The organism is Micromonospora sp. NPDC005252, from assembly GCF_042872475.1.
Lineage (GTDB): Bacteria > Actinomycetota > Actinomycetes > Mycobacteriales > Micromonosporaceae > Micromonospora.
Map to the genome: position 1 here is coordinate 115,344 of NZ_JBIAKN010000007.1, position 112,306 is coordinate 227,649.

Consider the following 112,306-nt stretch of genomic DNA (forward strand, 5'->3'; position numbering starts at 1 on the left):
TCCGACGCCTGTTCCGGCGGTCGGCCGGGCGCGCGTCGGGAGAGCTTGGAGGCGTACGTCAAGCGCCTGGAGCGGATCGAGGAGATCGCGGCCGGGAAGCTCGGCGTGGACAAGGTCTTCGCCATGCAGGCCGGCCGGGAGATCCGGGTGATGGTCAAGCCCGACGACGTGGACGACATCGGGGCGGCCGTGCTGGCCCGCGACGTGGCCAAGCAGATCGAGGAGGAGCTGACCTACCCGGGTCAGATCCGGGTCACCGTGGTCCGCGAGTCCCGGGTCACCGAGATCGCCCGCTAGTCCAAACAGCAGAAGGGCCAGCCCGGACGCCGGGCTGGCCCTTCTGCTTTCGAGCTGAGCGTCAGGAGCCTCCGCCGGCACCCTCGGCCTGAGACATGAGCGCCGCGGGAGGCGGGTTCTGCGCCGGGGTGCCCGCGGTCTTGCGGCCCCGGGAGAGCCGGCGTTGGACGTACTGGGCCACCTTCGACAGCGAGTAGTTCACCACGATGAAGAGCACGGCGATCACGACGTACACCTGGATCGGGTTGCCCAGCACGCCGATGATCTGCTTGCCGATGTTCAGGGTTTCCTCGTAACTGATGATGAACCCCAACGAGGTGTCCTTGAGTACCACAACCAGCTGGCTGATGAGTGCCGGCAGCATGATCCGGAAGGCCTGCGGCAGCAGGATCATCCGGGTGGTCTGCGTCGGGGACAGCCCGATGGCTGCGGCGGCCTCGGCCTGACCGCTCGGCAGCCCCTCCATGCCGGACCGGAGAATTTCGCCGATCACCACGGAGTTGTAGATCGTGAGGCCGATGACCAGGTACCAGAGGTTGTCAAGGTAGAGGCCGAACTCGGGGAAGCCGCGGGCCACGAAGAAGATGGTGAGCACGACGGGTAGGCCGCGGAAAACCTCGACGCAGACACGGGTTACCGCCGACAGCAGCGTGCTCAGCCCGCGCAGCAGGTACGCAATTGGAGTTGCCATGCCGGCGTAACGGAGCCGGGTCAGGCTCTTGAGCTGGATCCGGAGTACGGCGAGCAGAGTGCCCACTATCAGTGAGGTCACGATGGCCAGTGCCGCTGCGATCAGCGTGTTCTTGAAACCGAGGCCGATCCGATGCCACACCTGGGAGAAGTTCTCGTTGGAGGGGTCGACCAGCGGCCCCCACAACTCCATCGACAGCTGGCCCTTCTCGTCCAACGGCCGGTAGATCAGGAAGTAGGCCCCGACGAGCAGGACCAGGCCGGCGAAGATGCTGCTGACCAGCGTGATCCGCCGCTGCCGAGGCCCGGGGATGTCGTAGAGGACGCTGGTCTGCTGACTCATCGGGCCACCGCCTGTCGCTTCTCGATCCGGTCCAGCAGGGCGCCGAGTGGCACAGTCATGATCAGGTAGCCGACCGAGACGCCGATGGCGACCGGGATGAACGCGTAGCCCTCGGCCCCGGTGAGCTGGTCAGCCGTGGCGGAAAGGTCGCCGACCACTCCAAAGAAACCGGCCAGCGCGGAGTTTTTGATCATCGCGATGATCACCGAGCCGAGCGGCACCACCGACGCCTGCCAGGACTGCGGCAGTACCACGTGGCGCAGGTTCTGGCCGAAGGTCAGACCCAGCGACCGCGCGGCTTCTGCCTGGCCGGCGGGCACCGCGTTCACGCCGGACCGCAACGCCTCGCAGACGAACGCGGCGGTGTAGAGCACGAGGGCGATCAGCGCGAACCGGAAATACGGCAGGTCGGTGCCGAGCCGGCTGAACAGCGAGTCGAGCACCGGGATGCGGAGGAAGTCCGCGTTGGAGCCGAGCGCTGGCAGACCGAAGGCGGCGAAGAACATCACCACGGTCAGCGGCATGTTACGGAAGACGTTCACGTACGTGGTGCCGAGCGCGCGCAGCGGCGGCACCGGGGAGATGCGGAGCACCGCGAGGATCCCGCCCAGGATGAGGGCGCCAATCGCGGCGAGTACGCAGATCTGGAGGGTGAGCCAGAAACCACCCGCAAAGACGTCGAACTTGTCGATGAGCACGTTCACGGGTCGGTGTTCCTCCCCACCCTCCAGATCGAAGGATCAGATCAGTAGCGGTTGATGGTGGGCGCCGAGCCCAGTTCCGCGCCGAACTTGCCAGCGGTGTCGTCCCAGGCCTTCTTCCAGCTGCCGTCGGCGACCGCCTTGTCCAGGGTGTCGTTGATGAAGCTGCGGAAGTCGGCATCTTCCTTCTTCACCCCGATGCCGTACGGCTCCTTGGTGAAGTTGTCGCCGGCCAACTTGAAGGAGGCCTCGTCCTTGGCGATGTAGCCGAGCAGGATCACATTGTCCGTGGTCACGGCGTCGACCTGGCCGCCCTTGAGGGCGTCACGGCACTTGTCGTAGGTGTCGAAGAGCACCAGCTGGGTGCCCACGTCCTTGACGTACTTCTTGATCGTCTCGGCCGGGGTGGAGCCGGTCACCGAGCAGACCTTCTTGGTGCCGTCCTTGAACGAGTCCGGCCCGGTGATGGTGGTGTCGTCCTTCTTGACCAGGATGTTCTGGCCAGCCTCGTAGTACGGGCCTGCGAAGGCGATCCGCTCCTTGCGCTTGTCGTTGATCGTGTACGTCGCGGCGACGAAGTCGACGTTGCCGTTGACGATCACGTCCTCGCGGACCTTCGAGGGGGCCTCAACCCACTCGATCTTGTCCTCGGGGATGCCGAGCTCCTTGACGATGATCTTGGCGATCTCGACGTCGAAGCCCTCCGGCTTGCCGGACAGGCCCTTCAGACCGAAGCCGGGCTGGTCGAACTTGGTGCCAACCTTGATCTTCTGGGCCTTGTTCAGCTTCTCCATGGTGCTGCCGGCGGCGAAGGACTTGCTGCCAGCACCGGTGTCCCCGCCGTCGTCGCCACCACAAGCGGTGAGGCCGAGCGCCAGAGCGGCGACCGCGGCGACTGCCGCAACGCGCTTGATACGCATACTCTTCTCCTTCTTCAACGGAGCCCACCGAGTACGGCGCGCTCCACTACGGACGCCTAGTGCGTGAGGATCTTGGAGAGGAAGTCTCGGGCCCGCTCGCTGCGCGGGTTCGCGAAGAACTCCGCTGGCGGGGCATCCTCGACCAGTTGCCCGTCGGCCATGAAGATGACCCGGTTGGCGGCGTGCCGGGCGAAGCCCATCTCGTGGGTGACCACGACCATCGTCATGCCGTCACTGGCCAGCGAGGTCATCACGTCCAGCACCTCACCGACCATCTCCGGGTCCAGGGCGCTGGTCGGCTCGTCGAAGAGCATCGCCTTGGGCTGCATGGCCAGGGCGCGGGCGATCGCTGCCCGCTGCTGCTGACCGCCGGAGAGCTGGGCCGGGAACTTGTCCGCTTGGTTGGCGATGCCGACCCGGTCGAGCAGGGCCAGGCCGCGTTCGCGGGCAGCGGCCGGCTTCTCCTTGCGGACCTTGATCGGGCCGAGGGTGACGTTCTCCAGGATGGTCTTGTGGGCGAAGAGGTTGAAGGACTGGAAGACCATGCCCACCTCGCTGCGCAGCTTGGCGAGGGGCTTGCCCTCGGCCGGCAGCGGCTGGCCGTCGAAGGTGATGGTGCCGGAGTTGATCGGTTCCAGTCGGTTGATGGCGCGGCACAGCGTCGACTTGCCGGAGCCGGACGGGCCGATCACCACGACCACCTCGCCCCGACCCACCGACAGCGAGACGTCGTCCAGCACGTGCAGCGGCCCGAACCACTTGTTGACCGCGTCCAGCACGATGAGCGGTTCGCCCGTCGTCACGTCGTCCACCGTCCCTGTCGTCTCCCGGATCGGGGTCGGTTGACCCCCGGTTGGGCAACTGTAGGCGGCGTGATGTGGCGGAACGCAACTCAGTTGGTCACGGAGCGGTAACACCGGTCCCGATCGTTGTCGGGGGTCCGATTTTGGTCACCACCGGGCCGCAACGGTGGCGTCGAGACCGGCTTGTCGAGATCATGGGGGGATGACGGAACCGGTACGGCTGACCCGTTACGCGCGCGGCGGTGGCTGCGCCTGCAAGATTCCGCCGGGCGAGCTGGAGGTCATGGTGGCCGGTCTCGGCCCGGCCACCGGCACCGCCGAGCTGCTGGTCGGCCTGGACCACGGCGACGACGCCGCGGTGGTCCGCCTGGACGAGCGGACGGGCCTGGTCAGCACCGCGGACTTCTTCACCCCGGTCGTCGACGACGCGTACGACTGGGGGCGCATCGCCGCGGCCAACGCGTTGTCCGACGTGTATGCGATGGGTGGCATCCCGTTGGTGGCGCTCAACCTGCTCTGCTGGCCGCGCGACGTGCTGCCGCTCGAGTTGGCGCGCGAGGTGCTGCGCGGCGGTCAGGACGTGGCCCGGGAGGCGGGTTGTCACCTGGCCGGTGGGCACAGCGTGGACGACGACGGCCCGAAGTACGGCCTCGCGGTCACCGGCACCGTGCGCCCGGAGGAACTGATCACTCTGGACGCCGGCCGGGCCGGGGTGCCGCTGTCGCTGACCAAGCCGCTCGGGGTGGGCGTGCTCAACACCCGGCACAAGGCGACCGGTGAGAGCTTCCCGGAGGCGGTCGCCTCGATGAGCGCCCTCAACCGGGACGCTGCGCGGGCGGCGGTAGCCGCCGGTATCCGGTGCGGCACCGACGTGACCGGCTTCGGCCTGCTCGGGCACGCCTCGAAGCTGGCCCGTGCCAGCCGGCTCACGGTGGCCATCGACACCGCCCGGGTGCCGTACCTGGCCGGCGCGCGGGAGGCGCTGCGCGACGGGTACGTCAGCGGCGGCAGCCGTCGCAACCTGGAGTGGGTCACGCCCTGGACGGATTTCGGCGCGGCGGACGAGGGTGAGCGGTTGCTGCTGGCCGACGCGCAGACTTCCGGCGGCCTGCTGGTCGCCGGTGAGCTGCCGGGCGCGCCAGTGGTGGGCGAGCTGCTGCCCCGCGGGGAGCACCTGGTCGTCCTGCGCTGACGGACAGCGCGGCGAGGCCCGGACGCAGTGCCGGGACACGCGGTCCCGGTGGTGCGGATGGCGCACGATAGCCGATAAACTGTCACCTTCCCGCTACTCCGAGCAATGCCGCTCAGGGAAATTTTGCCCGGAATGGTCACAGACCGGTAACTTGCCCCCGGCTGGGGTCAAATGCCCCCCACCATCGTCAGTAAGGCCCGATCCGGAGGCCGGTGGGACGAACGCAGCGAGGAGGCGGAATGACCGAGCTGTGGAACTGGAGAATCGATCGGGTACGACCCGTGGAGGTCTACCCGGCGCTGGCCGAGGCGCTCGGTCGGGTGGTGATGCCGCTGGCAGTGGCGGACCCGGCCCGGCTGCCGGCGTACGCGGTGGTGTGTGACGTCTGGCAGGCGCCGGGCGAGTTCTCGACGGTGGTCGACTGCTACGGGGTGCCCGACCGGCTCTCCGAGCACGCCAGCATCGCCGCGCTGGCCCGACTGCTGGGCCGCAACTGCCTGCTGCGCGACGACACGCTCGACGCTGGCCGGCACCTGCTCGTCGCACCGGACGGGACGGTCCGCCCGGTGCACTTCGACGTCCGGGACACCGACGACGGCGAGGTGCTCAGCCGAAAGCGGCTGTGCACGCTGGGTGACCCGGGCTGCCGGGGCTGGTCGCAGTGTCACCGCTCGCGCTGGGCTCCCGACACCGTCGCGCCGGTGCTCGCCGCGGCCTGACCCGGTGCCCAGCCGGCCGGGCCGAGCCGGGGCCGGTGCCCGTGCCGGTGCGCCGAAGAGGCCGGTGCGCCGAAGAGGTCAGCCGCGCCCGGTGGCGGCGGTGGCCGGCCGGTCGGCGGCGCTCGACCCGCCACCCCGCACGACCAGCTGGTCGAGCAGGGTGCGGGTGGCCTCCGTCACGGCGGCCACCGCGGCCTCGAACGCGGCGGCGTTGTGCGCGGCGGGCGCCCGGAAGCCCGAGATCTTCCGGACGTACTGCAACGCCGCCGCCTCGATGTCCGCGTCGGTCACCTGCGGGGTGAACGGCTCCCGCAACGTCTTGATGCTTCGGCACATGTCGGGTGCTCCTCGGTTCGGGGTGATCCGGCCGACCCGGATACGCTGTCCTGGTCATGACTACCGCAGCGGCGGGCAGCCCGCGCACCTACCAGGTGCGCACCTATGGCTGCCAGATGAACGTGCACGACTCCGAGCGCATCTCCGGCCTGCTCGAACAGGCCGGCTACGTGCGCGCGCCCCAGGCCGACGACACCCCGGACATCGTCGTCTTCAACACCTGCGCGGTGCGGGAGAACGCGGACAACCGTCTCTACGGCAACCTCGGTCATCTGCGCCCCGTGAAGGACAAGCACCCGGGGATGCAGATCGCCGTCGGTGGTTGCCTGGCGCAGAAGGACCGCGGCGAGATCGTCCGCAGGGCGCCCTGGGTGGACGTGGTCTTCGGCACGCACAACATCGGTGCCCTGCCGGTGCTGCTGGAACGTGCCCGGCACAACGCCGCCGCCGAGGTGGAGATCCTGGAGTCGCTGGACGTCTTTCCGTCCACGCTGCCGACCCGCCGCGAGTCCACGTACGCCGGCTGGGTCTCGATCTCGGTGGGCTGCAACAACACCTGCACGTTCTGCATCGTGCCCGCTCTGCGCGGCAAGGAGAAGGACCGCCGTCCCGGCGACATCCTCTCCGAGGTGCGCGCCCTGGTCGACGAGGGCGTGCTGGAGGTGACCCTGCTCGGGCAGAACGTCAACTCCTACGGCGTCGAGTTCGGTGACCGGTACGCGTTCGGCAAGCTGCTGCGCGCCTGCGGCGAGATCGACGGGTTGGAGCGGGTCCGGTTCACGAGCCCACACCCGAAGGACTTCACCGACGACGTGATCGCCGCGATGGCCGAGACGCCGAACGTCTGCCACTCGCTGCACATGCCGTTGCAGTCCGGCTCCGACGACGTGCTGAAGGCGATGCGCCGCTCGTACCGCTCCGAGCGTTACCTGGGGATCATCGAGAAGGTCCGTGCGGCGATGCCGGACGCGGCGATCACCACCGACATCATCGTCGGCTTCCCCGGCGAGACGGAGGCCGACTTCCAGCGCACGCTGGACGTGGTGCGCGAGGCCCGGTTCTCCTCGGCCTTCACCTTCCAGTACTCGAAGCGCCCCGGCACTCCCGCCGCGACCATGGACGGCCAGTTGCCCAAGCAGGTCGTGCAGGAGCGCTACGAGCGGCTGGTCGCGGCCGTCGAGGAGATCTCCTGGGCGGAGAACAAGCGACTGGTGGGGGAGCCCGTCGAGGTGCTGGTCGCGGTCGGCGAGGGCCGCAAGGACGAGCGGACCGGGCGGCTCTCCGGCCGGGCCCGCGACGGCCGGCTCGTCCACTTCGACGCCGGCAGTTTCGCCGGGTCGATCCGGCCCGGCGACATCGTGCACACCACAGTCACGTACGCCGCGCCGCATCACCTCAACGCCGACGGAGCGCCGCTGTCGCACCGGCGCACGCGGGCCGGCGACGCCGCCGAGGCGGGGCGCTCCCCGCGTACCCCCGGGGTGTTGTTGGGCCTGCCCACGATCGGCGCACCGGCGGTCGCGCCCGCGCCCACCGGCGGCTGCGCCGCGCACTGACCCCGGCCGGGGCCCGCCGGCACGGCGGACCCCGACCGGCCCACGGTCAGACCGTGATCCGACCGGCGCCGGCGCCAGCCGTCACGATGGACTTGACGGTGCTCGCCGTGTCCAGTTGGTACGAGTACGGGATGCTGGCGACGCTGCCGCCGGTCTGCCCGGCCGGCGAGTTGACGAAGTAGTTGTTGCGGGCGACCAGGCGGCCCGGCCCGGAGTCGGCCTCGCCGAGGTGGTACGTGTCCGGGACGTTCTCGAAGTAGTTGCCCTCGACGAGCACCCCGGCGTTCTCGGTGGAGGCCACGCCGTAGCCGGTGTTGGCCCGGTAGTAGTTGTTGTAGACGTGCACCGGGTTGCCGAAGCGCACCCGCGGGTTGCGCTGCTTGCTGCCGTCGAACCAGTTGTGGTGGTAGGTCACGCGCAGGTGGCCGGTGTCCTGCGCGCCGTTGTCGTCGCTGTGGCCGAGCAGCATGGTCTTGTCGTGGTTGAAGACCCGGTTCCACGACACCGTGACGAAGTCCGACCCGCGCTTGATGTCGACAGCGCCGTCGTACCCGTTGCTGAAGGTGTTGTGGTCGATCCAGATGTTGGTGGCCGACTCCTGCACGTTGATCGCGTCGTCGTTCCAGTCCCGGAAGGTCAGGTTCCGGATGATGACGTTGCGGTCACCGCTGACGTTGAGTCCGCAGCCGACGATCGTCGCGCCGGAGTTGCCGAGGATGGTCTTGTTCGACCGGACCCGCAGCATCCCCGAGCAGGAGATCGTTCCGGAGACGCGGATCACGGCGGAGCCCGTGGCGTTCAGGGCGCTGGTCAGCGCCGAGGCGTTGGAGACGGTGGTGGCCGGGGCGCCGCCACCGCCGGTGGTGCCGCCGTTCTGGGTGGCCCAGCCGACCAGGCCCGTCTGCGGCGGGACGCTCGGTGGAGGATCGCTGGGGATCGGCGGGGTGGTCGGCGTGCCCGGTGTGGTCGGCGTGGTCGGGGTGGTGGTGCCGCCGGTGCAGGCGACGTTGTTCAGGGTGAAGCTGGTCGGGGCCGGGTTGCTGGAGTTGTTCCAGCTCGCGTTGAAGCCGAACGAGGTGCTGCCGTTGGTGGCCAGGTTGCCGTTGTAGTCGACGTTGGTGGCGGAGACCTGCCCGCCGCTCTGTGTGACAGTGGCGCCCCAGGCCTGGCTGACCTGCTGGCCGGCCCCGTACGACCAGCGCAGCGTCCACCCGGAGACCGGGTCGCCGAGGTTGGTGACCGTGACGTTGCCGGTGAACCCGCCCGGCCACTGGCTGGCGACCGAGTAGGCGACCTGGCAGCCGGCGGCCGCCTGGGCCGAGACGGCGGTCAGGAGCCCGCCGGTGACCAGGGCCGCGGTGGCGGCGGCGGTGGTGGCGAGCAGCGTCATCCGACGCTGTGATGTGCGCATGCTGCTTCCTCTCGATGAGGCGGACGGACCGTCGCGACGCCCATGCCCGTGGGCGGCGAGGTAGGCCGGGACCCATGGCTCCCGGGCCCGCCGGTGCAGTTCGGTGAAAGCGGCTCCCGCGCTCACGCCGGCCACTGCGGAGGCAAGCGCTTTCCCGATGAGAACATAGAAGCACCTGGATGTAAATGCCCGGGGTGGCCGGCGCCCACGACGTGGGCACCGGCCACCCCGGCGACTCAGCAGCCGGCGCCGTTGAGCTTCACGGTTGCCGGGGCGCTGGCCGCGCCGTTGGCGGTGAAGCCCACGGTGACCGAGGCCCCCGCCGCCAGGGACGGCGCGTGACTGGGCGCGGCGGCGGTGACCGTCGTGCCCGACTGGGTGACGGTGGCGTTCCAGCCACTGCCCAGCGTCACGCCGGACGGCCAACTCCAGGTCACCGACCACGGGTTGACCGCGGCCGTACCGGTGTTCTTCACGGTCAGCTCACCCTGGAAGCCGCCCTGCCAGGCGTTTACCTGCCGGTAGGTGGCCGTGCAGGCGCCCGGGGGCGGGGTCGTCGGCCCGCCGGTCGGTCCACTGGTCGGCCCGCCGGTCGGCCCGCCGGTGGGTCCGCCACCGGACGGCGCGATCAGGTACGGCTGGAGGATCGCCTGCTTGGTGGTGTTGATGTTCGTCCAGTCGTCCAGCGCGATGCCCCCGGTGTCACCCGAGTTGGGGTTCCACGACCAGTAGGTGAAGGACATCCCGGTCACGCCGGTGCCGGTGTACGCCATCAACTTCTCCAGCCACACCCGGTCCTTCGGGTCGGCGAGGGTGCTGCCGAACTCACCCATCATGATCGGGGCGATGTTCTGCTTGTAGAGGTAACCGAAGTACTTGTCCCAGATGGCCGGCATGTTCGCCGGGTAGTCGGGGGCGTCGAACCAGGTCTGCCGGTAGACCGACGTGGCGTACTCGTGCGGCGAGTAGACCAGCCGGTTGGCCACGTTCAGCCGTACCGGGAACTGGCCGGCCTTCGACAGGTTGCCGCCCCACCAGCCGCAGTCCTCGTCGTTGCTCGGGTCGTTGTCCCACACGTTGGAGAGGCCACCACTGGGGCAGCTCACCCCCTCCACGAAGATCAACCAGTTGGGCTGGACACCGAGGATGGCGTTGCCGGCCCGCTCGGCGGCGAGCCGCCAGTCCCGCGCGGTGTCGCCGCAGCCCCAGCACGCGCCGGTGGCCGCCGGGTTGGTCCCCTCGGCGTGCGGCTCGTTGTGCAGGTCCGCGCCGATCACGGTGGGATTGCCCGCGTACCGCTGGGCGAGCATCTTCCAGTCGTTGATCCAGGTCGCCTCGGAGACCGTCGACGTGTACCAGAGCGGCGACTGCCCGGCCGACGTCGGCCGGTGCCGGTCCAGGATGATCCGCATCCCCTTGCTGCCGGCGTAGTTGATCACCTTGTCCAGGATCTGCAACGGCGAGAGCCCGATCAGGTCCGGGTTGACGAAGTCGTTGATCCCGGTGGCGGTCGCGCCCGGCTTCAGCGCGTCGTTCGAGTACGGCACCCGCAACGTGTTGTAGCCCAGCCGGGCCATCGTGTCGAGCTGCCCCCGCCACGGATTGCTCGACCAGAGCCCGTGGAAGGTCTTGTTGTCGGTCTCCATGCCGAACCAGTTGATGCCGGTCAACCGGACCGTGGCGCCGGTGCTGTCCACGATCTGGCTGCCGTTCGTGTGCAGATAGCCGGTGCCGGTGCCCGCGGCGGAGGCCGGGGCGGTGCTGACGGCGGTGGCGATGAACACGCCGGCCGCGACGGTGGCGAGCGCGGTCAGCGCACCGCCGAGAGCTTTGGGACGGACCATTCGAGCTCCACTTCAAAGGCCCGGCGTCGGCCATGGGCCGCGCGGGCGAGCTGCCGTCGGCACGTCACGGCCCCTTGGGGGTACGCGGACAGTGCGCGACGGTCCATGTCACGCGGACGGGGACACTCGCGGAAGCTCACCGGCCGATCCTCGACAGCGGAGCCCCGCCGTCGTCGCCCTCGTCCCGGTGGCCCTACCTGGCTCCGTCGCCCATTCTCATCAGCCCGCCTCAATGCGTCAACTGCACGGCCCCGCGGCCCCGCCCGTGCCGTGCGGCGTCCCCGGACACGCGAGAGCCCCCGGTCCCTCGCGGGGGACCGGGGGCTCTCGGACAGCGTCAGCTCAGCCGGCCTGCTCGGCGAGCTGGAGGAACTGCCGCTTGGAGGCGAGGGCCTGCTCGGCCTCGGAGATCCGGCGGGCGTCCCCGGCGCTCTGCGCCCGGGCCAGCCGCTCCTCGGCCTCCGCCACCTGAGCCCTCATCTGGGCGAGCAGCGGATTGTCCTCCTTGGTGGTGCGGCGCCACGCCGAGTCCATCACGTCGCGGACCTTGTCGTCGATGACCCGCAACCGGCGCTCCAGCCCGGCGGCCGCCTCGCGGGGCACCCGGCCGGCCTCGTGCCACTGGGCCTGGATCTCCCGCAGCTTGGCCTGGGCGCCCTTCGGGTCAGCGTCGATGTCCAGGGCCTCGGCCTCGGCCAGCAGCGCCTGCTTACGCTCCAGGTTGCCACGCTGCTCGTTGTCCCGTGCGGAGAAGACCTCGCTGCGCCGGCTGAAGAAGGCGTCCTGCGCGGCCCGGAACCGTTCCCAGAGCTTCTGCTCGGCCTCCTTGGAGGCACGCGGGGCGGCCTTCCACTGCGTCATCAGCTCCTTGAGCTGGTTGGCCGTGGCCGCCCACTCGGTGGAGTCCTTGATCTTCTCGGCCTCGGCGACCAGCTCTTCCTTGACGGTCTGCGCCTGCTTGCGCGTCGCGTCCAGCGAGGCGAAGTGGGCGCCCCGACGCCGGGTGAACCCGTCCCGTGCGGCGGCGAACCGCTTCCACAGCTCACCGTCGGCCTTCTTGTCGACCCCGCGAATGGTCTTCCACTCGTCGAGGATGTCCTTGAGCCGGTCACCGGCCGTCTTCCAGCCGGTGGACTCGGCGGCGAGCTTCTCGGCCTCCTCGACCAGCGCGGTCTTGCGGGCCAGGGCTTCGACGCGTGCGGCGTCCCGGGCGGCCCGGGCCTCCCCGGCCTTCTCCTCGGCAAGGGTCGCCAGCTTGTCCAGCCGAGCGGCCAGGGCGTCGATGTCGCCGACCACGTGGGCCTCGGGCAGCGTGGTGCGGATCCGCCGAATCGTGCTCAACGAGTGCCCGGCGTCCGCCGCGCCCGAGTTGAGCCGCGCTTCGGTCAGGTCCACCTCGGTGACCAGGTCGGCGAAGCGGCGTGCGAAGTGCGCGAGACCCTCCTCCGGTGCTCCCGCCTGCCAGGATCCGACCACCCGCTCGCCCTCGGAGGTCTTGACGTAAACGGTGCCGTCCGCGTCCACCCGTCCGAAGGCAGTCCAGTCGCTCATGTGCCCATCCTCGTTCTCCCGGCGTCGAGGGAGCCGTCCCCCGTCGCCGCCACGGCGCAGCCAAGTTACTTCCGGCATTGTCACAGGTCCGACCCGGTCCCCGTCGAGCGCCTATCGCCGACCGTGACCATACGGTGTCCTAGAGCCTGATTGACCGGATCGGCGCGGAGACGCACCGGGCATTCCCGCTACGGTGAACGGGTGCCACTGGTCGCCGCCGCTGTCTGCCCGCATCCGCCCCTGCTCGTGCCCGAGGTTGCCGGTGCCGCCGCCAGCGAACTGGACGACCTGCGCGCGGCCTGTGACCTCGCCGTACGCCGACTGCTGGCCGCCGATCCGGACGCGGTGGTGCTGCTCGGCGTCGGCCCGTCGACCGGCCCGATCCGGCCCCCGGCCACCGGTTCCCTGCAGCCCTGGGGCGTCGACCTGGACGTGCCCCTGATCCCCGGTCAGCCGGACCGGGGCGCGGTGCTGCCGTTGAGCCTGACGGTCGGCGCGTGGCTGCTGGCCCGGCACGCCGTGCGTCCCGCCGTGGCCGCCGCGGCGGTGACCGCCGTGCAGGTGACCGCCGACGCCGGGCCGGTGGAGGTGGCCGCGCTCGCCGAGCAGGTCGCCGCGGCCGGTGAGCGGGTGGCACTGCTGGTGCTCGGCGACGGGTCGGCCTGCCGGGGGGAGAAGGCCCCCGGGTACGACGACCAGCGCGCCCTGCCGTACGACAAGCGGGTCGCCGCGGCCCTGGCCGAGGCGGACCTGGACGCCCTGCGCGACCTGGACGCGGGTCTGTCGGGGCAGTTGAAGGTCGCCGGCCGGGCGTCGTGGCAGGTGCTCGCCGAGGCGGCCCGGTCGAGCGGCGCGGGGTGGCGCGGCGAGCTGCTGCACGACTCGGCCCCCTACGGCGTGGCCTACTTCGTGGCGTCCTGGGAGCGGGCGTGACCGGCGGCGCAGCGGTCCCGGTCGGCACGGTCGTGGCGGTGGTCGGCCCAACGGCGGCCGGCAAGTCGGCGTTGAGCATCGCGCTCGCGCACGCGCTGGACGGGGAGGTGGTCAACGCCGACTCGATGCAGCTCTACCGGGGCATGGACATCGGGACCGCCAAGCTGACCCCCGCCGAGCGGGAGGGGGTGCCGCACCACCTGCTCGACATTTGGGAGGTCACCGAGCCGGCCAGCGTCGCGGAGTACCAGCGGCTGGCCCGCGCGGCCGTGGACGACATCCTGTCCCGGGGACGGGTGCCGCTGCTGGTGGGTGGCTCGGGGCTGTACGTGCGGGCGGTGCTGGAGCGCTTCGAGTTCCCCGGCACCGACGCGGCGCTGCGCGAGCGGCTGGAACGGGAGTTGGCCGAGGTCGGCCCGGCTCCGCTGTACGCGCGGCTGCGCGCCGCCGACCCGGTGGCCGCCGAGGGCATCCTGCCCGGCAACGGGCGGCGGATCGTGCGGGCCCTGGAGGTGATCGAGCTGACCGGCGCGCCGTTCGCCGCGTCACTGCCGCAGCCGACCCCGTACTACCCGTCGGTGCAGCTCGGCGTCGACCTGGACACCGGGCTGCTGGACGAGCGGATCGCGCTGCGGGTGGACCGGATGTGGGCCGACGGTCTGGTGCCCGAGACCCGCGAGCTGGTGGGTCGAGGGCTGGCCGAGGGACGAACGGCCAGCCGGGCGCTCGGCTACCAGCAGGTCCTGCGCCTGCTCGACGGTGAGCTGACCGAGACGCAGGCGCACGACGAGACCGTCCGGGCCACCCGGCGCTTCGTCCGGCGGCAGCGGTCCTGGTTCCGGCGCGACCCGCGGATCCAGTGGCTGGACTCGGCGACGCCGGACCTGATCGGGGCCGCGCTGCGTCTGGTGCCGGCCGCTGCGCGATGATGGGGGCGTGGAGTTCACCAAGGGCCACGGCACCGGCAACGACTTCGTCCTCCTGCCCGACCCGGACGGTCAGCTCGACCTGACCCCGGAGCTGGTCGCGGCGCTCTGCGACCGGCGGCGGGGCATCGGCGCGGACGGCGTGCTGCGGGTCGTCCGGGCGGCCAAGCATCCGGACGGCGCCGGGCTGGCCGGCGAGGCCGAGTGGTTCATGGACTACTGGAACGCCGACGGTTCGTTCGCCGAGATGTGCGGCAACGGCGCCCGGGTCTTCGTGCGCTACCTGCTCGACAACGAGCTGGCCACGCCGGCCGGCGCGGCGTTGCCGGTGGCCACCCGGGCCGGCGTCGTGCGCGCGCTGGTCGAGGGCGACGCCGTGTCCGTCGAGATGCGCCGCCCCCAGGTGTACGACTCCTCGACCGCCACCCTGGGCGGGCTGACCCTGCCCGGCACGGCTGTGGACATCGGGAATCCGCACCTGGTCTGTGTCCTGCCGGCGGGCGTGGAGTTGGCCGCGCTGGATCTCACCGTCGCGCCCGGGTTCGACCCGGAGGTCTTCCCGGCCGGCGTGAACGTGGAGTTCATCGTGGCGGGCGACCCGGTCGACGGCACCGACGGGCACTCCCTGATGCGGGTGTACGAGCGTGGCAGCGCCGAGACCCTGTCCTGCGGCACCGGTGCCTGCGCGGTGGGCGCGGTGGCCCTGCGCGACGCCGGCCGCGACACCGGCGTGGTCGCCGTCGACGTCCCCGGCGGCCGCCTGACGGTGACGGTCACCGAGAATTCCTGCTGGCTGTCCGGCCCCGCCGTCCTGGTGGCAACGGGCGAGATCAGCCTTTCCGCGCTGACCAACCCAACCCACCCCCTCCTCTGACCCACCGCGCCCACATCGCGGGCGCGCCGCGTCGATCATGAAGTTATTGCCAGCCTGCTCGGCGTGTCATGGCAATAACTTCAAGATCGACGGAGGGGCGGGGTCGGGTGCCCGGCGGTTCGTGCGTTACGGGGTGGCGCTGGCGTTGGCCGCGATCTCGGGGAGGTCGGTGGGGCCCGGGTCGGCTGCCGGGAGAGGGCTGGGGTTGTTCGCGGCGGCCCGGACGGCGGCGGCGACCGCCGGGGCGACCCGCGAGTCGAAGACGCTCGGCACGATCACCGTCGGGTTGATCTTCTCCTCACCGACGACGTCGGCGATGGCCCGGGCGGCCGCGATCGCCATCTCCTCGGTGAACTCCTCGGCGTGCGCGTCAAGCATCCCGCGGAACACGCCGGGGAAGGCGAGCACGTTGTTGATCTGGTTGGGCTGGTCCGAGCGGCCGGTGGCGACCACCGCGGCGTACTTGCGCGCCTCCCGGGGGTCGACCTCCGGGTCCGGGTTGGCCAGCGCGAAGACGATGGCGTCCTTCGCCATGCCGGCGATGTCGTCGCCGGTGAGCAGGTTCGGCGCGCTGACCCCGATGAACACGTCGGCGCCCCGGATCGCGCCGGGCAGGTCGCCCGCGTAGTTCTCCTTGTTGGTGTTCTCCGCCAGCCACTGCCAGGCCGGGTTGAGGTCGGTCAGCCCGCGGTGCAGGGCGCCCTGGCGGTCGTACGCGATGATGTCGCCGACGCCCTGGCGCAGCAGCAGCTTCATGATCGCGGTGCCCGCCGCGCCGGCGCCGGAGACGACGACCCGGACGTCCGCGAGCTGCTTGCCCACGACGCGCAGCGCGTTGGTCAGCGCGGCCAGCACGCAGATCGCGGTGCCGTGCTGATCGTCGTGGAAGACCGGGATGTCCAGCGCCTCGCGCAGCCGGGCCTCGATCTCGAAGCAGCGCGGCGCGGCGATGTCCTCCAGGTTGATCCCGCCGTACGCGGGCGCGATCGCCTTGACGATCTGCACGATCTCGTCGGTGTCCTGCGTGTCCAGCACGACCGGCCAGGCGTCCACCCCGCCGAAGCGCTTGAACAGCGCGGCCTTGCCCTCCATCACCGGCAGCGACGCGGCCGGGCCCAGGTTGCCCAGCCCGAGCACCGCGGAGCCGTCGCTGACCACCGCCACCGTGTTGCGCTTGATCGTCAGCCGTCGGGCGTCCGCCGGGTTCTCGGCGATCGCCATGCAGACCCGGGCCACCCCCGGGGTGTACGCCCGGGACAGCTCGTCACGGTTGCGCAGCGCGACCTTGGAGGTCACCTCGATCTTGCCGCCGAGGTGCAGGAGGAAGGTGCGGTCCGACACCTTGCGCACGTCCACGCCGTCGAGCGCGGTCAGCGCCTCGACCACCTGGTCGGCGTGACCGGCGTCGGCGGTGTCGCAGGTCAGGTCGACGATCACGTTGGTCGGGTCCGAGTCCACCACGTCCAGCGCCGTGACGATCGCTCCGGCCTCGCCGACGGAGGTGGTGAGCCGGCCGATCGAGGACGCGTCCGCGGTCACGGCGATCCGGATGGTGATCGAGAATCCGGCGCTCGGCAGTCGGGTGATGGCCACGGGGTCCCTCCGTCACGGCTGTGCGGCCGGTCGGCCGCCGCCCCCGCATTTCTACCGGGTTGTCGAGGTCGACCGGTATTCGCCCCCACTTTTGGCGACCTCCAGCACGGGCATATAGCAGGTGCGTTCGGCGTTGTGCCATGTCAGGATTACGTTCTACTCATCATTTCGGACAGGAGAACCGCTTGCGAGACCAGGAGAGCTTCGTCCCCGTCGAGGACGAGTTCGACGACGTCACCACTGGCGAGATGGAGCTGTCGGAGCGACAGTCCCTGCGACGCGTTCCGGGCCTGTCAACCGAGCTCACCGACGTCACCGAGGTGGAATACCGCCAGCTGCGACTGGAGCGGGTCGTCCTGGTGGGCGTCTGGACCGAGGGCACGGTCACCGACGCGGAGAATTCCCTGACCGAGCTGGCCGCGCTGGCCGAGACCGCCGGCTCGCAGGTGCTCGAAGGGCTGATCCAGCGTCGTACCCGACCCGACCCGGCCACGTACATCGGTCGCGGCAAGGTCGACGATCTTGGCGCGGTGGTGCTGTCCACCGGCGCCGACACGGTCATCTGTGACGGTGAGCTGTCGCCGTCGCAGCTGCGCAACCTGGAGCAGCGCACCAAGGTCAAGGTTGTCGACCGGACGGCGCTGATCCTCGACATCTTCGCCCAGCACGCCAAGAGCAAGGAAGGTAAGGCGCAGGTCGAGCTGGCCCAGCTGCAATACCTGCTGCCCCGACTGCGCGGTTGGGGTGAGACGCTCTCCCGCCAGACCGGTGGTAGCGGTCGCGGCGGCGGCGCGGGCGGCGGTGTGGGTGTGCGTGGTCCCGGTGAGACCAAGCTGGAGACCGACCGTCGGCGCATCCGTCACCGCATCTCCCGGCTGCGCCGCGAGATCAAGAGCATGCGCACGGTACGCGTCACCAAGCGCGCCCGTCGCACCCGCAACTCCGTGCCCGCCGTGGCCATCGCCGGCTACACCAACGCCGGCAAGTCCAGCCTGCTCAACCGACTGACCGGCGCGGGCGTGCTGGTGGAGAACGCGCTCTTCGCGACGCTCGACCCGACCACCCGCAAGGCCACCACCTCGGACGGGCGGCTCTACACGCTCTCCGACACGGTGGGCTTCGTCCGGCACCTGCCGCACCAGATCGTCGAGGCGTTCCGCTCGACGCTGGAGGAGGTCGCGGAGGCGGACCTGGTGGTGCACGTCGTCGACGGCACCCACCCGGATCCGGAGGAGCAGGTCCGGGCGGTGCACGAGGTGCTCGCCGAGGTGGGCGCGGACCGGCTGCCCGAGCTGCTGGTGGTCAACAAGACCGACGCGGCCGACGAGGACGCGCTGCTGCGGCTCAAGCGACTCTGGCCCGAGGCGATCTTCGTCTCGGCGTACTCGGGGCGGGGGATCGACGCCCTGCGGGCGGCGATCGAGGAGCGGCTGCCGCAACCCGCCGTGGAGGTCCGGGCCGTGCTGCCGTACGACCGGGGTGACCTGGTGTCCCGGGTGCACCGCACGGGCGAGGTGCTCAGCACGTCGCACCTGCCGGAGGGCACCCTGCTGCACGTTCGGGTCAGCGCGGCGCTCGCCGCCGAGCTGGCGCCGTTCGACGTGCAGCGCGAGGGCCAGGCGGTCGGCAGCCGGCCCTGAGCGGCCCCGGCGTCATCCACCGGAAACGCGCGGCATGCGACACTGGCCGAATGCGCCGCGTTGTTTCCTCGGTCACGGTTGCCCTCGGCCTGCTCGGGGCAACCGTGGCGCTGGCCGGAGTCGCCGTAGCCGCTCCCGCTCCCGGATCATCCCAGCCGCCCGGCGCCACCCCCGGCAAGAAGCGCTGCTCGGTCACCGACGAGCGGCTGCGGGAGCTGTCCGGGCTGGTAGCGACCAAGACCGGCTACATCGTCATCAACGACGGCACCGAGGTTGAGGCGCGCAAACGGATCTTCTTCCTCGACAGCAAGTGCAAGGTCGTCAAGGAGCCGGTCCGCTACTCGGGTCAGGGGCCGTTCGACACCGAGGACCTCGCCGTGTCGCCGAAGGGCGACACGCTGTGGATCGGTGACATCGGCGACAACACCACCAACAAGGAGCGGCGGTCGCGGATCGCGGTCTGGACCATGCCGATCACCGGTACGAAGCAGCCCGTGCTGCACCGGCTCTCCTACCCCGAGAACAAGCCGCACGACGCCGAGGCGTTGCTGGTGGGGGCCGACGACCTCCCGCTGATCATCACCAAGGTGTCGAGCGGCAACGCGGAGATCTACACCCCGACGGCGAAGCTGAAGAACGGCGACACCGCGCCGGTGCCGATGAAGAAGGTCGGCGAGATCAAGCTGCCGAAGACCACCACGGAGAACCCGCTCAGCGTCTACGGGCGGCTCGCGGTCACCGGGGCCGCCCGATCGCCGGACGGCAGCCGCGTCGTCGTCCGGACGTACGCGGACGCCTTCGAGTACGACGTGACCGACGGCAACATCGTCGGGGCGCTCACCACCGGCAAACCGCGGGTGACGCCACTGGCCGACCCGTTCGGCGAGGCGATCTCCTACACCCCGGACGGGAAGACCTTCGTCACCGTCTCCGACGGCGGGCAGCTCACCGCGGACGAGCCCGTCGACATTCTGAGCTACACGCCGTCCAACAGCGTGGCCGCGCCCGTTGCCGCTCCCGGGGGCGCCAACCCGGCCGCCGAGAAGTCCTGGATCGACGGGCTCAGTCTCGATGACATCACCTACCTCGTGGGCGCGGTCGGCGTGCTCGGTCTGCTGCTCGTCGGCGCCGGCATCGTCGGCATCCTGCGGGCCCGCCGCCGGCCACCCACGGCCGACGATTCGGACTCGGCGGATGACCGGGACGACCGGCGCGGCGCAGGGCGGGACGAGGGCGCCCCGCCCGGCGGTGGCCGTCCCGGCACCGGCGTGTACGGCGGTGCGGCGGCCGATGGCGGCGTCTACGGCGGTGGTTCCGGCCGGGGCGGTCCCGCTCCTGCTGGCGGTGCCGTGTACGGCGGCGGCGGTGCACGCCCAGCCGGTGAGGGGGGTGGCGGCGGTCACGGCCCCGCCCGCCCCGGCGGTGGTGGCGGCGGTGCTCCGGTCGGTGGCGGTGTCTACGGTGGCGGCCGTGCCGGCGGCCCCGGAGGTCGACCCGGCGGTGCCGGTGGCCGACCGGGCGGCGGGGTGTACGGCGGCGGTGGTGGTCAGCCCGGCGGCGGTCGGGCGGAGCCGCCACGGCGCGGTGGGCAGGAGCCGGACTACCGGGGCCAGCGGCCCGGCCGTCGGCGGGACGGCGACGTGCCCGGCGACCCGTACGGGCAGTATCCCGGGGGCGGCCGTGGCCAGCGGGGCGACCGCTACTGACACGGTCAGCGCCATCGGTCCGGCCGCGCGGGTGAGCGCGGTGGGGCCACTCACCCGCGCGCCGGCCGGTCAGATCCGGCGGAGCACCGCCACAACCCGGCCCATGATGGTGGCGTCGTCGCCGGGGATCGGGTCGAAGGCGGGGTTCTGCGGCATCAGCCAGACGTGCCCGTCGCGTCGCCGGTAGGTCTTGACGGTGGCCTCGCCGTCGAGCATGGCGGCCACGATCTCGCCCGAGTCGGCCGTCGGCTGCTGCCGGACGACCACCCAGTCGCCGTCGCAGATCGCCGCGTCGAGCATCGAGTCACCCTTGACCTGGAGCATGAACACCTCGCCCTCGCCGACCAGCTCGCGGGGCAGGGGGAAGATGTCCTCCACCGCCTGCTCGGCGAGGATCGGCCCACCGGCGGCGATGCGGCCGAGCATCGGCACGTACGCCGGGGTGGGCCGTTGGGCGCGGGACAACTCGTCGTCGATGGCCTCGCTGGGGGCACGGACGTCCACCGCTCGGGGCCGGTTGGGGTCGCGGCGGAGGAAGCCCTTCTTTTCCAGCTCCTTGAGCTGGTAGGCGACGCTCGACGGGGACACCAGGCCGACCGCCTCGCCGATCTCCCGGACGCTCGGCGGGTAGCCGTGCCGGTCGACCCAGGTGCGGATGAACTCCAGGATGCGGCGCTGGCGGGCGGTCAGGTCGACCGTCGCGGGGTCGGGGAAGGCGCTGACCACCGGGGTGACCGGGCGCACGGCAGGCTGACCCGTCCGGCTGCGCGCGGCGCTGCGGCGTCGGGTGGCCGGCGGGCCCGCCTCGGTGATCTGCTGCGGGCTCTTCGGCCGGCTGGCCCGGTCTTCGGTCACGTCCGTCCTCCCTGGTCGGCGCTGGGTGCCTCGTCGGCTCGTGGTGCGTGCGGTGGTGCCATGTTGTTCATGACCGTATAGGTGAGATCGGTCATTTTCAAACATCTGTACGACCTCTCACCGGCGTGTCGGGGTGAAAAACCGCTCCGGTCGTACGGATGTTCTGATAAATGGTACGTCGAGTAGCACGGATGTTCGATCGGTGGCTGTTTTCCGGGGCGTTCCGGCCGTGCGGCCGGTAACCGGGGCGGGTTCCCGGCGTTGGTTCTGCGGTGAGGTGGCAGGTGCGGATGGCCGGATGGTCCGTGACGCGCCGGACACGCCGGTCGACTTGACCCGGGTTCGCCAGCGACATACGGTCAACCCCTAGATGTAGTAGTGACACGGGCGTAAGTTGCCTACAGGTTGGGTTCGACTACCGACCGCACTCCCGTAACGTTGATCACGGCGGGCGTCACCCGAGGGTGGTGCCGCCGTGGCGAGCCGTGTCCGGAAGTGCCCGGAGTGTCCGCGGTTGATCATGATTTTGGAGGTTGGGCGATGCGGTGTCCGTACTGCCGGCACGCCGACTCCCGCGTGGTCGACTCGCGGGAGGCCGACGACGGCCAGCTCATCCGGCGGCGGCGCTCCTGCCCGGAGTGCGGCAAGCGGTTCACCACCGTCGAGGAGGCGGTCCTCGCGGTGGTCAAGCGCAGCGGGGTGACCGAGCCGTTCAGTCGTACGAAGATCATCGGCGGGGTGCGCAAGGCGTGCCAGGGCCGGCCGGTGGACGACGACTCACTCGCGCTGCTGGCGCAGCGCGTGGAGGAGACCGTCCGGGCCAAGGGGGCCGCCGAGATCCCCAGTCACGAGGTGGGCCTGGCGATCCTGGGCCCGCTGCGCGACCTGGACGAGATCGCCTACCTGCGGTTCGCCAGCGTCTACCGCTCCTTCGACTCGCTCGCCGACTTCGAGCGCGAGATCGAGACGTTGCGGGCCGTGGCGCGAGCCCGGGAGCAGGGCCGGGCCGACGCGGTTGAGGCCGCCGGCCGTACCAGTTGACTTCACTGCTTTTCGAAAGATCAGGACGCGCGGTGGGTGACCGCGCAGACGAGGGGGGCGACGGCGTGACAACGAGCCGTTCACGGAACAAGGCAGGCGCGGGGCTGAAGATCGAGCGGGTGTGGACGACGGAGGGGGTCCACCCGTACGACGGGGTGTCCTGGGAGCGCCGCGACGTCGTGATGACGAACTGGCGGGACGGCTCGATCAACTTCGAGCAGCGTGGGGTTGAGTTCCCGGAGTCGTGGAGCGTCAACGCGGCGAACATCGTGACCACCAAGTACTTCCGGGGCGCGGTGGGGACCCCGGAGCGGGAGTGGTCGCTCAAGCAGCTGATCGACCGGGTGGTCACCACCTACCGCACCGCCGGCGAGGAGTACGGCTACTTCGCCAGCCCGGCGGACGCCGAGGTCTTCGCCCACGAGCTGACCTGGATGCTGCTGAACCAGGTGTTCAGCTTCAACTCGCCGGTCTGGTTCAACGTCGGCACGCCGTCGCCGCAGCAGGTCAGCGCCTGCTTCATCCTCTCCGTCGACGACTCGATGGACTCCATCCTCGACTGGTACAAGGAGGAGGGGCGGATCTTCCAGGGCGGCTCGGGGGCCGGGGTCAACCTCTCCCGGATCCGTTCCTCCAAGGAACTGCTCTCCTCCGGCGGCACCGCCTCCGGCCCGGTCAGCTTCATGCGCGGCGCGGACGCCTCCGCCGGCACCATCAAGTCCGGTGGCGCCACCCGGCGCGCGGCCAAGATGGTCATCCTCGACGTGGACCACCCGGACATCGAGGAGTTCGTGGCGACCAAGGCGCGCGAGGAGGACAAGATCCGCGCGCTGCGCGACGCCGGGTTCGACATGGACCTCGGCGGCTCCGACATCGTCAGCGTGCAGTACCAGAACGCCAACAACTCGGTCCGCGTCTCGGACGAGTTCATGACCGCCGTGCAGAATGGCGGCGGCTTTGACCTGCGCGGTCGCCTGGACGGCTCGGTGATCGACACCGTGGACGCCAAGAAGTTGTTCCGCACCATCTCCCAGGCCGCCTGGGAGTGCGCCGACCCCGGCCTGCAGTACGACGACACGATCAACGACTGGCACACCTGCCCGGAGACCGGGCGGATCACCGCGTCGAACCCGTGCTCGGAGTACCTGCACCTGGACAACTCCTCGTGCAACCTCGCCTCACTCAACCTCATGAAGTTCCTCCGGGCCGACGGCGGCTTCGAGGTGGAGAAGTTCGTCAAGTCCGTCGAGTTCGTCATCACCGCGATGGACATCTCGATCTGCTTCGCCGACTTCCCGACCGAGAAGATCGGTGAGACCACCCGCGCCTACCGGCAGCTCGGCATCGGCTACGCCAACCTGGGCGCCCTGTTGATGGCCACCGGCCTGCCGTACGACTCGGACCAGGGCCGCTCGGTCGCCGCGTCGATCACGTCGCTGATGACCGGCACCGCCTACCGCCGCTCCGCCGAGCTGGCCGGCGTCGTCGGCCCGTACGACGGCTACGCCCGCAACGCCGAGCCGCACAAGCGGGTCATGCGCAAGCACGCCGCGGCCAACGACGAGATCAAGCCGACCAGCCCGGTGGCCACCGCGATCGTCCGTGAGGCGACCAAGCAGTGGACGCAGGGCAACAAGATCGGTGACAAGTTCGGCTGGCGCAACGCGCAGGCCAGCGTCCTCGCCCCGACCGGCACGATCGGCTTCATGATGGACTGCGACACGACCGGCGTGGAGCCGGACCTGGCGCTGGTCAAGTTCAAGAAGCTGGTCGGCGGCGGCTCGATGCAGATCGTCAACCAGACGGTGCCGCGCGCCCTGCGCAGCCTCGGCTACCCCGAGGAGCAGGTCGAGGCGATCATCGAGCACATCGCCGACCACGGCCACGTGGTGGACGCCCCGGGCCTCAAGCCGGAGCACTACGCGGTGTTCGACTGCGCGATGGGCGAGCGGTCGATCGCCCCGATGGGCCACGTGCGGATGATGGCGGCGATCCAGCCGTTCGTCTCCGGCGCCATCTCCAAGACGGTCAACATGCCGGAGGCGGCCACCGTCGAGGACGTCGAGAAGATCTACTTCGAGGGCTGGAAGCTCGGCCTCAAGGCGCTGGCGATCTACCGGGACAACTGCAAGGTCGGCCAGCCGCTCTCGGTGGCCAAGTCCAAGAAGGCCACCACGCCGGCCGCCGTCGAGACCGCAGCCGCCGCGCCGGCCGCGGTGGAGAAGGTCATCGAGTACCGGCCGGTGCGTAAGCGCCTGCCGAAGAAGCGCACGTCCGAGACGGTCAGCTTCTCCGTCGGTGGCGCCGAGGGCTACCTCACCGCGTCGTCCTACCCGGACGACGGCCTCGGCGAGGTCTTCCTCAAGATGTCCAAGCAGGGCTCCACCCTGGCCGGCGTGATGGACGCCTTCTCGGTGGCCATCAGCATCGGCCTGCAGTACGGCGTGCCGCTGGAGACGTTCGTCAGCAAGTTCACCAACATGCGCTTCGAGCCGGCCGGCATGACCGACGACCCGGACGTGCGGATGGCGGCCTCGGTGATGGACTACATCTTCCGTCGCCTGGCACTGGACTTCCTGCCCTACGAGCGCCGCGCCGAGCTGGGCATCTTCACCGCCAGCGAGCGGGCCGCCCAGCTGCGGGCCGAGGCCGACGCGGAGGCCGCCGCCGTCACCGGCGCGGAACTCACCGCGATGGCGTCGTCGGCGCCGGTCGAGGCCCCGGCCAGGACCGAGGCCGTCGCTCAGCCGGCCCAGGAGATGGCCGACGTGGCCGTCGCCAAGCCGGCCCCGAGCGTGGGTTCCAGCACCGAACTGCTGGAGGCCGTGATCGGCAAGGCCGCCGACGCGCCGCTTTGCTTCACCTGCGGTACGAAGATGCGCCCCGCCGGTAGCTGCTACGTCTGCGAGGGCTGCGGCTCCACCAGCGGCTGCAGCTGACGTACGCGTAACGCGGCGCTGCCCCGACTTCCTCACCGGAGGTCGGGGCAGCGCCGTTTCTAGGTACTCCCAGGCAGGTGCACTCACTAAATCTCGTCAACCACCGGCTATCTTGCGTCAGATCAGGCGAACGCAAAGGCCGGAGTTAGGTCCAGGTGGTAGTCCGAGAAATGTATCCATTCCGACGTTGCGTCGTAAGTCCGCAAGCAGCTCGGTCGGGTCGACAACACTCCCGATCTTGGCTTCGGATTCGCGTCGATGGTTCATGACGGACTTTGCGCGATACACTCGAACCTTCGTTCCTGCACTTAATGCTTGGATGCAAACAGCTCTCATGTAAAACCGAACAAACTCCCCTTGCGCCAAGGTTTCAGCAGCATTGACGGGGACTTTCTTCTCGTACGGTTTGCCGTTTCGGTGAGAGATTTCTAGATCGACAAGCAAACCCTCGCCGCGTATGCAGAACGCCAGTGACTCTGGATCGCCAGTCCTTGCGGCGTCAATCAAAATCAGAGGCCACCGGCTCATGCCAGTGCCGTTTAGGCGTCGACTCACGAAGAGGCTGCCGCTCTCGATGTCCGCTTCGATCTCGATGATCATTGCTGCGCGTGTAGCGTCGTTCAAATCATGAAGATCCATGCCGCTTCCCTGGTTGCGTCCTGAGGGTCGTCCAAGAACTTACTGAGGCCCCCACTGTCAAGCAATTCAATATTAGGGGCGATGGTCGGCGTGGTCCTGGGTAGAGAAAGCGAGATTATTTCGATTGCTGCCATTTGTCGCCAACCACCGCAAAAGTTGCAACCATATGACACTGCCTTCGGCGGGTTGGAGGACGTGGGTTCGCTTGGGTTGCAGTACCGGGAGTCGGTGGGCCTACAACGTCTAGGGGCTGGCCTGGTATAGGCTGTCTACTCGCGTTGCGTTCATTATGTGCTGCTCGCTCGGGCGCTTTCGCCTATGGCTGAGGCGAGACGGAAACGGGGAGGACGTCCATGGAGCTCGTTTCGATTTCCGTGCGGGGGTTCCGTAGCTTGCAGGACGTCGGTCCCATCCCAGTCCACCGCCCTACGATCTTGACGGGCCCTAACGACAGTGGGAAGTCCGCCACGATCGACGCGCTCGCATTCCTGCTTGGGACCCACCCGCTCACCGAAGAGGATCGGACCTTCGCGACGGACCCTGGTGCGGACCGCACCGTGTCCGAGGTCGAGAACCAAGATCTCGTCGAGCGGGTCGAGACCACCTGGGTCGAGGGCGAATTTCGACTCTCTAAGAGGGAGGAATCGGCCCTTGGGCTGCCCAGCACGATCCGGATGCGCCGCATTCGAAACCAGGAGTCAGAAGTTCGCCTGGAACTGCTCGTCGACGCACCCGAGGACGAAGACCTCCGTGATCTTGAGGCTAGATCGCTCGCCGACCTGAAACGCATCGCAGGCAGACATGGGGTCGCTGCTGCTGCTGACGCCAGGTCCAGAAGTAGCTGGATGATCGCATTGGACCAGTTCGCCGCCACTCGGCCACGAACGCAGGCCTGGATCGCGGCCAGTAAGGAAATCAGGGCATCGCTGCCGAAGTTTCTACTCTTCGGCGATGCTGAATCAGCCGAAGCCGCGATTAAGGCGGCGTTGAACAGTCGCTATAGATCCCACCTTGAGGACGAGGATCTCAAGCAGCGAGTGCGAGATTTGGAGGCGGAACTCGGCCGTCGAGTTCGTGAGGACGCGCAGGGGCTCGTCGAACACATTCAACAACGGTGCCCCGACCTGGTCCGCGTCGCCGTCGAGCCGAATGTGTCCTTCACCTCTGGCCTACGATCTACCAGGCTGCTGCTGGCTCGCACCAGCGGTGAAACGGTTAGTCTCAGCACTGTGGGGGCAGGAAGAAACCGCCGTATCAGCCTTGCCGTCTGGGAGTGGGCGAGCGAGCTCCTTAAACGCGATGCTGAGAATAATCCTTTCCCTGACGACCAGCAGCACGTCGTCTTGGCGTACGACGAACCTGACACCCACCTTGACTACCTTCAGCAGCGGCGTGTAATGGCACTCATACGCGAGCAGTGCTCGGTGCCTGGTGTCTCGATGGTGATAGCTACACATTCCATGAATCTGATCGATGGTGCAGCCATCGAGGACATTGTTCATCTAAAGCTTGAGGGTGAGCGCACCCGAATAAATCGGCTGCTGTCCGATTTGGATAACGACGCGAACGGGCGATACCTCGCCGATATTGCCATCGCCCTGGGGTTGCGCAACACGGTATTGCTTCACGAGCGATGCTTCGTAGGCGTAGAAGGCGTAACGGAGCAGTTGTCTTTCCCGTTGCTTTTCCGCCTCACTACAGGCCGGCCAGTACACGCGGCAGGGATAGTGATCGTCGGTTGCCATAATAACGAAGGCGCCTTAAAGTTCGTCGGGTATCTGGCCCGGTCGAAGCGGCAGGTGATGCTAATCATTGATGCTGACAGTCGAAGGAACAGCAGAGTCTTCAGTGATGCGAACCTGGCGAAGGAGGGTATCGACATCGTCAATCACGTTCGCTTGATGGGGACGCCGGATAAAGAGTTGGAGTGCATCTTTACGAACGAGCAGTGGTGCAATGTGGCGAACCTGGTGTGGCCCCGGAACGACGGGAAGCCTTGGGATCCGGAATCGATCGAATCGCTGCGGGCTGGCAAGTTCAGCACATTGCTGTTGAACTTGTTCAAGGAGGGGAGCGATAGCGGGCCCAACTCGAAGGCGTCAATGATGTACGAGATGGCGCGAAGTCTCAAGACGCCCGCAGAGGTTCCGGCAGAACTTCGCGACACCTTTCTGCAGTTGGAGAAGTTAGCTGCCCTTGATTCCTAATGTTCGCCGCGCAAGCATCCGCGCCCGCCGTTGAGCGGCAGTCGGGACCTCCCACCTGTGCCATCCCTTCGAAGGGGTCCACCGTTGGGCATGCTCGCGTTCAGGAGTCCCGCACCAGCGGCAGGAGTTGGGTTGGGGCGGGACGGTATGGCGCACGCGGTGCGCGGAAGACGACATCATGCCCCTCCCTCCGCAGCTGCTCATACCATCGCACGGTTGTACGACAGTTTCTAGCCGGCCCCTGGAAAACGGCCTGGTCAAGGCCACTCTCGACTCAACGGTCGCGATCCGCGCAAACGGACTATCGTCACAATCTCCCATAATGGTTCCTGCGCTACGGATAGACGTGCTGAACGGCAGACCCGCCCAACTTTGCTCCATCGTCGTTGGCTGTGGCGGGCAGGGATGAACGGCGTCGCTCCGACCTTGGCTGCCCCGAGCCGAAGGCAGAGGAGATCGATTGCGCCTCATGGATTGATGAAGTGCGCTCTCGTTCCCGCGAAGGCGCGATCAACAAGAGGTGAGCTCATAGGTGCGGCCGCGTTTGCCGCGCTCATCCAGGGGCGGCTTGTCTCCACCGCCAGCGAGGGAGTGGACGGAGTTCCGGGCCTGCCGGGCGTGCCCAGGCCCTCCTGTCATTGAGACCCTGAGATATCTATATCGTCCGTACCCAAAACGTCGTCGCGAGCGGGCGGGCGATCAGATCGGGCAAGCTGGTTCGGCGAATGTTCTTGCGCCAATGCGCTCGCCTGCCCGGGCGTTCGGCTGGCGGCAGGTGTTTCGAACCTTGGATCTTGGGCTATCGAATGCTCCGTAGGAACCTCGTCCACGCGCCTCTCGTGAAGCAAAGGTTCGATCCGCTGGGATTCTTGCTGTCGCGCACCAGGATGCTTGTACCCAGTTCGGCGACCTCGACGCACGCGCCGCCGTTGTTGTCGCTGTAGCTCGACTTGCGCCAGACCAGGCGATCCGAAGTCTCCATGATCACTCTCTCAGGTCTGTTGGCGCTCCACGTCGTCCGCCATCCTCAGGATGAGCTTGCGCGACTCTACCGGCCCGAGAGCGGCAGCCCGGAGTCGGTCCCAAAGTCGAGTGTAGGCGCGTACGGCGTCCGGCCGGTCAAGGTAATCGGCGTCGGTGAAGGTCTCGACGTAGATCACGTCCGATGCCGCGTCGTCCCCGAAACGCAGGATGATGAAGCTGAACGATGCGGTCTCGTAGGTCTGTGCGTTGAACGGGAACACCTGAAGGGTGACGTTGGGCTGCTCGCTGACCTCTGCCAGGTGCAGGAGTTGCTTGCGCATCGTCGTCGCGTCACCGATGCTTCGGCGCAGCGCCGACTCGCTGAGGATGAAGCTCAGGTCGGGCCCGTCGTCCTGCTGCAGAATCGACTGCCGTTCCATGCGCACGGCAACCTGCCGGTCGACCTCATCGGTGGGCGGGCGTGGGTGGGCGATCGCGTTCATGGCGCGGATGTAAGGCTCGATTTGAAGGACTCCGGGGATGACCTCTGGCTGGTACCAGCGGATCTCTGACGCGTCGCCTTCGAGGTCTAGGTACTGGCGGAACCAGTCCGGCACGGCGTTTCGGTAGGTGCTCCAGCGCCCGCGTTGTCGCCCTGCTCGTGCAAGGTCGCGTAGCGGATCGGCGTCATCGCCTCGGACCCCGTAGAGATCGAGTAGCAGGTTCAGGTCGGTGAGCTTGATGCCCGACTGTCCAAGCTCGACCCTGCTGATCTTGCTCGCTGCTGCGTCGATGACAGCAGCCGCTTCGTCCTGCGTCTTGCCTGCACCTTCACGAGCCCGTTTGAGGGCAAGACCGAGACGCCGCTGCTGGATCGTCGGGTTCACCACCGGCTGATTATCGCGCGGCCGTAGCCGGTCACCGCGACACGCCGCGAAGAGGTTCCCAATTTAGGAGTCCAAATCTAGCCTGGTTGTACTTCCAAAATAGGAGTCCAACTTTGGAGCCGTATGGGATCGCGTGTGCCGTACGACGACTACGTGCTGGCGGTGGCGATGACTCTGGCGCGGCGGCATAGGCCGGTCTGGTCGTGGCGGCGGTGGCGTCGGATCTGTCGCTGCGGCGCGGATCTGCCCTGTCGTGCCCGGCATCGCATCCCGATCCGACGAGGCCATTGGCCAGGGGAGGAGCGGGAGTGACCGACGATCAGGCCGGGCAGATCATGGCGGTGCGCCTGCCCGGTGTTGCCGGCCGTCGCTGGTGGTGGGCGCGGCTGTCCCCGTACCCCTGTTATCAGGCGGAATGGGCCGCTTGCTGGCACGCCCGCGTCGCCACCTGGCGTTTCCTGGACGGCCTGCGGTGACCACGCACGGCCCGGTCCTTCCGGTGTGGACCTGCGGCGGATGTGACGCGCCCTGGCCCTGCCGGACCCGGCGCACCGAGCTGCATGCCGAGTTCGACGGCGCGCCGTTGTCGTTGGCCCTCTACATGGGGTCCTACCTGGTCTGGGCGGCTGAGGATCTGACTTGGGTGCCCGCCGGGCTGCTGCACCGGCGTTTCTTGGGCTGGGTCCGGTGAGTCTGATCCGGCGGGGCGATGAACGGTTCCACTACAGCGACAACTCGCACAAGTGGATCCCGCCGGACCCGGACTACGACCAGGAGGTATGGGACGAGATGGTTCGGCAGCACCAACTCCAGCACCTGGAGGAGATCTCCAAACGCAGGAAGCCGGCTCGATCACTCGATGCTGAATAGTTGTGGCCGAGCCGCTCTGACTACTCAGCATCAAGTGATCTCGGCGACCGGGCTACTGGGTCGCGCGTTCGGCGGCGCGCACGGCGTTGCGGAACAGCATCGCGACCGTGGTCGGACCGACCCCTCCGACCCGTGGCGTGATGGCGCCAGCGACCTCGGCGCACGCTTCGTCCACGTCCGGCAGGAGGCGCCGCCCGTCGTAGCGGACGCCGGCGCCGATGACGACGGCGCCGGGCTTGACGTGCTCGGGCTGCACGATGCCGGGTACGCCGGCGGCGGCGACGAGGATGTCGGCGCGGCGGGTGTAGCGCGCCCAGTCGGGCACACCGGTGTGGACGACGGTGACGGCGGCGTTGGCGGTTGGGCGCTTCTGGGCGAGCAGCATCGCCAGGGGACGACCGAGGGTGGCGCCGCGGCCGAGGATGACGACCTCACGACCGGCGACCGGGATCTCGTAGTACGCCAGGAGGGCTTCGATGCCCGCGGGTGTGCACGGCAGCGGGCCGGGCAGGCCGACGGCGAGACGCCCCATGTTGAGCGGATGCATGCCGTCGACGTCCTTGTCAGGGTCGATCGTCTGCAGTGCCGCGTCGTAGTCCAGATGCCCCGGAACGGGGTACTGCACGAGCAGTCCGTGCACGGCCGGATCGCTGTTGAATCGGGCGATGGCCCGGTGCAGATCGATCTGGGCGACGGTCGCAGGCAGATGCACGTGCGGGGAGGCGAACCCGAGCGCGGCGGCCTGACGCTGCTTGATGGCGATGTAGCCGGCGCTGGCGTCGTCGTCCCCGACGAGGATGGTGGCGAGACTCGGTGTGATCCCGCGGCTGCGCAGGCGGGTTGCTGCGGCGGCGGTCTCGGCCAGGACGGCTTCGGCCACGGGTGCGCCCGGCAGGAGCCGAGCCGTGCCCGATGGGGTGTGGTGTTCTGCGGATTCGCTGGTCGTGGTCATGACGGTCCCTCGGCGCAGGCGCCCAGGCGGTCGACGCCCGCGAGAGGCTCCCCGATGGTTTGACCATCCCCGTGCCGCCAGTCGCCGGTGGTCCGATGATGCCGCATCACCAGGGCGGCCGCCTAGTCGGACCAGCGGCGTCGCCGTCAGCGCCGGGCAGACTCGCCCCCGGGGCATGCCGCCGATCGCCGACATACCTCAGAGTCATATTCATGACTCTGAGGTATACCGCTCGCCGGGGTTGGTGCCGCCGATGGCGTCGGTCAGGCCAGCACGAGGGCTCAATCGGGGTTCGTAACACAGGTGTTCCGCCGAACGAAGAAGAGGTGTGAACGCGCGAGAGAGGACGGCCCGCGTGAATGAGACCAGCCGATCCGATGACGACATCTCCGGCATCGGGGCCGATCCGGCGGCCTTCGAGGTCTTCTACCGGCGGCACCTGGAGGCGGTGGGTCGGTTCGTGGCGCGGCGGGTCGACGACCCACATCTCGCTGCCGACCTGACCGCCGACGTGTTCCTGGCGGTGATCGAATCGGCGGCCGGCTACCGGCCGGACCGGGGCAGCCAGATCGGCTGGCTGTTCGGGGTGGCCCGCAACGTCATCGGCGACGAGCGACGTCGGGCGGCCCAACGGCTGCGGGTGACGGGCCGACTGGCGGGACGACGGGACCTGGGCCCCGACGACATCGCCCGCATCGAGGAGCGGATCGACGCCGAGTCGGCGGCCCGCCGCACCTATCGAGCACTGAGCGAGCTACCCGAGGGCACCCGCACGCTTGTCGAACTCGTCGCCGTGGACGGCCTCACCGTCGCCGAGGCGGCGACCGTGCTCGGGATGTCGCCGGTCGCCGCTCGGGTCCGCCTGCATCGTGCCCGTCGCGTCGTCCGCGCCGTGCTCGCCCACCCGGCCGCCACCCTCGCCTGAGATGAGACGGAGCTGACGATGAACACGACTGAACGGTCGCCGCAGGGTTTCGAGGAGCAGCTTCTCAGGGACCTGAGCGCACACGTTGCCCAACGGGCCGAGCTGGCGTCGGCGGGCCGTCCGGCCGGGCGCCGTACCCCGTTCCTGCGCGGTTGGCGTCTCGCCGGAGCGGTCGGGATGGCGGTGACGCTGACCGCCGGTGCGCTGGCGGTCCAGACCATGAAGATGGGCGATCAGTCGCCGCCCACGGCCACCGCGTCGGAGGTCTTCCACCTGGCGGCCGACGTCGCCCGGCAGCAGCCGGAGCTCACCGCCCGCCCCGACCAGTACGTCTTCACGGAGTCCCTGGCGACGATACGGGAGCTGCCGAACAGCGGTCCGTACCGGACGATTCGGAACCAACTGTGGCAGTCGGCCGGTGGCGTCGCCTATACGCAGGCACGCTATCGACCGGAGACCGATCCGAACGGGTGGAGCCAACTGAAGGTGCTCCGCATCGACGATCCCGCCGATCCCGACAACGAGCTCGACGCGTTCCAGCCGCCCGCGTACCACGGCGACCTACCCACCGATCCGGACGAGCTGCTGCGCTACCTTCGGGCGCACCCGGTCGACCTGCATCTACCCGAAGGCGCCGATGAGGAGGCCGTCTACGGGGACGAGAGCATGGCGTACACCACCGCGTGGTCGATGCTCGACGGATACGTGCCACCCCGAGCGCTCGCGGCGCTGTTCGAACTGCTGGCACGGCAACCCGGAGCGGTCGTCATCTCGGGTGACGTGGTGGACGCCGCCGGCCGCCATGGGGTGGCGATTCGGATGCCCGGGGTGATCGGTGGAAACCTGGACCTCATCTTCGATCGGGACTCCCATGTCTACCTCGGCACCCGCAACTCCGTGGTGCGTGACGGCAAGGAATCCCTGTACAACGCTGTCGCGCTACTGCGCATCGCCATCGTCGACCGACCGGGCCAGCTGCCCTGAGCGGTGCCGGGCTCGAGAAGGCCGGTGGGTCAGCGCACAGGCACGGGGGCTGACCCACCGAGGAATGGGCTGCGACGATGAGGGCATGACAACCGCAGAGACGTACGTCGAGTTCGCGCGCCGCGAGGCGCACGGGGTCTCACCGACGTACGAGCGACTGTCCGACGCCGTCGCCCACGACGACGACCTGCTCGCTCTCCTCGACGCGCTTCCGCCAGCCAAGCGACAGCCGAATCTGCTGTTCGGCGTCGTCCGTTGGCTCGGTGGCCCGGTCGACGACCCGGGCGCGTTCCACGACTACACGCTCACCCACTGGCCGGCGATCGAGGCGCAGATGCGTGCGCGCGCCACCCAGACGAACGAGGCCGGCCGCTGCGCCGTCCTGCTGCCGGTGCTCGCCGCGCTGCCGCAGCCCCTGGCCCTGCTGGAGGTCGGCGCGTCCGCCGGGCTCTGCCTCTACCCCGACCGGTACGCCTACCGCTACGGGGAGCACCGGATCGGGTCCGGCGAGCCGGTCCTGGAGTGCGCGGCCAGCGGATTGGTGCCGCCTGAGCGCGTACCCCAGGTGGTGTGGCGGGCCGGCCTGGACCTGAACCCGCTCGACGTGACCGACGCGGACGCGGTGTCGTGGTTGGACGCCCTGATCTGGCCGGAGCACGCGCACCGGCGGGCCCGCCTGCGCGCCGCCGCGGCGGTCGCTGCGGCCGATCCGCCATTGCTGATCCGCGGCGACCTGGTGGAAGACCTGCCGGCGCTGGCCACGCGGGCGCCGGCCGGCGCGACGCTTGTCATCTTCCACACCTCGGTGCTCTACCAGGTGCCCGTCGCTCGTCGGGAGGCGTTCGTCCGGCTGGTGCGTGAGCTGCCGGGGCACTGGATCGCCAACGAGGCCCCGGAGGTGTTGCCCTACGACGGGCTGCCCGACTCGCCGGACGCGGCGCTGCACAACGTCCTCGCGCTGGACGGCAAGCCGCTGGCCTGGGCCCGGGGGCACGGCCAGGCGCTGACCTGGTTCGCCTGACGTTCCGACGCCGACCCGGCCGGTTCAGCGGTTCCGCGCGGGCGTCCGGGCGCGCAGGGCACGGATGAACCAGTCCGCCGCCGGCGCGACCGCGCCACCGCCCGACCAGCCGTTGATCACCGACAGCAGGTCGAGGTAACGGTCCCGGCGAGGGTCGTTGGCCAGCACCAGGCGGTCGAGCAACCGCTGGCGCAGGTCGGCGTCGTCGGGGAGGCCGTGCAGGCGGGCGTACCGGTCGGTGACCGCCGCGACCACCGGCCCGGCCTCGGGTCCGGCCGGATCGAGACCGGCGGCCAGGGCGTTGGCCACCCCGTCCCGGACCATGGCGACGGCGTCCGGGCGGGGCAGCCCGGGCACGTCGTTGTCGGCGGCGTGCTGGCGAGCGAGCCGCCGCATGCTCGCCCGGAAGGCAGGGTCCCGGCACAGGTCGGCCAACTCCACCCACGCCTGCACCTGCTCGGCGGTGGGGTCGTCGGGCAGGTCCGGCGTCATCGAGACGAGCACGCCCGGGTACGTCGGCGGGTCGCCGGTGAAGACGCTGTCCAGGAAGTCGTCCACCAGTTGCCCCCGTTCGTGGGCGGTGAGCTGGGCCAACCGGTGCAGGTCGTCCACCTCGGACGGGCCCGCCTCCCGCCTCGCCGCGACGGTCAGCACGGCCTGGCGCAGCCGCAGCACCCGGATCTGCACCGCCAGCGCCTCGGCGTGCGCGGCGGCCACCTCGTGCAGGGGCACCTCGCGGTCCACCACCCGACGGATGGAGGCCAGTTCGACGCCCAGGTCGCGCAGCGTCCGGACCAGTTCCAGTCGCGCGACGGCCTCCGGGCCGTACTGGCGGTAGCCGGCCGGGCTCCGGTCGGTCGGCGGCACGATCCCGCTGTCGGCGTAGTACCGGATGGTCTTGACGCTCAGCCCGGTGCGTCGGGCCAGGTCGCCGATCGTGTACCGCTCGTCACCGCTCATGCCCCCACCCTCGCGTCTCCCCCCGGTGGAGACTCAAGCCACCGCATCAGCGCAGGAACGCCGAGACGGTGGCGGTGAACCGGTCGGCGTCGTCCAGCCACGGGTAGTGCCCCGCGCCGGGCTGTACGACCAGCTCGGCGCCGGGCATCAGCTCCGCGAGCTGGGCAACCAGGCCCGGCGGGGCACCGAGATCCAGCTCACCGGCGAGCAGCAGCACCGGGCGTGGGTGGGCGGCGAGCGCGGCGCGGGTGGCCGGCGGGTCGAAAGCGCCGTCGGCGCCGAACATCCGGGCGGCCTCCTGGTTGCGCTGGGCGGCCTCGACCGCCTGGTGCGCGCGGGCCGCCGTGTCCCACCGGCCGTAGAAGAACGGCGCGATCGCCTGCCAGGCGTCGCCGGTGGCCCGTCCGGTCACCATGGACTCCAGCGCCGAGGCGGCCTCCGGGTACCACCGCTCATCGGCGCGGGCCCGGGTGACCTCCTGGCGCAGAGCGGCGGTCGCCTCCAGCCCCACGGCCCGGGTGCTCGGCGTGATCAGCGCGAGCCGGCCCACGCGGTCGGGGTGTCGGGCCGCGTACTGCAGCGCCACGTTCGCGCCGGCGGAGTGCCCGAGCAGGTCCAGCCGGGCGAGCCCCAGGTGCACGCGTAGCGCCTCGACGTCGGCGACCAGGCGGTCGCACCGGTACGAGGAGGCGTCCGACGGCACCGCCGACCGGCCGGTGCCGCGCAGGTCCAGCCGAACCAGGCTCCGATGCGAGGACAGGCCGCCCAGGTCACCGAGGTACGCCGAGTCGCGCATCGGCCCGCCCGGCAGGCAGATCAGCGGGTCGCCCCCGCCGAGACTCCGATACGCGAGCGTGGTGCCGTCCGAGGCGGCGAAGGTGGGCATGCCCCACCCTCTCAGACGCCGACGTCCGCCGGCGTGTCCCGCATCCGGCGCAGCGGCGAGCAGACCACGAACAGGCAAGCCGCCCAGGTGCCCAGTACGCAGACCCAGAGCGCGCCGCGCAGCCCCAGCGTGGTGCCGAGCGCGCCGCCGGTCAGCGCGCCCAGCGGGATCACCCCGAAGCAGATCCAGAGGAACGCCGCGTTGACCCGCCCGAGGATCGCCGGCGGGGTGATCCGCTGCCGGTACGACATCGACGCCACGTTGAACAGCACCGCGTTGGCCGAGAACGCGGCCAGCCCGACACCGTAGAGCAGCAGTCCCCAGCCGGGTCGGGCCAACGGCATCAGCAGATAGAACGGGCCCGGGGCGGTCATCGCCACCCAGATCACCCGGGCCGAGCCGAGCCAGGCCGACAGCCGGGCGGCCAGCACCCCCACCACCAGCCCGCCGACGGCGCTGACCGAGAAGACCAGACCCACCTGCACCGGCGCGGCGTGCAGCTCCCGCACCAGGAAGGTCACCTCGATCGAGGCGGACGCCATCACCCAGAAGTTCGACCACGTCGTGCAGGCCAGGATGCTGACCAGGATCGGCTGCCGCCGGATGAAGCCGAGCCCGTCGGTCAACTCCACCCGCAGGGGTACGCGGGGAGCCGGCTCGCGGCGTACCGGTGGCTGCCGGATCAGGATCAGCGTCAGCGCGCTGACCAGGAAGGCGAACCCGTTGGCCAGGAAGGTGCGGGCGGCGCCGACCAGCCCGATCAGCGCGCCGCTGACCGTCGGGCCGACCAGTTCGGCGGCGTCCTGGCTGATGGTCAACTTGGCGTTGCCGTCCACCAGCAGGTCCGCCGGCACCAGCCGGGGCAGCAGAGTCTTGTACGCCACGGTGAACAGCACGGTGAGCACGCCACCGAGCCCGACCACCGCGTACAGGAAGGGCAGGGTGAGGTGGCCGACCAGCGCGGCCACCGGCAGGGACAGCAGGAGCGCGGCCCGACCCAGGTCGCACGCGATCATCAGCCGCCGCTGGTCGAGCCGGTCGGCGACGATGCCCGCCGGCAGCGAGAACAGCAGGTACGGCAGCCAGGCCAGGACGGTCAGCAGGGAGACCTGGAACACGCTGGCGTGCAGGGTGTCGGCGGCGAGCAGCGGCACTGCGACATTGGCGATCCGCGTGCCCAGCTCGCTGACCGTCTGACCGCCCCAGAGCAGCAGAAAGTTCCGGCTGCGCCACAGCGACGGGGTCGCCCCCGCCTCGACCGCCTCGACCGCCGGGGACCGCTGCACCTGCTGACTCACCGTCGCCGCCTGTCCGTGCGGGTAAGCGCCGCCGGCCGGCGGCCCGCGGACTCTACCGAGGCGCAACCCCACCCGGCACCGCAATTCCGCCCGCCCGGCACGGCTGGGCCACCGCCGACGGGTCCTCCCTAGACTGCTGCGGGTGAGCGGAGAGCGACGACCCCTGGCGGATCGGCCGCTCGCCGAGCCGCACCCGTCCCGGCTGCCGTCCGAGCACCCCGAGCGGGCCCGGATCCTCGCCGCGCACGCCGCCGCGCTGGCCGCCGGTGAAGCCGGTTACCCCGACCCGGCGACGGGGCTCTTCGTGCTCAGCGCCGGCTTCCTCGCCCGCCGCGGCACGTGCTGCGGCCGGGGCTGCCGGCACTGCCCGTATGTGGACGATCCACCGTCGGAATAGGCGTGCACGAGGACTTCCGCCCGACCCGCACACCCCGTACGGTGTCCGACGGACATCCGGCGGGCCCCCTCCGCCGTCGGTCGGCGAGAGGGTGGAGCGTGCGCGGGCGGATCGTGGTCGCCGGGCTGGCGGGCCTGCTGCTGAGCGGCTGTGCCGCCGAGGCCGAGCCGGTGGCGGTGCCGCCGCAGGCGCCGGTCGCCCTGGACGTGTCGGCGGCCTCCTCAGGGGGTGCCTGCCGGCTGTTGGACTTCGCGGTGATCGAGCAGCTCGTCAAGGTGCGCTTCGACGTGGCGGCGGCCAGCGAGCGGGGTGACACGCACACGTGCGTGGTCCGGGCCGAACGCGCGGCGCTGCCGGAGCTGATGCTCAGTGTGTCCGAGACCACCATCGACAAGACCACCTTCGGCGCGGACGTGGTGCCCGACAAGGCGGCGAAGGTGACCGGGCTGGGTCAGCAGGCGTACCGGCGTACCACCGCCGCGACCGGCGGGCACGGCCCGGTCGCCGAGGTCGGCTGGCTGGGCACCGACGGACGCCTGGCCACGCTGACCTGGACGGGCGCCCGTGCCGCCGACCGCGCGGCCGCCGACAAGCTGGCCGGAGACCTGGTCGGGCTGGCCAAGAAGGTGGACACCCGGGCGCTGTGACGCCCGGGTGGGCGGCCGGTCAGTTGGCGGCGACGAAGACCCGGGAGGCGACCTCGCGAGGCAGCCGCACCCGGTCGCCGGAGCGGTCGATCGACACCCCGTCGCGCTCCTGGGCCACCGTCACCGTGGCGCCCGGGTCCACCCCGGCGGCGTGCAGCTGGCGCAGCACGTCGGCGTCCTTCTGCACGCTCTCGCAGATCCGCCGCACCACGACCGGCCCGGAGAGGCCGGGGAAGGCCAGGTTGCGCTCGCCCTCGGCGGCCTCGGTGGTCTCCGCCTCGGCCGACCCCAGCTCCGCAAGCCCGGGGATCGGGTTGCCGTACGGGGAGCGGGTCGGCCGGTTGAGCAGGTCGTACACCCGCTTCTCCACCGCGTCGCTCATCACGTGCTCCCAACGGCAGGCCTCCTCGTGGGCCTCCTCGTAGGGCATCCCGATGACGTTGACCAGCAGCAGCTCGGCGAGGCGGTGCTTGCGCATCACGGAGACGGCGCTGCCCCGGCCGAGCGCGGTGAGCGTCAGGTGCCGGTCGCCCTCGACGGTGAGGAGGCCGTCGCGCTCCATCCGGGCGACGGTCTGGCTCACGGTGGGGCCGCTCTGCTGCAGCCGTTCGGCAATCCGGGCGCGCAGGGGCGGCACCCCCTCCTCCTCCAACTCGAGGATGGTGCGCAGGTACATCTCGGTCGTGTCGACCAGGTCGTGAGACTTCATAACGTCAGCGGCCCTCCGGTGCACGATGCTACCCCGCTGCGTGGCCGACGACCGCCGCCGAACCGCGTAATGCCGACCCGGATGGTGTTGGATGGTCGCCATGTCCGGTACCGAGGAGTTGCTTGTCGAGGTCGATCAGCTCGCCGTCGAACTCGACCACGCCGACCCGCCCACCCTCCTCGACGTCCGCTGGCGGCTCACCGGCCCGCCCGGCCACGACGACTACCTGGCCGGTCACCTGCCCGGCGCGGTCTTCGTCGATTTGGACACCGCGCTGTGCGGGCCGCCCGGGGTCGGCGGCCGGCACCCGCTGCCCGATCCGGGCGCGCTACAGGCCGCGCTGCGGGCCGCCGGCGTCCGCGCCGGTCACCCCGTGGTGGTGTACGACGGCGGTGACGGCCTGGCCGCCGCGCGCGCCTGGTGGACGTTGCGCTGGGCCGGGCACCGGCCGGTGCGCCTGCTGCACGGTGGCTTCCCGGCCTGGGTCGCCGCCGGACGACGGGTCTCCACCACCGCGCCCGCCCCGGCCGACGGCGACGTCGAGGTGCGCCCCGGTGATCTTCCGGTGCTGGATGCCGGGCAGGCCGCCGCGCTGGCTGCCGCCGACGACGCCGTGCTGCTCGACGTGCGCGCGGCGCCCCGCTACGCCGGCGAGGTCGAGCCGATCGACCCGGTCGCCGGTCACGTGCCCGGCGCGGCCAACCTGCCCGCCGGCGAGTACGTGGGCGCCGACGGGCGCTTCCCGGCCGCCGACGTGCTGCGCGAGCGGTTCGCCGCGGTCGGCGCGACCGGGGCGCGGACGGTCGGGGCGTACTGCGGCTCCGGGGTGACCGCCGCGCAGGCGGTCCTCGCGCTGCACCTGGCCGGCCGCACGGACGCCGCGCTCTACGTGGGTTCGTGGAGCAACTGGGTCGCCGACCCGGCCCGGCCGGTCGCCTCCGGGCCGACACCCGGCCGCTGACCAGCGCGTGCGGTGGGCCGACGACGGTCCCCGTGCGACGATGAGCTCATGTCCGACGACACGGTAGTGGTGTGGGACCCCTCGCTGCTCGCCTACGACATGGGTGACCATCCGCTCGACCCGGTCCGGGTGGAGCTGACCGTCGCGCTCGCCCGGGAGCTGGGCATCCTGGATCGTCCCGGGGTGCGCGTGGTCAAGCCGGAGCCCGCCGACGACTCCCTGCTCACCCGCGTGCACCACCCGGCCTACCTGGCCGCGGTGCGGGCCGCGCCGCGTGACCCGCTGTTCGCCGGGTACGGGCTGGGCACCTCCGACAACCCGGTCTTCGAGGGGATGCACGAGTCCAGCGCGTTGATCGCCGGCGCGACCGTGACCGCGGCCGAGGCGGTCTGGCGCGGTGACGCCCGCCGGGCCGTGAACGTGGCCGGTGGGCTGCACCACGCGATGCCCGCCCGCGCGTCCGGCTTCTGCGTCTACAACGACCCGGCGGTGGCCATCGCCCGCCTGCTGGATCTGGGCGCCGAGCGCATCGCGTACGTCGACGTGGACGTGCACCACGGCGACGGGGTGCAGCAGATCTTCTGGGACGACCCCCGGGTGCTCACGGTCAGCCTGCACGAGACGCCGCTCGCGCTCTTTCCGGGCACCGGCTTCCCGGACGAGACCGGCGGGCCGGGCGCGCAGGGCAGCGCGGTGAACATGCCGCTGCCGCCCGGCGTCGACGACACCGGCTGGCAGCGGGCGTTCCACGCGATCGTGCCGTCGGTGCTGCGCGCGTTCCGGCCGCAGGTGCTGGTGAGCCAGTGCGGCGCGGACGGGCACCGACTGGATCCGCTGGCCGACCTGAACCTGACGGTGGACGGGCAGCGCGCGACCTACCTGGCGTTGCGGGCGCTCGCCGACGAGCTGTGCGAGGGCCGCTGGGTGGCCACCGGCGGCGGCGGGTACGCGCTGGTCGAGGTCGTGCCCCGAGCCTGGAGCCACCTGTTGGCCGTGGCGACCGGTGACCCGATCGACCCGGCGACGCTCACCCCGCCGGGCTGGCGTGAGCTGGCCGCGGCCCGTCGGCCGGGCCGGGAGATTCCGCTGCGGATGACCGACGACGCGGACCCGTCGTACGAGCCGTGGCAGCCGACGGGCGAGCCGAACGCGGTGGACCGGGCGATCGCGGCGACCCGCAAGACCGTCTTCCCGCTGCTCGGGCTCGACCCGTACGACCCGCGGGACTGAGCCGGGCCGTTTCCTGTGACGACCGTGGACCAGCCGGTGGACGTGCTGCTCAGCGACGGCAGCACCGTCCAGTTGCGACCGATCAGGCCGGACGACGCGCCGGCGATCGTGGCGATGCACAGCCGGTTCTCCGAGCGCACCCGCTACCTGCGCTACTTCTCGCCGTACCCGCGCATCCCGGAACGGGATCTGATCCGGTTCGTCACGGTCGACCACCACGACCGGGAGGCGTTCGTGGTGCTGGCCGGGGACCGGCTCGTCGCCGTCGGCCGGTACGAGCGGCTCGGCCCGCAGGCGCCGGAGGCGGAGGTCGCCTTCGTGGTCGAGGACGCCTTCCAGGGCCGGGGCATCGGCCCGGTGCTGATGGAGCACCTGGCCGACGCCGCGCGGCGCAACGGCATCCTGAGCTTCGTCGCCGAGGTGCTGCCGGCCAACGGGACGATGCTGCGGGTCTTCTCCGACTTCGGCTACCAGGTGCAGCGCGCGTACGCCGACGGGGTGGTGCACCTGAGCTTCCCGATCGCCCCGACGGAGGCGACCCTCGAGGTGCAGCGCGGCCGGGAGCACCGCACCGAGGCCCGCTCGATCGCCCGGCTGCTCGCCCCGCGAGGCATCGCCGTCTACGGCGCGAGCGCCACCGGCCAGGGCGTCGGCGCGGCCGTGCTCGGGCACCTGCGCGACGGTGGGTTCACCGGCGCGGTGGTGCCGGTGCACCCGAGCGCGTCGACGGTGGCGGGGCTGCCCGCGTACCCCTCGGCGGTTGACGCCGGGGTCGCGGTGGACCTGGCGGTGGTGGCGGTCCCGCCGGAGGCGGCGACCACGGTGGTCGCGGACGCGGCCGCCGCCGGGGTGCACGGCCTGGTCGTGATCTCGGCCGGCTTCGCCGAGGCTGGCCCGGAGGGCGCGGCCAGGCAACGTGCGCTGGTCCGCGCGGCGCACGCCGCCGGGATGCGCGTGGTGGGCCCGAACTGCCTGGGCGTGGCCAACACCGACCCGGCGGTACGCCTCAACGCCACCCTCGCCCCGGCGCTGCCGCCGGCCGGTCGGGTCGGCATCTTCAGCCAGTCCGGCGCGTTCGGGGTGGCGCTGCTCGCCGAGGCGGACCGGCGTGGCCTCGGGCTGTCCAGCTTCGTGTCGGCCGGCAACCGGGCCGACGTGTCGGGCAACGACCTGCTGCAGTACTGGCAGGACGACCCGGGCACCGACGTGATCATGTTGTATCTGGAGACGTTCGGCAATCCGCGCAAGTTCGCCCGGCTGGCCCGGCGGATCGGCCGGGCGAAACCGGTCGTGGCGCTTGCCTCGCCGGCCCGCCCGGCCGGTGTGGGCGATACCGCCGGCCCGGACGAGGTGGCGGTGGCCGCGCTGTTCGCCCAGTCCGGGGTGATCCGGGTGGACACCGTGCCGGAGCTGCTCGACGTGGGGGTGTTGCTGGCCAACCAGCCGCTGCCGGCCGGCGGCCGGGTCGGCGTGGTCGGCAACTCGTCGGCGCTGACCGGCCTGGCGGCCACGGCCTGTGTCGGGCAGGGCCTGACCGTCGCCGAGGGTTACCCGCGCGACGTCGCGCCGAGCGCCGGCGCCGACGAGTTCGCCGCCGCCCTCGCCGAGACGGCCGCCGACGACCGGGTGGACGCGCTCGTCGTGGTCTTCGCCCCGCCCCTGCCCGGCCAACGCACCGAGGTGGACGCCGATGTCACCGCCGCGCTGCCGGCTGCCCTCGCCCTGGGCAAGCCGACCGTGGCGACGTTCCTGGTCGGTCGGTTGCCGGCCGGGGTGCCGGCGTACGCCGGCGTGGAGGAGGCCGTCCGGGCGCTCGCCCGGGTGCACCGGTACGCCGAGTGGCTGCGCCGCCCGCCCGGGGTCGCGCCCGAGCTGCCCGGGATCGACCGGGACGCCGCGGCGGCCGCGCTGCGCGCCGACGGCACCGACGCGGAGGCGCTGCTGGCCGCGTACGGCATCGAGACCGTCGCGTCGGTGCCCGTGGACTCGGTCGACGCGGCGGTCGACGCGGCGGCGCGGGTGGGTTACCCGGTGGCGCTCAAGGCCGCGGCCGCGGGGCTGCGACACCGGCTCGACCTGGGCGCGGTCCGCCTCGATCTGCCCGACGAGGCGAGCGTCCGCCGCGCGTACGCCGACATGGCCGCCGGCTTCGGCGCGGACGTGCTGGTGCAGCCGATGGTCCCGCCCGGTGTGGCCTGCGTGGTGGAGCTGGTGGAAGATCCGGCGTTCGGGCCGGTGGTCGGCTTCGGCCTCGGCGGGGTCGCCACCGAGCTGCTGGGCGATCGGGCCTGGCGGGCGGTGCCGCTGACCCACACCGACGCCGCCGAGCTGGTCGACGAACCCCGGGCGGCACCGCTGTTGCGGGGGCACCGGGGCGCCGCGCCGGTGGACCGGGCGGCGCTGGCCGACCTGCTGCTGCGGGTCGGTCAGCTGGCCGACGAGCAGCCCCGCGTGCGCTCGGTGACCCTCAACCCGGTGCTCGCCCGCCCGGACGGCATCTCGGTCCTGCACGCCCAGGTGCGGGTGGGCGGGGTGGCCGCCCGCCCGGACACCGGCCCCCGGCGTCTCTGAGCGCGGCTTGCTCAGGCGCGGCTGGAGATCTGCTGGACGCCCCAGGTGTTGCCGTCCGGGTCGGCGAAGAAGATGAAGCCGACGTTGTCCAGCGGGTCCGGCACCGGGCTCGGGTTCTGGCCCACCACCTGGATGTCGCTGACCTCCACGCCACGGGCGACCAGCTCCGCGTGGGCCCGCTTCAGGTCGGGCACCACCAGTTGCAGGCCCTTGAGCGAACCCGGCGGCATCTCCGGGACGACGCCCTTGCCGATCACGATCGAGCAGCCCGAGCCGGGCGGGGTCAACTGCACGATGCGGGCGTCGTCGCTGATCACCGTGTCGTGGTCGACGGCGAAGCCGAGCTGGTCGGCGTAGAACGTCTTCGCCCGGTCCAGATCGGAGACCGGCACGATCACCACTTCCAACGTCCAGTTCATGGCACTCTCCTCGCTCGTCGCGGAGCCGGTCGGCGCCACAGTCAAGCACCCCGACAGCAGGGAAGGTCCCGGCGAACCGCCGGGACCTTCCCTGCTCATCCGGTGCGTCAGCAGGCGTACGCCTCCAGGCGCTGCGCCCGCTCCGGAGCGCGCAGCTTCAGCAACGTCACCTTCTCGATCTGCCGGATGCGCTCGCGGGACAGGCCGAACTCGCGGCCGACCTCGTCCAGGGTGCGCTGCCGGCCGTCGTCCAGCCCGAACCGGAGCCGGATGACCGCCTGCTCCCGCTGCGACAGCGTGGCCAGCACGATGCTCACCTCGTTGCGCAGTTCGCCCTGCGCGGCACCCTCGCCCGGGTCGGTGCGCGGGTCCACCGAGGCCACGAAGTCACCGAGCGCGCTCTCGCCGTCGTCGCCGACGGCCTGGTCCAGGCTGACCGGCTCGCGGTCGTACGAGATCAGCTCGATGACCTGGAACTCGGGGATGTCCAGGGCCCGGGCGACCTCGGCGACTCCTGGCTCGCGACCCAGCGTCACCGCCAGTTCCCGGCGGGCCCGGACCATCCGGTTGACCTGCTCGACCATGTGCACGGGAATGCGGATGGTGCGGGCCTGGTCGGCCATGGCACGGGTGATCGCCTGCCGGATCCACCAGGTGGCGTACGTGGAGAACTTGTAACCCTTGGCGTAGTCGAACTTCTCCACCGCCCGGATGAGGCCGAGGTTGCCCTCCTGGATCAGGTCGAGGAAGGCCATCCCGCGTCCGGTGTAGCGCTTGGCGATGCTGACCACCAGCCGCAGGTTCGCCTCCAACAGGTGGTCCTTGGCGGCGCGGCCCTCGACGACGATCAGCTCCAGGTCGGCCCGCAGCTCCTCGGAGACCGGGGTGCAGGTGGCGAGCTTCTCGTCGGCGAACAGGCCGGCCTCGATCCGCCGGGCCAGGTCGACCTCCTGCGCCGCGGTCAGCAGCTTCGTCCGGCCGATCCCGTTCAGGTACGCCCGGACCAGGTCGGTGGAGATGCCGCGCTCGTCGGTGGCGTCCAGGTCGGTGAGGGCCTCGGCGGCCCCGTTGGTCTCGGTGCTGGTGGCCGGGCGCGTCCGGTGTTCCGTCATCTGCAGGACCATCTCTGTCTCTCCCCGTGTCCACGTCTGTGCCGTGTCTCCGGCCCAGTGGTGCCGGTGTGACACACAGCTTGGCGGGCAGGGCGTGAAACGGGAGTGAGGCGATCGGGCACCCGACAGGAATCCGGCCGGATCGTTGCCGCGGTGTGTCATCCCGGCGGTTGCGTGCCCGGCCCGGCTACGTTGCGGACGGTCGGCCGCCCCGGGTCGGCGTGGTCCGACGATGGAGGACGGTGTGGTCTTCAAGCGGCTCATGAAGGCGATGGGGGTCGGCGGCCCCTCGGTCGAGACGGTGCTCGCCAACCCGAACTGCCGCCCCGGCGGGCAGTTGGAGGGCCACATCCAGGTGCTCGGCGGCGACCATCAGGTCGACATCGACGACGTCACGCTCGGCCTGGTCACCCGGGTCGAGGTGGAGAGCGGCGGCAACGACTACGACACCACCCAGGAGTTCCACCGCCAGCGGGTCACCGGTGCGTTCCGGCTGGAGCCGGGGCAGCGCCACGATCTCCCGTTCCGCTTCGACGTGCCCTGGGAGACACCCGTCACCGAGCTGTACGGGCAGCACCTGCACGGCATGACGATGGGGCTGCGAACCGAGCTGGAGGTCGCCCGCGCCGTCGACACGGGTGACCTGGACGCCGTGTCGGTGCACCCGCTGCCCGCCCAGGAGCGGCTGCTGGAGGCGCTGCTGCGGCTGGGCTTCCGGTTCGCGCGCGCCGACGTGGAGCGTGGACACCTCTACGGCGTACGGCAGACGTTGCCCTTCTACCAGGAGATCGAGTTCAGCCCGGCACCGCAGTACGCCCGCTCGATCAACCAGTTGGAGGTCACCTTCATCGCCGACGCGCGACAGATGCAGGTGGTGCTGGAGGTCGACAAACGCGGCGGCGTCTTCACCGAGGGGCGGGACGCCTTCGGCCGGTTCACGGTCGAGCACGCCACCGCCGACAACACCGACTGGACCGCCGAACTGGACACCTGGCTCCGCCAGTCCCTGTCCCGCCGAGGCCTCTTCTCCTAACCCCCGGCTGCCCCGGTGATCAAGAGCTTTGCGTCACCTTGGGGCCGGATTCTGACGCAAACCTCTTGATCACCGGGAAGAGGGGCGGGGGTTAGAGGTCTAGGAGGAGGGTTTGGGGGCCTATGTTGAGGCTTTCCACCAGCATGTGGGCTCGGAAGCGGCCCGTTTCGACCTTGGCGCCTCGTTCGCGTAGGGCGTCGACCACCGCTGTCACCAGGGGTTCGGCGACCTCGGCGGGGGCTGCCGCCGTCCAGCTTGGACGGCGGCCCTTGCGGGCGTCGCCGTAGAGGGTGAACTGGCTGACCAGCAGGATCGGCGCGCCGGTGTCGGCGGCGGACCGTTCACCGTCCAGGATGCGCAGCTCGTGCACCTTGCGCGCCATGGTCTGAGCGGTCTGCGCGGTGTCGGTGTGGGTCACTCCAAGCAGCACCAGCAGGCCGTTCTCGATCGCGCCGACCACCTCACCGTCGACGGTCACGCTGGCCCGCCCGACGGTCTGCACCACCGCCCGCATCAGCGCGCCACCGCGCACAGCACCGGGATCACGCGGTCACCGGTTCGATGAAGCCGCGCTCCACCAGGTGCGCGACGATCGGGCCGGCGGCCTCGGCCATCTCCGCGGGTTCGACGTCGTGGGCCGCCGCGAGCAGGGCGAGCTGGTCGCGCAGCGGCAGCCGGCCGTCGGCCCCACCGACCAGTGCCAGCACCAGCGGGTCGATCTCCTCGGTCCAGCGCAGGCCGTGCGGCATCGCGAGCACCTGCCGGTCCACCGCCCAGCCCTCGTCGCCCATGGTGGCCTCCTGACGCAGCTGGAGGCCGTCGGTGGCCCGGTAGCGCTCGGCGAGCAGCGCTTCGGTGTCGCGTACCCGCAGGAAGTCCTGGCGGTCGAACCAGGCGCCGATCTGGTCGCCCAGCGGCGGCTGGACCCGCTGACGCAGGTCCTCCACGCGGACCACCGGGTCGGCGTGCCCACCCTGGCGCAGAGACACGATGCCGAAGCCGATCGCCTCGATCTTGTGCGCGTCGAACCAGTCCAGCCAGACGGCCGCCCGCTGCGGGTCGGCGCCCTCGCCGACGTCGGTGAGCCACAGGTCGACGTACGCCATCGGGTCGGCCACCTCGCGCTGGATCACCCAGGCGTCCAGGCCGGTGCCGGCGAACCAGCCGGCCACCCGCTCGTCCCACTCCTCGCCGGCGACGTGCACCCAGTTCGCCAGGTACTGCATGGTGCCGCCCTCGGTGAGCAGGCCGGGGGCGGCGGAGGCCAGTTCGGCGGCGATCGCGTCACCCACCCGGCCCGAGTCGCGGTAGACGTGCGTGGTGGTGCCCGGACCGACCACGAACGGTGGGTTGCTCACCACCAGGTCGAAGCGACGGCCGGCCACCGGGGCGACCAGGTCACCCCGCAGCAGCTCCCAGTCCTGGCCGTTGAGAGCGGCGGTGGTCGCGGCGAAGCGCAGAGCCCGCTCGGAGAGGTCCGTGGCGGTCACCGTGTCGGCGTGGGTGGCCAGGTGCAGGGCCTGGACGCCGGAGCCGGTGCCCAGGTCCAGCGCGCTGCCCACCCGCCGGCGCACGGTCGCGCCGATCAGGGTCTGGGTGGCGCCGCCGATGCCCAGCACGTGCTCGGCGTGCAGCGGACGACCCGGCCGGGCGCTGGCCGGCACGTCGGCGAGCACCCACCAGTCGTCGCCGTACGGCTCCAGGTCGACGCCGGCACGCAGACCGTCGCCGTACCGCTCGACCAGCCCGCCCGCCAGCGCCTCCGCAAGGCGCAGCGGCGCCAGCGCGGCAGCCACCGCGGCCTCCGGCTCGGTCTGGTCGCAGATGAACACCCGGATCAGGGTGCCGAACGGGTCGCCGTCCTCGGTGGCGCGCAGCGCGGCCCGGTAGTCGTTGCGGGAGACCGCGGCGGTGGCCTGCGCGCCCAGCCGCTCGGCGATGCCGTGGCTGGTGAACCCCGTTCGGGTCAGCGCGGTCCGCAGCGCGTCGACGCCGGCGGGGGAGAGCAGCATGTCGTGTTCGTCCACCCCGACATCCTGCCCCCCGTCGTGCCTCGGGTCAGCAGCACCCGGTAGACCCGTGTCGTCAGCGGTGCTGATTGAGCTAATTTACGTGGCAGTCACCCGCCGCGCGAGCAACGCCGTGCCGTGGGCGGTCTTAAGTGCGGCTTAGCCGTCCGATTTGCAGATCGTCAGGGTGTCGAGCCGCTCCGTGTAGTGGGCGGCCAAAGCGTCAAATCGTGTTCGGGCCTCGTCCACCATAATCGTGGTCCACGTCGTTCGCAGCCGTGCCACCGTCTGCTTCACCGTGTCAAAGGTCCGCTCCGGGTCCGCACCAGCTCGCTCCGCTAGGCGCCGAAAATGATCGCCGGTGATGGCGCTTGGCACCGTCTCACCATTCAGGCTGAGCGCCAGCGGAGCCCAACGAAAGTTGGAGTAGAGCGACAGAGAGTGGAAGTCGTAAACAGGGGCGAGGTGAGGAGTCCGTCCGTCCGCGTATCTGATCGCCCAGTTCTTTAGATGCCCGTCTGTGTTGCCGACCACTAGCAGGGCGACAAGGCGAGCAATGAAGTCGTGGTACCCGCTGTCCCCGGTCAGCTGCCGGATCGCTGCGGCCAGACTATCGTATGAGGCACCCGATTCGCTGTACTTGAACTTGGGATCGACGTCCGCGACCTGGGCGAAGTCCTCCACGTGGATGCGTTCCCCGGGTATGCGGTCAAACCGTTGAATGACGTATACGAGATCGGCCGGGCGGACCAGTCCATCGGGTAGACCTTTGACCTCATCCGCACGCAGGAGGTGCACTGCCGGGACTGGGAATCCCGCTGCTGCCAACCACCTCATTGTCAGATACTCATTGGTGGGTAGCTCACGCAGACCCTGGTCGGGCAGCTTCACGATCCACCAACCGCCCTGCCCGCTGACCGGCACGGTGAGTCGGTCAGCCGAGATTGAATACTTGAGCTGGACACCCGCCAGCGAGTGGCGTAGCGGATGGTCGATCTGCTCCCCCACCTCCGGGAGAAAATCGTCCTCCGGCTCGCTGTCGGCGTGCACCGTTACGGCACCCGGCAGGTTGCTGCCCACTCTGAGCAGCAGGGTGAAGTCGCCTACTCTCCCGCCCCCGAGTTCACGAATGATCTGACGCCGCAGTGCGCCTTCGGGTAGCAGGTTGGCGAACCAGGGCGGCAGGCCGACGCGTGTGCGTCGGACCGATCTGGGATCGTCTTCGAAGATCTGACCAAGTACCTGATGGTTGGGGAAGGAAAGGTCATCTTCATAGATGAATTCGGACCCGCCCTGAACAAACTGGAGCTCGCCGACCCGACGGCCATGCAGCCGCACCACGGCTGTCGTTCCTGCCATGTCACGCGGCCGTTCGCAGAACGTCCGCGAGTGATTGCCCGTCCCGTGCGCCCCACTCGGCCATGCGGTTCACGTGGCGAGTAATGGTTCGGAGGCATGCGTCAGCCCGTAGTTCCAGGAACCCGGTCCAGTCATCGTGCAACGCGAGGGCCTCCGCATCCTCGGTGATCAGATGGCTGGCCGCGACGGTAGGCGAAGCACTTACCAGGGCCGAGCGGGTGAGGCGTTCCCCGGGTGGTAGCACAAACCGGTTAGCGACCGTGCCACGGGCCTTGTCGCCGTTTTCTGGCAGTAGCGGCCGTAACGGACTGCCCTGCTCCAACAGCCGGGTGATGTCGATGATCTCGCCGCTGCCGAGATCACGCGGCTCGGCCGAGAGGAGCCCCAGGGTGTTGAGCTTGGTCATTGCGTGGTTGAAATGCACCTTGTCCAACTCTGCGGCGAAGTCCGGGAAGGACTGCACCTGTCGCAAGACGTTGGTCGCAGCGGTCAATGCATCGGGCGCGTCCACCGACTGCACCTGATTTCGGACGTCGGCGACGCTGACCCCACGGGCGCGGGTACCAGCGACGGCACTGCGCCAGACCCAGCGACGCAGCAAGGTAGCCGGTCGGCCGCTCGGTGTTCCGTGCAAGCGGACGAACCGCACCAAGATCGGCAGTACATGGGAGTAGGGCAAGAGCCTGATGTGGGGAATACCGCATTCGCCACGTAGAAACTCGACCACCTCGCGCAGTCGTGCCGCGACTTCACGTAGTGTTTCGGCCGGGTCGTCCTGGGGGCCGAACTCTTGCCGGAAGTCCTCTCGGAAAATGTCGCCGCCCCGATATGCGAGGACGCAGCGCAGGGCGAGCCGATCGTCGAGCGTTCCGAACCCGAGCGTGGCCGGAACCTGGCCAAGGCCATGTAGGCTGCTCAGCTCGTCGTTGACGGCGCCGGTGTGCAACGCCTGGAAGACTTCGGATTTGGTAAGCCGCTTTCCGGTGGTGTTCATTCTGGTGAAGATCTCGAGTAGCGCGTTCTCGTCGGCCGAGTGAACGACGTACGTCGGAATCTGGTACTCGCGTATCGCTTTGGCCGCCTGATCGGCGAGGGCAAGCTGCTCATCCGAGAGCCAGTCGGAGTTGTCCCGCATCCAGCGAAGCAGGATCGCGGTATCCAGCAGGGAGCTGACGGGCACCCAGGAACGCGGTGGTCGTTGACGGTTGCCGATGGTGTGAAACTCGCCGGTGTCGAGGTCGAGATGAACCCGGAAACGTGGATCGATCGAGCGGTCGGCCCGGGTCAGAGCGCCGACGATAGACACGATGCGCTGTTGACCATCGACAACCCAGAGAGCTGCTGCTGTCTCGGGTGCCACGACTTCGAGCGGGCCGACTTGGAGGCGTTGCGCCGGCGCTGGGCGTCGCCACAACAGTAGGTTTCCGATCGGGAAGCCCCGTAGCAGACTGTCAAAAAGTCGGACGATGTCCGCCGCTTCCCACTTGAAGGACCGCTGGAACGGCGGAATTCGTACCAGTCCAGCGGTGACGTCCCGGACCAGATCCTCCGGTGTGCGGTACTCGACGCGTGGCCTCTCCAGACTCGGCACGGCCATCTCCTTTCCAGGACCCACCGAGACTATCGGCATCAGGTCCCTGGTCCCAGCTACGTGGCCGGTGAGACGCGCCGAAGTCAGTGGGGCGTCGCGTCCGCCCGCGACGCGCCAGGCAAGATGGCAGGTATGACGCTCGTGCTGCCCATCGATCCGGAGGCCAACCGGCTGCTGGAGCGAAGTCCGCTGGCCCTGCTCATCGGCATGACCCTGGATCAGCAGGTGCCGATGGAGAAGGCGTTCTCCTCGCCGTACGTGCTCGCCCAGCGCCTCGGCCACGACCTGGACGCGGCGGAGCTGGCCGGCTACGACCCGCAAGCCCTGGTCGCGATCTTCGCCCAGCCGCCCGCGCTGCACCGGTTCCCCAAGGCGATGGCGGCCCGGGTGCAGGAGGTCTGCCAGGTGCTCGTGGAACGCTACGACGGTGACGCGGCGCTGCTCTGGGCCGACGTCGCCGACGGGCCGGAGCTGCTGCGGCGGGTCGCCGGGCTGCCCGGCTTCGGCAAGCAGAAGGCGCAGATCTTCGTGGCCCTGCTCGGCAAGCGGTTCGGGGTGACCCCGCAGGACTGGCGGGAGGCGGCCGGTGGGTACGGCGATCCGGGCGCGTACCGGTCGGTGGCGGACGTCACCGACGCCGATTCGCTGCGCCGGGTGCGGGAGTACAAGCAGCAGATGAAGGCTGCGGCGAAGGCTGCGGGGGGCTGACGCTCAGGCGGCGGTCGGGTGGGCCAGCGACGCCAGCGCCCGCCGGACGTCGGCGAGGGAGACGGTGGCGGAGTCGTCCAGGTCGGCCAGGCCGGCCTCGATCCACTGCCGCATCAGGGTGGTGACCCCGATGCCCCGGGCGTCGGCGGCGGTGCGGACCCGCTCGTAGGTCTCCAGCGGCAGCCGCACCGATCGGCTCACCATCGGCACGTCGGTGTCGGGGGTGGGCAGGTCCACCGCCGGGCTGTCGTCGATCAGGTCGGCGAGCCGGTCGTCGCCGCTGTGGAACTGCTTGGTCGCGTCGTTACGGTGCATCGTCACGGCCTCCTCATCGGCGATCTCTCCGCACGGCCTCGTCGTAGCGCTTCGACTCGACGTCGCTCAGCTCGCGGGCGGAGAGGATGTCCCAGTCGTTGTCGGTGCCGTCGGCCTCGGCGAGCAGCACCGCCAGGCGGCGGCCCCGCCGGGCGGCGGCGTAGACCACCATCACGTCGTCGCCCAGGTGGCGGATGACCCGCCGAGGGCTGTGCAGCGCCTCCCAGACTTCCCCGGGAGTGACGTCGTAGACCCTCAGGTTGGCCAACGCCTCGTCGGTGAAGCTGAACCTGCTGCCCACATCGCGCAGCGTACCACGCGCGTAACACGTACCGGGCTGGGTCAATTTTCGCTGATCACGCTTCGGTGGTGACAGGATGGGGCGTAATCCCTTCGAGGAGGTCCATGGTGAAGCGTCAGGCGTACCAGCCGATACTGATCACCGATGCCTCGCGCAGCCAGAATGATCAGCTCACCAGCCGTCAACGCCGCTACGTCCTCATGATGGGCATCCGGGTGGCCTGCATCATCGCGGGCGCGATCCTGGTCGGCGCGAACGCCCCACTGCTCTGGGTCTGGCTGCCGCTGTGCGCCCTCGGCATGGTGCTCATTCCGTGGCTGGCCGTGCTGCTGGCCAACGACCGGCCGCCGAAGGAGGAGCACCGGCTGGCCAATCGGTTCCATCCCCGGCGGCAGGACGAGGCGCCGCCGATGAGTCTCACCGCCGACGAGCGCCCGCACAAGGTCATCGACGTCGAGCCCTGACCCGCGAGCGGGCCAGGGCTCGACCGTCACGGCCGTGCTGCGGCTGCGGCCGTGCGCCGGCCCTTACGGCTGGGGCCGTGCGCCGGCTGTGGAGACGGCCAGCGCGCCCAGGTCGGTGGCGCGGCTCAGTGCCGCGGTCGGGCTGGCACCGGCGAGCCACGCGGTGAGCAGACCGGCCGCGAAGGCGTCGCCCGCGCCCGTGACGTCCACCACCGCCACCCGGCGGGCCGGAGCCGTGCAGACCGGCGTCGTGCGGTCGACCCAGACCGCTCCCGCCGCGCCACGTTTGACCACCACCCGCCGAGCCGTCGCCGACAGCGCGCGCCCCTGTGCCGCCGGGTCCAGCCCGCCGGCCAGCACCGTGGCCTCGTCCGCGTTGACCAGCAGCAGGTCGACGTCGCGTACCCAACCCAGGAAGGTCCGCGCGCCGACCCGCCGCAGCGGCGCCGCGGACGCCGCGTCGACGCTTGTGGTAAGCCCGCGCTCGCGGGCGGCGGCCAGCGCCCGCAACCCCGCGCCTCGCGACCCGGCGTCCAACAGGGTGTACGCGGACAGGTGCAGATGCCCCGCGTCGGGCACTGCCGCGAGGGCCTTCTCCACGTGCTCGGCGCTCAACGCGAGGTTCGCGCCCCGCGACGTGACCATGGTCCGCTCGCCGTCGGCGGCCAGCACGATCACCGTGCCGGTCGGGGCGTCCACCACCCGCTCGACCGCGCAGTCCACGCCCGCACGGTCCAGCTCGGCCATCCGGTCGCGCCCGGCGTCGTCGTCGCCGACCGCGCCGACGAGCGTGACGGCCACCCCCTGCGCGGCGATCCAGGCGGCGGTGTTGGCCGCCTGCCCGCCGCCGCCGAAACTGATCTCGGCCCCGGTGTCCGAACCGGCCGCGAGCGGCCCGGACAGCACCGCCACCACGTCGGTGATCACGTCCCCGACGACGACCACGCGGGCCGGACGGGTCATGCCGGGACGGCGGAGGTGCGGGCGACCGCGGCGACCGCGATGCGCGCGGCCAGGTCGGCGTTGCGCAGGATGATCCGGACGTTCACCGCCAGGCTCGCGCCCTCGGTGGCCGAGTGGAAGTGCGCCAGCAGGTACGGCGTGACGGCCTTGCCGGTCACCCCGTCCCGCTCCAGCAGGGCCAGGCCCTCGGCGAGGGTCCGGTCGTGCAGCTCCGGGTCGAGCTGCTCGTCGACCGGCAGCGGGTTGGCGACGAGCAGGCCCCCGAGGTGCACGGCGTGCCCGTCCCGGGCGGCCAGCACGGCGGCGACCTGCTCCGGCGAGTCCACCGACCAGTCCAGGTCGAAGCCCGCGTCGGTGAGATAGAAGCCGGGGAACCGGCGGGTGCGATAGCCGATGACGGCGACCCCGAGGGTCTCCAGGCGTTCCAGCGTCGCGCCCACGTCGAGGATCGACTTGACCCCGGCGCAGACCACCGTGATCGGGGTCTGGGCCAGGGTGACCAGGTCGGCCGACTCGTCGAAGGTGTGCGCCGCCTCCCGGTGCACCCCGCCCAGGCCGCCGGTCGCGAACACCCCGATCCCGGCGGCGGCGGCCACCGCGCTGGTCGCCGCGACGGTGGTGGCGCCGTCCGCGCCGGTCGCCGCCGCCACGGCCAGGTCGCGGACGGAGAGCTTCGTCACGCCATCGACGGTGGCCAGCCGGGTCAGCTGCGCGTCGTCCAGGCCGACCACCAGCTCGCCACCGATCATGCCGATCGTCGCCGGCACCGCCCCGGCGTCCCGGACCGCCTGTTCGATCTCCCGAGCCACCCGCAGGTTCTGCGGACGGGGCAGGCCGTGCGAGACGATGGTGCTCTCCAGGGCGACGACGGGCCGGCCGTCGCGCAGGGCTTCGGCGACCTCGGTGCCGTAGCTGATGCGAAAGTCAGTCACACCGGCACGGTACGGGGTGGGACCCCGACCGGGCTCAAGTGGACCCGGCCGTGATGACCTGCCAAACTTGACGGTTGGAGGTGCAGACGTGAGCACAGAGGTTCTCGAGCGTCCGGAACTGAAGGACGCCGACACCGGTCCCGAGATGTTCCACTACGTCCGCAAGGAGAAGATCGCCGAGAGTGCCGTCATGGGCACCTTCGTCGTCGCGCTCTGCGGGGAGACCTTCCCGGTCACCAAGGCGGCCAAGCCGGGCTCGCCGGTCTGCCCCAAGTGCAAGGAGATCTACGACTCGTACCGCGAGTGAACCCCGGCCGGCGCTCCGGCCGGCGACGTAGCCTGCGGCGGTGACCACCTCCACCGCCCTGCTCCTCGCCGACCTGACCGGAGTGGCGGTCTTCGCCGCCTCCGGCGCCTCGGCGGCGGTGGCCAAACGACTCGACCTGTTCGGCGTCGCGTTCGTCGGCTTCGTGGCCGCGCTCGGCGGCGGGATCCTCCGCGACCTGGTCATCGACGAGGTACCGCCGCTCGCCTTCGCCGACTGGCGGTACGCCGCCACCGCGGCGATCACCGCGCTCGCCGTCTTCTGGCTGCACCCACAGCTCGCCCGACTGCGCACCACGGTGCTGGTGCTCGACGCCGCGGGCCTCGGTCTGTTCACCGTCACCGGCACGCTCAAGGCGCTCGACGCCCGGGTGCCGGCGGTCGGCGCCTGCCTGATCGGCATGCTCACCGCGATCGGCGGCGGGCTCGGCCGGGACCTGCTGACCGCCGAGATCCCGGTGGTGCTGCGCCGGGAGATCTACGCGGTGGCCGCCCTGGCCGGATCGGTCGCGGTGGCGTTGCTGTACGTCACCGGCCACACCGGGCCGGCACCACTCACCGCCGCCGCTGTCGGGGTGGTCGGGCTGCGCCTGATCGCGTTGCGCCGCCGCTGGTCCGCCCCGGTGGCGACGCTGCGGCCACCGCGTGCGAACGGGGCCGATCCGCGCGCCGACCGGGAGTGGTGAGGCTGACCGTGCTCCGGTGGTGAATGTGACAGGCGTGGTGTCGCCTGGGCCCGCGGGCCCGCGCTGGTTATGCTGAGTCGGCCTTCGCGGCAGCTTCTGCGCGGAGGCGTTTTCATGGGCGGCGGTACTCGTGGCCCTCGCCCGGTGTCCGCCCTCGTGCGGTCGGAGAGGAGCTTTCGCGTGGCAGCCCGGACGCCGGTGCTCGAGACGTTCCCGGCACTCCGTGCCTGGCAGCGCAAGGCCCTGGTGGAGTACCTGCGACGGCGTACCGAGGACTTCACCGCGGTCGCCACGCCGGGCGCCGGAAAGACCACCTTCGCCCTGCGGATCGCCGCCGAACTGCTCGGCGACGGCACCGTCGAGGCGGTCACCGTGGTCGCGCCCACCGAGCACCTGAAGAACCAGTGGGCCGAGTCCGCGGCCCGGGTGGGCATTCAGCTCGACGCCGCGTTCCGCAACGCCGACGTGCACTCGGCGGCCGACTTCCACGGCGCGGTGGTCACCTACGCCCAGGTGGGGATGGCCCCGCAGGTGCACCGGCGGCGCACCATGACCCGCCGCACCCTGGTCATCCTCGACGAGATCCACCACGCCGGCGACTCCCGCTCCTGGGGCGACGGCGTCAAGAACGCCTTCGAGCCCGCCGTACGCCGGCTGATGCTCACCGGTACGCCGTTCCGCTCCGACGACAACCCGATCCCGTTCGTCACCTACGAGCGGGGCGGTGACGGGCTGCTGCGCTCCCACGCCGACTCGGTCTACGGCTACGCCGACGCGCTGCGCGACGGAGTTGTCCGGCCGGTGCTCTTCCTCGCGTACTCCGGGGAGACCCGCTGGCGCACCAACGCCGGGGAGGAGTTGGCGGCCCGCCTCGGCGAGCCGATGACCCAGGATCTGGTGGCGCAGGCGTGGCGTACCGCCCTGGACCCGGCGGGGGACTGGATGCCCCAGGTGCTGCGAGCCGCCGACGCCCGACTCACCGTGCTGCGCAACGCCGGCATGCCCGACGCCGGTGGCCTGATCATCGCCACCGACCAGCAGACCGCCCGCTCCTACGCCAAGCTCATCGAGCAGGTGACCGGCGAGAAGGCCACCGTGGTGCTCTCCGACGACCAGGGCGCGTCCGCGCGGATCGCGACGTTCGCGGCGTCCGACCAGCGGTGGCTGGTCGCGGTGCGGATGGTGTCCGAGGGGGTCGACATCCCGCGACTGGCGGTCGGTGTCTACGCCACCAGCGCCAGCACCCCGCTCTACTTCGCCCAGGCGATCGGCCGGTTCGTGCGGGCCCGCCGCCCCGGCGAGACCGCGTCGGTCTTCCTGCCCAGCGTGCCGCACCTGCTCGGGCTGGCCAGCGAGATGGAGAACGAGCGGGACCACGTCCTCGGCAAACCCAAGGACTCCGACGGCTTCGACGACGAGCTGCTGGAACGGGCACAGCGTGACGACCAGGCCAGCGGGGAGTTGGAGAAGCGGTTCGCCGCGCTCTCGGCCACCGCCGAACTGGATCAGGTGATCTTCGACGGCGCGTCGTTCGGGACCGCCGCCCAGGCCGGCACCCCCGAGGAGGAGGAGTACCTCGGCCTGCCCGGCCTGCTCACCGCCGACCAGGTCTCCCTGCTGCTCACCAAACGGCAGGCCGACCAACTCGCCGCCCAGCGCCGCCGTACCGCCGAGCGGGCCGCTCAGCCGGCCGCTGCGGCCACCGCGGCACCGCCGGTACCCATGAGTGCCGCCCAACGCCGGGTGGCGCTCCGGCGTCAACTGAACGCTCTGGTGGCCGCCCGGCACCATCGCACCGGCCAACCCCACGGCAAGATCCACGCCGAGCTGCGCCGGCTCTGCGGCGGCCCGCCGAGCGCCCAGGCCACCATCGAGCAGCTCGAGGAACGCATCGCCACCGTGCAGACCCTCTAGCCCCCGTGCACCGAGCGTGCGACGCCGGTGAGTCGCGGGGCGCGGTTGGGCAGAAAGTGAAAAGCCGACCGGAGGCGCCCCGTGGGGTGCCTCCGGCCGGCTATGTCGGTTTGCGGATTTAGTTCGCCATCAGATCGGCGCCACGCCAGCTGAAGTCGGGCTCCGTTGCGAACCGCTCGGTGATCTTCACGAGATCCTCCGCGTACTTGTTCGCGTGGTGCCCGCAGAACACCAGTTCGCTCCCACCCGCCAGGGTGATCCGGAGCTTGCCGGCAGCATTGCAGCGGTCGCACCGTTCATCGGCGGCTGGGGGAACCACCGTCTCGGGCGGCGGCGTGAGGGTCGAGTTCATCGCCTTCCTCCTCTGGTCGTCACCGATGAACAATCTCTTCGGTCGTTGCTCACCTATCGTGCAACACCCGTGCCGGGCACTGCCTTCCCTGTGTGCCCGCGGGGGACCGAGGTCACACATGGCAGGGACAGTGTGCCGTGAACCCAGGGTGCCACGTCAACGATCACATTCGTGCATCCGGACGATCACCATCTGGTGTTGCACACCAGGTGATCAAAACGACACGTCCGGTTGACGAAACCGGCTCAGTCCAGGTAATCCCGGAGGACCTGCGACCGGGACGGGTGACGCAGCTTGGACATCGTCTTGGACTCGATCTGCCGGATCCGCTCCCGGGTCACCCCGTAGACCTGACCGATCTCGTCCAGCGTCCGCGGCTGACCGTCGGTCAGGCCGAAGCGCAGGCGTACCACACCCGCCTCACGCTCGGAGAGCGTCTGAAGCACCTGCTGGAGCTGGTCCTGCAGGAGCGAGAACGAGACCGCGTCGACGGCGACCACAGCCTCGGAATCCTCGATGAAATCACCGAGCTGGCTGTCACCCTCGTCGCCGATGGTCTGGTCCAACGAGATGGGCTCCCGAGCGTACTGCTGGATCTCCAGCACCTTCTCGGGTGTGATGTCCATCTCCTTGGCCAGCTCCTCGGGAGTGGGCTCGCGGCCCAGGTCCTGGAGCAACTCGCGCTGTATGCGGCCGAGCTTGTTGATGACCTCGACCATGTGCACCGGGATGCGGATGGTGCGGGCCTGGTCGGCCATGGCGCGGGTGATGGCCTGCCGGATCCACCAGGTGGCGTACGTGGAGAACTTGTAGCCCTTGGTGTAGTCGAACTTCTCCACCGCGCGGATGAGGCCGAGGTTGCCCTCCTGGATGAGGTCCAGGAAGGCCATGCCGCGCCCCGTGTACCGCTTGGCCAGGGAGACGACCAGACGGAGGTTGGCCTCGAGGAGGTGGTTCTTGGCGCGCTCGCCGTCGCGGGAGATCCAGCCCAGGTCGCGGACCATCTCCCGGGCGAGCTTCTCCTCGCCCTCGTCGGCCGCGCGCAGCTGCTCGGCGGCGTAGAGCCCGGCCTCGATCCGCTTGGCCAGCTCCACCTCCTGCTCGGCGTTGAGCAGCGGGACCTTGCCGATCTGCTTCAGGTACGCCCGGACGGAGTCGGCGGAGGCGGTCAGCTCGGCGTCGCGCCGGGCCTGCTTGAGCGCCTCGGACTCCTCGTCGTCCCACTCGAAGTCGTTGTCGGTGGCCGACGCGGCGGCGTCGGTCTCGGCGGCCTGGGCCAGCTCGGCCGGCTCCTCCACCACCACGTCCTCGATGACGGCGGCGAGCTCCTCGGGGTCGATCTCACCCTCGGCGCCCTCGCCCTTGGCCTTGCCGCCGGCCTTGACCGGCTTGGCTCCGGCCGCCGCGGCGACAGTCGCCTTGGTGGCGCGGGTGGACTTGGTCGCCTTCGCCGGGGTGGCCGCGGCGGCGGCGACCTCGGCGGTGCTGCCGGCGGCCTTGCGAGCGGCCACCTTGCGCGGCGCCGGCGTCGACGGCGCCGCGTCGGAGGCGGGCGCCTGCTTCGGGGCGGGCGCGGCGGCCTTCTTGGTGGTCTTGGCGGTGGTGGCCCGGGACGCGGGGGTCGTCGAGCGGGCCGCGGCGACCCGGCGGCGGGTGCTCGCCGAGCCGTCCACCACAACGGTCACTCCCGCCTCGGAGAGCGCCCGCAGGATCTTCTTGGCCTGGGCCGGAGTCACCTCGGCGGTCTCGACGGTGCGCGCGAGCTGGGCCGACGTGAGCTGACCACCGGCGCTCTGCGCGTGGGCGATCAGGGTGTCGGTGAGCGAGCGAACGTCGGCGCCGGGCTGGCGGGGTTCTGTCACGAATGACCTTCCGGAGGCGAAGAGCGGGCACGGCCGGGTCGTCCGGCACAGCGTGGGGCAACCGGGCCGGGCGATGTGGTTGAGGGACCCCCGTGTCCCGGGCCGGCCGGTGGTCGGCGGTCCGTGGCGCGTGGGCAGGGGTGAATTGTAACGCCGTCTGCGGCGATCATCCTGCGCCGCACGGCGTAACGGCAGCGGGACCGCCGATTCGGCGCAGATGTGGACTTTGTAAGGATGATACTCGCGCACGGCCCGGAACGCCCCGGTCGTACGGGAAGGGACCCTGGAATGGACCGTTCGGCGCCGACACCGCGGGAACTGTTGGCGATCGCGCTCGACGTGGCGCGGGACGCCGCCGCCACCGCGTACCGGATGCGGGTCGAGGGCGTCTCCGTGGCGGCGACCAAGAGCACGGTCACCGACGTGGTCACGGCGGCCGACCGGGCCGTCGAGCGGCAGGTCCTCGACGCGCTGCGCGCGCTGCGGCCGGGGGACGCGGTCCTGGGCGAGGAGTACGGCACGGAGGACACCGGTCCGGCGGAGCCGGGCGGCGTGCGGTGGATCGTCGACCCGATCGACGGCACCGTGAACTACCTCTACGGGTTGCCGTACAGCGCGGTGTCGTTGGCCGCCGAGGTGGACGGGGTGGTGGTCGCCGGCGTGGTGCGCAACGTGCACACCGGCGAGGAGTGGACCGCCACCGCTGGTGGCGGCGCCTGGCGCGATGGCGTCCGGCTGCGCTGTTCCGGCGAGACGGATCTGGGGCAGGCGCTGGTCGGCACCGGCTTCGGCTATGACGCCGGCCGACGGGCGCACCAGGCGTCGGTGGTGGCCGGACTGATCGCGTCGGTGCGGGACATCCGCCGCCTCGGCGCCGCCGCCCTGGACCTCTGCCTGGTGGCGGAGGGGCGGCTGGACGCGTACTTCGAGAAGGGCCTGGCCGCCTGGGACCTGGCCGCCGGCGGGCTGGTGGCCGCCGAGGCGGGCGTGCGGGTCTCCGGCCTGGCCGGTCGCCCGCCCGGCCCGGACCTGGTGATCGCGGCCCCGCCCGCCCTCTTCGCCGGGCTGCACGACCGGCTGGCCGCCCTGGACGCCTCCGGCGGCCCCTGACCGCTCCGCCGGGGTGGACCCGGATGCTCGGCGCGGGGCGGACGGCCCGGTTACGCCGTCACTTCTTGGCGGCGGGGGACGGGCAGGAGCCCGCCGGCGCGACCGGTGGGCCCAGGTCGCCGAGGGACTGGTTGACTTCGGTGGTGGTGGCGAGCTGCTGGAAGCCGTTGCCCAACACCACGTCCACGGTGTCGTCGGTGCGCTTGTCGTCGTAGACCGGCTCGGCGTTGTTGAGGAAGTACGCCTTGAGCAGGTGGGCGGAGCTGACGCCCTTGGGGCCGAACTTCAGCACGGCGACGTCGTCGATGCCCTTGGGCGCGTTGCCGACCTTCTTGACCTGGAACTTGCGGTTGCGGAAGTCGTCGGCGACGGCGCCCGCCCGGCCCGGCTCGTCGGTCGCGTTCAAGACGTTGATCTTGACGTCCTTGGGCTCGTGCAGGGTGACGTCGGCCAACGGCCAACCGTCCGGGCAGCCGCCCGCCGCGCCGGCCTCGCCCTGGCTGTCGCGGACGATCGCGGTGATCACGAACGCCAGGGCCAGGACCCCCAGCAGGCCGACGACGACGAGTGCTCGCACTCGCGCAAAACTCATCTGGGCGCTCCCGGGACCTCAGGTGGGTGGCGGCGGCCGCCAACGATCGCACTGACCGCCGGCCGTCGAATACGCCGCTGAGGTTAACGGTTGTCCGGCCGTCGCGTGGAAACAGTCCGACATGCCGGCGCGCCGACCCTGAACCGGGTACTACTACCCCTATCTTCGTGTCGCCTGAATCACATTGGGAACAACTTCGCGTGCGGGGGCGTACATCTCAGCCGCAAGGGCGGTATACATGCCTCGCCCAAGGGGGGGTAAGGTTCCGCGCTCGCAGGGGAGTGGCCCCAGCGGTCCCGACCCGTACGGTCCCGCGGGTCGGGTGCCCGACACAAGTGGTTGCCGGCCAGCGGAACCGAAACAGCGTCGTCCGGCGTTACAACCGGAAGCGACAACATCGATATGGGAGAGTGACATCCGATGGCCACCGACTACGACGCCCCGCGTCGCGACGAGGTCGACCTCGGCGAGGACAGCCTGGAAGAGCTCAAGGCACGGCGCGTCGACTCACAGTCGGGCGCGGTGGACGTCGACGAGGCCGAGGTCGCCGAGAGCTTCGAGCTGCCCGGTGCCGACCTGGCCGACGAGGAGCTCACTGTCAAGGTGCTACCGATGCAGCAGGACGAGTTCCGGTGCGCCCGCTGCTTCCTGGTCCACCATCGCAGCCAGCTGGCGGTCGAGCGCAACGGCGAGCTGATCTGCCGAGAGTGCGTCTGACACTCACGACACCGGCGGCGGCCTCCTGATCGGGGCCGCCGCTACCGGTGTAGGCGTGCGACGCCGGTGGGTACCTGTTTGACTCGTAGCGGGTAGCCACACCACCGGGAGGTCCGACCCATGAGCGATCGAGGCGACACCACCGACGACGGCGCGGACGATCTCGGCGCCACCGTCGCGGCGTTGACCGCGGACGACATCGAGCCGGCCCGGCGGCGGCAACTGCTCACACGGATGGTGGGGCAGGCCCGCAGCCGAGGCATTTCCGACCTGTTCAAGCCCCGCGCCGCCGTGCGCTGGATGACCGACGCGGTGGCCGAGATCGCCCCGCACGTACCGGTGCGGGACCTGGCCACCCTGCGTCGACACTTTCCCGGCCTGGACGACGCCGCCCTGGCCGAGCGACTGATCCGCAACGCCTCCCGCGCCACCGCCGGGATCGGCGCGGCCGGCGGGGGAGTCGCCGCCGTCGAATGGACCGTCGCGCCCACGCTGCTCTCCGCGCCCGTGCTGCTCGCCGCCGAGACCGTCGCCGTCGTGGCGGTGGAGCTGAAACTGATCGGTGAGCTGCACGAGATCCACGGCGTGTCGCTGCCGGGCGCCGGCAGTCAACGGGCGGTGGCCCTGGTGCACTCCTGGGCCACCCAGCGCGGGGTCAACCCGATGGTGCCCGGTGTGGGCGTGGGCGCGGTGCTCGGCACCGCCGCCCGCAAGGAGATGCGGGACATGCTGCTGCGCCGATTCGGGCGCAACCTCACCACGCTCGGGCCGTTCCTGACCGGCGCGGCGGTGGCCAGCTTCCTCAACCGCCGGGCCACCCGGCAGATGGCCGACCAGCTCCAGGTGGACCTGCGCCGTCGCGGCATCGCCCGGCCGGCGCCGCCGCCGGCCCTGCCCGGCCCGCCGACGGGCACCTGAGCGGGGTCGTCGGCGTCGGTCAGCCCGGCTCGCCGGCCGTACGGTCGGCAGGCCGGCCGGCGTCCCGCGCGGCCAGCACCGTCTCGGCCAACTCGACCGGACGCCTCGTGCTCACCACCCAGAACGGGGTCGGGTCGGCCGGGTCGTCGAGCACCACCTGCACGGCGCCGCCGATCCAGGGCCGCTGCACCACGAAGGCGAGTGGGTCCGCGCCCACCCCGAGCACCTCACGGCGGCCGGCCACGTCCAACGGGATCACGTCGGCCACGAAGCGCACCGGCAGCCGGGCGTCGTCCACCCGCAACTCGGCGTCGGCGACCGCGACGCGGATCCGGCCCAGCCACCACAGCCCGGCGGCGGTGACCGGCAGCAGCACCGCGAAGGGCAGCCAGGCCCGGACGCCGGGGCCGCCCATCCAGATTTCGACGGCCAGCAGCGCGGCGGCCACCAGCCCGGTCAGCCACAGCCACCAGGGCAGGTCCAGCCGTTCGGCGTACGCCGGACGGGCCGGGGTTGGCGGCCGATCGGCGGACGGGGAGGGCGACATGCTCACTCCTGCGAGGGTACGGCGCACGGCGGGCCGGCCAACCGGCAGGATGGCAGGGTCACCGGAGACAACCGGACGAAGAGGGGACCCGTGACCGACGTCGTACCCGTGCCCGTACGGCTGCTCGATGCCGAGCTGCCGCTGCCCACGTACGCCCATCCCGGCGACGCCGGGGCCGACCTGGTGGCCGCCGCGGACGTGGAGCTGCCGCCCGGCGGTCGGGCCCTGGTGCCCACCGGCGTGGCCGTCGCCCTGCCGGACGGCTACGTGGGCCTGGTCCACCCTCGGTCCGGCCTGGCGGCCAGGCTCGGCGTGACGGTGCTCAACGCGCCCGGTACGGTCGACGCCGGCTACCGGGGTGAGATCATGGTCAACCTGATCAACCATGATCGGGACACGCCCGCGAAGATCTCCCGTGGCGACCGGATCGCCCAGCTCGTGGTCCAGCGGGTCGCGCGGGCGCGGTTCGAGCCGGTGGCCGAGCTGCCCGGGTCCTCGCGCGGGGCCGGCGGGCACGGCTCGACCGGCGGGCACGCCGGGCTGGTGCCGTCACCGGCCGGCCAGGAGTGGGCCGACCAGCGGCCGGCCGAGCCGGGCCACGGGCAGACGGAAGAGGTGGCAGGGTGATTGTGAACAGCGGAGGGTGGGCGCAGTGATCTTCTCCCGAAAGCGGGCCGATGCCGGGCGGCACACCCGCGACGAGCGGACCACCGAGGTCCTCGACGAGGGCACCGGGACGTCGGCGCCGGCGCTCGTGCGCGGGCCGTACGACATCTCCGAGGTCGACGACGACGTGCAGCGACTCGACCTCGGCAGCCTGCACATCCCGGCGGTGGCCGAGGTGGAGGTGCGGGTGCAGGCCGACCCGCAGGGCGTGATCCAGCAGGTGGTGCTGGTGCACGGGGACAACGCGCTGCAGCTCGGCGTCTTCGCCGCCCCCCGGTCCGAGGGGATCTGGGACGAGGTGCGCGAGGAGATCCGACAGTCGCTGCTGAGCGACGGCGCCGCCGCCCAGGAGGTCGAGGGCGAGTACGGCCCGGAGCTGCACGCCCAGGTGCGCACCCCGGACGGCCCGACGAACCTGCGGTTCGTCGGCGTCGACGGGCCGCGCTGGATGGTCCGGGGCGTCTTCCAGGGCCCGGTGGCCACCGACCCGGCCAGCGCCGGGCCGCTCGCCGAGTGCCTGGACGGCCTGGTGGTCGACCGTGGCCAGGAGGCGAAACCGGTCCGTGAGCCGCTGCCGCTGCGACTGCCCCGCGAGATCGCCGACCAGGCCGACGCCGAGGGCGGGGACACGTCCGCCGCCGAGCCCCGCCAGGTCTGACCGAGCGCCCACCGGCCCGCCGGAACCGGCCCCGTCGGCGTACGCTGGCGGGACGGTTCCGGCGTCGCCGGAGCTGGGCCGGTGCCGGCCAGCGCCGGCGAGCGTGGAGAGGGTGACGCGGAGGTCATGAAGACCGACGAGAGCCGGGTGTCGCTGCGGCGCATCCTGCAACGGTTCACCGCCAGCGAGGCCGAGATCGACGCGCAGGAGCTGCGGCAGGAGAGCGCCGATTGCGGCGGTGTCCTGGCCCAGCAGTGCTCCCGGGGCCAGCTGGTCTCGGTCGCCGGTCGGCTGCGCACCGTGGTCTACACGCCGCGCACCAACCTGCCCACCCTCGAGGCCGACCTGTACGACGGCAGCGACGTCGTCACCCTGGTCTGGCTGGGCCGGCGGCACATCTCCGGGATCGAGCCGGGGCGGCACCTGACCGCGCGCGGGCGGGTGGCCATGCGCGACGACCGCAAGGTCATCTACAACCCGTACTACGAGCTGGACTCGCCGAAGTGACGGCACCGCGGACGGAAGGCCGGGCATGACGACGGGACAGCACCGGGCAGCACAGCCGGAGACCGATCCTCCGCAGGACGACGAGCCGCTGCCCACGATCGCCGAGCAGATGGCCGACCAGCTCGGCGGCTGGCGGGGGCTGGTCGAGTCCAGCATCCCGGTGGTCGTCTTCGTGCTCGCCAACATCATCGGCGACCTGCGGCCCGCCGTGATCGCCTCGGTGGCCGTCGCGCTGCTGATCGCCGGGTTGCGGCTGGCTCAGCGCCGGCCGATCCGGCACGCGGTCAACGGGCTGTTCGGGGTGGGCATCGGCGCCGCCATCGCCTGGCGCACCGGTGACGAGCGGGATTTCTACCTTCCCGGCATCCTCTACGGCATCGGCTACGGCATCGCCCTGCTGATCTCGGCGGCCATCCGGCAGCCCCTCGTCGGGTGGATCTGGTCGGTGCTGGTCGCCAAGGGCCGCTCCGAGTGGCGGGCCGACCCGAAGCTGGTGCACGTCTTCACCCGGCTGACCGTGCTCTGGGGCGTGGTGTGGCTCGCCAAGGTGGGCGTGCAGGCCGGGCTCTACCTGGCCCACCAGGACACCGCGCTGGGCGTGGCCCGGCTGGCGCTGGGCTACCCGCCGTACGCGCTGCTGCTGCTCATCACCGTCTGGACGGTGCGCCGGGTCACCCGGGAGCCGCAACCGACCCCGCTGCCCGGCGCCTGAGCGACCGTGCCGCCCGCGCCCGACGGCTCAGTGTGAGCCGCGGGTCCGCTCGACGCTGTCCGGGCCGAGGATGACCGCGCGGACATCGTCCTCCACCTCGGCGGTGCAGACGAAGATCAGCTCGTCGCCGGCCTCGATGGGGTCGTCCGGGCTGGGCACCAGGACGCGCTTGCCGCGCAGGATCGCCACCAGGGCGGAGTCGCGGGGCAGCGGCACCGCGTGCAGGGGCTGACCGACGTAGGGAGCGGTCGGCGGGAGGGTGATCTCGACGAGGTTCGCCTCGCCCTGCCGGAAGGTCATCAGCCGGACCAGGTCGCCGACGGTGACCGCCTCCTCGACCAGGGCGGCCATCACCCGGGGCTTGCTCACCGCGACGTCGACGCCCCACTGCTCGGTGAAGAGCCACTCGTTCTCCGCCCGGTTGACCCGGGCCACCACCCGGGGCACCGCGAACTCGGTCTTGGCCAGCAGCGACAGCACCAGGTTGGTCTTGTCGTCACCGGTGGCCGCGACCACCACGTCGCAGCCGGCGACGTTGGCCTCCTCCAGGCTGGCCACCTCGCACGCGTCGGCGAGCACCCACTCGGCGGCCGGCACCCGGTCCGGCCGGAGCATCTTCGGCTGCCGTTCGATCAGCATCACCTGGTGGCCGTTCTCGATCAGCTCCTGGGCGATCGAGCGGCCCACGTTGCCGGCGCCCGCGATGGCGATCCGCATGGCTCAGTGCCCCCCTTCCGGCGGGGTCGCCGCCACCGACGTGACCGTCGCCACGATGTCGTCGCTGACCAGCATGAACACCTGGTCACCCTCCTGTACGACGGTGGACGCGGTGGGCAGCGTGCCGATGCCGAAGCGGATCAGGTAGGCCACCCGAGCACCGGATGCCTCCTCCAGGACGCGCACCGGCCGGCCGATCCACTCCTTGTGCACCGGCACCTCGACGATCGACACGGTGCTCGTGGGGTCGCGGAAGATCTCCACGTTGCCCTCGGGCACGAGGTGCCGCAGCATCCGGTCGGCCGTCCAGCGCACCGTCGCCACAGTGGGAATGCCCAGCCGCTCGTAGACCTGGGCCCGGCGCTGGTCGTAGATCCGGGCCGCGACCCGGGACACGCCGAACGTCTCACGGGCCAACCGCGCCGAGATGATGTTGGAGTTGTCGCCGCTGGAGACGGCCGCGAAGGCGTCCGCGCGCTCGATGCCGGCCTGACGCAGCACCTCGCCGTCGAAGCCCGCCCCGGTCACCGTGATCCCGGCGAAGTCGGGGCCGAGCCGGCGGAAGGCGTCGGCGTCCTGGTCGATCACCGCCACCGAGTGCCCCCGGGACTCCAGGCTGTGGGCGAGGGTCGACCCGACCCGGCCACATCCCATGATCACGACGTGCACGCTGTCCCTCCCAAGGTGCGTACCGCTGCCGCTGGCCCTTTCGCCGCCGGTGGCTCCGAGTTCGAGCCTGCCACGTCCGGGTCGACAGCGGGACCGACCGTACCGCGTCCTGTCGGCCGACGGTGATCGCCCACCCCCGCGTTCTCACCGTGGTGGTCGTACCCTTGGCGTTCGTGGCCAGACCCACCTCGCTGCTGAAGCGACTGCTGCTCGGTCGACCGTTCCGGTCCGACCGACTGCAGCACACCCTCCTGCCGAAGCGCATCGCGCTGCCCGTGTTCGCCTCCGACGCGCTGTCCAGCGTCGCGTACGCGCCTGACGAGATCCTGCTGACCCTGTCCATCGCCGGGGCGTCGGCGTTCCTGTTCTCCCCGTGGATCGCCCTCGCGGTGGTCGTGGTGATGCTCACGGTGGTGGCCAGCTACCGGCAGAACGTGCACGCCTACCCCTCCGGCGGCGGCGACTACGAGGTGGCCACGGTCAATCTCGGGCCGAAGTTCGGGGTCGGGGTGGCCAGCGCCCTGCTGGTCGACTACGTGCTCACGGTGGCCGTGTCGGTCTCCTCCGGCGTGGCGAACCTCGGCTCGGTGGTGCCGTTCGTGGCCACCCACAAGGTCATGATCGCGGTGCTCGCAGTGATCCTGCTGACCGCGGTCAACCTGCGCGGGCTGCGCGAGTCGGGCACCGCGTTCGCCATCCCCACGTACGGCTTCGTGATCGTGATGGGCGCGATGCTGCTCACCGGGCTGTTCCGCGTCTTCGTGCTGGGCGACGACCTGCGTGCGCCCAGTGCCGACCTGGTCATCCAGGCCGAGCACAGCGTGACCGGTTTCGCGCTGGTCTTCCTGCTGCTGCGGACGTTCAGCTCGGGCGCCGCCGCGCTCACCGGCGTGGAGGCGATCTCCAACGGCGTGCCCGCGTTCAAGGCGCCGAAGAGCCGCAACGCCGCCACCACGCTGCTGCTGCTGGGCGCGATCGCGGTGAGCCTGCTCGTCGGGATCATCTGGCTGGCCCGGTTGACCCACCTGCAGTTCGTCGAGGACCCGGCCCTGCAGATCGTCTCGGGCCCCGACGGGTACGTGCAGAAGACGGTGACCACCCAGCTCGGCGAGACGGTCTTCGGCTCCGGCTCGTTCCTGCTCTACGTGGTGGCCGGGATGACCGCGCTCATCCTCTTCCTGGCCGCGAACACCGCGTTCAACGGCTTCCCGGTGCTCGGCTCGATCCTCGCCCAGGACCGCTACCTGCCCCGCCAGTTCCACACCCGGGGCGACCGGCTGGCCTTCTCCAACGGCATCACCTTTCTCGCCCTCTTCGCGATCGTGCTGATCGTTGGGTTCCAGGCCGAGGTGACCCGCCTCATCCAGCTCTACATCGTCGGCGTCTTCGTCTCGTTCACCGTCTCCCAGGCCGGCATGATCCGACACTGGAACCGACGCCTGCGCACCGAGCGGGACCCGGAGGCGCGCAAGCGGATGCACCGCTCCCGGGCCATCAACACCTTCGGCATGGGTCTGACCGGCACGGTGCTGGTGATCGTCCTGATCACCAAGTTCCTGCTCGGCGCCTGGATCGCGATCGCGGCGATGGCCGTGATCTACGCGCTGATGCTGGCCATCCGCCGGCACTACGACCGGGTCGCCACCGAGCTGACCCCACCGGACGAGGGCCGGGCCGTGCTGCCCGCCCGGAACCACGCGATCGTGCTGGTCAGCAAGCTGCACCAGCCGACGCTGCGGGCCATCGCGTACGCCCGGGCCACCCGGCCGGACACGCTGACCGCGGTGACCGTCAACGTGGACGAGAAGGACACCCGCGACCTGCAGGCCGACTGGGAGCGGCGGGAGATGGCGATCCCGCTCACCGTGGTCGACTCGCCGTACCGGGAGATCACCCGGCCGATCCTGGACTTCGTCGCCTCGACCCGTCGTACGTCACCGCGCGACGTCGTCACCGTCTTCATCCCGGAGTACGTGGTGGGACGCTGGTGGGAGAACCTGCTGCACAACCAGAGCGCGCTGCGCCTCAAGGGCCGGCTGCTCTTCGAACCGGGGGTGATGGTGGTCAGCGTTCCGTGGCAGCTCGCCTCGACCGCGAGCAAGAACCTGGACCGGCTGGACGCCACGCTCTCCCGGACCCCCGCGCGCGGGCCGCGGGGCACCGTGCCTGCCGCGGTCACCGCGCCGCCGCCGGACGAGTCCGGCCCGGTGGACAGCGAAACGGTCGGGAACGGCCGTGACTGAGCGGACCGCGGCGGCCTCGCCACCCGTCGGGGCCGAACGTGGCCTGGCGGAGGCGGAGCGGGTCGAGCTGATCGTCGACGCGGTCGCCCCCGGCGGGCACTGCGTGGCCCGGGTGGACGGGCAGGTGGTGTTCGTCCGGCACGCGCTGCCCGGCGAGCGGGTGATCGCCGAGGTCACCGAGGTGCACCGCGGGTTCGTCCGGGCCGACGCCGTGACCGTGCTGGAGCCTTCACCGGACCGGGTGGAGCCGCCCTGCCCGTACGCGAGGCCGGGCGCCTGCGGCGGCTGCGATCTGCAACACGTCGCCCCGGATGCGCAACTGGCCTGGAAGACCGCAGTGGTGCGCGAGCAGTTGGTCCGCCTCGGCGGGCTCACCGACGCCGAGCTGGACCTGCTCGGCGTCCAGGTCGAGGCGCTGCCGGGCGGGCTGCTGGGCTGGCGTTCGCGGGTCCGCTACGCGGTCGACGCCGCGGACCGCGCCGGCCTGCTCAAGCACCGCTCGCACGAGGTCGTGCCGATCGACCGCTGCCGGATCGCCCACCCGGCCATCCAGCAGCTGCCGGTGCTCACCCCGACCGGCACGCGCTGGCCGGCGGCCGAGGCGGTGGAGACCGTCGCCAGCACCGGCGGGGACGTGAGCGTCGCCGAGGTCCGCGACGGGGTGGCCACGCCGGTGAGCGGGCCGACCGAGGTCCGCGAGGTGGCCGCCGGGCGGGACTGGGCGCTGCCCGCGTCCGCCTTCTGGCAGGTGCACCCGGCGGCGGCGGACACCCTGTCCACGGCCGTGCTGGAGCTGCTCGACCCGCGTCCGGGCGAGGTGGCCTGGGACCTCTACGGCGGCGCCGGGCTGTTCGCCGCCGGGCTGGCCGCCCGGGTCGGCGCGTCCGGTCGGGTGACCCTGGTGGAGGCTGCCGAACAGGGCGTCGCCGCCGCCCGGGAGAACCTGGCCGACCTGCCCCGCGTGGAGGTGGTGGCGGCCCGGGTGGAGACCGCGCTGGCCCGTCGACGGATCACCGGCCCGGTCGACGTGGTGGTGCTCGACCCGCCGCGCTCCGGCGCCGGCGCTCCGGTGGTGCGCGCGCTGGCCGCCGCCGGTCCGCGGGCGGTCGCGTACGTGGCCTGCGACCCGGCCGCCTTCGCCCGGGACGTGCGCACCTTCGCCGAGCTGGGCTGGCGGCTGGCCGCGCTGCGCGGCTTCGACCTGTTTCCGATGACCCAGCACGTCGAGCTGGTGGGGCTCCTGCTGCCGGCCGACGCGCCCGTTATGGATCGGCCCTGACCAGGCGCTCAGCCGCCCGCTGCGGTGCGCGCGGCTCGGGCCAGGCTGCGGAGTGTCGGACGGCCGATAGACTCTCCGGTCATGAGTGTTGAAGAGGACACGGCCAACCACGGTCGGTTGCTGGGGACGGTACGCGGTCCGCAGGACGTCAAGCGGATGTCGGGCGAGGAGCTGGATGTGCTCGCCGCGGAGATTCGGGACTTCCTGATCGCCAAGGTCTCCCGCACCGGCGGGCACGTCGGGCCCAACCTCGGTGTGGTCGAGCTGACGCTGGCCATGCACCGCGTCTTCGACTCCCCCCGGGACCGGCTCCTGTTCGACACCGGCCACCAGGCGTACGTGCACAAGATCCTCACCGGGCGCCAGGCCGGCTTCGACAAGCTCCGCCAGCGCGGCGGCCTCTCCGGCTACCCCAGCCAGGCGGAGAGCGAGCACGACCTCATCGAGAACTCGCACGCCTCCACCGCGCTCTCCTACGCCGACGGCCTGGCCAAGGCGTACGCCCTGCGGGGCGAGGCGCGCAGCGTCGTGGCAGTGGTCGGCGACGGCGCGCTGACCGGCGGCATGTGCTGGGAGGCGCTGAACAACATCGCCACCGCCGGCAACTCCCTCGTCATCGTGGTCAACGACAACGGCCGGTCCTACTCGCCGACCATCGGCGGTCTCGCCGACCACCTCTCCTCGCTGCGGCTCAACCCCGGCTACGAGAAGGTCCTCGACACGGTCAAGGACGCCCTGGGCTCCACGCCGCTGGTCGGCAAGCCGATGTACGAGGTGCTGCACGCGGTCAAGAAGGGCATCAAGGACGCGGTCGCCCCGCAGGCCATGTTCGAGGACCTCGGGATCAAGTACGTCGGTCCGGTGGACGGGCACGACGTGGCGGCCGTCGAGTCGGCGCTGCGCGCGGCGAAGAACTTCGGCGGCCCGGTGATCGTGCACGCCGTCACCCGCAAGGGGTACGGCTACCGCCCGGCCGAGGAGGACGAGGCGGACTGTCTGCACGGCCCCGGCAGCGCCTTCGACGTGGAGACCGGCGCGCTGCTGGCCGCCCCCTCGGTGAAGTGGACCCACGTCTTCGCCGACGAGCTGCTGGCCGTCGCCGACGAGCGGCCGGACGTGGTGGGCATCACCGCCGCCATGGCCGAGCCGACCGGCATCGCCAAGCTGGCCCGCAAGTACCCCGAGCGGGTGTACGACGTGGGCATCGCCGAGCAGCACGCCGCCACCTCGGCGGCCGGCCTGGCGCTCGGCGGTCTGCACCCGGTGGTCGCGGTCTACGCCACCTTCCTCAACCGCGCCTTCGACCAGGTCCTGCTGGACGTGGCGATGCACAAGCTGCCGGTGACCTTCGTGCTGGACCGGGCGGGCATCACCGGCCCGGACGGCCCCAGCCACTACGGCATCTGGGACATGTCGGTCTTCGGCGTGGTTCCCGGCCTGCGGATCGCCGCTCCCCGGGACGCCGCCACGCTGCGCGAGGAGCTGCGTGAGGCGCTGGCCACCGACGACGGCCCGACCGTCGTGCGGTTCCCGACCGGCGCGGTCGCCGCGGACCTGCCGGCGCTGCGCCGGGTCGGCCCGGTCGACGTGCTGGCCGAGTCGGCGCGTACCGACGTGCTGCTCGTCGCCGTCGGCTCCTTCGGCCAGCTGGGCATGGAGGTCGCCGCCCGGGTCGCCGAGCAGGGCTACGGCGTCACCGTCGTCGACCCCCGCTGGGTCCGCCCGGTCCCGGCCGAGCTGGTCGAGCTGGCCGCCCGGCACCGGCTCGTGGTCAGCGTCGAGGACGGCGTCCGCGTCGGCGGAGTCGGCGACGCTCTCGGCCAGGCCATGCGGGACGCCGACGTCCGGGTGCCGCTCAAGGACCTGGGCGTACCGGCCGACTGGCACCCGCACGGCACCCGCGCGCAGATCCTCGCCGACCTCGGCCTGACCGCCCAGGACGTCGCCCGCAACGTCACCGGCTGGATCTCCGGCCTGGACGCCACCCCGGACCGGCTGACTCCCACGAAGACCCCGGCCCAGAACTGACCCGGCTCGACCGACGGCGGGCGGCCCCTACGGGCCCGCCCGCCGTCGGCGTGCGGCCCTCCCGCCTACCTCGATCGTGCACTTCCGGTCGCCGTGCGGGGCAGAAAGTGCACGATCGCGAGGGCTAGCGGGAGCGGGGCGACACGGAGCGGTAGTGGGTCTTGTCGGTGTTGGCCAGGCTGTAGGTCTGGGTGCTGGCCGGCTCGGGGACGACCACCAGGCCGGGGCGCTCCACCAGCAGCGGGGTGCCGGGCGGCACCGAGAGGGAGCTGTCCCGGGTGGCCCGCCAGCTGAGCACCACAAGCGGCTGGCCGGGCACCGGCAGCTGGTACGTCTGCAACGGCGTGGCCCGGTCGGCCGGTGAGACCACCGGCGCGCTCCCGTCCGCCGGCCGGTAGACGACCGCGGTCATCGTGCCGGCGTCGGTGTCCCAGCTGAGCTGCTGCAACTCGGCCGGCTCGCCGCCGCCGAGAGCCACCTCACCGAGCGAGCGGACCGAGAGCTTCGCCATCGGCCAGGACGTCGGCACCGACTTCGGCGCGTCCCGGTCGCCGATCCGTCGCGGAATACTGCCGAACGGACCCCGCTCGCCGGCCAGCACGCAGGTGTCCAGGCCGGTGAGCGCCCGCCGGCCCGCGCCGGACTCGTCACGGACCAGCGGATAGCGCGGGTCGGTCGTGCCGGTGCCCAGGTCGAGCAGCCGGTCGGCGGCCCGCCCGCGGGGCAGCGACTCGGTGGCCCGCAGGGTTGCCGTCACGCCGACCGCCGTGCAGGCCGGCACGTCGACCGGGGCGCTGAGGCCGTCGGCGACGGTCAGCGCCCGGCCCTGCGGCCCGAGCAGTTGCTGCACCCGGGCGGAGACCAGGTAGCGCCGACCACCTGCCGTCTGCACCGGCAGGACGTCGGAGTAGACCAGGTAGCCGGGGTCGGTGTACTCGGTGGCGCGGGCGATCGCGTACCGGCCGCCGTCGCCGGTGAGTTGCAGCAGCCAGGAGGCGCTCTCACCGGGCACGTCGGCCGCGACCAGGGCCACCGGCGCCCCGTCGACCCGGCCCGAGAAGAGGATGCCGGACGAGGGCAGGTGCGCCCGGTCGTCGGCCGGCGAGCGCCAGTCGCGGACGGCCCTGGTAACCGCCGCCGTCGCCGCCGCGTCACCGGCCAGGTCGCCCCGGGGCGGCCACACCGCCAGCGTGCCGTCGAGGCTGTCGTACCCCACCCGCAGGTCGCGGGGCGTGCGCTCCGCCACGGGACCGCACGCGGTGGCGGTCAACAGCGCGGTCAGCAGGACGCTGAGCGCCCTGCCGTGCCGGCGGCCCGGAGTCACCTGATCCGCCCCCGATCGCCTCGCCGTCGTTGTGGGAAAGCGCCATAGTACGAGATGTCCGACGCGACGCTGCCGCTGGCCGGCCCCGCACCCACCACAATGGACGTCACCGGGGCTTTAGTGCCTTTTCGCCGCTCGGGTAGACTCCGCCGACTGTGACGCCTGCCGAGTCCCGCGCCCTGTCCGCGCCGCACCCGGAGGCGGCCGGCCCCGACGAGACAGTGAGCCACCACACTCCCACCGCTTCCCGGGCCAGGGCCGTCGGCGCTCCCGGCGGCTCCGCTGCTCCGGCAGCCCGTGCCGCCGCCGGCGTGGGCACCGTTCAGCGCGAGCCCGAGCCCGCACCGGCCACGACGGCGGTCGCCGCCGCGCCGGCCGAAGCCCCACCGGCAGCGCCGGTCGAGACCCCGGCAGCGCCGCCGGCCCGAGCCACCCCGGCTGGCGTACCCGTCGAAGTCACCCCGGCTGGCGTACCCGCGCAAGGGGACGGCGACGAGGGGACTGCCGGGCCGCGTCGACGTCGGTGGGCCCGCTGGACCCGGCGACGGCAGCACCTGGCGGTCGGCGCGCTGTTCCTGCTCGCCGCGCTCTGGGTGACCAGCCGGATCTGGCTGGACCCGGCCGGCCGGGTGGCGTCGCTCTACACCGGAGACCCGGCCCAGGTGCAGTTCTTCCTCGCCCACTCGGTGCGGGTGGTGCTGCACGGCGAGTACCCGTTCTACACCGAGCAGTTCAACTACCCCGACGGCGTCAACCTGATGGCCAACACGGCGGTGCTGGCGCTGGGCATCCCGATGGTGCCGGTGACCCTGCTGTTCGGGCCGGCGGTGTCCTTCGTGGTGCTGGTGACGCTCGGCCTCGCCGGCACCGCGATGGCCTGGTACCTCGTGCTGCGCCGCCACGTCGTGCGTACGCCGCTCGCGGCCGCGGCGGGCGGCTGGTTCTGCGGGTTCTCCCCGGCGATGCTCTCGCACGCCAGTTGGCACCCGAACATCATCAGCCAGTTCCTGCTGCCGTTCATCGTCTGGCGGGTGCTGGTGCTCACCCGCTCGCGCCGGCCGGTCCGCGACGGTGCCCTGCTCGCCCTGCTCGTCACCGCGCAGGCGTTCATCAACGAGGAGATCCTGCTCTTCACGGCGCTGGCCTGCGGGATCTTCCTGCTCGCGGTGGTGGCCCAGGAGCCGGCCCGCTGGCGGGCGTCGTGGCGACCGCTGGCCGCCGGCCTCGCCGCCTGCGCGCTGCTGGCCGGGGCGCTGCTGGCGTACCCGCTGTACGTGCAGTTCGCCGGGCCGATGGCGTACCACGGGCTCAGCGACGCCGTGCAGGACTACGGCAACGACATCGCCGCCTTCTTCGCCCCCGGCTCGGCCACCCTCGGCGGCAACCAGCGGGCCAACGTCAACCTGGCCCCGAACTACTCCGAGGAGAACGCCTTCTTCGGCTGGAGCCTGTCGCTGCTCGCCGTCGGCGTCGTGGTGTGGCTGCGGCGGGAGATGGTCGTGCGGGCGCTCGCCGCGACCGGTGGCTTCTTCGCCCTGCTCTCCCTCGGCGAGCGGATCTCCTGGTGGGACCGGGAGCTGATCACCGGGCCGTGGGAGTTGCTGGTGCACCTGCCCCTGCTGGACGCGGTCGTGCCGACCCGGTTCGGCCTGATCACCACTGTGGTCATCGGTCTGCTGCTCGCGCTCGCCGTCGAGCGGGCCTGGGAGCTGCGCCCGGCCGACCGGCGTACCGTCCGGACGCTCACCGCCGCCGGCCTGGCGTTCGCGCTGCTGCCGATCGCCCCGATGCCGCTGCGGATGGTGTCCCGGCCGCCGGTGCCGGAGTTCATCACCGCCGACCGCTGGCGGGCGTACGTCGGCCCGGACCAGACGCTGGTGCCGATCCCGGTGCCCAGCATGGGCAACACCCACGGCATGCGTTGGGCGGCGGCCACCAACCTCGACTTCAAGATCCCGGGTGGCTACTTCCTCGCCCCCCGCAACGGCAACACCGGCGACCCCGGTCGGTTCGGCGGCCGGCCCAGCGGGGTGGGCCAACTGCTGGAGGAGGTGGCGACCACCGGCCGGACCCCCAAGCTGGACGACCGGCAGCGTCGGCGCTTCACCGACGAGCTGCGGCACTGGCACGCGGCGATCCTGGTGCTGCCGGTTCGTCAGCAGCACGTCGAACCGCTGCGGCGTACCGTCGAGGAGTTGGTCGGCCCCGGTCGCCAGGAGCTGGACGTCTGGGTGTGGGACGTTCGGACGCTGACCGACCGCTCGGTCTGATGTCCACCGGAACGACGTCGTCGCCGACGGAGACGGCGACGGTCGGTCCGCCCACCGCGCGCCCACCCCGGCCGGCGTGGCTGCCGGACGCGTTGGTCATCGCCGGCTACCTGGGGCTGGCGGTGCTGCTGACCAGCGCCCAGTGGGGCCACCCCGGGCGGCTGTTCCACCAGGCCGGCGACCAGGTGCTCTTCGAGTGGATGCTGGCCCACGCGGCACACGCCGTCGTCGCGGGGGAGAACCCGCTCTTCAGCACCGCCCTGAACGCGCCGGACGGGGTCAACCTGATGGCGAACACCTCGGTGCTCGGCCTCGGTGTCCCGCTGGCCCCGGTCACGCTGCTGTTCGGCTCGCAGGTGGCGTTCTGCGTGGCGGTGGTCTGCTGCCTCGCCGGCACCGCCACGGCCTGGTACGCGCTGCTGCGCCGTCGACTGGTCACCGCCCGCTCCGCGGCGGCGCTCGGCGGGCTGGTCTGTGGCTTCGCCCCCGGCATGATCGCCCAAGCCGGGGCGCATCTGCACGTGGCCGCCCAGTTCCTGCTACCGGCGATCCTCGCCCTGGTGTTCCGTCCCGGGTCGAGCCCGCGCCGGGTGTGGCGGCCCGGTGTCGGCCTCGGGCTGCTGCTCGTGTGGCAGGTGTTCATCGGCGAGGAGGTGCTCGTCTTCCTGGCGCTCGCCGCCGGGGTGTTCGCGCTGGGCTACGCCCTCGCCGACCGGGCCGCGGCCCGCCGCCTCGCGCCGGCCCTGCTCGGTCGACTCGCGGTGGCGGCCGTGGTGGCGGTGACGCTGCTGGCGTACCCACTGTGGTTCCAGTTCCACGGGCCGCAGCACTACACCGGGATGGCCTTCGCCGCGCACGGCTTCCAGCTCGACGCCGCGTCGTTCACCGCGTCGGCCCGGCAGACCGTGCTCGGTGACGACTGGCTGCCGGGGCTGCTCTCACCGAACCCGACCGAGGAGAACTCGTTCTTCGGCCCCGGCCTGCTGGTGCTCGCCGTGGTCATCGTGATCTGGCTGTGGCGACGGCCGCTGGTCCGCGCGCTGGCCGGCTGCGGTGTCGTCTTCGCCCTGCTGTCGCTCGGCACCGACCTGCGGGTGGACGGCAACGCCACCGGCGTCGCGGGCCCGTACCGGCTGGTCGCCGGGTTGCCGCTGCTCGACCTCGCGGTGCCGGCCCGGTTCGCGCTGGTCTGCGTGCCGGTGCTGGGTGTCCTGGTGGCGCTCTTCGTGGACCGGGTGCGGGCGGCTCGCCGGTCACCGGCCGTGCCGGGACTGCCGGTACGACTGCTGGGGGCGGGAGCGGTGGCCGCCGCGCTGCTGCCGCTGACGCCGACGCCGATCCGGGCGGTGCCGGTCGCGCCGGTGCCGGGGTTCGTCGCCGACGGCGGGTGGCGGTCGCTGGTGCCTGCGGGCCGGACCGTGGTGGCGGTGCCCCCGGTGACCGGCGCCGCGCTGAGCCCGGTGATGCTCTGGTCCGCCCGCACCGGCCTGGCGTTCCGCGCCCCGGGCGGGTACTTCATCGGGCCGAGTGGTCCGGACGACCCGGCGGCCCGCTGGGGCGCCCCGGACCGGCCCACCGCCGTGCTGCTGCGCCGGGTCGCCGAGACCGGCGCGGTGCCGGTGCTCACCGAGGCCGACCGCCGCCAGGCCGTCGACGACCTGCGGCACTGGCGGGCCGCCGTGGTGGTGCTCGGCCGGTCGACGCACGACGAACCGGTCCGCCGGACAGTCGAGGAGCTGCTCGGCCCCGGCCGCCCGGTCGACGGCGGGTGGCTGTGGGACGTCCGGACGCTGGTCGGCTAGCGCTGATCCACAAGCGCGCGGACATTCCAGACCCAGACGTCGTCGACCCGCTGCGGCGGCCCGATCAGTGCGGTGACCAGCTCGCGTAGCACCGCCTCGCGCGGGTGTGCGCCGAGCACCACCACCGACGCCCGCCAGAACCGGAGGTCCTCGACGGCCTGGCGGCGGTTCTCGTCGGTGAGGACGGGGACCGCGTTGGCGTCCATCGTGGAGTAGATGAGGCTGCTGGTGGGCCGGTTCGGTGCGCCGAAGACGCCCTCGCCCAGCTCGTTGGGGCCGATGAAGTAGCCGCCCGGGACGGGGAACTCCTGCCCGGTCAGGGCACTCCAGCGCAGCGTGGGCAGGCCGTGCACGTTGCTCGGGATCGGCACCGGCACGAGGGTCCGGCCCTCCGGCACGTACGGTCGCCAGCCGCCGGCGGTGATGAAGTGCGGCGGCGGGTCGATCTGCTGGGCCGGCAGCGGTCGGGGGAAGAGCGGCAGCAGGGCGAGGGCGACCGCCGCGTACCCCAGCGGGCGCAGCCACCGGCGACGCGGCGCGACCGGCGCGGCCGCGGCCGGCTCGTCGGACGTCGCCGGCTCCCCGGCGCGCGGTGCCGGCACGCGGCCCGGCGCCGCCACCGGGCGGCCCTGTCGGTGCGCCGCGTCCCAGGTCAGCGCCAGCAGTACGCCCACCGCGGCGGCGACCACCAGGGTCAACCGGGTCGGCATCATCATCTCGACCAGGGGCAGGTCGTCCGGCACGTACGACCAGGGGCCGCGCACCCCGGTCTCCACGCCGTCGAAGCGCACCCGCGGCCCGATCGCGGCCACCGTGAAGACCACGATCAGCACCGCGACGATCCGGGCGGCCAGCGAACGGCGCACCAGCAGCACGAGGGCCACCACCGACAGCAGCACCAGCGGCCAGCCGAACCAGGTGTTCTGCTCGGTCATGCCGATCGTCTGCTCCACCGCCGGGTCGCCCGCCCAGGTGTCCCGGGCGAAGGTCACGAACGCGACCAGGTCCTCGCCCCAGTTGTGGAACACGCCACCCTGCAGCCCGCGGTAGGACTGCGGGCCGTTGAACTGGAACCAGATCGGGTACGCCGCCAGCAGCAGCGCCAGCCCACCGGCGACGCCCAGCCCGGCGAGGAACGGCCCGGCCGCGGCGCGCGTCGCCCGTGGCCGCTGCACCGCGTACGCCAGCACGACGACCAGGCAGGCCAGCGCGGTGAGCAGCAGCATCTCCTCGTTGATGAAGATCTGGTAGGTCACCAGCACCCCGAGCGCCAGCCCGTTGCGCCGCCACCGGCCCGGCTCGCCCATCCGCAGCACCCGCACCACGACCAACGGCAGCAGGAAGTTGGACACGAAGTTGGGCTGGCCGTTGGCGTGGTGGATGATGCCCGGCGCGAAGCCGAGGAACGCCCCGCCGACGAAGGCCGCCGCCCGGGAGCGCACCAGGTGCCGCGAGAGCATCCAGTAGGCGGTGCCGGCGGTGGCCGCCAGAGCCCCACCCAGATAGAGCGCGTACGTGACCTGCGGACCGAACAGCATCGTCAGTGGCGACAGCGGCAGGGTCACCCCGAGCAGCGAGGTGTTGGCCATCATGTTCACCCCGTCCGGGGCGTTCTGCCGGGCCGTGAACAGCGGGTTCTCCAGGTGCTGCACCGAGTACGCGCCGTGCGCGAACAGCCACTCGAACCAACTGTGGTCGGTGGGCAGGTGCGAGGACACCCGGCCGGTCACGTCCCCCCAGTAGTGGAGGCAGACGAAGACGCCCAGCACCACATAGGCTCCGAGGGCCAACAGGTCGGCTCGGGCCGGACGGCGTCGAGGCCGCCGTGTCGGCTCGGCCTCGGCCGGCTCGGCGTCGGTCACGGGATTCAGCGAGGGGTCTACCACCGGCACAGCCACGACGCGCCATCGTACAGGCGAGGATGCGTCGCTTTTGCCGGGCCGGTACGCCCACGGCCGGTTTGCCGGGGCCGCCCCCGGCCGACCCGACCGGCGATGGAGGGACGGCCGTTGTCGATCATCGAGCTGGGCGAGGTCCGGGACGAGCCCGAGTCGCGGGCGACGGCCCGCCGACCGCGCGCCGCCGGCCGTCGGCTGCGCAGCGCGGCGGTGCTGCTGCTGGCCCTCGTCACGCTGGCCAGCGCGACCCCGGTGCGGCAACGGATCGTGACGTCGGTGCCGGCCTCGCCGGGCGCCTCGGTGTACCTCACCGAGGACGCCATCGTCGTGGTCGACACGTCGACTCCCATCGGCGACCGGTACCTGACCGCCTACGGCCGTCCCGGGCCGAGGGGCGGGGACAGCGTGCGGCGCCGGTGGCGCGCACCGCTGGAACGCAGCGGCGACTTCCTGGCGGTCTGGGCCGACCGCGGGATGCTGCTGGCGGTGGGTGCCAGCACCGCGAACGGGGTGCTGGAGACCACCGCCTTCGACGCCGGGACGGGCCAGCGGCGCTGGCGCCAGCCGGGAATCGCCAGGCGAACGGCCGACGGGGGCCTGCTCCTCGCGAACGACCTGGGCGACGGGCCGGGCACGGTGAGCCGGGTGGTGCCCGACACCGGCCGGGTGCTCTGGTCGGTGCCCATCCCGTCCGGCAGCCCCGACTACCACGGGCCGGCGGGTCAGGTCGACCAGATCGTGTTCGTCCAGCCGACCGGTGAGCTGCAGGTGTACGACGCCGGCAGCGGCGACCTGCTGCGCAGCGTCGACACGTTGCCCGGTGCCCGGTCGGCGTTCCAGCGGGTGCAGGTCGTGGACGACCTCGTGCTGCTCGTCCCGCCCGGCAGCACCGGGCTGGTCGCCTTCCGGCTGCCCGGACTGGACCGGGTGTGGACGTCGTCGGTGCCGCTGGTGGCCTGGGCGGTCCCGTGTGCGGACCTGCTCTGTACGGTCCAGCAGACCGGCGCCATCCAGACCATCGACCCCGCCACCGGCGCCGTTCGCTGGTCGGACCCGGGGCCGGACACGTTGGTCGACGTCCGGCGGGACATGTTGCTGGTGGCCGCGCCCGAGCAACGGTACGCGGTGCGGGACGCCCAGACCGGGCGGGAACGCGCTGAGCTGGGCCGGTGGCAGCTGGTGGACCAGCTACGCCGCGACGACCCGCTGATCGGCGTACGGCCGACTCCCGACGGCCGGCTCGTCGTCGCCGAGCTGGACCTCACCGCCGGTCGGACGCGGATCCTGGACGTGCTGCCGGGCGTGGTCGGTGGGTGCCAGGCGGCGCTGCCCGTCCTGCTCTGCCGCCGCCTCGACGGCTCGACCGCGCTGTGGCGGTTGCCCCGGTGACCGGTCCGGTGATCGACCTCGGGGAGCTGCGGCACGGGCCGGACCTCGACACCGTCCGGCTGCCCCGCCCGCCGTTGGCCCGGCAGCGGCCCCTGCGCTGCGCGCTGGTCCTGCTGCTGGTGCTCGCCGGCCTCGCCGGTTCGGGGCCGTTGCACCGGCGCGAGGTGGTGACGGTGCAGGCCGAGCTCGGCGCCGACGCGCTGGTCACCGACGACCTCTTCGTCCTCGTCGAGCCGCTCGGCCGCACGGGGCAGCGGCGGATCACCGCCACCTGGCTGCCCGGCGGCGAGCCGGCCTGGCAGGTGCCGTTGCCGACCGAGGGCCGGTACTGGGGAGTCGCGCAGCAGGGCGAGACGCTGCTGGTCACCGGCCACGAGGTCGGCCCGGACAGTCAGGGGACGCTCACGATGGCGCTGGACCGCCGGACCGGGGCGTACCGCTGGCAGCAGCCCGGCAACCCCGCCGCGCTTCCCGACGGCAACATCCTCATGTGGTCCGCCGGCAGCGACGACCAGCTGGACACCCTGCGCGGGGTCGACCCGTGCTGCGGGACCGTGCGCTGGCAGGTGCCGATCAGCCCCGGCGGTGAGTTCGTCTTTCACGACGGCGAGCACGGGGTGGACCGCGTGGTCGTCGTCCGCCTGCGCGGGTCGACCGAGGTCCGCGACGCGACCACCGGCGCGGTGCTGGCCCGCACCGACCTGGGCGCCTCCGGCGGTGGGTCCAGCCTGTCCGTGCAACTGGCGGACGACCTGCTGCTCACCATCGGCGGTCCGTCGGCCACGATCACCGCGTACGGGCTCGACGACCTGCGCCAGCGGTGGCGTGTGCCCGCCGGCGAGGCGCTGTACGCGTCGGACTGTGGCGTCGTCATCTGCGTGCAGACCCGCTCCGGCGGGCTGCGGGCGCTCGACACCGCCACCGGTCGGGACCTCTGGGGGAGCGACCGCTGGGGGTGGGTCTGGCCCTACGCCGGTCGGCTGGTGGCCACCACGGTGAGCAGCGCCGGGCCGGGCGCGGAGGAACTCGTCGTGCTCGACCCACCGACCGGCCGGGTGCTGGCCGAGCTGGGTCGGTGGGAGCTGGCCCGGTTCGCCCTCGGCGACCCGCTGATCGGCGTACGCCGCCATCCCGACGGGGGCCTGCTCGTCGCCGAGCTGGACGTCGCCGGTGGCCGGGCACGGATGCTGGACGTGTTGCGGGACGCGACCGGGGACTGTCAGGCCCTCACCGGGCGACTGCTCTGCCGGCGCCGAGACAGCGCGTACGGGCTGTGGCGGTTGCCTGGCTGACCACCGCCGGGTCGGTGTGGGCGGCGAGGGAGGATTGTTGCCCGCCGGCACTAGGTTGTCGGTGGTCAGCAGCGAGGAGGCCGGGATGCGGGTACTGGTGGTGGAGGACGAACGCAACCTCGCCGACGCGATCGCGCGTGGATTGCGCAAGCGGGGCATGGCGGTGGACGTGGCGTACGACGGCGACGCCGGCCACGAGGCGGCGTTCGTCACCCGGTACGACGTGGTGGTGCTCGACCGCGACCTGCCCGGCGTGCACGGCGACCAGATCTGCGCCGACCTCGCCGCCTCCGGGGCGCTGACCCGGGTGCTGATGCTGACCGCGAGCGGCACGGTGGCCGACCGGGTGGAGGGGTTGCAGCTCGGGGCGGACGACTACCTGCCCAAGCCGTTCGCGTTCGACGAGTTGGTCGCCCGGGTGCAGGCACTGGGCCGGCGGGCCACCCCGGCCGCGCCGCCGGTTCTCGAACTGGCGGACCTGGTGCTGGACCCGGCCCGCCGGGTCGCCACCCGCGCCGGTGTGCCGATGGACCTGACGAACAAGGAGTTCGGCGTGCTCAGTGAGCTGCTCAAGGCCCGGGGCGCGGTGGTGTCCAGCGAGGAGCTGTTGGAGCGGGTGTGGGACGCCAACACCGACCCGTTCACCACAATCGTCCGGGTGACCGTCATGACGCTGCGTCGAAAGCTCGGCGACCCGCCGTTGATCGAGACGGTGGTGGGGGCCGGCTACCGCACGGCCGAGGTCCTGCCGTGAGCCGGCCGGGGCGGTTGCGACCCACCCTGCGGTTGCGGCTGACGCTGCTCAACGGGGTGCTGCTGGTCGGCGCGGGCGCGATCCTGGTGCTGCTGGCCTGGCTGCTGGTCCGTGACGCGCTGCGGCCCACCGACGAGCTGCTGCCCGGCACGACGGTGCTGCTCTCCGACGGTGGGCGGATGGACGCCGCCCAGTGGCAGCGGGAGCTGGTCGACGCCGCCTCCGGGGAGCTGCTGGCCAAGGGCCTGGTCGCGCTGTTGGCGATCAGCGTGGTCGGGGTGGCCGGCGCGTACGCCGTGGCCGGCCGGGCGCTACGGCCCCTGCACCAGGTGACCGCGACCGCCCAGCGGCTCGGCGAGGCGACGCTGGACCAGCGGATCGGCTACTCGGGCGCGGACGACGAGGTCGCCGAGCTGGCCAAGACGTTCGACGCGATGCTGGACCGGATCGCGTCCGCGTTCGAGGCGCAGAAGCGCTTCGTGGCCAACGCCTCGCACGAGCTCCGGACCCCGCTCGCCGTGATGCGGACCGAGATCGACGTGACGCTCAGCGACGACGACGCGGACGCCGCCGAGTACCGCCGGATGGCGACCGTCGTCCGGGACGCCTCGGAGCGGGCGAACAGCCTGGTGGACGCGCTGCTGGTGCTGGCCCGCAGCGAGGCGCAGGCCGGGCGGCGGCTGGGCCGGCGTACCGAGTGCGACCTCGCGACGGGCACCGCCAACGCGCTGTCGGCGATGCGCCGCGAGGTGGAGCGGATCGGCCTGCGCGTGCAGACGTCGCTGGAATCCGCGCCGGTGGTCGGCGATCCGGGGTTGCTCGACCGGCTGGCCGGCAACCTGATCGAGAACGCGGTCCGCTACAACCACCTGCACGGTCGGCTCTGGGTGCGTACCGGCACCGACGGCGACCGCTCGTGGCTGGTGGTGGGCAACACCGGTTTCGAGGTCGACCAGGCCGACGTGCCCGGACTGTTCGAGCCGTTCCGGCGCGGTGGCCGGGAACGCACCGGGGCGCGCGGCTCCGGCCTGGGCCTGTCCATCGTCCGGGCGGTCTGCCAGGCGCACGGCGGCAACGTCCGGGTGATCGCCCAGCCCGGCGGCGGCCTGGAGGTGACGGTCACCCTGCCGACCGCGGACGCCCCGGCGGTGACCGGTGCGGTGACCACCACCGGCTGAACTGGGTTGCACACGGCGCTCGGCCGGTGGCAAGATCACGCCGTCAGCTCGGAGGCGAAGGGGGGTACGTCGATGTCCACCAGTCAGGGCTCCGCACCCCGGGTCGTCGCCGGCTGACCCCGGGCAGCGGAGCGTCCCCATCCGCGCATGGAGGGACCACCCGTGTATCCACGGATCCGCAACATCAGTTTCGACTGCCACGACACGTACTCCCTGGCCGGCTTCTGGTCGGCGGTGCTCGGCTACGCCCGGCACAGCGAGGACGTCCCGGGTGATCCGGAGGCGGTAATCCGCGACGAGGAGATCGAGCGGGTGCTCGGCCTCGGCGCCACGATGGTCGCCGACCGGCGGCATGCCGACGGGACGGGTTGGGCGGTGCTGGCCGACCCGGAGGGCAATGAGTTCTGCGTGCTGCGCAGCGCCGGGGAACGTGTCGCCATCACCACTGTGGAGGACCAACCGTGAGCTCGACGATCCACAACATCAGCTTCGACTGCCGCGACACGTACGCCCTGGCCGGTTTCTGGTCGCAGGTCTTCGACTGCCCCCGGCAGCCCGACGACTTTCCGGGCGACCCGGAGGCGATGCTCCTGCCGCCGGGCGGGCCGGAGGTGCTGTTCATCGCCGTGCCCGAGGGCAAGGCGGTGAAGAACCGACTGCACCTGGATCTGGAGCCGGCCGACCGGTCGCGGGCCGACGAGGTCGAGCGGCTGCTCGGCATCGGCGCGGTGCACGTCGCGGACCAGATCCGGCCGGACGGCTCCGGCTGGGTGGTGCTCGCCGACCCGGAGGGCAACGAGTTCTGCGTGCTGCGCAGCGCGGCCGAGCGGGCCGCGTCACCGGCGGGCGTCGCGGCGACGGGTGACGCCGCGCCGGTCCAAGCGCTGGAGACGGCCGCCGGGGATCCTGTCGCGTCGCCATGATCCACGGGACGGCGTAACAGGTTGGCGTGGTGTTGGATGAGCGACCACAGCAGCCAGATGAAGGATGTGTGGGCAGATATGGACACGACGGCGACCGAGCCGGTGCAGGCGTACCTCACCGCGACCGGCGAGCGGCTTCGGGCCGACGGCTGCGAGGTGCGGACCGAGGACTGGGGCGGCGTACCGGTGCTGATCGGCTACCGGGGCGACTTCAGGATGCGGTGGATGGCGACCAAGCTGCACCTGTTCACGGTGGCCGCGCCGACGACGCTGGTCACGGCGGACGCTCTGCAGAGGTTCACCGCCACGGCGATGGACTACGTGTTGGCCCGCAAGGGGCAGCTGCGTGGCTTTCAGAACGGCGTGGCCGTGTTCCCCGCCCTGGTCGGCACCCAGGTCGAGCCGGCGGCCTCGGCGTGGGCGCAGGGGGGCCAGCAGATGAAGTTCGCCGCGGTGGCCCGTCCGGTGGCGGTGGACGCCGGCAGCGGCAGGGCCAGCGCGTACCGCGGCAATCCGGCGCTCGGCTTCATCTATGCGGCCCACCTGCGGAGCAAGTTGAACGCGTACTTCCCGGTGGCCGGAACCTGAGCGGTCCGTGACGTACGGCGGGGCCCCGGTCACCGTGAGGTGGCCGGGGCCCCGGTCGTGCACGGGTCAGGAGCGCAGCTCGATCTGGCCCCGGATGGTGACGAACTCGGCCTTCGTCTCCTCGGCCGACTTGAAGTACATGACCACCAGGCCCACGCTGCCCCGGTCGGCCCAGACGCAGACGCCGAGCGGCACGCCCTCGGTCTTGCCGTCGCCGCAGCGCGCGTCACCGCCCAGCGGGCCCGCCTCGACCACCGCCATGTTGGTCACCGACAGCTCGCTGGACAGCCCGGTGACGGCCTCGTCCAGTTCCTTCTTCGGGTCGGCCATCACGCCGGACACCGCCGTGATCATGATGAGGTCCTGCTCGGCCGGGTCGCCGTAGAACGCGCCGATCGTGCTTGTCTCGTTCTGCACCTCGGTCTTCATCTCGGTGACCATCTGGTCGGCGACCGTCTGCAACTGCGGGTCGGTGTTCTTCGCCCGGCCGGCGAGGGTGGCCGGCGCGACCACCCGGGTCTTGGTGGCGTCGACGACGTCGCCCACCTCGTCCTTGACCGCGAACCAGGTGATCGCCGCGCCGCCGAGGCAGAGCACGAGCACCACGGCCAGCACGATCAGGATGATCTTGCCGACGTTCGACTTCTTCGCCGGTGGCGGGCCGCCGAACTGGTTCGGGTCGCCGTACGGCTGCCCCGGCTGAGCCGGCGGGAAGCCCTGCTGCTGCGGCGGCGGCCAACCGCCGGGCTGCTGCGGCTGGCCCGGCTGCTGCGGCACGGCCGGCTGGCCCGGCTGCTGCGGCGGGGGAGGGGAATCGTGCGGCGGGCCGAAGGGGTTGGCCGGCGGCTGGGACATCAGTCAGCTCCAGGATGGGTGTGCAAAGCGCGTGATCGTAACCCGGCGACCGCCCCAGCGTGGCCCCCGCCCAGGTCCCGCCGGTCCCGCCCGCTCCCGGGCCGGTCACCAACGAGCGCGGTGGCCGGCCCGGTCCACGAGGGACGGTCCGGCCACCGCGACGGTGGTGCTGGGGTCGTGTCAGGCGGGCAGGCTCGCCGCTCCGAGCGGCAGGAACCGCCGGCCGGTGACCCGCTCGCTGGTGCCGGTCCGGTCCAGGTACGGCGTGACGCCGCCCAGGTGGAACGGCCAACCGGCGCCCAGGATCATGCACAGGTCGATGTCCTGCGCCTCGGCGACCACGCCCTCGTCCAGCATCAGCCGGATCTCCTGCGCGAGCGCGTCGAGCGCGTTCTGGCGTACCTGCTCGGCGGTCAGCGGCCGGTCACCGACGACGAGCAGCTTGGCCACCTCGTCGTTGACCTGGTCGTCGACCACGATCGGCTGGCCCGAGTCGGCGATCCGCTTGAGGTTCTCGCTGACCCCGAACCGGTCCGGGAACGCCTCGTGCAGGGTGCCGCCCACGTGGTACGCCACGGCCGGCCCGACGAGCTGGAGCAGGGCGAGCGGGCGCATCGGCAGGCCCAGCGGGTCCAGTGCGCTGTTCGCCACGTCCAACGGCGTGCCGGCGTCGACGGCCGCGAAGACGGTGCCCAGGAAGCGGGTGAGCAGCCGGTTCACCACGAACGCCGGGGCGTCCTTGACCAGCACGCTCGACTTCTTGAGCTGCTTGCCGACCGCGAACGCGGTGGCCAGGGTGGCGTCGTCGGTCCGCTCGCCCCGGACGATCTCCAGCAGCGGCAGCACGGCCACCGGGTTGAAGAAGTGGAAGCCGACCACCCGCTCCGGGTGCTCCAGCTCCGCGGCCATCTCGGTGATGGACAGCGAGCTGGTGTTGGTGGCGAGCACCGCCTCCGGGGAGACGATCTTCTCCAGCTCGGCCCAGACCTGCTTCTTGACGCCCAGGTCCTCGAAGACCGCCTCGATGACGAAGTCGGCGTCCGCGAAGGCGCCCTTGTCGACCGTGCCGCTGACCAGGCCGTACAGCTTGGCGGCGGTGCCCTTGTCCATCCGGCCCTTGGTGACGGCCTTCTCGATCTGGGTGTGCACGTAGCCGACGCCCTTGTCCACCCGGGCCTGGTCCAGGTCGCTCATGACGACCGGCACCTGGAGGCGGCGGGCGAACAGCAGCGCCAACTGGCTGGCCATCAGGCCGGCGCCGACGATGCCGACCTTGGTGACCGGGCGGGCCAGGCCCTTGTCCGGTGCGCCGGCCGGCCGCTTGGCCCGCCGCTGCACGAGGTCGAAGGCGTACAGGCCGCTGCGCAGCTCCTCGGAGAAGACCAGGTCCGCGAGGGCCTCGTCCTCGGCGGCGGTGCCGGCGGCGAAGTCGCCGTCCTTCGCCGTCTCCAACAGGTCGAGCGCCTTGTACGCGGCCGGGACCGCGCCGTGCAGCCGCTGGTTCAGCGTCTCCCGGGCGAAGTAGAGCACGCCCGCCCACATGTCCTTGTCGACCTCGGGCCGGGTCACGGTGACCTGACCGCGCACCACGCCGGCGGCCCATTCGAGCGACCGCTCCAGGAAGTCGGCCGGCTCCAGCAGCACGTCCGCGATGCCCAGCTCGGCGGCCTGCTTCGGCTTGAGCATCTTGTTCTGCATGAGCGGGTTCTGGATGATCACCTGCGTGGCGGCGGGGATGCCGATCAGGTTCGGCAGCAGTTGGGTGCCGCCCCAGCCGGGCACCAGACCGAGGGAGACCTCGGGCAGGGCGAGCGCCGCCGCGCCGCCGGAGAGCGTCCGGTAGTGACAGTGCAGCGCTAGCTCCAGGCCGCCGCCCATGGCCGCGCCGTTGACGAACGCGAACGTGGGCACGGTGCTGTCCTTGAGCCGGGCGAAGACCCGGTGGCCGAGCCGGCCGATCTCCAGCGCCTGCGCGCGGTCGGCGAGCTGCGGCAGGCCGACGATGTCCGCGCCCACACAGAAGATGTACGGCTTGCCGGTGACCGCGATGAACGCCGGGTCGGCGGCGAGCGCGGCCGTGATGGCCTCGTCCAGGCTGGTCAGACCGGCCGGGCCGAAGGTGTTCGGCTTGGTGTGGTCGAAGCCGTTGTCCAGGGTGATCAGGGCGGCGGGTCGGTCCAGCCCCGGTACGGTCACCGAGCGCAGCAGCGCCCTGGTGACGACCTCGTTCGGCGCCTTCACTTGTCGCCCTCCGTCCAGTGCGGGTTCTCCCAGATGACCGTGCCGCCCATGCCGATGCCGATGCACATCGCCGTGACGCCGTAGCGGACCTCGGGGTGCTCGGCGAACTGGCGGGCCAGCTGGGTCATCAGCCGTACGCCGGACGAGGCGAGGGGGTGGCCGATGGCGATGGCGCCGCCCCACGGGTTGACCCGCGGGTCGTCGTCGGCGATGCCGAAGTGGTCGAGGAAGGCGAGCACCTGCACGGCGAACGCCTCGTTCAGCTCGAACAGTCCGATGTCGTCGATGGTCAGCCCGGCCAGGCGCAGGGCCTTCTCCGTCGACGGGATCGGGCCGACGCCCATCACCTCCGGCTCCACCCCGACGAAGCCGAACGACACCAGCCGCATGGCGATCGGCAGGCCCAGCTCGCGGGCGGTTGCCTCGTCGGCGAGCAGGCTCGCGGTGGCGCCGTCGTTCAGGCCCGCCGCGTTACCCGCGGTGACCTTGCCGTGCGGGCGGAACGGGGTCTTCAGGGTGGCCAGCTTCTCCAGCGACGTGTCGCGGGGGGCCTCGTCCACTCCGGCCAGACCCCAGCCGCCCTCGGCGTCGCGGATGGCCACCGGCACCAGGTCGTCCTGGAGCTTGCCGTTGGCGTACGCCTTCGCCGTCTTCTGCTGCGAGGCGAGCGCGAACGCGTCGGTGCGCTCCTTGGTGATGTGCGGGACCAGGTCGTGCAGGTTCTCCGCGGTGGCGCCCATGACCAGCGCCGACGGGTCCACCAGCTTCTCCGCGATGATGCGCGGGTTGGGGTCGACGCCCTCACCCATCGGGTGGCGGCCCATGTGCTCGACGCCACCGGCGATGGCGACGTCGTACGCGCCCATGGCGATGCCACTCGCGACGGTGGTCACGGCGGTCATCGCGCCGGCGCACATCCGGTCGATCGCGAAGCCGGGAACGGTCTTGGGCAGACCGGCCAGCAGCGCTGCGGTACGGCCGATGGTGAGGCCCTGGTCACCGATCTGGGTGGTGGCCGCGATGGCGACCTCCTCGACCCGCTCCGGCGGCAGCTGCGGGTTGCGGCGCAGCAGTTCACGGATACAGCGGATCACCAGGTCGTCGGCGCGGGTGTTGGCGTACATGCCACCCGCCTTGCCGAACGGGGTACGGACGCCGTCGACGAAGACGACATCCCGAACTTCACGGGGCACTTGAGCCTCCTAGCCGAACGGGCACGTTACCCCGGATGCTACTCGCCAGTAACCAACCTGCCGCCCGTCCCCCGCTGTGGCACACCCCACACCAGAGAGCGGGGGCGGGTCAGGGGATGGGGTTGGGGGCCAGGGCCTGGGTCAGGTCGGGGGTCAGCAGGGCGATCTGCCACTCGCGGGCGTTGAAGCCGCGCAGGGACTCCGCCACCGTGTCCTCGATGACCTCCTCCGGCGGGCTCCACGCCAGACGGCGTACCGAATCCGGGGTGATCAGATTTTCCGGGGGCAGGTTGTGCTCGCCCGCGATGCGGACCACCGCCTCCCGGCAGCGGGCCAGGCGACCGGCCGCCACCGGGTCCCGCTCGGCCCACCGGTGCGGTGGTGGTGGGCCCTCCACCGCCGGGGTGACCGGAAGGGCGTCGTCCGGCAGCTCCCGGGCGTCGTCGAGCGCGGCCAGCCAGGTACGGGCCAGCCGACGGACCGACCGCCCCCCGAAGCCGGGCAGCGTCAGCAGCGTCTTCTCGTCCTTCGGGTCCAGCTCGGCCGCGGCGACGATGGCCGAGTCCGGCAGCACCCGGCCGGGCGCGGCGTCCCGCCGGACCGCGATCTGGTCCCGGGCGTACCACAACGAGCGGACCCGGGCCTGGGCCCGCGCCCCGCGCACACGGTGGATGCCCGACGTGCGCCGCCAGGGTTCCGCGCGGACCCGGGGCGGCCGGGCGCCGGTCCGGACCAGGGCGGCGAACTCCTCCGCGGCCCAGGCCGACTTGCCCTGCCGGGCCAGCTCGGCGTCGAGCGCGTCGCGGAGGTCGGTGAGCATCTCCACGTCGAGCGCGGCGTAGGTCAGCCACGACTCGGGCAGTGGCCGACTCGACCAGTCGGCCGCCGAGTGATGCTTCTCCAGGGTGAATCCGAGTAGCTGCTCGGTCAGCGCGGCCAGGCCGACCCGCTCGAACCCGGCCAGCCGAGCGGCCAGTTCCGTGTCGAACAGCCGGCGCGGACGCAGCCCCACCTCGGCCAGGCAGGGCAGATCCTGACTGGCCGCGTGGAGCACCCACTCGGCCTCGCCGATCACCGCGTCCAGCGTGCTGAGGTCGGGCAGCGGCAGCGGGTCGATCAGCGCTGTGCCGGCGCCCTCGCGGCGCAGCTGCACCAGGTACGCGCGCTGGCTGTAGCGGTACCCCGAAGCGCGCTCGGCGTCCAGGGCAACCGGGCCGGTGCCCGCTGCGAACCGGGCCACGACCTCGGCGAGCTCGGCCGGGGTGGTCACCGGATCAGGGGTGCCGTCGCGGGGGGCGGTCAGCGGAACGGGCCCACCGTCGGTCGGGTCGGGCCCCTCGCCCGCCGGCTGCGGCTGGGCCGACGGCGGGTGCTGGGGTGCGTGTCCCGGGAGTTCTTCGGTGGGCCGACGGCGCAGGGGTGGTTCGTCGGTCACCTGCCAACCCTAGTGCGCGCCGTGATCCGGCGTGTGCAGCCGGTCCGGCGTGTGTCGGTCAGGTGTCCGCAAGGTGTCCCTTCGGATGCCGGACATTGGGGGAGACAAAGCCCGTTCGCGCAGGTACGGTCCATCGAGCCGCCGGCCCCGCTCGGGTGATCCTGGGCCGTGGCCGCAAGCGCACGACCACGGGGAAGGGCAAGACGATCATGACGGCTGGCTTCGGTGCGGGGGACGCACGGCCAACGGGCGCCGAGCCTGACGACGTGAGCGGGCGGGCGGCCGAACGGCCGGGCCCCCTGCCGCCGCGCATCGAACCGCACCCGGAGGTCGGCGCCACCTGGGCCGGTGCACCGGGCCCCGGGGTCGAGCCCTCCGCCGCCGTCCCGGCACCCCGTGCCGGCTGGGCGGCCCCACCCAACGCCGGCCAGTGGGGCGCGGCGCCCCAGGGGCCCGTGCCGGCCGGCCCGCACACCACGGCCGCTGCGCCGGGCCCCGCCGCTGGACACAGCACGGCCGCGCCGTACGCGCCCGGGCCAGCGCCGTACGCGGCAGGTCCGGCGTCGTACGGCGCCGGACCGTACGCCCCGGGCGCTCCCACGGCCTACGGCGCCGGCGGCTATCCGCCCGCCGGTGACCTGGCCAGCGCACCGCCGTTCCCGACCGCGGGTCACCCCGGTCAGCCCGGCTGGCCGGGCGTCACCCCGCCTGCGCGACCCACCCGGCGTCGCTGGCCGGTGGTGCTCGCCGTGCTGCTCGTCGTCGCGCTGGCCGCCGTGGCCGGCCTGCAGGCGTACCAGCTCGACCGGCTCGGCGACCGGCTCGCCGCCACCGACCGCCGGCTGGCCCAGGCCCAGGACGGCGACGGCACCCGCCTCGACGGCCTGGAACAGCGCACGGACGCGCTGGAGAAGCAGGCCGGGGCGGCGTTCAACCCCGAGGCGGTGGCCAGCGCCGTGCTGCCCAGCGTCTTCCGGGTGCGGGCCGGCCAGTTCACCGGCACCGCGTTCGCGGTGGGCAAGCCGGCCGCCGGTGGCGGCACCAACCTGTTCACCAACTTCCACGTGGTCGAGACGATCTGGGAGAGCGGCGGCCGGCAGGTCTTCCTGGAGCGCACGGACCAGCGCTTCCCGGCCACCATCGTCAAGGTCGACAAGGCCAACGACGTGGCGCACCTGCGGGCGACCGGCAAGTTCGCCGGCCTGGTCACCGCACCCAGCGCCGTGAAGTCCGGGCAGCAGATCATCGTCGTCGGTGCTCCGCTCGGCCTGGAGGACAGCGTCACGACCGGTGTGGTGAGCGCGTTGCGCGCCGCGCAGGGCGGCTCCGGACCGGCCATCCAGTTCGACGCCCCGATCAACCCCGGCAACTCCGGCGGCCCGGTGATCAACGGCAGCAAGCAGGTGGTCGGCATCGCCACCGCCAAGGCTCGTGACGCCGAGGGCATCGGGCTCGCCATCCCGATCAAGGTCGCCTGCGACGGTTTCAAGATCTGCTGACCTGCGGCCCCAGCCGCTCGCGCCACCCACGGCCGCCCGGCCGCTCCCGCCACCGACGGCCTCCCCGGCCGCTCGCGCCTGACGGCCTCCCCGGCCGTCCCCGACCCATCCGGGTCCTCGGTCCCGGACGATCCCGCCGCTGCACCTGGTCCGTCGCGCCTACCGGCGGAGGACCTGCTCACCTGGAGGAAGAACATGTCCCAGCCACCGACCGGGCCGGAGGGTCTCCCGCCCGCCACCCCGACTCCGCCGGCCGGCTCGCCCGACCCCGACGCGACGGTGCAGCACGCGGCCGGCACCGACGCGACGGTGCAGCACGCGGCCGGCACCGACCCGACCGTGCGGTACCCGGCCGGGCAGCCCGCGCCGCAGCAGTACGCGCCGGGTCAGGCCGCGCCGCAGTACGGTGCCGCCGCGCCCACGCAGCCGCAGTACGGCACCCCGCAGACGCCGGGCTACCCGGCCAGCGCCCCGCCGTACGCCGGCCAGCCGATGTCCGCGCCGCCGGTCTCCGGTCCGGCGTACGGGCAGCCGATGTCCGCGCCGCCGGTCTCCGGCCCGGCGTACGGGCAGCCCATGTCGGGCCCGCCCGGGATGGTGCCGTACGGCGCTGCCGCGGCTCCGCGGCGGGGTCGCGCGGTGCTGGTGCTGGCCCTGGTGGCCGCGCTGCTCTTCGTGCTCAGTGGGGTGATGACCGGGCTGTTCGTGACCAAGAACAACGAGCTGAACCGGACCGAGAAGCGCCTCACCGGTCAGGTCAGCCAGCGCGACGGGACGATCGCGGCCAACACCACCGAGATCGGGAAGCTCAAGACCGATCTGCAGGCCATGCAGGACAAGCTCGACAACACCGAGCAGGACCTGACCGGCACCCGCAACGACCGCGACGAGCAGGCCCGGCAGAAGAAGGTCATCGCGAGCTGCCTGGACAAGCTGACCACCGCGCTGGGTGCGGCGGCGGCCGGGAACAAGGGCGCGTACGACGCGGCGATGAAGGGCCTCGACAAGGTGTGCGACGAGGCGGAGAACTACCTCTGATCCGCTGTGCCGGCCGCCGCCGGGGTTTCAGGCGGTGGCGGCCGGACGGCGGTCGGCCAGGGCGGTGACCCCGGGTGGGGGCAGGCCGGCCGTCGAGGCGAGCAGGGCGCACCAGCCGAGCAGGTGGGGGGCGAGGTCGTCGTCGACGGGCGTCCAGGAGGCGCGGATCTCGATGTCGCCGGCCGTCGGTGGCCCGGCGAGGTCGCCGAACCGGGTCGACATGGTCTGGGTGACCGTCCCGCCGATCGCCCGGTGACCCGCGTCCTGGGTGTCGAGGGCGTCGGTCAGCCACGTCCAGCCGACCCCGGGGAGCAGCGGGTCGGCGGCGAGGTCGACCTCCAACTCCGCCGTCACGTAGGTGACCAGTCGCAACGTGCCCTGCCAGGCCTCGTGCCCGGCCGGGTCGTGCAGGAGGATCAGCCGGCCGGTGGCCACCTCGTCGCCGTCGCGCAGCACCGTCGCGGAGAGCGCGAACGTGAACGGCGCGAGCCGCTGGGGGGCGCCGACCTCCTCGAGGGTGATCTCCGGTCGGGGTGCCGGCGACCGCAGCCCGGCGACCGCGCGGGCGAAGGTCTCCGGGAGCGCGATCGGGGGGGCCATGTCGGCAGCCTATGCCGCCGTCGGCCCACCCGCTTCGACGGCGCGCCGACACGTACCCCGACCGCCCGGCCGCGCGACGGACGTTAGGTGCGTCCCTTCCGTTCACCCGCGGCGGGCTGGGGTCGGGCGGCGTGGCACGATTGCGGCGATGACCACGGACACCACGGGCACTGCCGCCCGAGACGGACACCCGCGCCCCGGCGGCCCGGCCGACTCGCCCTTCATCCGGGCCTGTCGGCGTCGGCCCGGCCCGCACACCCCGGTCTGGTTCATGCGCCAGGCTGGCCGCTCACTGCCGGAGTACCGGGAGATCCGGGCCACCGTGCCGATGCTGGAGTCCTGCCGTCGCCCGGAGCTGGTCACCGAGATCACCCTCCAGCCGGTGCGCCGGCACGGGGTCGACGCGGCCATCCTGTTCAGCGACATCGTGGTGCCGGTCGCCGCGGCCGGGATCGACCTGGACATCGTGCCGGGCACCGGCCCGGTGGTGGCCGAGCCGATCCGTACCGCCGCCGACATCGAGCGGATCCGCCCGATCGGCCGCGACGACGTCCCGTACGTGGACGAGGCCGTCCGCCAACTGGTGGTCGAGCTGGGCGACACCCCGCTGATCGGCTTCGCCGGCGCGCCGTTCACCCTGGCCAGCTACCTGGTCGAGGGCGGCCCGTCGCGGACCCACGCGAAGACCAAGGCGCTGATGTATGGCGATCCCGAGCTGTGGCACGCGCTCTGCGGCCGGTTGGCCGAGGTGACGCTGGCGTTCCTGCGGGTGCAGATCGAGGCCGGCGTGTCCGCCGTGCAGCTGTTCGACTCGTGGGCGGGCGCGCTCTCCGAGGCCGACTACCGCCGTTACGTGCTGCCGCACTCGACGGCCGTGCTGAGCGGGCTGGCGCACGCGGGCGTGCCGCGCATCCACTTCGGGGTCGGCACCGCCGAGCTGCTCGGCGCGATGGGCGAGGCCGGCGCCGACGTGGTCGGCGTCGACTGGCGTACTCCGCTGGACGTGGCCACGCACCGGATCGGCCCGGACAAGGCGGTGCAGGGCAACCTGGACCCGACCGTGCTGCTCGCGCCGTGGCCGGTGGTGGAGGCCGAGGTGCGCCGGATCCTGGCGCAGGGGCGGGCGGCCCCCGGGCACGTGTTCAACCTCGGCCACGGTGTGCTGCCGGAGACCGACCCGGACGTGCTGACCCGGGTGGTCGCGCTGGTGCACGAGGTCTCCAGCCGCCGGGCCGACCAGGGCTGACACGGCGATGCGGCAGCCCTGGCGGGTGGCGGTGGTCGGCGGCGGGATCGCCGGGCTGGCCGCCGCGGTCCGGCTGCGCGACCGCGCGCCGGAGGGCACCGAGATCACTGTGTACGAGCAGTCCGGCGCGGTGGGCGGCAAGCTGCGCACCGGGACGTTGGCCGGCGCGCCGGTGGAGTTCGGCGCCGAGTCGTTCCTGATGCGCGACCCGACCGGGGCCGAGAGCGCGGCGGTGGCGTTGGCTCGCCGGCTCGGGCTGGCCGAGAAGATCGTGCACCCCAGCGTCGGGCAGGCCGCGCTTGTCGTCGACGGAGGGCTGCGCCCCATCCCGGGCGGGACGCTGGTGGGCGTACCCGGGGATCTGGAGCGGGTGGCCACGGTCGCGCGCCCGGCCGCGGACGCCGACACCGACGGCGGCCGGCCGCTGGTCGGGCCGGACGCGGACGTCTCGGTGGGCGCGCTGGTCCGGTCCCGTTTCGGCGACGAGGTGGTCGACCGGCTGGTCGACCCCATGCTGGGTGGCGTGTACGCGGGCCGCGCGGACGACCTGTCGCTGGTCACCACGATGCCGGCGCTGGCCCGTGCCGCGCGGGTGGAGCACACCCTGGTCGGCGCGGTCCGGGCGGCGCAGGCCGCCGCGCCGCGCGCGCCGGGCGCCCCGGTCTTCGGCACCCTGGCGGGTGGGCTCAGCACCCTGGTCGAGGCTGCGGTGACGGCCAGCGGCGCGACGGTACGACGGGACGCCGCGGTGCGTGACCTCACGCCCACCGGCACGGGGTGGCGGCTCACCGTCGGCCCGACCCGCGATCCTGAGCTGGTCGACGTGGACGCCGTGGTGCTGGCGGTGCCGGCCCGGCCGGCGGCCCGGCTGCTCGCCGGCCCGGCCCCGGTGGCCGCCTCGGCCGTGGGCGAGCTGGACTACGCGAGCGTCGCGCTGGTCACCCTGGCGTTGCCGCAGCCGCTGCTGCCCGAGCTGTCCGGCTTCCTGGTGCCGAGCACCGAAGGGCTGCTGATCAAGGCGGCGACGTTCTTCACCACGAAGTGGGGGCACCTGCGGCGGCCGGACGGGCTGGCGCTGGTGCGCGCCTCGGTGGGCCGCTACGGCGAGGAGGCGCAGCTCCAACGCCCGGACGCCGACCTGGCCGCGACCGTGCACCGGGAGCTGTCGGCGGTGCTCGGCGCCCCGCTGCCCGCCCCGGTCGACGGGCACGTGCAGCGGTGGGGCGGCGCGCTGCCCCAGTACGCCCCGGGGCACGCTGACCGGGTGACCGCCGCGCGGACGGCGCTGCGGGCCGCGCATCCCACCCTGGCCCTGGCCGGCGCCGGCTACGACGGTGTCGGCATACCGGTCTGCGTCCGCTCCGGCGAGACGGCGGCCGACGAGATCATCACAGCACTGGGAGGATCGGCGAGATGACCGAGCAGACCAACGCGGCCCGGTTGCGGGAGCTGAACGACAGCATCCGCTACACGATGTGGTCGGTGTTCCGGGCCAGCGCCCCACTGCCGTCCCTGCGGGACAACGTCACCGGTGAGGTCGAGTCCCTCTTCGACGAGCTGGCCGGCAAGGACGTGGTGATCCGGGGCGTGTACGACGTCTCCGGGCTGCGCGCCGACGCGGACGTGATGATCTGGTGGCACTCCGCGTCGAGCGACGCGCTGCAGGACGCGTACCTGCGGTTCCGCCGCACCACGCTGGGCCGGGCGCTGACCCCGGTCTGGTCGCAGATGGCGCTGCACCGGCCGGCGGAGTTCAACAAGAGCCACATCCCGGCGTTCCTCGCCGGCGAGGAGGCCCGCCCCTACCTGTGCGTCTACCCGTTCGTGCGCTCGTACGAGTGGTACCTGCTGCCCGACGCCGAGCGGCGCGAGATGCTGGCCGAGCACGGCAAGATGGCCCGCGGCTACCCGGACGTACGCGCCAACACGGTCGCCTCGTTCGCGCTGGGCGACTACGAGTGGATGCTCGCGTTCGAGGCCGACGAGCTGCACCGGATCGTCGACCTGATGCGGGACCTGCGCGCCTCCGGGGCCCGCCGGCACGTCCGCGAGGAGGTCCCGTTCTACACGGGCCGCCGCCGGTCGGTCGCCGAGATCGTCAGCTGCCTGGTCTGATCCCCGCCGGCCGGCGCCGCACCCCCGCCCGGGTGCGGCGCCGGACGGGGATCAACTGGTCTTCGTACAGGAGACCAGGGGAACGGGGTTGCTACCGGTCCACGAGCCGAGGAAGCCGAACGTGGTGCTCGCTCCGCCGGCCAGGACGCCGTTGTAGTTCACGTTGCGCGCGGTCACCAGTGTGCCGTTGGTGGTGACGTTGGCGTTCCACGCGGACGCGACCTTCTGACCGTTGTTGAAGTTCCAGCTCACCGACCAGCTCTGCGTCGGCGAGTTGGCCCCCGCGGTCACCTTCACCTCGGCCTGGAAGCCGCCAGCCCACTGACCGGTGATCGTGTACGTCGCGTAGCAGGCGCCGGCCGGCGCGGGAGTGCTCGGCGGCGGCGTGCTCGGCGGCGGCGTGCTCGGGGGCGGGGTGGTGGGCGGTGGCGTGGTGGGCGGCGGGGTCGTCGGCGGCGGCGTGGTGGGCGGCGGCGTGCTCGTGCCGCCGGAGAAGTCCACGTCACTGCACAGGTAGTACGACTGGTCCAGGTGGCTGGCCTGCCAGACGGTGTAGACGATGTGCCGTCCGGTGCGGCCCGGCGCGCTGACCGGGATCTGGATGGAGACGCCACCGGTGTCCGGGTTCCACTGCGACGCCGGGGTGTTGCCGATCTGGCCGGCCAGCTCCAGGTCGTCCCAGCCGAGCGCCTCGGTCGACGAGTTGAAGCCCTGCTTGGTCACGTACACCCGGATGTAGTCGGCGCCGTGGCTGGCCTGGTCGAAGAAGCGCAGCCGGAAGTTGTTCGACACCGGGGTGGCCTTCCACGCGCCGACGGTGTCCAGGGCGTTGTAGCGACCGTTCTGTGTGCGTCCGCCGCTGCACAGTTGGCCGTTGGGGACGGCGGCCTGGTGGTTGCCGGCCACACCCTCGCGGAACAGCCCGTTCCAGTTCCACATGGCCTGCGGGTCGGCCTGCCAGGCTTGCCAGCACATCGGGTCCTCGGTGGCCATCCGGGGATTCTGGAAGTCGCTGCCCCAGCGTTGCCAGCAGCTGTAGTTGCGCGAGGCCGGGTCGACGACCGAGCCGTGCGCGGAGGCGGGCTGGACCAGCGCGACGCTCAGCGCGGTGGTCAGCAGGAGCGTGGCGGCCGCCGCGATGGCGAGTGGCCGGAGCACGCGTGGTGATCGGGCGAGAGTGGACATGGAGCCCCCGGGGGGATGAGGTCGGACGACGACACCCGGACAGCCGGGAGTTGCCCGCTCCCGTGCCTACTGCGTTGCTCCCGCGCTGGCTCTACCCGGCACGATGCCAGGTCGATCGTCAGACGTCAATGACCTTGCGGCGCATCGGGGTGTGCGGGATGTCGTCCTCGACGTACTCCGGGCCGCTCACCGCGAAGCCGTGCCGGGCGTAGAAATCGACCAGGTGCGACTGGGCCTCCAGCACGCAGGGCCGGTTGCCGACCAGATCCAGCGCAGCCGTCATCAGCCGGCCCGCCTGCCCGCCGCCGCGCGCCTGCGGGGCCACCACCACCCGACCGATCCGGGCGGCGCCGTCGGGGTCGGCGAGGATCCGCAGGTACGCCAGCGGCGCGCCGCCGTCGGTCAACCAGAGGTGGCGGGTGCCCGACTCCACGTCCCGCCCGTCGAGCTCGGGGTAGGGGCAGTTCTGCTCCACCACGAACACGTCGATGCGCAGCTTGAGCAGGTCGTGGAAGGTGCGGGCGTCCAGGTCGGCGAAGGACGCCACCCGGATCTCGGTGGTCTGCTGGGGCACCCACCGATGGTAGGCCGGGCCGGCTCACGCGGCGTCCCCGCGGGTCGGTGCGAGGTAGGTGGCGGCCACGGCGGCGAGCAGCAGCGCGCCGCCGAGGAGCACCGGCAGTGGGAGCGGCTCGTGCAGCAGCGCCACGGCCAGCGCCGCCGCCGTCAGCGGTTCGAGCAGGGTCAGCACGGCCGCGACGCTGCCCGCGGTCGTGCGCAGCCCGGCGTAGAACAGCGCGTACGCCACGGCGGTGGTGACGACGCCGAGGTGCAGCAGCAGCGCCAGGGTGTCGAGGCGTACGTCGACGGCGACGCCGGCGACCAGTACCATCGGCGCCAGGGTCAGCGCGCCGACCACAGTGGAGATGGTAGTCAGTGTCATCGGTGCGGTGTGCTGCGACACCTGGCGGCTGATCAGGGTCGTCACCGCGTACCCGAGGCCGGACCCGGCGGCCGCGAGCAGGCCCAGCAGCGGGGCCGGCGCGGCCGTGGTGGGCTCGGCGGTGGCCCCGGTGATCAGGGCGAGCCCGGCCACGGCGGTGACCAGGGTGCCGAGGCGTACCGGGCCGGGGAGCCGGCGGGCCCGCAGCGACTCCCAGGTCGCGGCGAGCACCGGCGCCAGGCCCAGGCTCACCACGGTGGCCACGCTGACCCCGGCGAGCGCCACGGCGGCGAAGTAGAGCGCCTGGTAGAGGCCGAGGCCGACGCCGGTGAGCAGCAGCGGTACGGGTGCCGCGCGCAGGGCGGCCGGGAGCGTGCGGAGCCGGCCGGCGGTGCACGCCAGCAGGACGAGCGCGGCGATCGCGAGGCGGAAAAAGCCGATGCTCACCGGGCTGAGCCCGGTGCCCTCGCGCAGCAGTTGCACCGCCACGCCGGTGGTGCCCCACAGGACTCCGGTGACGGTGATCTGGATCAGGCCGGTGCGGGCCTTCAGGGCGGCCGGGGCCGGGGCGGCCGGCGGCGCGGTACGGGACGTGGACACGGGTGCGCTCCGGTGGGGTGACGTTGACGGGGACGACGTCGACGGAGCGCGTACGGCGAACTGGCCGGCCCGGGTCGGTCACCCGGTCGGTGTGGCGCGCGGCGCTCCGCTCAGGAGCGCGGCGGGGGCAGGACGCCCAGCAGTGGCCGCATCGGGCGACCGTACCGCAGGGCGCGCGGTCAGGCGGGGCGGGCGCCGACGGCGTCGCGGATCTCGGCGCCCTCGGTGCCCTCGACCGCGCGGGCGCAGTGCCCGCAGCAGAAGAACCGGCCGTTGACCTCCACGCCGTGCCCGACGATCTTGATCTGGCAGTGTTCGCAGATGGGTGCCATGCGGTGGATCGCGCACTCGAACGAGTCGAAGGTGTGCACGTCACCGCTGACGGTGTGCACCTCGAACGCCATCCAGTAGTCGTTGCCGCAGACCTCGCAGGTAGCCACCGAAAAACCCCCCGTATCAGGACATGTGCCACCAGAGTGCCTCAGGGCAGGGTGGCGGCGGGCGAATTACCGCCAGCTGGTCGGGCCGGGCGGCGTGTCGGCTCCGGCGTGTCGTCCGTTAGGCCCGATGAACCGCCGTGACCCCCGGAGGATCGCCATGATCAAACGCAACAAGCTCTTCGGCAGCCAGACCCGGGTGACGTTCTGCCTCCCACGGGACGCCCCGCCCGGCCCGGTGAGCGTCGTGGGCTCCTTCAACGACTGGGAGCCCGGCCGGCACGAGTTGGTGGCCCGCCGCGACGGCACCCGGACGGTGACCGTGAAGCTCAGCCCGGGGGAGTACCGGTTCCGCTATCTCGCCAGCGGCGGGGTCTGGCTCGACGACGAGACGGCCGACGTGGTCGACGACCGCGGCAGCCTGCTGCGACTCTGAGGAGCGAAGTCGTCACCATCGATGTATTTATCGACCACACCCTTTACTGTTAATAAAGTTTAAATTACCTTGGGGGCACCTCACCGCACCTGGAGAAGGAGCTGCCCCCATGCGTCGAAGAATCACCGTCCCGCTGGTGGCGGCGGGCGCTGTCGCCGCCACCCTCACCGTCGCTGGGCCCGCCCAGGCGCACGGCTACGTCTCCGCCCCACCGAGCCGGCAGGCGCTCTGCGCGCAGGGCCGGGTGCCCGACTGCGGGCAGATCAAGTACGAGCCGCAAAGCGTCGAAGGGCCCAAGGGTCTGAAGAGCTGCAACGCCGGCATCGCCCAGTTCGCCGTCCTCAACGACGACAGTCGGGGCTGGCCGGCCACGTCGGTCGGCAGCTCACTGACCTTCACCTGGGTCAACACCGCCCGGCACGCCACCAGCAACTGGGAGTACTGGATCGGCAACACCCGCGTCGGCGTGGTCAACGGCAACGGGCAGCAGCCGGGCGCGACGGTCTCGCACACCGTCGACCTGGGTGGCTTCTCCGGCCGCCAGAAGATCCTCGCCGTGTGGAACATCGCCGACACCGCGAACGCGTTCTACTCCTGCATCGACGTGCAGATCGGCGGCGGCGGGTCGACGCCCACCCCCACCCCGACCACCTCACCCACGCCGCGGCCGACCACCAGCCCGACCACGGCGCCGACGACCCCGCCCCCGACGGGTGGCACCTGGACCGCCGGCCGGACGTACCAGGTCGGCGACCAGGTCACCTACGGCGGACTGACGTACCGCTGCCGGCAGGCCCACACGGCGATCCCCGGCTGGGAGCCGCCGAACGTGCCGGCGCTCTGGCAACAGGTCTGACCCGCACGGGTGCGGCCCCGGCCGCACCCGTGTCGCCGTCCCCGGATGATCGGAGCCCCCGGCATGCCCCGCGCAACCCTGCTGACGTGCCTGCTCGCCGCGTCGCTGCTCACCGCCTGCGCCGGGCCGTCGGAGGGCCCGCCGGCTCCCGCGTCCCCGGCCGCGTCGGCGGCGGCCGGGGACGCGGCGGCCGGAGCACCGCCGGCCGGAGCACCGCCGGCCGGAGCCGAGATGAGCGGCATCGACGTGGTGTTCCTGAGCACGATGATCGGGCACAGCGAACGCACGGTGCAGATCGTCCGGCTCGCCCGGGACCGGCTGCGCGACGACGCGCTGCGCACTCTGGCCGCCGCCATCGAGGCGACCGAGGCCGACGAGCTGTCGGCCATGCGCGGTTGGCTGCCCACGACCGGGCCGGGCGTCAGCGCGGCCGGGCACGACCACGCCGGGCACGGCGACGACACCGCGCTCGACCGGCTGCGGGCCGCGTCGGACGCCGACGTCGACCGGGTGCTGCGCGAGGTCCTCGCCGACCACCAGCGGGCCGCCGCCGACCTGGCCCGGGCCCAGGTCGGCGTCGGCCGCAACGAGCGGGTCCGCGACCTGGCCCGGCGGATCGACCAGTCCCGCAGCGCCGAGGTCGAGTTGCTCAGGGGTACGCCCTGAGCGTGCCCGTCAGCGCGGTTCCAGCCGGACCGAGATCGAGTTGACGCAGTGCCGGGTGTCCTTGGGGGTGAAGCCCTCGCCGTGGAACACGTGCCCGAGGTGGCTGTCGCAGCGGGCGCAGCGGATCTCCGTACGAGCCATGCCGAGGCTGCGGTCCTCGATCTCCTTGACCCGACCCGGGATGGCGTCGTCGAAGCTCGGCCACCCGCAGTGCGAGTCGAACTTCGTGTCGCTGGAGAAGAGTTCCAGACCGCAGGCTCGACAGTGGTAGACGCCCTGGGTTTTGGTGTCCACGTACTCGCCGGTCCACGGGCGTTCGGTGCCGGCCTCCCGCAGGACGTGGAACTCCTCGGGGCTCAGGCGGACACGCCACTCGTCCTCGGTCTTGGGCAGGTTGTTGTCGTCAAGACTCACCCGTCAACGGTACGTCGAACGTCGGGGGCGTGGCATATGGTCGCGGGATGGGTGGCACCAAGGCAGCGGTCGCCGAGGTCGAGGTGGCCGGGCGCAGCGTACGGCTGAGCAGTCCGGACCGGGTGATCTTCCCGCAGCGGGGGTTCACCAAGGCGGACGTCTTCCACTACTACCTGGCGGTCGGCGACGGGATCATGCGCGCCCTGCGGGACCGGCCCACCACGCTGCAACGCTTCCCCGAGGGCATCGAGGGTGAGGCGTTCTTTCAGAAGCGGGTGCCCACGCGAGGCGTGCCGCCCTGGGTGACCACCGCCCAGATCACCTTCCCGAGCGGTCGCAGCGCGGCCGAACTCTGCCCGGCCGACCTGGCGCACGTGGCCTGGGCGGCACAGATGGGCACGATCGTCTTCCACCCGTGGCCGGTGCGCGCCGCCGACGTGGATCGCCCCGACGAGCTGCGCATCGACCTCGACCCGCAGCCCGGCACCGACTTCGCCGACGCGGCGCGCGCCGCCGGGGAGGTCCGCGCGCTCCTCGACGAGCTCGGCGCGACCGGCTGGCCGAAGACCTCCGGGGGGCGCGGCGTGCACGTCTACCTGCGCATCCAGCCCCGCTGGACGTTCACCGAGGTGCGTCGCGCCACCATCGCGCTGGCCCGGGAGGTGGAGCGCCGCAACCCCGACCTGGTGACCACCGCCTGGTGGAAGGAGGAGCGCGGCACCCGGGTCTTCGTCGACTACAACCAGATGGCCCGGGACCGGACGATCGCCTGCGCGTACTCGTTGCGGGCCAACCCGCGGGCCACCGTCTCCACCCCGGTCACCTGGGACGAGCTGCCCGACGTCGACCCGGACGACTTCGACCTGCGCAGCGTCCCGACCCGCCTCGCCGAGCAGGGCGACCCGCACGCCGGCATCGACGACTCCCCGTGGGACATCACGCCCCTGCTGGAGTGGGCCGAGCGCGACGCCGCGGCCGGCCAGGGCGACCTGCCGTACCCGCCGGACCACCCCAAGATGCCCGGCGAACCCAAGCGCGTGCAGCCCAGCCGCGCCAAGCGCGAGAGCGCCTGACCGGCCCTGCCTCACGGGGATGGCTGGGCGGTCCACGCCAGAACCCGGGTGAACAGCTCCGTCGGATCGGGCGCCGGGTTGGGGTGGAGCTTGATCAGTTCAGCGGTGGCATCGAAGAGTTGGCCGACGGCTGAGTACGTCGCTCGGCTCGGGTGGCATGTGGTCCTGCGAGGGGCCTGAAGTTGTCGTACACCCGTTCTAAAATTTGTCTGTGATCGATGAGTTGGCGCGGGCGGAGAGTGCGGTGGCGACCTGCACCGACGCCGCCACGTGGGCGCTCTCCGAGCACGATCTGATTGTGGCGCTCGATGCCGCGCACCGGCTCCAGCAGCGGCTGGCGTCAGTGCAGTTGGCGGTCGTGCGGGAGTTGGACGGTCGGGGCACCGCGGTCGCGCAGGGCGCGTCCTCGACGGCGGTGTGGCTGCGCCACCGTTTGCGCCTCGACGTCGCCGCCGCCCGTCGGCTGGTCGGCCTCGCTGCGTCGCTCGACGTGGCACCGCCCGGCGTGCGGGCCGCCCTGGCGGATGGGGCGGTCAGCGTCGAGCAGGCCCGGGTCATCGCCGAGACGGCCGCCACCGTGTCGGCCTCGGCGGGCGTCGAGGTCGCGGACAAGGCCGTCGGCGTGCTGGTGGAGTGGGCCGAGCAGTTCGATCCCATCCTGCTGCGCAAGATGGGCACTCGGATCCTCGACCACGTCGCTCCGGACCTCGCCGATGCCGCCGCTGCGGCGGCCCTGGCCGCCGAGGCCGCCCGGGTGGCCCGCGACCGGCACGTCACCATCTCCGAGCAGGCCGGCGGGCGGCTCCGGCTCAGCGGCACCCTCGACCCGGAGGCCGCCGCGCTGCTGCGCGCCGCCATCGATCCGCTGAGCGCGCCCTCCGGCCCCGACGACACCCGCTGTGCCGGTCAGCGCCGCCACGATGCTCTCGCCGACGTGTGCCGGCTCGCCCTGCGTACCGGTGAGCTGCCCGAACATGGCGGCGATCCCGCCCAGCTCGTCGTCACCACCAGCTTCGACGGGCTGACCCGGCAATTGGGCGCCGGCGCGCTCGATGTCGGCTTGCGGCTCACCCCCGACACGGTGCGTCGGCTCGCCTGCGATGCCGCCATCCTGCCTGCCGTGCTGGGCGGTGCCGGCCAGGTTCTCGATGTGGGTCGACAGCGCCGTCTCATCTCTGGTCCGCTGCGTCGAGCCCTGGTCCTCCGGGACGGCGGCTGCGCGTTCCCGGGCTGCGACCGACCACCGCGCTGGTGCGCCGCCCACCACATCCGCCACTGGGCTGACGGTGGCCCGACCAGCCTCGACAACGCCGTCCTGCTCTGCGGCCACCACCACCGCCACGTCCATCAGAGCGACTGGGCTGTCCGCCTCGGCGGCGACGGGCACCCGGAGTTCGTGCCGCCGGCCTGGCTCGACCCGGAGCAACTGCCGCGCCGCAACCACTACCACCGGCGAACGTAGGCGATCGGCACCCGGGTTCCCTTCTCGCCAGCCAACCGCGGACTTGATCCCGACCAGATCGTTACGGTGCGGTTGGTTCGTCCGCCGCGGTTCAGAGCAGTTCGAGGATGATGCCGTTCTCGGATTCCTCGCCGCGTGGGCCGTGGTCGCGGATGATCTCGACGATCATGTCGAACAGCGTCTGCCCGTGGCCGCGTCGCGCGTTGCGCAGCCTGGCCTCGATGCCGGCGCGGTTCGACGGGTGGCAGGTGCGCAGGATCTGCTCCAGCCATCGGGCCGTCGCGTCATGACCGAGCGCCTCCCGCGACGCGTCGGAGCTGAGCCACCTGAGCACCCACGGCGTCTCGGGGGTGCCGAAGCCGCCGTGCAGGATGTCGTTGAAGGCGTCGAGGTTTCCGTTCCACGTGGCGTGCGGCAGCAGCCGCGAGAACTCGCGTACGAAGCCGGCGAAGTCGACGAACGAGGCGCCGTCGATCGTCAGCACAGGGAGGGCGTCGCTCTGGTTGGTCACGGTCCAAGTATGCGGGTCCACCCGGATGGCGCGGATCCCGTACCGGTTGACTTTCGATAGGTAACGAGCGAAACTCGATGCATGGCTGTTGAACGTCGAGCGGTAGCCGCTCTCAGGGTCGTCCTTGTGGTGCTGTTCGTGGTCCTGATCGGATTTCAGACCTTCTCGCTGCCCGGGCAGTTCGCGCACATGGCCCAGGAGTCGCCGGAGCACGCCTACCTGCGGTGGCCGCTGACCGCCGTGACGGTGTTCTGGGTGCTGTGCGTCCAGGTGGTGATCGTGTGCACCTGGCAGTTGCTCAGCCTGGTCAAGAACGACCGGATCTTCACCGAGGCGTCCCTGAGGTGGGTCGACCTGATCGTGTGGGCCATCGGTGCGGGCTGGTTGGTGCTGGTGGGCGTCTTCCTCTACGTCGGATTCAACGCGGACGACCCGGGCGGCCCGATCCTGCTGTTCCTGTTGACGATGGGCGTGACGGTGCTCGGGCTCCTCATGGTCGTGATGCGTGCGCTGCTGCGGCAGGCCACCACGCTGCGGACCGACATGGAAGCGGTGATCTGATGCCCATCATCGTCCGCATCGACGTCGAGTTGGCCAAGCGCAAGATGAGCGTCGGCGAGTTCGCCGAGCGCGTCGGGCTCACCCCGGCGAACGTGGCGGTGCTGAAGAACGGCCGCGCCAAGGCCGTCCGCTTCAGCACCCTGGAAGCGATGTGCCGAGTGCTCGACTGCCAGCCCGGAGATCTGCTCGAGTGGGTCGAGGAGGAGGAAACCCCATGAGGTACGTCATCGCCGCTGTCTTGTGCGGAACGTGACCGCACCGGCCGTGCTCGTAATAACGATCATGTAACGGGCGCGAACCTTTCCCCGTGGGTGACCTGTTTTGAAGGTCGTCGGCCCACCAGGGCCAGGGGAGGCGTCGGATGAAGCTGGTGTGGAGGCGGGCCCGCGAGGCGCGGGGTCTGCTGGTTGCCGCGGTGATCGCCGCCCTGGTGGCCGTAGCGTTGGTCACCGGCCTGTCCGACTACAACCGCCGGGCGGTGGACGCCGGGCAGCGGGCGCTGGTCGCCGCGTCGCCGGCCGAGGAGCGCGGCCTGTTGATCAGCGGCGCCGGCGGGCGTGACGCCGCCGAGTTAGCCACCCGCGACCAGGCGGCACGGGCCGAGTTCGCCGACGGGCTCGCCGGGGTCCCGGTCACCGTCGCCGGGGCCCGGTACGGCACCGGCCGGGAGTTGACCGGCGACCTCGGCTCGGTGCCGCGTACGGGCGACGAGCCGATCTTCGCGAACCTGGCCACCCTCGACGACCTGGCCGCGCACGCCGAGCTGACCAGCGGAGCGTGGCCGCGTCCCGGAGCGAAACCCCTCCAGGTGAGCCTGCCGGAACGGGTCGCCACGACACTCGGCTTGACCACCGGCGAGCGGATCCCGCTGCGGGACCGCTCCACCGAGAAGGCCAGCGAGGTGGTGCTCGCCGGCACCTGGCGGCCCCGCGACCCGACCGAGGTGTACTGGCTGCTGGCCCCCGGTGTGGGTGCGGGCAGCGCCGGGTCGGCCACCTCGTACGGGCCGTTCGCGCTGGACCCGGCCGACTTCGCGACCGCCTTCCCGGGCTCGGTGACGGCGTCCTGGCTGGCCGAACCGGACCTCGGCGGCGTCGACGCCGGTGACCTGCCCGCGGTGCGGGCTGCCGTGAACGCGGCCTCGACGGCGGTGCCGGAGGCCGCCCAACTCGGCAGCTCGGCGCAGTCCCTGACGAAGATGGACCAACTGCTCGACCGGATCGGCCGCGCCGACCTGGTGGGACGCTCCGCACTGGCCACCCCGCTGCTGCTCATCCTGGTGCTCGGCGGGTACGCGCTGGTGCTGGTCGCCGCCCTGCTGCACGAGGACCGCCGTCCACAGACCGCGCTGCTGCGCGCCCGGGGCGCCGCCCGGAGGCAACTGGCGGGCCTGGCCGCCCGGGAGGCGACCCTCGTGGTGGCGCCGGCCGCCCTGCTCGGGCCGGTGATCGCCGGGGAGGCGCTGCGGTTCGTCCGGCCCGGCGGGGCGGCGGAACTGTCCGCCGCCGGCGGCAACACCACCCTGGTCTGGGCGGCTGCCGCGGCGACCGCCGCCGGATGCCTGGTGGCCATGGTCGCGCCGACGCTGCGGGGGGCCGGCACGTACGTGGCCGACATGGCCGCCCGGTCCCGACCAAACCGGTCGGCGAGCATCCAGCGGGCCAGCGTCGACCTGGTGCTGGTCGCACTCGCCGTGCTCGCCTGGGTGCAACTGCGCCGGTACGCCTCACCGCTGGCCGGCTCGAACGGCCGTCTCGGGCTCGACCCGCTGCTGGTGGCCGCCCCGACCCTCGGTGTGCTGGCCGGGGCCGTGCTGGCGCTGCGGGTGCTCCCGCCGCTGACCCGGTTCGCCGAGCGGTTCGTCGACCGGCGGCCGTGGACGGCCACCATGTTCGGCATGTGGCAGGCCGGCCGGCGTCCGCACGCCGGGCCCGTGCTGCTGCTCGCCCTCGCCGTCGGCGGGAGCACCCTGGCCTGGTCACTGATCAGCACGGGGGAGCGGTCCCAGGTCGAGCAGGCCGGCCACACGGTCGGCGCCGACCTGCGGGTGACCGAGCGGGCCGGCTCCGCCCCGCCGGCTCGGGCCGGTCAGCTCGCCGCGCTGCCGGGCGTGCACCGGGCGGTGCCGGCGTGGCGCGACGAGGTACGCATCGGCCGTGCGGACCTGCCCGTCACCGTGATCGGGTTCGACCCGGCCAGCGCGACAGGCGTCGTCCGGCTCGCCGACCGGCTCAGCGACGAGCCGGTGTCGACGCAGTACCAACGGATGGTCGCCGCGCGCGGCGCCCCCGCCGGCGTCGAACTGCCCGTCGGCACCCGTGCGATCACCGGCACGGCTCGCACCCCCGTCGACCAGGCCGTCCGGCCACAGCAGATCGCGGTGGCGCTGCTGGTCACCAGCACCGACGGGCTGGCCTTCCGGCTGCCGGCGGTCAGCGCCACCAGCGACGGACGGGCCGCGCCGTTCACCGTGCGGTTGCCCGACGTGGGCCCGGCGCGGCTGCGCCTCGCCGGCTTCGAGGCCGACGGCGGGGCGGCGGCCGGGAACTCGTACCGGCTCCAGGTGGACGGGCTGACGCTCGTCGGGGCGGACGGCACGACGCGACCCGCCGAGTTGACCGGGGACTGGAGCACGACGACCGGCCGCCAGGCGGACAACCAGGCGCCCGCCGCGGCGCAGGCCACCGCGACGGGGATCGCCGCGAGCTTCCCGGTGGAGGTGATCCCCGGCGGACAGTTCGCCTACCAACCGCCCACCCGGTTCGCCATCGTGCCCGCCGGGCAGATCGCACCCGTCCCGGTGCTGATGACCGCCGGAGTACGTGACGCGTTGGGCCTGCACACCGGCGACACGTTCGACCTGACCCTCTCCGGCGCGTCCGTGCCGGCCCGACTGCTCGGCGAACTGGACTCCGTGCCGACCACCACCGGCGAGGGCGTGCTGCTCGACCTGCCCACGGCGGTCGACGCGCTGATCCGCTCCGGCGGAACCATCCGGCCGGTGCCGGAGTGGTGGATCGGCGCCGACGACCCGGCGGCTGCGGCCCGCGCCAGCGGTGAGCTGGCCGGCGTCACCGTCCTCGACCGGCGTGCCGTGATCGAGGCCGCCGCCGACGACCCGTACTGGCGCGGGTCGCGGACGGGGATGCTCGCCGCCGCGCTCGGGGCGGTGCTGCTCGCCCTGGTCGGTCTCATGGTCGACGTGTGGGCCACCGCCCGGCGCCGGCTCGGCGAGTTCGCGGTGCTGCACACTCTCGGCGCGACACCGCGGCTGCTGGCCCGGGCGTTGCTGGCCGAGCAGACCTTCCTGGCCGGCATCGGCGTCGGGGTCGGGCTGCTGCTCGGCGCCGCGGTCGGGGCCACCATGGCTCCGCTGGTCATCCTCACCCCGGCCGCCGGCCGGCCGGTGCCCCCGGCGGCCTTCGCGCTGCCCTGGGTGCCCATCGGCCTGACCGCGGTCGGCCTGCTGCTGGCGGCGCTCGCCTTCAGCGCGTTCATCGCCGCCGGCATCCGTCAGCGGGTGGCAGCGGTGCAGCTGCGAATCGGGGGAGAACGATGAGCGTCGGCGCGGCCGCCCGCCGGGTCCGGGCGTACGGCGGGCAGTTCCTGCTTCTGGCGGTGCTGACCCTGGTGGTCACTCTGCTGGTCAGCGGAGTGCCCCGACTCGTCAACCGGCTCGCGGAACAGGGGTTGCGGGCGCAGCTCACCAGCGAGCCGGCCGCCCGCCGGGACCTTTCGTACACGTCGAACTCCGCCGTTCCCACGACGAAGACGGCAATGGCGGAAGCGCAGGAGCGATTCGACGCCCTGGCCGCGGCGATGCCGCCGCAGGTGCGCT

The 112,306-nt window shown here is 71.9% G+C and carries 108 protein-coding genes (2 of these 108 only partly in view); 61 read left to right on the forward strand and 47 right to left on the reverse strand.

All coding sequences use genetic code 11. The features are described from left to right. Nucleotides 1-297 carry the 3' end of a ribonuclease Y gene (gene rny / locus ACFYPH_RS20815; protein WP_354859966.1) on the forward strand. 1,470 nt of this gene lie to the left of the window's left edge, so the window shows 297 of its 1,767 coding nt (coding positions 1,471-1,767); its start codon lies off the left edge, out of view; its stop codon occupies nt 295-297. 61 nt (nt 298-358) lie between these two features. Here the strand turns inward: rny and ACFYPH_RS20820 are convergent, their stop codons facing one another. The 4 genes from ACFYPH_RS20820 to ACFYPH_RS20835 are packed head-to-tail and all read right to left on the reverse strand — an operon-like array spanning nt 359 to nt 3,763. After that, on the reverse strand, nt 359-1,330 hold the full coding sequence (locus ACFYPH_RS20820; RefSeq protein ID WP_354862866.1) for an amino acid ABC transporter permease: 972 nt from the start codon (nt 1,328-1,330) through the stop codon (nt 359-361). Then, nucleotides 1,327-2,034, reverse strand: coding sequence for an amino acid ABC transporter permease (locus tag ACFYPH_RS20825; protein ID WP_354862864.1), 708 nt, complete (start codon nt 2,032-2,034; stop codon nt 1,327-1,329). The genes ACFYPH_RS20820 and ACFYPH_RS20825 overlap by 4 nt, the downstream gene beginning before the upstream one ends. A gap of 41 nt (nt 2,035-2,075) precedes the next feature. Then, nucleotides 2,076-2,951 (reverse strand): glutamate ABC transporter substrate-binding protein, encoded by an 876-nt coding sequence (locus ACFYPH_RS20830; protein ID WP_354862863.1) that lies wholly within the window; start codon nt 2,949-2,951, stop codon nt 2,076-2,078. A gap of 56 nt (nt 2,952-3,007) precedes the next feature. Beyond that, nucleotides 3,008-3,763: an amino acid ABC transporter ATP-binding protein gene (locus tag ACFYPH_RS20835; RefSeq protein ID WP_354862861.1), complete on the reverse strand. Its 756-nt coding sequence runs from the start codon at nt 3,761-3,763 to the stop codon at nt 3,008-3,010. A 193-nt stretch (nt 3,764-3,956) separates the two neighbouring features. Between ACFYPH_RS20835 and selD the strand changes: the two genes are divergently transcribed. Both selD and ACFYPH_RS20845 read left to right on the forward strand, forming a co-directional pair. Continuing rightward, nucleotides 3,957-4,946: a selenide, water dikinase SelD gene (gene selD / locus ACFYPH_RS20840; RefSeq protein WP_355064034.1), complete on the forward strand. Its 990-nt coding sequence runs from the start codon at nt 3,957-3,959 to the stop codon at nt 4,944-4,946. A gap of 239 nt (nt 4,947-5,185) precedes the next feature. Then, nucleotides 5,186-5,665: a hypothetical protein gene (locus ACFYPH_RS20845; protein ID WP_354862858.1), complete on the forward strand. Its 480-nt coding sequence runs from the start codon at nt 5,186-5,188 to the stop codon at nt 5,663-5,665. Nucleotides 5,666-5,743: 78 nt separating this feature from the next. Here the strand turns inward: ACFYPH_RS20845 and ACFYPH_RS20850 are convergent, their stop codons facing one another. After that, the gene (locus ACFYPH_RS20850; protein ID WP_355064032.1) at nt 5,744-6,001 is read right to left on the reverse strand and encodes a DUF2277 family protein; all 258 of its coding nucleotides are present in this window, start codon (nt 5,999-6,001) and stop codon (nt 5,744-5,746) included. Nucleotides 6,002-6,057: 56 nt separating this feature from the next. On the opposite strand from ACFYPH_RS20850, the gene miaB reads away from it, so the two are divergent. After that, nucleotides 6,058-7,557 carry a tRNA (N6-isopentenyl adenosine(37)-C2)-methylthiotransferase MiaB gene (gene miaB / locus ACFYPH_RS20855; RefSeq protein ID WP_355064030.1) on the forward strand — a complete coding sequence of 500 codons (1,500 nt, stop codon included), beginning with the start codon at nt 6,058-6,060 and terminating at the stop codon, nt 7,555-7,557. Nucleotides 7,558-7,603: 46 nt separating this feature from the next. Here the strand turns inward: miaB and ACFYPH_RS20860 are convergent, their stop codons facing one another. The 3 genes from ACFYPH_RS20860 to ACFYPH_RS20870 all read right to left on the reverse strand — a co-directional run bounded on the left by ACFYPH_RS20860 (nt 7,604) and on the right by ACFYPH_RS20870 (nt 12,363). Continuing rightward, nucleotides 7,604-8,968, reverse strand: a complete 1,365-nt coding sequence (locus tag ACFYPH_RS20860) for a cellulose binding domain-containing protein (RefSeq protein WP_387183919.1) — start codon at nt 8,966-8,968, stop codon at nt 7,604-7,606. Between the two features lie 236 nt (nt 8,969-9,204). Then, nucleotides 9,205-10,812 carry a cellulase family glycosylhydrolase gene (locus tag ACFYPH_RS20865; protein WP_387183922.1) on the reverse strand — a complete coding sequence of 536 codons (1,608 nt, stop codon included), beginning with the start codon at nt 10,810-10,812 and terminating at the stop codon, nt 9,205-9,207. A 342-nt stretch (nt 10,813-11,154) separates the two neighbouring features. Continuing rightward, nucleotides 11,155-12,363: a DUF349 domain-containing protein gene (locus ACFYPH_RS20870; RefSeq protein WP_354863188.1), complete on the reverse strand. Its 1,209-nt coding sequence runs from the start codon at nt 12,361-12,363 to the stop codon at nt 11,155-11,157. A gap of 201 nt (nt 12,364-12,564) precedes the next feature. Between ACFYPH_RS20870 and ACFYPH_RS20875 the strand changes: the two genes are divergently transcribed. From ACFYPH_RS20875 to dapF, 3 genes are read left to right on the forward strand one after another with little or no spacing between them, the layout of a single operon-like run. Next, entirely contained in the window at nt 12,565-13,296 is a 732-nt protein-coding gene (locus tag ACFYPH_RS20875; protein WP_363937752.1) for a hypothetical protein, read from the forward strand. Next, complete coding sequence (miaA, locus tag ACFYPH_RS20880) at nt 13,293-14,225, forward strand: tRNA (adenosine(37)-N6)-dimethylallyltransferase MiaA (RefSeq protein WP_355133549.1); 933 nt, start codon at nt 13,293-13,295, stop codon at nt 14,223-14,225. The genes ACFYPH_RS20875 and miaA overlap by 4 nt, the downstream gene beginning before the upstream one ends. Nucleotides 14,226-14,232: 7 nt before the next feature. Then, nucleotides 14,233-15,096 carry a diaminopimelate epimerase gene (gene dapF, locus ACFYPH_RS20885; RefSeq protein ID WP_354863191.1) on the forward strand — a complete coding sequence of 288 codons (864 nt, stop codon included), beginning with the start codon at nt 14,233-14,235 and terminating at the stop codon, nt 15,094-15,096. 126 nt (nt 15,097-15,222) lie between these two features. Here the strand turns inward: dapF and ACFYPH_RS20890 are convergent, their stop codons facing one another. Next, on the reverse strand, nt 15,223-16,689 hold the full coding sequence (locus ACFYPH_RS20890) for an NAD-dependent malic enzyme (RefSeq protein ID WP_354862368.1): 1,467 nt from the start codon (nt 16,687-16,689) through the stop codon (nt 15,223-15,225). 185 nt (nt 16,690-16,874) lie between these two features. On the opposite strand from ACFYPH_RS20890, the gene hflX reads away from it, so the two are divergent. Next, complete coding sequence (gene hflX, locus ACFYPH_RS20895; protein ID WP_354862366.1) at nt 16,875-18,329, forward strand: GTPase HflX; 1,455 nt, start codon at nt 16,875-16,877, stop codon at nt 18,327-18,329. 50 nt (nt 18,330-18,379) lie between these two features. Then, nucleotides 18,380-20,035, forward strand: a complete 1,656-nt coding sequence (locus tag ACFYPH_RS20900) for a hypothetical protein (RefSeq protein WP_387183927.1) — start codon at nt 18,380-18,382, stop codon at nt 20,033-20,035. Between the two features lie 69 nt (nt 20,036-20,104). Here the strand turns inward: ACFYPH_RS20900 and lexA are convergent, their stop codons facing one another. After that, entirely contained in the window at nt 20,105-20,890 is a 786-nt protein-coding gene (lexA, locus tag ACFYPH_RS20905; protein WP_355064023.1) for a transcriptional repressor LexA, read from the reverse strand. Nucleotides 20,891-21,430: 540 nt separating this feature from the next. On the opposite strand from lexA, the gene nrdR reads away from it, so the two are divergent. Then, nucleotides 21,431-21,931, forward strand: a complete 501-nt coding sequence (gene nrdR / locus ACFYPH_RS20910) for a transcriptional regulator NrdR (RefSeq protein ID WP_234587987.1) — start codon at nt 21,431-21,433, stop codon at nt 21,929-21,931. A gap of 32 nt (nt 21,932-21,963) precedes the next feature. After that, complete coding sequence (locus ACFYPH_RS20915; RefSeq protein WP_387183931.1) at nt 21,964-24,870, forward strand: vitamin B12-dependent ribonucleotide reductase; 2,907 nt, start codon at nt 21,964-21,966, stop codon at nt 24,868-24,870. 117 nt (nt 24,871-24,987) lie between these two features. On the opposite strand, the gene ACFYPH_RS20920 is transcribed toward ACFYPH_RS20915, so the two are convergent. Next, nucleotides 24,988-25,509, reverse strand: a complete 522-nt coding sequence (locus tag ACFYPH_RS20920) for a hypothetical protein (RefSeq protein WP_355064021.1) — start codon at nt 25,507-25,509, stop codon at nt 24,988-24,990. A 353-nt stretch (nt 25,510-25,862) separates the two neighbouring features. Between ACFYPH_RS20920 and ACFYPH_RS20925 the strand changes: the two genes are divergently transcribed. Then, nucleotides 25,863-27,716, forward strand: a complete 1,854-nt coding sequence (locus tag ACFYPH_RS20925) for an ATP-dependent endonuclease (protein ID WP_387183934.1) — start codon at nt 25,863-25,865, stop codon at nt 27,714-27,716. 799 nt (nt 27,717-28,515) lie between these two features. On the opposite strand, the gene ACFYPH_RS20930 is transcribed toward ACFYPH_RS20925, so the two are convergent. Then, a complete protein-coding gene (locus ACFYPH_RS20930) occupies nt 28,516-28,698 on the reverse strand; it encodes a DUF397 domain-containing protein (protein WP_355064017.1) in 183 nt (60 codons plus the stop codon). A gap of 10 nt (nt 28,699-28,708) precedes the next feature. Next, entirely contained in the window at nt 28,709-29,569 is an 861-nt protein-coding gene (locus ACFYPH_RS20935) for a DUF5753 domain-containing protein (protein ID WP_387183937.1), read from the reverse strand. Between the two features lie 305 nt (nt 29,570-29,874). Here ACFYPH_RS20935 and ACFYPH_RS20940 point away from each other — a divergent pair, with 305 nt between their 5' ends. Both ACFYPH_RS20940 and ACFYPH_RS20945 read left to right on the forward strand, forming a co-directional pair. Next, nucleotides 29,875-30,042 carry a hypothetical protein gene (locus tag ACFYPH_RS20940; RefSeq protein WP_355064013.1) on the forward strand — a complete coding sequence of 56 codons (168 nt, stop codon included), beginning with the start codon at nt 29,875-29,877 and terminating at the stop codon, nt 30,040-30,042. Continuing rightward, entirely contained in the window at nt 30,039-30,257 is a 219-nt protein-coding gene (locus ACFYPH_RS20945; RefSeq protein WP_355064011.1) for a hypothetical protein, read from the forward strand. The genes ACFYPH_RS20940 and ACFYPH_RS20945 overlap by 4 nt, the downstream gene beginning before the upstream one ends. A 231-nt stretch (nt 30,258-30,488) precedes the next feature. Here ACFYPH_RS20945 and ACFYPH_RS20950 read toward each other — a convergent pair whose 3' ends face one another. Further along, nucleotides 30,489-31,388, reverse strand: coding sequence for a bifunctional 5,10-methylenetetrahydrofolate dehydrogenase/5,10-methenyltetrahydrofolate cyclohydrolase (locus tag ACFYPH_RS20950; protein ID WP_355064010.1), 900 nt, complete (start codon nt 31,386-31,388; stop codon nt 30,489-30,491). A 355-nt stretch (nt 31,389-31,743) separates the two neighbouring features. On the opposite strand from ACFYPH_RS20950, the gene ACFYPH_RS20955 reads away from it, so the two are divergent. The 3 genes from ACFYPH_RS20955 to ACFYPH_RS20965 all read left to right on the forward strand — a co-directional run bounded on the left by ACFYPH_RS20955 (nt 31,744) and on the right by ACFYPH_RS20965 (nt 34,318). Continuing rightward, nucleotides 31,744-32,313, forward strand: coding sequence for an RNA polymerase sigma factor (locus ACFYPH_RS20955; RefSeq protein ID WP_387183941.1), 570 nt, complete (start codon nt 31,744-31,746; stop codon nt 32,311-32,313). Between the two features lie 18 nt (nt 32,314-32,331). After that, complete coding sequence (locus tag ACFYPH_RS20960) at nt 32,332-33,297, forward strand: CU044_5270 family protein (protein WP_354861213.1); 966 nt, start codon at nt 32,332-32,334, stop codon at nt 33,295-33,297. A gap of 85 nt (nt 33,298-33,382) precedes the next feature. Then, nucleotides 33,383-34,318 (forward strand): DUF2332 domain-containing protein, encoded by a 936-nt coding sequence (locus ACFYPH_RS20965; RefSeq protein ID WP_387183944.1) that lies wholly within the window; start codon nt 33,383-33,385, stop codon nt 34,316-34,318. 24 nt (nt 34,319-34,342) lie between these two features. Here the strand turns inward: ACFYPH_RS20965 and ACFYPH_RS20970 are convergent, their stop codons facing one another. From ACFYPH_RS20970 to ACFYPH_RS20980, 3 genes are read right to left on the reverse strand one after another with little or no spacing between them, the layout of a single operon-like run. Continuing rightward, complete coding sequence (locus ACFYPH_RS20970; protein ID WP_387183948.1) at nt 34,343-35,278, reverse strand: MerR family transcriptional regulator; 936 nt, start codon at nt 35,276-35,278, stop codon at nt 34,343-34,345. 46 nt (nt 35,279-35,324) lie between these two features. Further along, on the reverse strand, nt 35,325-36,164 hold the full coding sequence (locus ACFYPH_RS20975) for an alpha/beta hydrolase (RefSeq protein WP_355064000.1): 840 nt from the start codon (nt 36,162-36,164) through the stop codon (nt 35,325-35,327). An 11-nt stretch (nt 36,165-36,175) separates the two neighbouring features. Next, nucleotides 36,176-37,462, reverse strand: a complete 1,287-nt coding sequence (locus ACFYPH_RS20980) for an MFS transporter (protein WP_354861205.1) — start codon at nt 37,460-37,462, stop codon at nt 36,176-36,178. Nucleotides 37,463-37,604: 142 nt separating this feature from the next. Here ACFYPH_RS20980 and ACFYPH_RS20985 point away from each other — a divergent pair, with 142 nt between their 5' ends. Then, on the forward strand, nt 37,605-37,859 hold the full coding sequence (locus ACFYPH_RS20985) for a DUF5522 domain-containing protein (RefSeq protein ID WP_354861203.1): 255 nt from the start codon (nt 37,605-37,607) through the stop codon (nt 37,857-37,859). 98 nt (nt 37,860-37,957) lie between these two features. Beyond that, nucleotides 37,958-38,506 carry a hypothetical protein gene (locus ACFYPH_RS20990; RefSeq protein ID WP_355133574.1) on the forward strand — a complete coding sequence of 183 codons (549 nt, stop codon included), beginning with the start codon at nt 37,958-37,960 and terminating at the stop codon, nt 38,504-38,506. Nucleotides 38,507-38,525: 19 nt separating this feature from the next. On the opposite strand, the gene ACFYPH_RS20995 is transcribed toward ACFYPH_RS20990, so the two are convergent. Beyond that, a complete protein-coding gene (locus tag ACFYPH_RS20995; RefSeq protein WP_355133576.1) occupies nt 38,526-39,215 on the reverse strand; it encodes a metal-dependent transcriptional regulator in 690 nt (229 codons plus the stop codon). A 100-nt stretch (nt 39,216-39,315) separates the two neighbouring features. Between ACFYPH_RS20995 and ACFYPH_RS21000 the strand changes: the two genes are divergently transcribed. The 3 genes from ACFYPH_RS21000 to ACFYPH_RS21010 are packed head-to-tail and all read left to right on the forward strand — an operon-like array spanning nt 39,316 to nt 43,977. Beyond that, on the forward strand, nt 39,316-40,176 hold the full coding sequence (locus tag ACFYPH_RS21000) for a sulfurtransferase (RefSeq protein ID WP_387183954.1): 861 nt from the start codon (nt 39,316-39,318) through the stop codon (nt 40,174-40,176). A gap of 48 nt (nt 40,177-40,224) precedes the next feature. Then, nucleotides 40,225-41,406: an acetoin utilization protein AcuC gene (locus ACFYPH_RS21005; protein WP_355133580.1), complete on the forward strand. Its 1,182-nt coding sequence runs from the start codon at nt 40,225-40,227 to the stop codon at nt 41,404-41,406. Between the two features lie 15 nt (nt 41,407-41,421). Continuing rightward, nucleotides 41,422-43,977, forward strand: coding sequence for a GNAT family N-acetyltransferase (locus ACFYPH_RS21010; RefSeq protein WP_387183957.1), 2,556 nt, complete (start codon nt 41,422-41,424; stop codon nt 43,975-43,977). An 11-nt stretch (nt 43,978-43,988) separates the two neighbouring features. Here ACFYPH_RS21010 and ACFYPH_RS21015 read toward each other — a convergent pair whose 3' ends face one another. Together ACFYPH_RS21015 and sigB are read right to left on the reverse strand one after the other, a co-directional pair. Then, complete coding sequence (locus ACFYPH_RS21015) at nt 43,989-44,396, reverse strand: VOC family protein (protein ID WP_354861194.1); 408 nt, start codon at nt 44,394-44,396, stop codon at nt 43,989-43,991. 107 nt (nt 44,397-44,503) lie between these two features. After that, entirely contained in the window at nt 44,504-45,520 is a 1,017-nt protein-coding gene (sigB, locus tag ACFYPH_RS21020; protein ID WP_387183960.1) for an RNA polymerase sigma factor SigB, read from the reverse strand. 232 nt (nt 45,521-45,752) lie between these two features. On the opposite strand from sigB, the gene ACFYPH_RS21025 reads away from it, so the two are divergent. Beyond that, a complete protein-coding gene (locus ACFYPH_RS21025) occupies nt 45,753-46,541 on the forward strand; it encodes a sporulation protein (protein WP_387184220.1) in 789 nt (262 codons plus the stop codon). 91 nt (nt 46,542-46,632) lie between these two features. Here the strand turns inward: ACFYPH_RS21025 and dtd are convergent, their stop codons facing one another. The 4 genes from dtd to ACFYPH_RS21045 all read right to left on the reverse strand — a co-directional run bounded on the left by dtd (nt 46,633) and on the right by ACFYPH_RS21045 (nt 51,500). Then, entirely contained in the window at nt 46,633-47,055 is a 423-nt protein-coding gene (gene dtd / locus ACFYPH_RS21030) for a D-aminoacyl-tRNA deacylase (RefSeq protein WP_354861190.1), read from the reverse strand. Between the two features lie 28 nt (nt 47,056-47,083). Then, nucleotides 47,084-48,568, reverse strand: a complete 1,485-nt coding sequence (locus ACFYPH_RS21035; RefSeq protein ID WP_387183963.1) for a methyltransferase — start codon at nt 48,566-48,568, stop codon at nt 47,084-47,086. A 141-nt stretch (nt 48,569-48,709) separates the two neighbouring features. Next, complete coding sequence (locus ACFYPH_RS21040) at nt 48,710-49,891, reverse strand: type II toxin-antitoxin system HipA family toxin (protein WP_387183965.1); 1,182 nt, start codon at nt 49,889-49,891, stop codon at nt 48,710-48,712. Between the two features lie 19 nt (nt 49,892-49,910). Beyond that, a complete protein-coding gene (locus ACFYPH_RS21045) occupies nt 49,911-51,500 on the reverse strand; it encodes a DUF262 domain-containing protein (RefSeq protein WP_387183968.1) in 1,590 nt (529 codons plus the stop codon). Nucleotides 51,501-51,623: 123 nt separating this feature from the next. On the opposite strand from ACFYPH_RS21045, the gene ACFYPH_RS21050 reads away from it, so the two are divergent. Then, nucleotides 51,624-52,208 (forward strand): HhH-GPD-type base excision DNA repair protein, encoded by a 585-nt coding sequence (locus ACFYPH_RS21050; protein WP_387183971.1) that lies wholly within the window; start codon nt 51,624-51,626, stop codon nt 52,206-52,208. 3 nt (nt 52,209-52,211) lie between these two features. Here ACFYPH_RS21050 and ACFYPH_RS21055 read toward each other — a convergent pair whose 3' ends face one another. Both ACFYPH_RS21055 and ACFYPH_RS21060 read right to left on the reverse strand, forming a co-directional pair. Next, nucleotides 52,212-52,523, reverse strand: a complete 312-nt coding sequence (locus tag ACFYPH_RS21055; RefSeq protein WP_354861218.1) for a hypothetical protein — start codon at nt 52,521-52,523, stop codon at nt 52,212-52,214. Nucleotides 52,524-52,536: 13 nt separating this feature from the next. Next, a complete protein-coding gene (locus tag ACFYPH_RS21060; RefSeq protein WP_354861181.1) occupies nt 52,537-52,824 on the reverse strand; it encodes a hypothetical protein in 288 nt (95 codons plus the stop codon). A 104-nt stretch (nt 52,825-52,928) separates the two neighbouring features. On the opposite strand from ACFYPH_RS21060, the gene ACFYPH_RS21065 reads away from it, so the two are divergent. Then, nucleotides 52,929-53,288: a DUF3099 domain-containing protein gene (locus tag ACFYPH_RS21065; protein WP_354861180.1), complete on the forward strand. Its 360-nt coding sequence runs from the start codon at nt 52,929-52,931 to the stop codon at nt 53,286-53,288. 63 nt (nt 53,289-53,351) lie between these two features. Here the strand turns inward: ACFYPH_RS21065 and ACFYPH_RS21070 are convergent, their stop codons facing one another. After that, the gene (locus tag ACFYPH_RS21070; protein ID WP_387183974.1) at nt 53,352-54,251 is read right to left on the reverse strand and encodes a carbohydrate kinase family protein; all 900 of its coding nucleotides are present in this window, start codon (nt 54,249-54,251) and stop codon (nt 53,352-53,354) included. Then, a complete protein-coding gene (locus tag ACFYPH_RS21075; RefSeq protein ID WP_354863160.1) occupies nt 54,248-55,183 on the reverse strand; it encodes a pseudouridine-5'-phosphate glycosidase in 936 nt (311 codons plus the stop codon). The genes ACFYPH_RS21070 and ACFYPH_RS21075 overlap by 4 nt, the downstream gene beginning before the upstream one ends. 88 nt (nt 55,184-55,271) lie before the next feature. On the opposite strand from ACFYPH_RS21075, the gene ACFYPH_RS21080 reads away from it, so the two are divergent. The 3 genes from ACFYPH_RS21080 (at nt 55,272) to ACFYPH_RS21090 (ending at nt 58,107) form a co-directional block, all read left to right on the forward strand. Continuing rightward, on the forward strand, nt 55,272-55,490 hold the full coding sequence (locus ACFYPH_RS21080; RefSeq protein ID WP_007456912.1) for a DUF3039 domain-containing protein: 219 nt from the start codon (nt 55,272-55,274) through the stop codon (nt 55,488-55,490). Between the two features lie 40 nt (nt 55,491-55,530). Beyond that, nucleotides 55,531-56,193, forward strand: coding sequence for a trimeric intracellular cation channel family protein (locus ACFYPH_RS21085; protein ID WP_354863159.1), 663 nt, complete (start codon nt 55,531-55,533; stop codon nt 56,191-56,193). A 180-nt stretch (nt 56,194-56,373) separates the two neighbouring features. After that, nucleotides 56,374-58,107, forward strand: a complete 1,734-nt coding sequence (locus ACFYPH_RS21090; protein WP_363940686.1) for a DEAD/DEAH box helicase — start codon at nt 56,374-56,376, stop codon at nt 58,105-58,107. 118 nt (nt 58,108-58,225) lie between these two features. Here the strand turns inward: ACFYPH_RS21090 and ACFYPH_RS21095 are convergent, their stop codons facing one another. Both ACFYPH_RS21095 and ACFYPH_RS21100 read right to left on the reverse strand, forming a co-directional pair. Further along, nucleotides 58,226-58,459 (reverse strand): hypothetical protein, encoded by a 234-nt coding sequence (locus tag ACFYPH_RS21095; RefSeq protein WP_234587953.1) that lies wholly within the window; start codon nt 58,457-58,459, stop codon nt 58,226-58,228. Nucleotides 58,460-58,704: 245 nt separating this feature from the next. Further along, on the reverse strand, nt 58,705-60,321 hold the full coding sequence (locus ACFYPH_RS21100; protein WP_355133600.1) for an RNA polymerase sigma factor: 1,617 nt from the start codon (nt 60,319-60,321) through the stop codon (nt 58,705-58,707). A gap of 288 nt (nt 60,322-60,609) precedes the next feature. On the opposite strand from ACFYPH_RS21100, the gene ACFYPH_RS21105 reads away from it, so the two are divergent. Beyond that, a complete protein-coding gene (locus ACFYPH_RS21105; protein WP_354862506.1) occupies nt 60,610-61,431 on the forward strand; it encodes an inositol monophosphatase family protein in 822 nt (273 codons plus the stop codon). A gap of 58 nt (nt 61,432-61,489) precedes the next feature. Here ACFYPH_RS21105 and ACFYPH_RS21110 read toward each other — a convergent pair whose 3' ends face one another. Beyond that, complete coding sequence (locus ACFYPH_RS21110; RefSeq protein ID WP_354862507.1) at nt 61,490-62,008, reverse strand: LytR C-terminal domain-containing protein; 519 nt, start codon at nt 62,006-62,008, stop codon at nt 61,490-61,492. A 435-nt stretch (nt 62,009-62,443) separates the two neighbouring features. Between ACFYPH_RS21110 and ACFYPH_RS21115 the strand changes: the two genes are divergently transcribed. Both ACFYPH_RS21115 and ACFYPH_RS21120 read left to right on the forward strand, forming a co-directional pair. Beyond that, nucleotides 62,444-62,740: a DUF4193 domain-containing protein gene (locus ACFYPH_RS21115; RefSeq protein WP_007075406.1), complete on the forward strand. Its 297-nt coding sequence runs from the start codon at nt 62,444-62,446 to the stop codon at nt 62,738-62,740. Between the two features lie 120 nt (nt 62,741-62,860). Then, entirely contained in the window at nt 62,861-63,658 is a 798-nt protein-coding gene (locus ACFYPH_RS21120) for a hypothetical protein (RefSeq protein ID WP_387183981.1), read from the forward strand. 19 nt (nt 63,659-63,677) lie between these two features. Here the strand turns inward: ACFYPH_RS21120 and ACFYPH_RS21125 are convergent, their stop codons facing one another. Continuing rightward, nucleotides 63,678-64,211, reverse strand: a complete 534-nt coding sequence (locus ACFYPH_RS21125; RefSeq protein WP_387183984.1) for a DUF3093 domain-containing protein — start codon at nt 64,209-64,211, stop codon at nt 63,678-63,680. An 84-nt stretch (nt 64,212-64,295) separates the two neighbouring features. Here ACFYPH_RS21125 and dut point away from each other — a divergent pair, with 84 nt between their 5' ends. From dut to ACFYPH_RS21145, 4 genes are all read left to right on the forward strand, one after another. Continuing rightward, a complete protein-coding gene (gene dut, locus ACFYPH_RS21130) occupies nt 64,296-64,832 on the forward strand; it encodes a dUTP diphosphatase (protein ID WP_354862500.1) in 537 nt (178 codons plus the stop codon). 25 nt (nt 64,833-64,857) lie between these two features. Continuing rightward, nucleotides 64,858-65,529: a DUF3710 domain-containing protein gene (locus tag ACFYPH_RS21135; protein ID WP_387183987.1), complete on the forward strand. Its 672-nt coding sequence runs from the start codon at nt 64,858-64,860 to the stop codon at nt 65,527-65,529. Between the two features lie 126 nt (nt 65,530-65,655). Continuing rightward, on the forward strand, nt 65,656-66,036 hold the full coding sequence (locus ACFYPH_RS21140) for an OB-fold nucleic acid binding domain-containing protein (RefSeq protein WP_354862496.1): 381 nt from the start codon (nt 65,656-65,658) through the stop codon (nt 66,034-66,036). Nucleotides 66,037-66,061: 25 nt separating this feature from the next. After that, nucleotides 66,062-66,748 (forward strand): DUF3159 domain-containing protein, encoded by a 687-nt coding sequence (locus ACFYPH_RS21145; protein ID WP_354862494.1) that lies wholly within the window; start codon nt 66,062-66,064, stop codon nt 66,746-66,748. Nucleotides 66,749-66,775: 27 nt separating this feature from the next. On the opposite strand, the gene ACFYPH_RS21150 is transcribed toward ACFYPH_RS21145, so the two are convergent. After that, nucleotides 66,776-67,465: a TrkA family potassium uptake protein gene (locus tag ACFYPH_RS21150; protein ID WP_234587936.1), complete on the reverse strand. Its 690-nt coding sequence runs from the start codon at nt 67,463-67,465 to the stop codon at nt 66,776-66,778. A gap of 3 nt (nt 67,466-67,468) precedes the next feature. After that, on the reverse strand, nt 67,469-68,134 hold the full coding sequence (locus ACFYPH_RS21155; RefSeq protein ID WP_266251020.1) for a TrkA family potassium uptake protein: 666 nt from the start codon (nt 68,132-68,134) through the stop codon (nt 67,469-67,471). 173 nt (nt 68,135-68,307) lie between these two features. Between ACFYPH_RS21155 and ACFYPH_RS21160 the strand changes: the two genes are divergently transcribed. The 3 genes from ACFYPH_RS21160 to dxs all read left to right on the forward strand — a co-directional run bounded on the left by ACFYPH_RS21160 (nt 68,308) and on the right by dxs (nt 73,684). After that, entirely contained in the window at nt 68,308-70,377 is a 2,070-nt protein-coding gene (locus ACFYPH_RS21160; protein WP_354862491.1) for an APC family permease, read from the forward strand. Continuing rightward, on the forward strand, nt 70,370-71,656 hold the full coding sequence (locus ACFYPH_RS21165) for a class I SAM-dependent RNA methyltransferase (protein WP_387183993.1): 1,287 nt from the start codon (nt 70,370-70,372) through the stop codon (nt 71,654-71,656). Before ACFYPH_RS21160 ends, ACFYPH_RS21165 begins: the two co-directional genes overlap by 8 nt. A gap of 81 nt (nt 71,657-71,737) precedes the next feature. Then, nucleotides 71,738-73,684: a 1-deoxy-D-xylulose-5-phosphate synthase gene (gene dxs / locus ACFYPH_RS21170; RefSeq protein ID WP_355063976.1), complete on the forward strand. Its 1,947-nt coding sequence runs from the start codon at nt 71,738-71,740 to the stop codon at nt 73,682-73,684. 124 nt (nt 73,685-73,808) lie between these two features. Here the strand turns inward: dxs and ACFYPH_RS21175 are convergent, their stop codons facing one another. Then, on the reverse strand, nt 73,809-75,008 hold the full coding sequence (locus tag ACFYPH_RS21175; RefSeq protein ID WP_387183996.1) for a hypothetical protein: 1,200 nt from the start codon (nt 75,006-75,008) through the stop codon (nt 73,809-73,811). A gap of 554 nt (nt 75,009-75,562) precedes the next feature. Here ACFYPH_RS21175 and ACFYPH_RS21180 point away from each other — a divergent pair. Together ACFYPH_RS21180 and ACFYPH_RS21185 are read left to right on the forward strand one after the other, a co-directional pair. After that, complete coding sequence (locus ACFYPH_RS21180) at nt 75,563-77,278, forward strand: hypothetical protein (RefSeq protein WP_387184224.1); 1,716 nt, start codon at nt 75,563-75,565, stop codon at nt 77,276-77,278. Then, entirely contained in the window at nt 77,278-79,080 is a 1,803-nt protein-coding gene (locus ACFYPH_RS21185; protein WP_387183999.1) for a hypothetical protein, read from the forward strand. Before ACFYPH_RS21180 ends, ACFYPH_RS21185 begins: the two co-directional genes overlap by 1 nt. On the opposite strand, the gene ACFYPH_RS21190 is transcribed toward ACFYPH_RS21185, so the two are convergent. Then, nucleotides 79,077-80,972: a hypothetical protein gene (locus tag ACFYPH_RS21190; protein WP_387184227.1), complete on the reverse strand. Its 1,896-nt coding sequence runs from the start codon at nt 80,970-80,972 to the stop codon at nt 79,077-79,079. The two genes, ACFYPH_RS21185 and ACFYPH_RS21190, sit on opposite strands and share 4 nt — an antisense overlap. 117 nt (nt 80,973-81,089) lie before the next feature. On the opposite strand from ACFYPH_RS21190, the gene ACFYPH_RS21195 reads away from it, so the two are divergent. The 7 genes from ACFYPH_RS21195 to ACFYPH_RS21225 all read left to right on the forward strand — a co-directional run bounded on the left by ACFYPH_RS21195 (nt 81,090) and on the right by ACFYPH_RS21225 (nt 87,102). Next, complete coding sequence (locus ACFYPH_RS21195; protein ID WP_354858164.1) at nt 81,090-82,367, forward strand: PQQ-binding-like beta-propeller repeat protein; 1,278 nt, start codon at nt 81,090-81,092, stop codon at nt 82,365-82,367. After that, complete coding sequence (locus ACFYPH_RS21200; RefSeq protein ID WP_354858162.1) at nt 82,364-83,659, forward strand: PQQ-binding-like beta-propeller repeat protein; 1,296 nt, start codon at nt 82,364-82,366, stop codon at nt 83,657-83,659. The genes ACFYPH_RS21195 and ACFYPH_RS21200 overlap by 4 nt, the downstream gene beginning before the upstream one ends. An 85-nt stretch (nt 83,660-83,744) precedes the next feature. Further along, nucleotides 83,745-84,413: a response regulator transcription factor gene (locus ACFYPH_RS21205; protein ID WP_039907546.1), complete on the forward strand. Its 669-nt coding sequence runs from the start codon at nt 83,745-83,747 to the stop codon at nt 84,411-84,413. Beyond that, a complete protein-coding gene (locus ACFYPH_RS21210; RefSeq protein ID WP_387184004.1) occupies nt 84,410-85,591 on the forward strand; it encodes a sensor histidine kinase in 1,182 nt (393 codons plus the stop codon). The genes ACFYPH_RS21205 and ACFYPH_RS21210 overlap by 4 nt, the downstream gene beginning before the upstream one ends. Nucleotides 85,592-85,738: 147 nt before the next feature. Next, entirely contained in the window at nt 85,739-86,056 is a 318-nt protein-coding gene (locus ACFYPH_RS21215; RefSeq protein ID WP_387184006.1) for a VOC family protein, read from the forward strand. Continuing rightward, on the forward strand, nt 86,053-86,514 hold the full coding sequence (locus ACFYPH_RS21220) for a VOC family protein (RefSeq protein WP_387184009.1): 462 nt from the start codon (nt 86,053-86,055) through the stop codon (nt 86,512-86,514). The genes ACFYPH_RS21215 and ACFYPH_RS21220 overlap by 4 nt, the downstream gene beginning before the upstream one ends. A 36-nt stretch (nt 86,515-86,550) precedes the next feature. Next, on the forward strand, nt 86,551-87,102 hold the full coding sequence (locus ACFYPH_RS21225; RefSeq protein ID WP_387184011.1) for a levansucrase: 552 nt from the start codon (nt 86,551-86,553) through the stop codon (nt 87,100-87,102). A 66-nt stretch (nt 87,103-87,168) separates the two neighbouring features. Here the strand turns inward: ACFYPH_RS21225 and ACFYPH_RS21230 are convergent, their stop codons facing one another. The 4 genes from ACFYPH_RS21230 to ACFYPH_RS21245 form a co-directional block, all read right to left on the reverse strand. Beyond that, nucleotides 87,169-87,957: a hypothetical protein gene (locus tag ACFYPH_RS21230; protein ID WP_387184014.1), complete on the reverse strand. Its 789-nt coding sequence runs from the start codon at nt 87,955-87,957 to the stop codon at nt 87,169-87,171. Between the two features lie 180 nt (nt 87,958-88,137). Beyond that, entirely contained in the window at nt 88,138-90,198 is a 2,061-nt protein-coding gene (locus ACFYPH_RS21235; RefSeq protein WP_387184017.1) for a 3-hydroxyacyl-CoA dehydrogenase NAD-binding domain-containing protein, read from the reverse strand. Then, nucleotides 90,195-91,391, reverse strand: coding sequence for a thiolase family protein (locus ACFYPH_RS21240; protein WP_354858147.1), 1,197 nt, complete (start codon nt 91,389-91,391; stop codon nt 90,195-90,197). The genes ACFYPH_RS21235 and ACFYPH_RS21240 overlap by 4 nt, the downstream gene beginning before the upstream one ends. Before the next feature lie 109 nt (nt 91,392-91,500). Continuing rightward, a complete protein-coding gene (locus tag ACFYPH_RS21245; protein WP_387184021.1) occupies nt 91,501-92,826 on the reverse strand; it encodes a ribonuclease D in 1,326 nt (441 codons plus the stop codon). 209 nt (nt 92,827-93,035) lie between these two features. Here ACFYPH_RS21245 and ACFYPH_RS21250 point away from each other — a divergent pair, with 209 nt between their 5' ends. Beyond that, complete coding sequence (locus tag ACFYPH_RS21250; RefSeq protein ID WP_387184024.1) at nt 93,036-94,325, forward strand: trypsin-like peptidase domain-containing protein; 1,290 nt, start codon at nt 93,036-93,038, stop codon at nt 94,323-94,325. 195 nt (nt 94,326-94,520) lie between these two features. Continuing rightward, complete coding sequence (locus ACFYPH_RS21255; RefSeq protein WP_387184027.1) at nt 94,521-95,363, forward strand: hypothetical protein; 843 nt, start codon at nt 94,521-94,523, stop codon at nt 95,361-95,363. Nucleotides 95,364-95,390: 27 nt separating this feature from the next. On the opposite strand, the gene ACFYPH_RS21260 is transcribed toward ACFYPH_RS21255, so the two are convergent. Next, a complete protein-coding gene (locus tag ACFYPH_RS21260; RefSeq protein WP_266250991.1) occupies nt 95,391-95,963 on the reverse strand; it encodes a DUF3000 domain-containing protein in 573 nt (190 codons plus the stop codon). A gap of 148 nt (nt 95,964-96,111) precedes the next feature. Here ACFYPH_RS21260 and hemE point away from each other — a divergent pair, with 148 nt between their 5' ends. From hemE to hemQ, 3 genes are read left to right on the forward strand one after another with little or no spacing between them, the layout of a single operon-like run. Further along, complete coding sequence (gene hemE, locus ACFYPH_RS21265; protein ID WP_354858140.1) at nt 96,112-97,209, forward strand: uroporphyrinogen decarboxylase; 1,098 nt, start codon at nt 96,112-96,114, stop codon at nt 97,207-97,209. Between the two features lie 7 nt (nt 97,210-97,216). Next, entirely contained in the window at nt 97,217-98,626 is a 1,410-nt protein-coding gene (gene hemG / locus ACFYPH_RS21270) for a protoporphyrinogen oxidase (RefSeq protein ID WP_387184030.1), read from the forward strand. Further along, complete coding sequence (gene hemQ, locus ACFYPH_RS21275; RefSeq protein WP_363942777.1) at nt 98,623-99,324, forward strand: hydrogen peroxide-dependent heme synthase; 702 nt, start codon at nt 98,623-98,625, stop codon at nt 99,322-99,324. Before hemG ends, hemQ begins: the two co-directional genes overlap by 4 nt. 51 nt (nt 99,325-99,375) lie before the next feature. Here hemQ and ACFYPH_RS21280 read toward each other — a convergent pair whose 3' ends face one another. The 4 genes from ACFYPH_RS21280 to ACFYPH_RS21295 form a co-directional block, all read right to left on the reverse strand. Next, a complete protein-coding gene (locus tag ACFYPH_RS21280; protein WP_387184033.1) occupies nt 99,376-100,509 on the reverse strand; it encodes a lytic polysaccharide monooxygenase in 1,134 nt (377 codons plus the stop codon). A gap of 118 nt (nt 100,510-100,627) precedes the next feature. Continuing rightward, nucleotides 100,628-101,083, reverse strand: a complete 456-nt coding sequence (locus ACFYPH_RS21285) for a GNAT family N-acetyltransferase (protein WP_387184036.1) — start codon at nt 101,081-101,083, stop codon at nt 100,628-100,630. 24 nt (nt 101,084-101,107) lie between these two features. After that, on the reverse strand, nt 101,108-102,052 hold the full coding sequence (locus tag ACFYPH_RS21290; RefSeq protein WP_387184039.1) for a DMT family transporter: 945 nt from the start codon (nt 102,050-102,052) through the stop codon (nt 101,108-101,110). A gap of 179 nt (nt 102,053-102,231) precedes the next feature. Further along, complete coding sequence (locus ACFYPH_RS21295) at nt 102,232-102,492, reverse strand: Prokaryotic metallothionein (protein ID WP_354858130.1); 261 nt, start codon at nt 102,490-102,492, stop codon at nt 102,232-102,234. A gap of 157 nt (nt 102,493-102,649) precedes the next feature. On the opposite strand from ACFYPH_RS21295, the gene ACFYPH_RS21300 reads away from it, so the two are divergent. The 3 genes from ACFYPH_RS21300 (at nt 102,650) to ACFYPH_RS21310 (ending at nt 104,447) form a co-directional block, all read left to right on the forward strand. After that, the gene (locus tag ACFYPH_RS21300) at nt 102,650-102,925 is read left to right on the forward strand and encodes an isoamylase early set domain-containing protein (protein WP_354858128.1); all 276 of its coding nucleotides are present in this window, start codon (nt 102,650-102,652) and stop codon (nt 102,923-102,925) included. A gap of 109 nt (nt 102,926-103,034) precedes the next feature. Further along, nucleotides 103,035-103,781 carry a lytic polysaccharide monooxygenase gene (locus ACFYPH_RS21305; RefSeq protein WP_387184042.1) on the forward strand — a complete coding sequence of 249 codons (747 nt, stop codon included), beginning with the start codon at nt 103,035-103,037 and terminating at the stop codon, nt 103,779-103,781. A gap of 63 nt (nt 103,782-103,844) precedes the next feature. Continuing rightward, entirely contained in the window at nt 103,845-104,447 is a 603-nt protein-coding gene (locus ACFYPH_RS21310; RefSeq protein ID WP_387184045.1) for a DUF305 domain-containing protein, read from the forward strand. A 9-nt stretch (nt 104,448-104,456) separates the two neighbouring features. On the opposite strand, the gene msrB is transcribed toward ACFYPH_RS21310, so the two are convergent. Continuing rightward, nucleotides 104,457-104,861 (reverse strand): peptide-methionine (R)-S-oxide reductase MsrB, encoded by a 405-nt coding sequence (gene msrB / locus ACFYPH_RS21315; RefSeq protein ID WP_139582112.1) that lies wholly within the window; start codon nt 104,859-104,861, stop codon nt 104,457-104,459. A 47-nt stretch (nt 104,862-104,908) separates the two neighbouring features. Here msrB and ligD point away from each other — a divergent pair, with 47 nt between their 5' ends. Together ligD and ACFYPH_RS21325 are read left to right on the forward strand one after the other, a co-directional pair. After that, nucleotides 104,909-105,934 (forward strand): non-homologous end-joining DNA ligase, encoded by a 1,026-nt coding sequence (gene ligD, locus ACFYPH_RS21320; RefSeq protein WP_355063950.1) that lies wholly within the window; start codon nt 104,909-104,911, stop codon nt 105,932-105,934. Between the two features lie 211 nt (nt 105,935-106,145). After that, entirely contained in the window at nt 106,146-107,396 is a 1,251-nt protein-coding gene (locus ACFYPH_RS21325) for a DUF222 domain-containing protein (protein ID WP_363937793.1), read from the forward strand. 91 nt (nt 107,397-107,487) lie between these two features. Here the strand turns inward: ACFYPH_RS21325 and ACFYPH_RS21330 are convergent, their stop codons facing one another. Next, on the reverse strand, nt 107,488-107,907 hold the full coding sequence (locus ACFYPH_RS21330) for a barstar family protein (protein WP_354858119.1): 420 nt from the start codon (nt 107,905-107,907) through the stop codon (nt 107,488-107,490). A gap of 81 nt (nt 107,908-107,988) precedes the next feature. Between ACFYPH_RS21330 and ACFYPH_RS21335 the strand changes: the two genes are divergently transcribed. The 4 genes from ACFYPH_RS21335 to ACFYPH_RS21350 all read left to right on the forward strand — a co-directional run. Beyond that, complete coding sequence (locus ACFYPH_RS21335) at nt 107,989-108,468, forward strand: DUF2975 domain-containing protein (protein WP_354858116.1); 480 nt, start codon at nt 107,989-107,991, stop codon at nt 108,466-108,468. Next, the gene (locus ACFYPH_RS21340; RefSeq protein WP_354858114.1) at nt 108,468-108,686 is read left to right on the forward strand and encodes a helix-turn-helix transcriptional regulator; all 219 of its coding nucleotides are present in this window, start codon (nt 108,468-108,470) and stop codon (nt 108,684-108,686) included. Before ACFYPH_RS21335 ends, ACFYPH_RS21340 begins: the two co-directional genes overlap by 1 nt. 143 nt (nt 108,687-108,829) lie before the next feature. After that, a complete protein-coding gene (locus tag ACFYPH_RS21345; protein WP_354858112.1) occupies nt 108,830-112,027 on the forward strand; it encodes an ABC transporter permease in 3,198 nt (1,065 codons plus the stop codon). After that, nucleotides 112,024-112,306, forward strand: the 5' end (the start) of a protein-coding gene (locus tag ACFYPH_RS21350) for an FtsX-like permease family protein (protein WP_387184051.1). The gene runs 2,423 nt beyond the window's last position; the window shows 283 of its 2,706 coding nt (coding positions 1-283); its start codon is at nt 112,024-112,026; the stop codon falls past the right edge of the window. The genes ACFYPH_RS21345 and ACFYPH_RS21350 overlap by 4 nt, the downstream gene beginning before the upstream one ends.

What these genes read in the sequence shown, in the direction of transcription:
- ACFYPH_RS20820 (WP_354862866.1), bottom strand. Translation starts at nt 1,330, where the DNA reads ATGAGTCAGCAGACCAGCGTCCTCTACGACATCCCCGGGCCTCGGCAG.
- ACFYPH_RS20830 (WP_354862863.1), bottom strand. Translation starts at nt 2,951, where the DNA reads ATGCGTATCAAGCGCGTTGCGGCAGTCGCCGCGGTCGCCGCTCTGGCG.
- selD (WP_355064034.1), top strand. Translation starts at nt 3,957, where the DNA reads ATGACGGAACCGGTACGGCTGACCCGTTACGCGCGCGGCGGTGGCTGC.
- ACFYPH_RS20845 (WP_354862858.1), top strand. Translation starts at nt 5,186, where the DNA reads ATGACCGAGCTGTGGAACTGGAGAATCGATCGGGTACGACCCGTGGAG.
- ACFYPH_RS20850 (WP_355064032.1), bottom strand. Translation starts at nt 6,001, where the DNA reads ATGTGCCGAAGCATCAAGACGTTGCGGGAGCCGTTCACCCCGCAGGTG.
- miaB (WP_355064030.1), top strand. Translation starts at nt 6,058, where the DNA reads ATGACTACCGCAGCGGCGGGCAGCCCGCGCACCTACCAGGTGCGCACC.
- ACFYPH_RS20860 (WP_387183919.1), bottom strand. Translation starts at nt 8,968, where the DNA reads ATGCGCACATCACAGCGTCGGATGACGCTGCTCGCCACCACCGCCGCC.
- ACFYPH_RS20865 (WP_387183922.1), bottom strand. Translation starts at nt 10,812, where the DNA reads ATGGTCCGTCCCAAAGCTCTCGGCGGTGCGCTGACCGCGCTCGCCACC.
- ACFYPH_RS20870 (WP_354863188.1), bottom strand. Translation starts at nt 12,363, where the DNA reads ATGAGCGACTGGACTGCCTTCGGACGGGTGGACGCGGACGGCACCGTT.
- ACFYPH_RS20900 (WP_387183927.1), top strand. Translation starts at nt 18,380, where the DNA reads ATGCGCCGCGTTGTTTCCTCGGTCACGGTTGCCCTCGGCCTGCTCGGG.
- nrdR (WP_234587987.1), top strand. Translation starts at nt 21,431, where the DNA reads ATGCGGTGTCCGTACTGCCGGCACGCCGACTCCCGCGTGGTCGACTCG.
- ACFYPH_RS20920 (WP_355064021.1), bottom strand. Translation starts at nt 25,509, where the DNA reads ATGGATCTTCATGATTTGAACGACGCTACACGCGCAGCAATGATCATC.
- ACFYPH_RS20925 (WP_387183934.1), top strand. Translation starts at nt 25,863, where the DNA reads ATGGAGCTCGTTTCGATTTCCGTGCGGGGGTTCCGTAGCTTGCAGGAC.
- ACFYPH_RS20930 (WP_355064017.1), bottom strand. Translation starts at nt 28,698, where the DNA reads ATGGAGACTTCGGATCGCCTGGTCTGGCGCAAGTCGAGCTACAGCGAC.
- ACFYPH_RS20950 (WP_355064010.1), bottom strand. Translation starts at nt 31,388, where the DNA reads ATGACCACGACCAGCGAATCCGCAGAACACCACACCCCATCGGGCACG.
- ACFYPH_RS20960 (WP_354861213.1), top strand. Translation starts at nt 32,332, where the DNA reads ATGAACACGACTGAACGGTCGCCGCAGGGTTTCGAGGAGCAGCTTCTC.
- ACFYPH_RS20965 (WP_387183944.1), top strand. Translation starts at nt 33,383, where the DNA reads ATGACAACCGCAGAGACGTACGTCGAGTTCGCGCGCCGCGAGGCGCAC.
- ACFYPH_RS20970 (WP_387183948.1), bottom strand. Translation starts at nt 35,278, where the DNA reads ATGAGCGGTGACGAGCGGTACACGATCGGCGACCTGGCCCGACGCACC.
- ACFYPH_RS20975 (WP_355064000.1), bottom strand. Translation starts at nt 36,164, where the DNA reads ATGCCCACCTTCGCCGCCTCGGACGGCACCACGCTCGCGTATCGGAGT.
- ACFYPH_RS20995 (WP_355133576.1), bottom strand. Translation starts at nt 39,215, where the DNA reads ATGAAGTCTCACGACCTGGTCGACACGACCGAGATGTACCTGCGCACC.
- ACFYPH_RS21000 (WP_387183954.1), top strand. Translation starts at nt 39,316, where the DNA reads ATGTCCGGTACCGAGGAGTTGCTTGTCGAGGTCGATCAGCTCGCCGTC.
- ACFYPH_RS21005 (WP_355133580.1), top strand. Translation starts at nt 40,225, where the DNA reads ATGTCCGACGACACGGTAGTGGTGTGGGACCCCTCGCTGCTCGCCTAC.
- ACFYPH_RS21015 (WP_354861194.1), bottom strand. Translation starts at nt 44,396, where the DNA reads ATGAACTGGACGTTGGAAGTGGTGATCGTGCCGGTCTCCGATCTGGAC.
- sigB (WP_387183960.1), bottom strand. Translation starts at nt 45,520, where the DNA reads ATGGTCCTGCAGATGACGGAACACCGGACGCGCCCGGCCACCAGCACC.
- dtd (WP_354861190.1), bottom strand. Translation starts at nt 47,055, where the DNA reads ATGCGGGCGGTGGTGCAGACCGTCGGGCGGGCCAGCGTGACCGTCGAC.
- ACFYPH_RS21050 (WP_387183971.1), top strand. Translation starts at nt 51,624, where the DNA reads ATGGCAGGTATGACGCTCGTGCTGCCCATCGATCCGGAGGCCAACCGG.
- ACFYPH_RS21055 (WP_354861218.1), bottom strand. Translation starts at nt 52,523, where the DNA reads ATGCACCGTAACGACGCGACCAAGCAGTTCCACAGCGGCGACGACCGG.
- ACFYPH_RS21065 (WP_354861180.1), top strand. Translation starts at nt 52,929, where the DNA reads ATGGTGAAGCGTCAGGCGTACCAGCCGATACTGATCACCGATGCCTCG.
- ACFYPH_RS21070 (WP_387183974.1), bottom strand. Translation starts at nt 54,251, where the DNA reads ATGACCCGTCCGGCCCGCGTGGTCGTCGTCGGGGACGTGATCACCGAC.
- ACFYPH_RS21095 (WP_234587953.1), bottom strand. Translation starts at nt 58,459, where the DNA reads ATGAACTCGACCCTCACGCCGCCGCCCGAGACGGTGGTTCCCCCAGCC.
- ACFYPH_RS21105 (WP_354862506.1), top strand. Translation starts at nt 60,610, where the DNA reads ATGGACCGTTCGGCGCCGACACCGCGGGAACTGTTGGCGATCGCGCTC.
- ACFYPH_RS21115 (WP_007075406.1), top strand. Translation starts at nt 62,444, where the DNA reads ATGGCCACCGACTACGACGCCCCGCGTCGCGACGAGGTCGACCTCGGC.
- ACFYPH_RS21120 (WP_387183981.1), top strand. Translation starts at nt 62,861, where the DNA reads ATGAGCGATCGAGGCGACACCACCGACGACGGCGCGGACGATCTCGGC.
- ACFYPH_RS21140 (WP_354862496.1), top strand. Translation starts at nt 65,656, where the DNA reads ATGAAGACCGACGAGAGCCGGGTGTCGCTGCGGCGCATCCTGCAACGG.
- ACFYPH_RS21145 (WP_354862494.1), top strand. Translation starts at nt 66,062, where the DNA reads ATGACGACGGGACAGCACCGGGCAGCACAGCCGGAGACCGATCCTCCG.
- ACFYPH_RS21150 (WP_234587936.1), bottom strand. Translation starts at nt 67,465, where the DNA reads ATGCGGATCGCCATCGCGGGCGCCGGCAACGTGGGCCGCTCGATCGCC.
- dxs (WP_355063976.1), top strand. Translation starts at nt 71,738, where the DNA reads ATGAGTGTTGAAGAGGACACGGCCAACCACGGTCGGTTGCTGGGGACG.
- ACFYPH_RS21185 (WP_387183999.1), top strand. Translation starts at nt 77,278, where the DNA reads ATGTCCACCGGAACGACGTCGTCGCCGACGGAGACGGCGACGGTCGGT.
- ACFYPH_RS21205 (WP_039907546.1), top strand. Translation starts at nt 83,745, where the DNA reads ATGCGGGTACTGGTGGTGGAGGACGAACGCAACCTCGCCGACGCGATC.
- ACFYPH_RS21215 (WP_387184006.1), top strand. Translation starts at nt 85,739, where the DNA reads ATGGAGGGACCACCCGTGTATCCACGGATCCGCAACATCAGTTTCGAC.
- ACFYPH_RS21225 (WP_387184011.1), top strand. Translation starts at nt 86,551, where the DNA reads ATGAGCGACCACAGCAGCCAGATGAAGGATGTGTGGGCAGATATGGAC.
- ACFYPH_RS21230 (WP_387184014.1), bottom strand. Translation starts at nt 87,957, where the DNA reads ATGTCCCAGCCGCCGGCCAACCCCTTCGGCCCGCCGCACGATTCCCCT.
- ACFYPH_RS21250 (WP_387184024.1), top strand. Translation starts at nt 93,036, where the DNA reads ATGACGGCTGGCTTCGGTGCGGGGGACGCACGGCCAACGGGCGCCGAG.
- ACFYPH_RS21255 (WP_387184027.1), top strand. Translation starts at nt 94,521, where the DNA reads ATGTCCCAGCCACCGACCGGGCCGGAGGGTCTCCCGCCCGCCACCCCG.
- ACFYPH_RS21260 (WP_266250991.1), bottom strand. Translation starts at nt 95,963, where the DNA reads ATGGCCCCCCCGATCGCGCTCCCGGAGACCTTCGCCCGCGCGGTCGCC.
- hemE (WP_354858140.1), top strand. Translation starts at nt 96,112, where the DNA reads ATGACCACGGACACCACGGGCACTGCCGCCCGAGACGGACACCCGCGC.
- hemG (WP_387184030.1), top strand. Translation starts at nt 97,217, where the DNA reads ATGCGGCAGCCCTGGCGGGTGGCGGTGGTCGGCGGCGGGATCGCCGGG.
- hemQ (WP_363942777.1), top strand. Translation starts at nt 98,623, where the DNA reads ATGACCGAGCAGACCAACGCGGCCCGGTTGCGGGAGCTGAACGACAGC.
- ACFYPH_RS21280 (WP_387184033.1), bottom strand. Translation starts at nt 100,509, where the DNA reads ATGTCCACTCTCGCCCGATCACCACGCGTGCTCCGGCCACTCGCCATC.
- ACFYPH_RS21300 (WP_354858128.1), top strand. Translation starts at nt 102,650, where the DNA reads ATGATCAAACGCAACAAGCTCTTCGGCAGCCAGACCCGGGTGACGTTC.
- ACFYPH_RS21305 (WP_387184042.1), top strand. Translation starts at nt 103,035, where the DNA reads ATGCGTCGAAGAATCACCGTCCCGCTGGTGGCGGCGGGCGCTGTCGCC.
- ACFYPH_RS21310 (WP_387184045.1), top strand. Translation starts at nt 103,845, where the DNA reads ATGCCCCGCGCAACCCTGCTGACGTGCCTGCTCGCCGCGTCGCTGCTC.
- ligD (WP_355063950.1), top strand. Translation starts at nt 104,909, where the DNA reads ATGGGTGGCACCAAGGCAGCGGTCGCCGAGGTCGAGGTGGCCGGGCGC.
- ACFYPH_RS21335 (WP_354858116.1), top strand. Translation starts at nt 107,989, where the DNA reads ATGGCTGTTGAACGTCGAGCGGTAGCCGCTCTCAGGGTCGTCCTTGTG.
- ACFYPH_RS21340 (WP_354858114.1), top strand. Translation starts at nt 108,468, where the DNA reads ATGCCCATCATCGTCCGCATCGACGTCGAGTTGGCCAAGCGCAAGATG.
- ACFYPH_RS21345 (WP_354858112.1), top strand. Translation starts at nt 108,830, where the DNA reads ATGAAGCTGGTGTGGAGGCGGGCCCGCGAGGCGCGGGGTCTGCTGGTT.